The sequence below is a fragment of the Corynebacterium sp. zg254 genome (assembly GCF_024701495.1).
In the GTDB taxonomy this organism is placed as follows: domain Bacteria; phylum Actinomycetota; class Actinomycetes; order Mycobacteriales; family Mycobacteriaceae; genus Corynebacterium; species Corynebacterium zhongnanshanii.
On sequence record NZ_WIAR01000002.1, the window covers coordinates 288,357 to 403,699 of the forward strand.

At 59.8% G+C, this 115,343-nt stretch carries 103 protein-coding genes, 6 tRNA genes, 1 other RNA gene and 2 pseudogenes (1 of these 112 only partly in view); 51 read left to right on the forward strand and 61 right to left on the reverse strand.

Annotation, left to right across the window (positions count from 1 at the left end):
- The 3 genes from ettA to GC425_RS06960 all read right to left on the reverse strand — a co-directional run.
- On the reverse strand, window positions 1-1,336 hold the 5' portion of the coding sequence (gene ettA / locus GC425_RS06950) for an energy-dependent translational throttle protein EttA (protein ID WP_151844479.1). 335 nt of this gene lie to the left of the window's left edge; only the first 1,336 of its 1,671 coding nucleotides appear in the window; it begins with the start codon at window positions 1,334-1,336; the stop codon falls past the left edge of the window.
- A gap of 302 nt (window positions 1,337-1,638) precedes the next feature.
- A complete protein-coding gene (locus GC425_RS06955) occupies window positions 1,639-2,337 on the reverse strand; it encodes a single-stranded DNA-binding protein (RefSeq protein WP_151844480.1) in 699 nt (232 codons plus the stop codon).
- Between the two features lie 131 nt (window positions 2,338-2,468).
- Complete coding sequence (locus GC425_RS06960) at window positions 2,469-4,634, reverse strand: cytochrome c oxidase assembly protein (protein WP_192930408.1); 2,166 nt, start codon at window positions 4,632-4,634, stop codon at window positions 2,469-2,471.
- 92 nt (window positions 4,635-4,726) lie between these two features.
- Between GC425_RS06960 and GC425_RS06965 the strand changes: the two genes are divergently transcribed.
- A tRNA-Arg gene (locus GC425_RS06965) sits at window positions 4,727-4,800 on the forward strand.
- A gap of 412 nt (window positions 4,801-5,212) precedes the next feature.
- Here GC425_RS06965 and GC425_RS06970 read toward each other — a convergent pair.
- Window positions 5,213-5,383, reverse strand: a complete 171-nt coding sequence (locus GC425_RS06970) for a hypothetical protein (RefSeq protein WP_192930409.1) — start codon at window positions 5,381-5,383, stop codon at window positions 5,213-5,215.
- 301 nt (window positions 5,384-5,684) lie between these two features.
- On the opposite strand from GC425_RS06970, the gene GC425_RS06975 reads away from it, so the two are divergent.
- Window positions 5,685-5,807 (forward strand): hypothetical protein, encoded by a 123-nt coding sequence (locus GC425_RS06975; protein ID WP_257822674.1) that lies wholly within the window; start codon window positions 5,685-5,687, stop codon window positions 5,805-5,807.
- 282 nt (window positions 5,808-6,089) lie between these two features.
- Here the strand turns inward: GC425_RS06975 and GC425_RS06985 are convergent, their stop codons facing one another.
- The 3 genes from GC425_RS06985 to GC425_RS06990 all read right to left on the reverse strand — a co-directional run bounded on the left by GC425_RS06985 (window position 6,090) and on the right by GC425_RS06990 (window position 8,578).
- The gene (locus GC425_RS06985; protein WP_151844482.1) at window positions 6,090-6,395 is read right to left on the reverse strand and encodes an integrase core domain-containing protein; all 306 of its coding nucleotides are present in this window, start codon (window positions 6,393-6,395) and stop codon (window positions 6,090-6,092) included.
- Window positions 6,396-6,583: 188 nt separating this feature from the next.
- Window positions 6,584-6,790: an IS3 family transposase gene (locus tag GC425_RS09960; protein WP_151844567.1), complete on the reverse strand. Its 207-nt coding sequence runs from the start codon at window positions 6,788-6,790 to the stop codon at window positions 6,584-6,586.
- 1,488 nt (window positions 6,791-8,278) lie between these two features.
- A complete protein-coding gene (locus GC425_RS06990; RefSeq protein ID WP_151844483.1) occupies window positions 8,279-8,578 on the reverse strand; it encodes a hypothetical protein in 300 nt (99 codons plus the stop codon).
- Between the two features lie 70 nt (window positions 8,579-8,648).
- Between GC425_RS06990 and GC425_RS06995 the strand changes: the two are divergent.
- Window positions 8,649-9,870, forward strand: a pseudogene (locus GC425_RS06995) (IS3 family transposase).
- Here the strand turns inward: GC425_RS06995 and GC425_RS07000 are convergent.
- The 6 genes from GC425_RS07000 to GC425_RS07020 form a co-directional block, all read right to left on the reverse strand.
- Window positions 9,851-10,309 carry a helix-turn-helix domain-containing protein gene (locus GC425_RS07000; RefSeq protein WP_192930410.1) on the reverse strand — a complete coding sequence of 153 codons (459 nt, stop codon included), beginning with the start codon at window positions 10,307-10,309 and terminating at the stop codon, window positions 9,851-9,853. The pseudogene GC425_RS06995 and the gene GC425_RS07000 sit on opposite strands and share 20 nt — an antisense overlap.
- A 449-nt stretch (window positions 10,310-10,758) precedes the next feature.
- Complete coding sequence (locus GC425_RS07005) at window positions 10,759-13,632, reverse strand: SNF2-related protein (protein ID WP_231699759.1); 2,874 nt, start codon at window positions 13,630-13,632, stop codon at window positions 10,759-10,761.
- Window positions 13,620-16,589, reverse strand: a complete 2,970-nt coding sequence (locus tag GC425_RS07010; protein WP_151844484.1) for a DEAD/DEAH box helicase family protein — start codon at window positions 16,587-16,589, stop codon at window positions 13,620-13,622. The genes GC425_RS07005 and GC425_RS07010 overlap by 13 nt, the downstream gene beginning before the upstream one ends.
- Window positions 16,590-16,605: 16 nt before the next feature.
- The gene (locus tag GC425_RS07015) at window positions 16,606-18,429 is read right to left on the reverse strand and encodes a site-specific DNA-methyltransferase (RefSeq protein ID WP_374707639.1); all 1,824 of its coding nucleotides are present in this window, start codon (window positions 18,427-18,429) and stop codon (window positions 16,606-16,608) included.
- Window positions 18,395-18,565, reverse strand: a complete 171-nt coding sequence (locus GC425_RS09965; RefSeq protein WP_374707640.1) for a hypothetical protein — start codon at window positions 18,563-18,565, stop codon at window positions 18,395-18,397. Before GC425_RS09965 ends, GC425_RS07015 begins: the two co-directional genes overlap by 35 nt.
- A 759-nt stretch (window positions 18,566-19,324) precedes the next feature.
- The gene (locus tag GC425_RS07020) at window positions 19,325-19,648 is read right to left on the reverse strand and encodes a transposase (protein ID WP_151844485.1); all 324 of its coding nucleotides are present in this window, start codon (window positions 19,646-19,648) and stop codon (window positions 19,325-19,327) included.
- Between the two features lie 67 nt (window positions 19,649-19,715).
- Here GC425_RS07020 and GC425_RS07025 point away from each other — a divergent pair, with 67 nt between their 5' ends.
- Entirely contained in the window at window positions 19,716-19,949 is a 234-nt protein-coding gene (locus tag GC425_RS07025) for a hypothetical protein (protein ID WP_151844486.1), read from the forward strand.
- A 173-nt stretch (window positions 19,950-20,122) separates the two neighbouring features.
- Here GC425_RS07025 and GC425_RS07030 read toward each other — a convergent pair whose 3' ends face one another.
- Together GC425_RS07030 and GC425_RS07035 are read right to left on the reverse strand one after the other, a co-directional pair.
- On the reverse strand, window positions 20,123-20,497 hold the full coding sequence (locus tag GC425_RS07030) for a hypothetical protein (protein WP_151844487.1): 375 nt from the start codon (window positions 20,495-20,497) through the stop codon (window positions 20,123-20,125).
- Between the two features lie 685 nt (window positions 20,498-21,182).
- A complete protein-coding gene (locus tag GC425_RS07035) occupies window positions 21,183-21,998 on the reverse strand; it encodes a GDSL-type esterase/lipase family protein (protein ID WP_151844488.1) in 816 nt (271 codons plus the stop codon).
- 272 nt (window positions 21,999-22,270) lie between these two features.
- Between GC425_RS07035 and hemQ the strand changes: the two genes are divergently transcribed.
- From hemQ to GC425_RS07060, 5 genes are all read left to right on the forward strand, one after another.
- Complete coding sequence (hemQ, locus tag GC425_RS07040) at window positions 22,271-22,975, forward strand: hydrogen peroxide-dependent heme synthase (protein WP_151844489.1); 705 nt, start codon at window positions 22,271-22,273, stop codon at window positions 22,973-22,975.
- Window positions 22,976-23,010: 35 nt separating this feature from the next.
- Window positions 23,011-23,823, forward strand: a complete 813-nt coding sequence (gene cmrA / locus GC425_RS07045) for a mycolate reductase (RefSeq protein ID WP_151844490.1) — start codon at window positions 23,011-23,013, stop codon at window positions 23,821-23,823.
- Window positions 23,824-24,468, forward strand: a complete 645-nt coding sequence (gene orn / locus GC425_RS07050) for an oligoribonuclease (protein ID WP_151844491.1) — start codon at window positions 23,824-23,826, stop codon at window positions 24,466-24,468. It begins immediately after the preceding gene.
- Between the two features lie 82 nt (window positions 24,469-24,550).
- Window positions 24,551-24,626 (forward strand) — tRNA-His (locus GC425_RS07055).
- 24 nt (window positions 24,627-24,650) lie between these two features.
- Window positions 24,651-25,148 carry a flavin reductase family protein gene (locus GC425_RS07060; protein ID WP_151844492.1) on the forward strand — a complete coding sequence of 166 codons (498 nt, stop codon included), beginning with the start codon at window positions 24,651-24,653 and terminating at the stop codon, window positions 25,146-25,148.
- Window positions 25,149-25,213: 65 nt separating this feature from the next.
- Here the strand turns inward: GC425_RS07060 and GC425_RS07065 are convergent, their stop codons facing one another.
- On the reverse strand, window positions 25,214-26,401 hold the full coding sequence (locus GC425_RS07065) for an Ig-like domain-containing protein (RefSeq protein ID WP_151844493.1): 1,188 nt from the start codon (window positions 26,399-26,401) through the stop codon (window positions 25,214-25,216).
- 233 nt (window positions 26,402-26,634) lie between these two features.
- Between GC425_RS07065 and GC425_RS07070 the strand changes: the two genes are divergently transcribed.
- Window positions 26,635-26,707, forward strand: a tRNA-Lys gene (locus GC425_RS07070).
- 158 nt (window positions 26,708-26,865) lie between these two features.
- On the forward strand, window positions 26,866-27,864 hold the full coding sequence (locus GC425_RS07075; RefSeq protein ID WP_151844494.1) for an LLM class flavin-dependent oxidoreductase: 999 nt from the start codon (window positions 26,866-26,868) through the stop codon (window positions 27,862-27,864).
- Between the two features lie 42 nt (window positions 27,865-27,906).
- Here the strand turns inward: GC425_RS07075 and GC425_RS07080 are convergent, their stop codons facing one another.
- Window positions 27,907-28,941 (reverse strand): AbrB family transcriptional regulator, encoded by a 1,035-nt coding sequence (locus tag GC425_RS07080; RefSeq protein WP_192930411.1) that lies wholly within the window; start codon window positions 28,939-28,941, stop codon window positions 27,907-27,909.
- Window positions 28,942-28,957: 16 nt separating this feature from the next.
- A complete protein-coding gene (locus GC425_RS07085) occupies window positions 28,958-29,239 on the reverse strand; it encodes a DUF3618 domain-containing protein (RefSeq protein ID WP_151843230.1) in 282 nt (93 codons plus the stop codon).
- A 133-nt stretch (window positions 29,240-29,372) separates the two neighbouring features.
- Here GC425_RS07085 and bcp point away from each other — a divergent pair, with 133 nt between their 5' ends.
- Complete coding sequence (gene bcp / locus GC425_RS07090; protein WP_151844496.1) at window positions 29,373-29,855, forward strand: thioredoxin-dependent thiol peroxidase; 483 nt, start codon at window positions 29,373-29,375, stop codon at window positions 29,853-29,855.
- Between the two features lie 715 nt (window positions 29,856-30,570).
- Here bcp and GC425_RS07095 read toward each other — a convergent pair.
- Window positions 30,571-30,652 (reverse strand) — tRNA-Leu (locus tag GC425_RS07095).
- 91 nt (window positions 30,653-30,743) lie between these two features.
- Between GC425_RS07095 and GC425_RS07100 the strand changes: the two genes are divergently transcribed.
- Entirely contained in the window at window positions 30,744-31,160 is a 417-nt protein-coding gene (locus GC425_RS07100) for a hypothetical protein (RefSeq protein ID WP_151843228.1), read from the forward strand.
- A gap of 11 nt (window positions 31,161-31,171) precedes the next feature.
- Window positions 31,172-31,540 carry a DUF3817 domain-containing protein gene (locus tag GC425_RS07105; protein ID WP_151843227.1) on the forward strand — a complete coding sequence of 123 codons (369 nt, stop codon included), beginning with the start codon at window positions 31,172-31,174 and terminating at the stop codon, window positions 31,538-31,540.
- 21 nt (window positions 31,541-31,561) lie between these two features.
- On the opposite strand, the gene GC425_RS07110 is transcribed toward GC425_RS07105, so the two are convergent.
- From GC425_RS07110 to clpS, 9 genes are all read right to left on the reverse strand, one after another.
- Window positions 31,562-32,914 (reverse strand): amidohydrolase, encoded by a 1,353-nt coding sequence (locus GC425_RS07110; protein WP_231699761.1) that lies wholly within the window; start codon window positions 32,912-32,914, stop codon window positions 31,562-31,564.
- Between the two features lie 89 nt (window positions 32,915-33,003).
- Window positions 33,004-33,639 (reverse strand): non-canonical purine NTP pyrophosphatase, encoded by a 636-nt coding sequence (locus GC425_RS07115; RefSeq protein ID WP_151844497.1) that lies wholly within the window; start codon window positions 33,637-33,639, stop codon window positions 33,004-33,006.
- Between the two features lie 14 nt (window positions 33,640-33,653).
- Window positions 33,654-34,427, reverse strand: a complete 774-nt coding sequence (gene rph / locus GC425_RS07120) for a ribonuclease PH (RefSeq protein ID WP_151844498.1) — start codon at window positions 34,425-34,427, stop codon at window positions 33,654-33,656.
- 65 nt (window positions 34,428-34,492) lie between these two features.
- Window positions 34,493-35,119 (reverse strand): MBL fold metallo-hydrolase, encoded by a 627-nt coding sequence (locus GC425_RS07125; protein ID WP_308240244.1) that lies wholly within the window; start codon window positions 35,117-35,119, stop codon window positions 34,493-34,495.
- Window positions 35,120-35,317: 198 nt separating this feature from the next.
- Entirely contained in the window at window positions 35,318-36,157 is an 840-nt protein-coding gene (murI, locus tag GC425_RS07130) for a glutamate racemase (RefSeq protein WP_151844499.1), read from the reverse strand.
- Entirely contained in the window at window positions 36,154-36,813 is a 660-nt protein-coding gene (locus GC425_RS07135; RefSeq protein WP_192930413.1) for a rhomboid family intramembrane serine protease, read from the reverse strand. The genes murI and GC425_RS07135 overlap by 4 nt, the downstream gene beginning before the upstream one ends.
- The gene (locus GC425_RS07140) at window positions 36,810-37,964 is read right to left on the reverse strand and encodes a P1 family peptidase (RefSeq protein ID WP_151844500.1); all 1,155 of its coding nucleotides are present in this window, start codon (window positions 37,962-37,964) and stop codon (window positions 36,810-36,812) included. Before GC425_RS07140 ends, GC425_RS07135 begins: the two co-directional genes overlap by 4 nt.
- A gap of 21 nt (window positions 37,965-37,985) precedes the next feature.
- Window positions 37,986-38,555 (reverse strand): DUF2017 domain-containing protein, encoded by a 570-nt coding sequence (locus tag GC425_RS07145; RefSeq protein ID WP_151844501.1) that lies wholly within the window; start codon window positions 38,553-38,555, stop codon window positions 37,986-37,988.
- A gap of 50 nt (window positions 38,556-38,605) precedes the next feature.
- Window positions 38,606-38,911: an ATP-dependent Clp protease adapter ClpS gene (gene clpS / locus GC425_RS07150; protein ID WP_151843221.1), complete on the reverse strand. Its 306-nt coding sequence runs from the start codon at window positions 38,909-38,911 to the stop codon at window positions 38,606-38,608.
- Window positions 38,912-38,975: 64 nt separating this feature from the next.
- Between clpS and GC425_RS07155 the strand changes: the two genes are divergently transcribed.
- The 3 genes from GC425_RS07155 to GC425_RS07165 all read left to right on the forward strand — a co-directional run bounded on the left by GC425_RS07155 (window position 38,976) and on the right by GC425_RS07165 (window position 44,112).
- Entirely contained in the window at window positions 38,976-40,298 is a 1,323-nt protein-coding gene (locus tag GC425_RS07155) for a nicotinate phosphoribosyltransferase (protein ID WP_151844572.1), read from the forward strand.
- Between the two features lie 110 nt (window positions 40,299-40,408).
- Window positions 40,409-42,352, forward strand: coding sequence for an ATP-dependent DNA helicase (locus GC425_RS07160; protein WP_231699769.1), 1,944 nt, complete (start codon window positions 40,409-40,411; stop codon window positions 42,350-42,352).
- Between the two features lie 170 nt (window positions 42,353-42,522).
- The gene (locus GC425_RS07165) at window positions 42,523-44,112 is read left to right on the forward strand and encodes an AMP-binding protein (protein WP_151844503.1); all 1,590 of its coding nucleotides are present in this window, start codon (window positions 42,523-42,525) and stop codon (window positions 44,110-44,112) included.
- Window positions 44,113-44,125: 13 nt separating this feature from the next.
- Here the strand turns inward: GC425_RS07165 and serB are convergent, their stop codons facing one another.
- The 3 genes from serB to nrdF all read right to left on the reverse strand — a co-directional run bounded on the left by serB (window position 44,126) and on the right by nrdF (window position 48,458).
- Window positions 44,126-45,409: a phosphoserine phosphatase SerB gene (gene serB / locus GC425_RS07170; protein ID WP_231699762.1), complete on the reverse strand. Its 1,284-nt coding sequence runs from the start codon at window positions 45,407-45,409 to the stop codon at window positions 44,126-44,128.
- A gap of 126 nt (window positions 45,410-45,535) precedes the next feature.
- Entirely contained in the window at window positions 45,536-47,233 is a 1,698-nt protein-coding gene (gene ctaD, locus GC425_RS07175) for a cytochrome c oxidase subunit I (protein ID WP_151843217.1), read from the reverse strand.
- Window positions 47,234-47,462: 229 nt separating this feature from the next.
- Window positions 47,463-48,458: a class 1b ribonucleoside-diphosphate reductase subunit beta gene (nrdF, locus tag GC425_RS07180; RefSeq protein WP_151844505.1), complete on the reverse strand. Its 996-nt coding sequence runs from the start codon at window positions 48,456-48,458 to the stop codon at window positions 47,463-47,465.
- A gap of 356 nt (window positions 48,459-48,814) precedes the next feature.
- Between nrdF and GC425_RS07185 the strand changes: the two genes are divergently transcribed.
- Window positions 48,815-49,303, forward strand: coding sequence for a ferritin (locus tag GC425_RS07185; protein WP_151843215.1), 489 nt, complete (start codon window positions 48,815-48,817; stop codon window positions 49,301-49,303).
- A gap of 166 nt (window positions 49,304-49,469) precedes the next feature.
- Here GC425_RS07185 and nrdE read toward each other — a convergent pair whose 3' ends face one another.
- The 4 genes from nrdE to ykgO form a co-directional block, all read right to left on the reverse strand.
- Window positions 49,470-51,632 carry a class 1b ribonucleoside-diphosphate reductase subunit alpha gene (gene nrdE / locus GC425_RS07190; protein ID WP_151843214.1) on the reverse strand — a complete coding sequence of 721 codons (2,163 nt, stop codon included), beginning with the start codon at window positions 51,630-51,632 and terminating at the stop codon, window positions 49,470-49,472.
- Window positions 51,633-51,694: 62 nt separating this feature from the next.
- On the reverse strand, window positions 51,695-52,150 hold the full coding sequence (gene nrdI, locus GC425_RS07195) for a class Ib ribonucleoside-diphosphate reductase assembly flavoprotein NrdI (RefSeq protein ID WP_151843258.1): 456 nt from the start codon (window positions 52,148-52,150) through the stop codon (window positions 51,695-51,697).
- A gap of 150 nt (window positions 52,151-52,300) precedes the next feature.
- Window positions 52,301-52,531 (reverse strand): glutaredoxin-like protein NrdH, encoded by a 231-nt coding sequence (gene nrdH, locus GC425_RS07200; RefSeq protein WP_151843213.1) that lies wholly within the window; start codon window positions 52,529-52,531, stop codon window positions 52,301-52,303.
- Between the two features lie 352 nt (window positions 52,532-52,883).
- Window positions 52,884-53,006 (reverse strand): type B 50S ribosomal protein L36, encoded by a 123-nt coding sequence (gene ykgO / locus GC425_RS07205; protein WP_003852698.1) that lies wholly within the window; start codon window positions 53,004-53,006, stop codon window positions 52,884-52,886.
- A gap of 183 nt (window positions 53,007-53,189) precedes the next feature.
- Between ykgO and nadE the strand changes: the two genes are divergently transcribed.
- Window positions 53,190-54,068 (forward strand): ammonia-dependent NAD(+) synthetase, encoded by an 879-nt coding sequence (nadE, locus tag GC425_RS07210; protein WP_257822702.1) that lies wholly within the window; start codon window positions 53,190-53,192, stop codon window positions 54,066-54,068.
- A gap of 19 nt (window positions 54,069-54,087) precedes the next feature.
- On the opposite strand, the gene GC425_RS07215 is transcribed toward nadE, so the two are convergent.
- The 3 genes from GC425_RS07215 to GC425_RS07225 all read right to left on the reverse strand — a co-directional run bounded on the left by GC425_RS07215 (window position 54,088) and on the right by GC425_RS07225 (window position 55,737).
- Complete coding sequence (locus tag GC425_RS07215; RefSeq protein WP_257822703.1) at window positions 54,088-54,735, reverse strand: vitamin K epoxide reductase family protein; 648 nt, start codon at window positions 54,733-54,735, stop codon at window positions 54,088-54,090.
- Window positions 54,736-54,790: 55 nt separating this feature from the next.
- A tRNA-Ala gene (locus GC425_RS07220) sits at window positions 54,791-54,863 on the reverse strand.
- Between the two features lie 133 nt (window positions 54,864-54,996).
- Window positions 54,997-55,737, reverse strand: a complete 741-nt coding sequence (locus GC425_RS07225; RefSeq protein WP_151843211.1) for a thioredoxin domain-containing protein — start codon at window positions 55,735-55,737, stop codon at window positions 54,997-54,999.
- Between the two features lie 214 nt (window positions 55,738-55,951).
- Here GC425_RS07225 and GC425_RS07230 point away from each other — a divergent pair, with 214 nt between their 5' ends.
- The gene (locus GC425_RS07230; protein ID WP_151844507.1) at window positions 55,952-57,397 is read left to right on the forward strand and encodes a sodium:alanine symporter family protein; all 1,446 of its coding nucleotides are present in this window, start codon (window positions 55,952-55,954) and stop codon (window positions 57,395-57,397) included.
- Between the two features lie 114 nt (window positions 57,398-57,511).
- A complete protein-coding gene (locus tag GC425_RS07235; protein ID WP_257822706.1) occupies window positions 57,512-59,284 on the forward strand; it encodes an AMP-binding protein in 1,773 nt (590 codons plus the stop codon).
- A 2-nt stretch (window positions 59,285-59,286) separates the two neighbouring features.
- Here GC425_RS07235 and GC425_RS07240 read toward each other — a convergent pair whose 3' ends face one another.
- Together GC425_RS07240 and GC425_RS07245 are read right to left on the reverse strand one after the other, a co-directional pair.
- Window positions 59,287-59,934 (reverse strand): pyridoxamine 5'-phosphate oxidase family protein, encoded by a 648-nt coding sequence (locus GC425_RS07240; RefSeq protein WP_151844509.1) that lies wholly within the window; start codon window positions 59,932-59,934, stop codon window positions 59,287-59,289.
- A 15-nt stretch (window positions 59,935-59,949) separates the two neighbouring features.
- Complete coding sequence (locus GC425_RS07245) at window positions 59,950-61,308, reverse strand: Na+/H+ antiporter family protein (protein ID WP_151844510.1); 1,359 nt, start codon at window positions 61,306-61,308, stop codon at window positions 59,950-59,952.
- A 162-nt stretch (window positions 61,309-61,470) separates the two neighbouring features.
- Here GC425_RS07245 and GC425_RS07250 point away from each other — a divergent pair, with 162 nt between their 5' ends.
- The 3 genes from GC425_RS07250 to GC425_RS07260 all read left to right on the forward strand — a co-directional run bounded on the left by GC425_RS07250 (window position 61,471) and on the right by GC425_RS07260 (window position 63,531).
- Window positions 61,471-62,262, forward strand: coding sequence for a ThiF family adenylyltransferase (locus GC425_RS07250; protein ID WP_231699763.1), 792 nt, complete (start codon window positions 61,471-61,473; stop codon window positions 62,260-62,262).
- A 3-nt stretch (window positions 62,263-62,265) separates the two neighbouring features.
- Entirely contained in the window at window positions 62,266-63,060 is a 795-nt protein-coding gene (locus GC425_RS07255; RefSeq protein WP_151844511.1) for a TatD family hydrolase, read from the forward strand.
- A gap of 69 nt (window positions 63,061-63,129) precedes the next feature.
- Window positions 63,130-63,531 (forward strand): iron chaperone, encoded by a 402-nt coding sequence (locus GC425_RS07260; RefSeq protein WP_225723605.1) that lies wholly within the window; start codon window positions 63,130-63,132, stop codon window positions 63,529-63,531.
- 68 nt (window positions 63,532-63,599) lie between these two features.
- Here the strand turns inward: GC425_RS07260 and GC425_RS07265 are convergent, their stop codons facing one another.
- Window positions 63,600-63,881: a hypothetical protein gene (locus GC425_RS07265; protein ID WP_151844512.1), complete on the reverse strand. Its 282-nt coding sequence runs from the start codon at window positions 63,879-63,881 to the stop codon at window positions 63,600-63,602.
- Window positions 63,882-64,111: 230 nt separating this feature from the next.
- Window positions 64,112-64,390: a hypothetical protein gene (locus GC425_RS07270; RefSeq protein ID WP_151843204.1), complete on the reverse strand. Its 279-nt coding sequence runs from the start codon at window positions 64,388-64,390 to the stop codon at window positions 64,112-64,114.
- A 207-nt stretch (window positions 64,391-64,597) separates the two neighbouring features.
- Between GC425_RS07270 and GC425_RS07275 the strand changes: the two genes are divergently transcribed.
- The gene (locus GC425_RS07275; RefSeq protein ID WP_151844513.1) at window positions 64,598-64,945 is read left to right on the forward strand and encodes a hypothetical protein; all 348 of its coding nucleotides are present in this window, start codon (window positions 64,598-64,600) and stop codon (window positions 64,943-64,945) included.
- Window positions 64,946-65,186: 241 nt separating this feature from the next.
- Here GC425_RS07275 and ssrA read toward each other — a convergent pair.
- Window positions 65,187-65,571, reverse strand: a transfer-messenger RNA (tmRNA) gene (ssrA, locus tag GC425_RS07280).
- A gap of 213 nt (window positions 65,572-65,784) precedes the next feature.
- Between ssrA and brnQ the strand changes: the two genes are divergently transcribed.
- Window positions 65,785-67,224, forward strand: a complete 1,440-nt coding sequence (brnQ, locus tag GC425_RS07285; protein WP_151844514.1) for a branched-chain amino acid transport system II carrier protein — start codon at window positions 65,785-65,787, stop codon at window positions 67,222-67,224.
- A 161-nt stretch (window positions 67,225-67,385) separates the two neighbouring features.
- On the opposite strand, the gene smpB is transcribed toward brnQ, so the two are convergent.
- The 3 genes from smpB to ftsE form a co-directional block, all read right to left on the reverse strand.
- Window positions 67,386-67,946, reverse strand: a complete 561-nt coding sequence (smpB, locus tag GC425_RS07290) for an SsrA-binding protein SmpB (RefSeq protein WP_151844515.1) — start codon at window positions 67,944-67,946, stop codon at window positions 67,386-67,388.
- An 80-nt stretch (window positions 67,947-68,026) separates the two neighbouring features.
- On the reverse strand, window positions 68,027-68,929 hold the full coding sequence (gene ftsX / locus GC425_RS07295) for a permease-like cell division protein FtsX (RefSeq protein WP_151844516.1): 903 nt from the start codon (window positions 68,927-68,929) through the stop codon (window positions 68,027-68,029).
- Window positions 68,930-68,944: 15 nt separating this feature from the next.
- Window positions 68,945-69,634, reverse strand: coding sequence for a cell division ATP-binding protein FtsE (ftsE, locus tag GC425_RS07300; protein WP_151843199.1), 690 nt, complete (start codon window positions 69,632-69,634; stop codon window positions 68,945-68,947).
- 442 nt (window positions 69,635-70,076) lie between these two features.
- On the opposite strand from ftsE, the gene GC425_RS07305 reads away from it, so the two are divergent.
- Window positions 70,077-73,631, forward strand: coding sequence for a bifunctional proline dehydrogenase/L-glutamate gamma-semialdehyde dehydrogenase (locus GC425_RS07305; protein ID WP_151843198.1), 3,555 nt, complete (start codon window positions 70,077-70,079; stop codon window positions 73,629-73,631).
- Between the two features lie 9 nt (window positions 73,632-73,640).
- On the opposite strand, the gene prfB is transcribed toward GC425_RS07305, so the two are convergent.
- Window positions 73,641-74,777, reverse strand: a complete 1,137-nt coding sequence (prfB, locus tag GC425_RS07310) for a peptide chain release factor 2 (protein ID WP_151843197.1) — start codon at window positions 74,775-74,777, stop codon at window positions 73,641-73,643.
- Between the two features lie 39 nt (window positions 74,778-74,816).
- Between prfB and GC425_RS07315 the strand changes: the two genes are divergently transcribed.
- From GC425_RS07315 to pgi, 3 genes are all read left to right on the forward strand, one after another.
- Complete coding sequence (locus GC425_RS07315; protein WP_374707641.1) at window positions 74,817-75,707, forward strand: inositol monophosphatase; 891 nt, start codon at window positions 74,817-74,819, stop codon at window positions 75,705-75,707.
- Between the two features lie 47 nt (window positions 75,708-75,754).
- Entirely contained in the window at window positions 75,755-76,603 is an 849-nt protein-coding gene (hisN, locus tag GC425_RS07320) for a histidinol-phosphatase (RefSeq protein ID WP_257822735.1), read from the forward strand.
- A 98-nt stretch (window positions 76,604-76,701) separates the two neighbouring features.
- The gene (gene pgi / locus GC425_RS07325; RefSeq protein ID WP_257822737.1) at window positions 76,702-78,477 is read left to right on the forward strand and encodes a glucose-6-phosphate isomerase; all 1,776 of its coding nucleotides are present in this window, start codon (window positions 76,702-76,704) and stop codon (window positions 78,475-78,477) included.
- A gap of 2 nt (window positions 78,478-78,479) precedes the next feature.
- Here pgi and GC425_RS07330 read toward each other — a convergent pair whose 3' ends face one another.
- Together GC425_RS07330 and GC425_RS07335 are read right to left on the reverse strand one after the other, a co-directional pair.
- A complete protein-coding gene (locus GC425_RS07330) occupies window positions 78,480-79,337 on the reverse strand; it encodes a DNA-formamidopyrimidine glycosylase family protein (protein WP_257822739.1) in 858 nt (285 codons plus the stop codon).
- 26 nt (window positions 79,338-79,363) lie between these two features.
- A complete protein-coding gene (locus tag GC425_RS07335) occupies window positions 79,364-84,274 on the reverse strand; it encodes a DEAD/DEAH box helicase (RefSeq protein ID WP_257822742.1) in 4,911 nt (1,636 codons plus the stop codon).
- Between the two features lie 34 nt (window positions 84,275-84,308).
- On the opposite strand from GC425_RS07335, the gene GC425_RS07340 reads away from it, so the two are divergent.
- From GC425_RS07340 to GC425_RS07370, 7 genes are all read left to right on the forward strand, one after another.
- Window positions 84,309-85,058 carry a 3'(2'),5'-bisphosphate nucleotidase CysQ gene (locus GC425_RS07340; protein ID WP_151843193.1) on the forward strand — a complete coding sequence of 250 codons (750 nt, stop codon included), beginning with the start codon at window positions 84,309-84,311 and terminating at the stop codon, window positions 85,056-85,058.
- Between the two features lie 36 nt (window positions 85,059-85,094).
- On the forward strand, window positions 85,095-85,922 hold the full coding sequence (locus tag GC425_RS07345; protein ID WP_151844521.1) for a thymidylate synthase: 828 nt from the start codon (window positions 85,095-85,097) through the stop codon (window positions 85,920-85,922).
- Complete coding sequence (locus GC425_RS07350) at window positions 85,922-86,614, forward strand: dihydrofolate reductase (protein WP_151844522.1); 693 nt, start codon at window positions 85,922-85,924, stop codon at window positions 86,612-86,614. Before GC425_RS07345 ends, GC425_RS07350 begins: the two co-directional genes overlap by 1 nt.
- Window positions 86,615-86,925: 311 nt before the next feature.
- On the forward strand, window positions 86,926-87,300 hold the full coding sequence (locus tag GC425_RS07355; protein ID WP_370513715.1) for a DUF485 domain-containing protein: 375 nt from the start codon (window positions 86,926-86,928) through the stop codon (window positions 87,298-87,300).
- Window positions 87,301-87,312: 12 nt separating this feature from the next.
- Window positions 87,313-88,932, forward strand: a complete 1,620-nt coding sequence (locus GC425_RS07360; protein ID WP_257822767.1) for a cation acetate symporter — start codon at window positions 87,313-87,315, stop codon at window positions 88,930-88,932.
- A gap of 99 nt (window positions 88,933-89,031) precedes the next feature.
- Window positions 89,032-89,104: transfer RNA gene (locus GC425_RS07365), tRNA-Arg, on the forward strand.
- A 305-nt stretch (window positions 89,105-89,409) separates the two neighbouring features.
- On the forward strand, window positions 89,410-90,318 hold the full coding sequence (locus tag GC425_RS07370; protein ID WP_257822769.1) for a DUF3800 domain-containing protein: 909 nt from the start codon (window positions 89,410-89,412) through the stop codon (window positions 90,316-90,318).
- Window positions 90,319-90,360: 42 nt separating this feature from the next.
- Here GC425_RS07370 and GC425_RS07375 read toward each other — a convergent pair whose 3' ends face one another.
- Window positions 90,361-91,290 (reverse strand): Fic family protein, encoded by a 930-nt coding sequence (locus tag GC425_RS07375; RefSeq protein ID WP_257822777.1) that lies wholly within the window; start codon window positions 91,288-91,290, stop codon window positions 90,361-90,363.
- Between the two features lie 158 nt (window positions 91,291-91,448).
- Here GC425_RS07375 and GC425_RS07380 point away from each other — a divergent pair, with 158 nt between their 5' ends.
- Entirely contained in the window at window positions 91,449-91,829 is a 381-nt protein-coding gene (locus tag GC425_RS07380) for a TM2 domain-containing protein (RefSeq protein WP_257822779.1), read from the forward strand.
- A 28-nt stretch (window positions 91,830-91,857) separates the two neighbouring features.
- Here the strand turns inward: GC425_RS07380 and GC425_RS07385 are convergent, their stop codons facing one another.
- Window positions 91,858-92,130 carry a mycoredoxin gene (locus GC425_RS07385; protein WP_257822785.1) on the reverse strand — a complete coding sequence of 91 codons (273 nt, stop codon included), beginning with the start codon at window positions 92,128-92,130 and terminating at the stop codon, window positions 91,858-91,860.
- Window positions 92,131-92,534: 404 nt separating this feature from the next.
- Between GC425_RS07385 and GC425_RS07390 the strand changes: the two genes are divergently transcribed.
- From GC425_RS07390 to GC425_RS07410, 5 genes and pseudogenes are all read left to right on the forward strand, one after another.
- Window positions 92,535-92,744 carry a heavy-metal-associated domain-containing protein gene (locus tag GC425_RS07390; protein WP_151843271.1) on the forward strand — a complete coding sequence of 70 codons (210 nt, stop codon included), beginning with the start codon at window positions 92,535-92,537 and terminating at the stop codon, window positions 92,742-92,744.
- Between the two features lie 9 nt (window positions 92,745-92,753).
- Window positions 92,754-95,039, forward strand: a complete 2,286-nt coding sequence (locus GC425_RS07395; RefSeq protein WP_374707642.1) for a heavy metal translocating P-type ATPase — start codon at window positions 92,754-92,756, stop codon at window positions 95,037-95,039.
- Between the two features lie 26 nt (window positions 95,040-95,065).
- Window positions 95,066-95,434 carry a metal-sensitive transcriptional regulator gene (locus tag GC425_RS07400; protein ID WP_151843272.1) on the forward strand — a complete coding sequence of 123 codons (369 nt, stop codon included), beginning with the start codon at window positions 95,066-95,068 and terminating at the stop codon, window positions 95,432-95,434.
- Between the two features lie 33 nt (window positions 95,435-95,467).
- Window positions 95,468-96,667, forward strand: a pseudogene (locus GC425_RS07405) (cation:proton antiporter); the annotation flags it as partial.
- 416 nt (window positions 96,668-97,083) lie between these two features.
- On the forward strand, window positions 97,084-97,722 hold the full coding sequence (locus tag GC425_RS07410; protein ID WP_151844532.1) for an Ltp family lipoprotein: 639 nt from the start codon (window positions 97,084-97,086) through the stop codon (window positions 97,720-97,722).
- Here the strand turns inward: GC425_RS07410 and GC425_RS07415 are convergent.
- Both GC425_RS07415 and GC425_RS07420 read right to left on the reverse strand, forming a co-directional pair.
- Window positions 97,719-98,405: a CE1759 family FMN reductase gene (locus GC425_RS07415; protein ID WP_151844533.1), complete on the reverse strand. Its 687-nt coding sequence runs from the start codon at window positions 98,403-98,405 to the stop codon at window positions 97,719-97,721. The two genes, GC425_RS07410 and GC425_RS07415, sit on opposite strands and share 4 nt — an antisense overlap.
- Before the next feature lie 2 nt (window positions 98,406-98,407).
- A complete protein-coding gene (locus GC425_RS07420) occupies window positions 98,408-99,550 on the reverse strand; it encodes an LLM class flavin-dependent oxidoreductase (protein ID WP_257822796.1) in 1,143 nt (380 codons plus the stop codon).
- A gap of 68 nt (window positions 99,551-99,618) precedes the next feature.
- On the opposite strand from GC425_RS07420, the gene GC425_RS07425 reads away from it, so the two are divergent.
- Window positions 99,619-100,458, forward strand: a complete 840-nt coding sequence (locus GC425_RS07425; RefSeq protein WP_257822798.1) for a methyltransferase domain-containing protein — start codon at window positions 99,619-99,621, stop codon at window positions 100,456-100,458.
- Here GC425_RS07425 and GC425_RS07430 read toward each other — a convergent pair.
- Together GC425_RS07430 and GC425_RS07435 are read right to left on the reverse strand one after the other, a co-directional pair.
- Complete coding sequence (locus GC425_RS07430; protein WP_151844536.1) at window positions 100,445-101,206, reverse strand: enoyl-CoA hydratase; 762 nt, start codon at window positions 101,204-101,206, stop codon at window positions 100,445-100,447. The genes GC425_RS07425 and GC425_RS07430 overlap by 14 nt on opposite strands.
- Window positions 101,207-101,224: 18 nt before the next feature.
- Window positions 101,225-102,088 (reverse strand): aldo/keto reductase, encoded by an 864-nt coding sequence (locus tag GC425_RS07435; protein WP_151844537.1) that lies wholly within the window; start codon window positions 102,086-102,088, stop codon window positions 101,225-101,227.
- Window positions 102,089-102,269: 181 nt separating this feature from the next.
- Here GC425_RS07435 and GC425_RS07440 point away from each other — a divergent pair, with 181 nt between their 5' ends.
- A complete protein-coding gene (locus GC425_RS07440) occupies window positions 102,270-103,151 on the forward strand; it encodes an ABC transporter ATP-binding protein (RefSeq protein ID WP_151844538.1) in 882 nt (293 codons plus the stop codon).
- The gene (locus GC425_RS07445; RefSeq protein WP_257822802.1) at window positions 103,148-104,326 is read left to right on the forward strand and encodes an ABC transporter permease; all 1,179 of its coding nucleotides are present in this window, start codon (window positions 103,148-103,150) and stop codon (window positions 104,324-104,326) included. Before GC425_RS07440 ends, GC425_RS07445 begins: the two co-directional genes overlap by 4 nt.
- A 3-nt stretch (window positions 104,327-104,329) precedes the next feature.
- Here the strand turns inward: GC425_RS07445 and GC425_RS07450 are convergent, their stop codons facing one another.
- From GC425_RS07450 to GC425_RS07460, 3 genes are all read right to left on the reverse strand, one after another.
- Window positions 104,330-105,211, reverse strand: coding sequence for an SGNH/GDSL hydrolase family protein (locus GC425_RS07450; protein WP_151844540.1), 882 nt, complete (start codon window positions 105,209-105,211; stop codon window positions 104,330-104,332).
- A gap of 354 nt (window positions 105,212-105,565) precedes the next feature.
- Window positions 105,566-105,934, reverse strand: coding sequence for an FKBP-type peptidyl-prolyl cis-trans isomerase (locus GC425_RS07455; RefSeq protein ID WP_151843282.1), 369 nt, complete (start codon window positions 105,932-105,934; stop codon window positions 105,566-105,568).
- A 128-nt stretch (window positions 105,935-106,062) separates the two neighbouring features.
- A complete protein-coding gene (locus GC425_RS07460) occupies window positions 106,063-107,343 on the reverse strand; it encodes a citrate synthase (RefSeq protein ID WP_151843283.1) in 1,281 nt (426 codons plus the stop codon).
- Between the two features lie 449 nt (window positions 107,344-107,792).
- Between GC425_RS07460 and serC the strand changes: the two genes are divergently transcribed.
- From serC to GC425_RS07475, 3 genes are all read left to right on the forward strand, one after another.
- Window positions 107,793-108,932, forward strand: a complete 1,140-nt coding sequence (gene serC, locus GC425_RS07465) for a phosphoserine transaminase (protein ID WP_151844541.1) — start codon at window positions 107,793-107,795, stop codon at window positions 108,930-108,932.
- 124 nt (window positions 108,933-109,056) lie between these two features.
- Entirely contained in the window at window positions 109,057-110,055 is a 999-nt protein-coding gene (gene sepH / locus GC425_RS07470) for a septation protein SepH (RefSeq protein WP_231699764.1), read from the forward strand.
- Window positions 110,056-110,072: 17 nt separating this feature from the next.
- Window positions 110,073-111,008: a hypothetical protein gene (locus GC425_RS07475; RefSeq protein ID WP_151844542.1), complete on the forward strand. Its 936-nt coding sequence runs from the start codon at window positions 110,073-110,075 to the stop codon at window positions 111,006-111,008.
- Window positions 111,009-111,026: 18 nt separating this feature from the next.
- On the opposite strand, the gene GC425_RS07480 is transcribed toward GC425_RS07475, so the two are convergent.
- Window positions 111,027-112,481, reverse strand: coding sequence for an NCS2 family permease (locus GC425_RS07480; protein ID WP_257822805.1), 1,455 nt, complete (start codon window positions 112,479-112,481; stop codon window positions 111,027-111,029).
- A gap of 142 nt (window positions 112,482-112,623) precedes the next feature.
- The gene (locus GC425_RS07485; RefSeq protein ID WP_257822806.1) at window positions 112,624-113,343 is read right to left on the reverse strand and encodes a DUF3027 domain-containing protein; all 720 of its coding nucleotides are present in this window, start codon (window positions 113,341-113,343) and stop codon (window positions 112,624-112,626) included.
- 71 nt (window positions 113,344-113,414) lie between these two features.
- Between GC425_RS07485 and GC425_RS07490 the strand changes: the two genes are divergently transcribed.
- On the forward strand, window positions 113,415-114,272 hold the full coding sequence (locus GC425_RS07490) for a glutaminyl-peptide cyclotransferase (protein WP_151844544.1): 858 nt from the start codon (window positions 113,415-113,417) through the stop codon (window positions 114,270-114,272).
- Between the two features lie 23 nt (window positions 114,273-114,295).
- Window positions 114,296-114,844 carry a DUF2771 domain-containing protein gene (locus GC425_RS07495; RefSeq protein WP_231699765.1) on the forward strand — a complete coding sequence of 183 codons (549 nt, stop codon included), beginning with the start codon at window positions 114,296-114,298 and terminating at the stop codon, window positions 114,842-114,844.
- Window positions 114,845-114,853: 9 nt separating this feature from the next.
- Here the strand turns inward: GC425_RS07495 and GC425_RS07500 are convergent, their stop codons facing one another.
- Complete coding sequence (locus GC425_RS07500; protein WP_151843290.1) at window positions 114,854-115,237, reverse strand: cold-shock protein; 384 nt, start codon at window positions 115,235-115,237, stop codon at window positions 114,854-114,856.
- Between the last annotated feature and the right edge of the window lie 106 nt (window positions 115,238-115,343).

Consider the following 115,343-nt stretch of genomic DNA (forward strand, 5'->3'; position numbering starts at 1 on the left):
CACCGGACAGAACCTTGGATGGCTTCTGCTGGTCTGGACCCTTGAAGCCGAACGCCGAGAGGTACGCGCGGGATGGCATTTCGTTTTGTCCCACATGGATGTAGTCCAGGCCATCGGAGACAACCTCCCAGACCGTCTTCTCCGGGTCAATGTTGGCGCGATTCTGGTCCACGTAGCTCAGCTGAACAGTCTGGCCAACCTTCACCTCGCCAGAATCTGGCTGCTCCAAACCAACGATGGTCTTAAACAAGGTGGTCTTACCCACACCATTCGGGCCGATCACACCCACGATGCCGTTGCGTGGCAAGGTGAAGGACAAGTCCTTGATGAGCACGCGCCCATCAAAGCCCTTGTTCAGCTCCTTCACCTCAACCACCTGGTTACCCAGGCGTGGAGGCGTTGGGATCTGAATCTCTTCAAAGTCGAGCTTCTTGTACTGCTCAGCCTCAGCAGCCATCTCTTCATAGCGCTGCAAACGAGCCTTGTTCTTCGCCTGACGCGCCTTCGCACCGGAGCGAACCCATTCCAGCTCTTCCTTCAGGCGCTTTTGCAGCTTGGCATCCTTCTTGCCCGCCACTTCCAGGCGCTTCTGCTTCGTCTCCAGGTAGGTCGAGTAATTTCCTTCGTACGGGTAGAGCTTTCCGCGATCGACCTCACAGATCCAGCCGGCCACGTGGTCCAAGAAGTAACGGTCGTGGGTCACAGCCAGGACGGCGCCAGGGTACTTTGCCAAGTGCTGCTCCAGCCACAGCACGGACTCCGCATCCAGGTGGTTGGTTGGCTCGTCCAGCAGCAACAAATCGGGCTCGCTCAGCAGCAGCTTCGCCAGAGCCACACGGCGACGCTCACCACCAGAGAGGTTCTTCACGTCCGCATCAGCTGGTGGGCAACGAAGCGCGTCCATGGCCTGGTCGATTTTGGAGTCCAGCTCCCAAGCATCCGCGGCATCAATCTTTTCTTGAAGCGCGGTCATTTCCTCCATGAGCTCGTCGGTGTAGTTAGTCGCCATTTCCTCGGCGATCGCTTCGTAGCGCTGGCGAACTTGGAAGATTTCCCCCATGCCCTCTTCCACATTCTCACGCACGTTCTTCTCTTCATTCAGAGGAGGTTCCTGCATGAGGATGCCCACCGTGGCACCTGGATCCAAGAAGGCTTCGCCGTTCGAGGGCTGGTCGATGCCGGCCATGATCTTCAGGATCGAGGACTTTCCGGCGCCGTTCGGCCCCACCACGCCGATCTTGGCGCCTGGGTAAAAGGCCATAGTGACGTTATCGAGGATGACCTTGTCTCCGTGCGCCTTACGCACGTTTTTCATGGTGTAGATGAATTCGCCCACGGTGAACTCCAATGCCCTTTCGCGTATGTTCTTCGCACTCGCATATGGAAAGCCCAGGCTGTGTCGCCTGGGCTTTTCGTGCAAGCCTGACAGTGTCCCCTAGTCTACGTGTTTTAGTCCACGCACACGATCCCTGACTGCCAGTTGCGTGGGACTTCCTCCCCCGAAGTGCCACCACGCGCCGCCTGCACTGCTCTATGTCCCCCTTCAGTATCCCGTCAGCGCCCCTTTCTGTAAGGGGTCTAATGCTCCACACTTAAACCTGATGCGTTAAGCTCACTGCTCCACGCTCAGCGTGTGCATCAGAACGGTGGAGTGTCGTCCCCTGAGGAGGAATCACCTGAGGATCCTGATCCTGCCTCCGCGCCCGAACTGACCCCAGCGCCTACAGCAGCCCCTGCACCCACGAGCGTCCGTGCAGCCGACCCCACGTCCGACCCATCGGATCCAGAAGCGTTCTCTGGCGGATCATCGAAGGACACGTTACCCTCGCCGTGACCACGACCATCCCCCTGAGCTGCTTGTGCACCCGCCTCCTGGTCGAAGCCGGAGGCGTTCTTGGATTCCCCGCCGAACGAGGATCGCTCCACCTTGTAGGAATCGCACTGGCATCGATCCAGATCAGGACCCAGATGGTTAGCGACCATACTCAACGCGGTGCGTTTGATCTCGTTGCCGTTCTCATCGCGAACCTTCGCCACGTACTCGCGCGATTCCATCCGACCAATCGCAATGATCGGCGTTCCCGGCACCAGCGACGACCCAATCACGTTGGTCGCCAGCCGCCCCCAGCAGTGAACATCGAGGTATGTAGTTCCCCTGTCCTGCCACATGCCAGCGTTATCGCGGTAGGTGTGATTGACGGCCATTCTGATGACGATGTGCAACGTCTCCCCCGAATGATTCATTTGTTTTGGAGCGTGTACAACGCGTCCACATAATTGCACTTGAGCCACATCGGTCATGATTGTCCCTCCCTTGGGTCTTCCCCCGAGGCCCATCCTCGGCTGGGTTAGACCACAGTGTGGCACAAGTTCATGCCCCCATCACCCATAAATTTTGCCCCTGTGGATAACTCCCCTTCCCCCGACGAGTTATCCACAAGGCTATCAAAAACTATTGACAAACTCGGCTATGTATGCTTTTTGCGCCCATGCTTGTCCGAGTGCAGCGCCGAGTGGACCGAATTCGTGTGATACTCCGATCCGTAGTAGGCGTTTTCACCCATGTCCCCTTGTCCCGACGCCAACCCGGCCAGCATGTCATTGTAGGCACGGAGCTCCTCGTCTCCACTTCGTTCTTCGTGGCGATCGTAACGCGCTGCCTGCTTGCGGTCCGTCCTGAGCCACTGGACGCCGTGCGCGGCCGTGACGATGAGCAGAGGGATCTCTCCCAATCCCCACGTCAAGGCTCCTCCTAAGTGCTGGTCTGCCAAGAGGTCCACTTCGAAGGGGAGGTTGAGGCTGCGATAGAAATCCTCATTGAGAGGGTTGGCCATCTGCATCATGGCGATACCGAACCACACGTGGAAGGTCACCACGGCAAACAGCACCAGCATCTTCATGAACGGGCTGAGTTGACGCGGAGCAGCGTCTACACCAATGACCACCCAATAGAAGATGTATCCGGAGATCAGGAAGTGGATCATCATGAACAGGTGACCAGCGTGCTCTGGGGCGATCTTATCGAACAGGCTGGACATGTAGAGGTAGTAGAAGCCGATCACAAACTGCACACCCGCCACCACAGGGTTGGTGAGGAACCGGGAGACCGGGTTGTTGATGAAGACCACCAACCACTCACGTGGGCCCGGAACGCCGTTGCGTCCCGCCGGAGGTAGCGCTCGCAGCAGAATCGTCATCGGTCCGCCCAATGCCCAGAACACCGGGATCACCATGGTCAAGAACATGTGCTGCAGCATGTGGGGGCTGAACATCGCCATGGCGTACATGCCCATTCCGGAGCATGTCACCGCAATCAATGTGACGTTACCCAAGGTCCACCACACCAGGCGATTGGTGGGCCACTCCACGCCCCTGCGTTTCAGAACCACATAAGCCCAGACGTACACCGCTTGAAGAAGCAGGGCACCCGTGCCGAAGACAAGGTCGAAGCGCCAGTGGGTGAGGTAGGCCATCATCGACGGAGGTTCTGTCAGGGTGAATCCCAGCAAAATATCCTGCTGCGTCAGGTCGGGATTGTTCTCCAGCGGTGGTGGGATACGCGAGAGGGAAATCGCCACGCCGATCGTTGCCGCCATCACGAGGACTTCCCCTATGGCGAGACGAATGAAGGGAGCGCGCTGGGCGTCGGTCATTGTTCCATCAGGGCGCTCAACCACCCGCAACACAGGGATAATACGGGAACGGTGCATCCAGCCAAAGCCCGCGAGAATCAGCGTGAGCAACGCCTTGAGCATTATCACCAGGCCATATTTCGTGGTGAACCAGTCGGCAGGATCCACGCGCAACAACGCGTTAATCACACCGGAAATGGCCAGGACGATAATCGAAAACAAGGCTAAAAAGCTATAGCGCTCCGTGATGACGGTCAGGTGTGGACCACGGCGTTTCGCGTGCGCAATAAGCGCACACAGACCACCGACCCACAGAGCAGTAAACACAATGTGCCACAGCAGCGTATTCACGCCGTGGTCGTGGGAACCACCGGAGGCGGAATGCCCCTCCAAGGCCAACGGAATAAGGGACAGAATAGAAATCGCCAGGAATATCGGCTGGAAAATCCATTTACGAGTCAACAGGGACAGCATTGCTACCACACCTGCAAAAATGGCAACCCACATCCACGTTTTAGACGCAGAAACCTGCTCCACGGCCGTATCCCACGCAGCCACATTCAACGCGGTCTTTAAAGGCTGGCCGGACACATCCGACAAATACATCGGAACCAGCAGCACAGACAGCAAGGCAAACAGCGCCATGCCCCACGTGCCAGTGCGCGCAGCGCGGAAACCATCCAGATCCAGGTAGCCGTCCTTGCGCGGAGGGGCGCCGAAGGCGGACATGAGGAAGCCTCCGATGCCGATGCAGGCGATGAGCTGTGCCATGCCGCGCACTAAAGGCAAGCCAAACGTGGTGAGCGCGCCCGGGTCTGGAATGCCCAAGATCGCCAGCGAATCCCCCACGAAGCTAAACCCAATGAGGGCCGCCACCAGACCAGCGACCAGCGTGGCGAGGATATACACCACAGCAGGTGACTTCATCCGCGCAGATGTCGGTGACTGTTCGCCAGGGTTGGCCTTCACGTCTTCCTCGACCGTTTCCATAAACATTGACATTACCGCCTATCCCCTACAACGCCACATGGTCGCCGACACTTAGCCACCTCAGTAGGTCTCGTGGCCGAGGGTGCGTTATTGTAGTTGTGATTGCCTCCGTAGCTCAGTGGATTAGAGCAGTGGGTTTCTACCCCATGTGTCGCGGGTTCGAGTCCTGCCGGGGGCGCTTTTTTATGGGTGGGGTTTACCTGAGTTTTTGCTGGTGGGTGTTGGTTTTTGGTTTTTACTGTTCGTGTGTAATGCGGTGCGTTTTGGTGCCGTGTGTCGTGGAAATGTCGTAGATTTTGCACGTTTCCATGCGAGGCAACATGAGGCGACATGAGGCAAGGTCGTGACAAGATCGCGCCGGCATCGGCTTACCCGCTTTTTCGCCGCCAACTCACTGTAAAAGCGTTGTGCTTCAGCTATCCACGCGTTGTGATACTTCCCACCACGCAACAGGTGGTAAGGGCAGCCGGTCTGGCCAACGTCCGCATGCTCAATGCCAATCGGCTCATAGTTTGCCTGCAGGTTCCCCGCATACCACCCCGTATCCGAGTCGTTTACGAACTGCCCGTCCTGCCCGTGTTCTCCCCCTGCTAGTGCGCCGACGCCGAGCAGGTCTGCCGCAAACGACAACAATCCTCCAACGGCAACACACCGGCTTTGTGGTGACGCACAATGTACCGAGTTTTGTGGCCGGCACGGCCGGGTGTGAAGCGCTTATTCATAAGCCGGCGCACATCCGGCCCCACATTCAACCAATCCATTTTTGCCTCCTTTTAAATATGCCCTCCAACCTGGAAAGGGCCAGGGATTGAGAATCTTTGCGATTTTTAAAATTTTTGCCTTGAAACATATAACTATGCCGTTAGGTACTGGTGTTACAACCACAGAGTGGAGGTGAGACTAATGGACTACACAGACATTATCGCCACGATCACCCTGATCGTGATGATCGTCGCCTGGATCGACACCAGGAATTGAGACCACCCCGGTTCTAAATGCCTCTAACATTCAGAACCGGGGGGCTCCCCCAATACTATCCCAACAAGCAATAAGGACAATCCAATGCGCTTCACGATCCTCGGCCTCGGTACAGCAGCCATCACCCTCCTGGCCGGAGCCTCACCACTATTCGCCCCCGCCTTCATCATCCTCGGACTAGCCATCGACCACAACAAGGACAAATAACCATGCGCCCCATCATCACCGACGCAGACACCGGCCGCGAACTATGGCGCGCCGTAGACTGCGCAAACTACTGCAGCATCAGCACCGGCTCGTGGCGAACCTACAACTCGGCAGGCAGGACGCCTGCACAGGTCTCAGACCTAGGCGACCGCATGCCACTGTGGGACGCGGAGGAAGTTAAAACTTGGCATGCAAACCGGCCAGGCTCCCCCGTCAAAAACCACCCCACCTCAACCCGAAAAACACGGTAACTTACACCTTGAAGTGCTCCGGGTTTTGTTCCTAGACATGTGCCGTGATGTCCATTATCTCCTGGCCCAGGTTCCCGGCCCACAACTCTTCCCCAACGTCAACAGGTGTGCGGTATCCCAGCGTCTGCTGTAGACGAATCTCGTTGCACCAATTCACCCAGTCACATGTCGCAATCTCAACCTCCGTAACCTCACTCCACTTCTTTGTATGGATAAGCTCGTTCTTGTACGACCTATTGACGTTGTCAGCCAGAGCATAGTCAAAAGAGTCGCCAACGGCGCCGGTAGAAGCAACAATTCCCTTTTCAGCAAGGCGATCATTGTAAACAATGCTCACGTACTGCGGCCCATGTCTTCAATGGTGAATCAGACCTGGAGCCTCAATCCGACGTGAAACTACGTCGGTGACACAAGCGGTGTTTGCAAACCCCTTGACGCGTTCGAACATAGGCACTGTCAGCCCCCACAATGCATTCGGCCGCCCGGCAGTGAATGCACGCTTGACCAGGTCAGGGTGCAAATCCCTTACGCTTCGCCGCGCGTGTGATGAGAGGCGCTTGCGCCTTTGACTGTGCCAGATACACCAGCCAGGCGCATCAGGCGAGCAGTCTGCTCACGGCCACTATCGATACCTTTACGGCCAAGAGCATGCCACATTGTCCGCACTCCGTAGACCCCATAGACTGCGTAATGAATCTCGAGGAAGTGCTCTATCAGGGCGGTGTCCCGCAGCTTTCGATGTTCACGACGACGCCGGGCGTTTTCAGCGGCGAGCTATGTACCACGAACCCCCTAGCTGTGAAGCTACTGCCTGGCACACGGCCTGCATCGACAAGTTGCCCGCCGCGATGCAGTCTTCAACGAGACGGACCACCCGGTCCTCCGCATCCTGAGCAAATCTACTTCGGTATAGTCCAGATTTTCCCATCTACTCAAACGAAACAAAACCTGGGACACTTCAGGTTGACTTGCCGATGTCGAGGTCGTCTCGTATTTTATCCGGCTGATTGCCAACGCATCCGGCCATCAGAGGCGAGGGCGCACACCATTGGTTTGCCAGTTTTGCTTACACCAGTCCCGCCGGAGCAGTATGCCCCGGGGTGTACGGTCCCGGCGTTTGTTGCCGGTGGCTCGTATACGGGTTGCGGAGCCGGCGCTGGTTCGTATGCGGGTGCGGGTGTGTATTCGGTTTTTGGTGCGGGCGCTGGGACTGGTGGGATGAAGTTGCTTATGGGTTCTTCTGGTTCGCGTTGTGACGCTGGGGGTTGTTCATCGCTAGGTGGGTGTGCGGGGGCGTCGTTTTCTGCCGCGGTTGGTTCTTCACTGGTTGTTGTGTTTTCAGTAGTTGGTTTTTTGCTGGTTGTGGAGGCGGTGGTTGCGGCTGTTGTGGAGGTGGTGGTTGTGGCGCTGCCGGTGGTGGCTGTGGTGTTTCCTTGCTGCTCCGGTGCAAACGCGCCGCTGACCACGAACAGCACGATGGATGCGATAGTGATGACGCCCCAATGCCGTTTCATTGGTTCTGCCCCATTTTTCTCTCGGTTTTCGTGGATTAGCCACCAGATTCCTGGAAGGGCGATTGCGAGCCCGGTGCACAGGCCGAAAAGAGAGACTCCATTAACGAGCCCACCGAGAACCCGGATTGCTCCTAGCCCGACTGCGAGGAAGGCTAGCACTTTTTTCCAGAAAGGTTGCTGATGGTGAGTGTGTGGCTTAGGAGTGGGTGGCTTCGAAGCATGCGGCCCTGATGGGGGTGGGGTGGCTGCCGACTGGGGTAGATAAGGGTTCATGTCCATGCGGTTAGTGCTTTCAGGATGGGGGGATGGCTGGTCGATGCTCATGGTTTAGGCTTTCTAAGGGTTGGTTTTGGAGTTTATTTTATTGTGGGGAAAGTAGCTTTTTACGTTTTCGACGACATGGGGGGTGCAGTTTTTACTATTGTGCAGGTCAGCCCAGGCGGTAGGGGGTCCTATATGATTTGTCAACCCTGAGGGTGAGGTTGTTGGCGGGTATGAAGGGGGTTGCTTGACCTTGGGGATGTTGTTTTTCGGGCAGGCTGAGTAGCCGGTGGGGGTTGTGTCCTCTAAGGTGGTGATCTGTAACCCGCGGTCAGCCACATGCCGGTACACACGCAGGCGACCATCATAGAGACCCCCACTTCCCCAAAGTGGACCGACAGACGCGACGGCTACCGCACGTCCCAGTGCGGGCAACCCCAGTGACTCAGCGCTGCGATAGCCTCTCAACAGCAGCAATCAAATCATTATCAGGCTCATTGACGTTCTCCAGGTGGACAACCTCCACCGGCTCACCAAAGGTAGCCTTGATCTCCTCCAGCGCCTCCGGGATCGACAGATCACGCTGCGCACAATCATGGATCAAATCCTGGATCCGACCAGACAGGGGCAAATCCACAATGGAGAAAAACCCGCGCTCTCCACCGGATCGCAGAACGTCAATGTCATCAAAGCACACTGCTGCGAAACGTGACTCGCCCCGATAAATCCACGCCGTGCCCGGCATACCATGCTCTGAGGTTACCCTCGAGTAGTGGACATCCGATTAGTACGGATTTTTGTGTCCGTAGGAGAGGATGTTCATTGTGAGTAAGCAGCAGAGGAAGAAGTACACTCCGGAGTACCGGAGGGAGGCAGCTCGACTTGTCATCGAGTCTGAAAGGCCGATAGCCCGTGTTGCTGAAGAACTCGGTGTTCCGGCCGGATTGCTTGGTAGGTGGGTCAAAAACGAGCGTGAACGCATGGGCTCAGATGATGGGATGAGCCAGCCCGATCTGCGTGCAGAAATCACGCGCCCGCGCCGTGAATTGGCTGAATCTCGGCTGAATAATGAGTTTTTGTCAAAAGCAGCAGCCTTCTTCGCTGCGAAGAAACGCGAGCAGAAAAGTTCGAACTAATGTGGCAGGAGAAGGCGACCTACAGCATCAAGCCAATGGCACGCCTTTTGGGTGTATCCCGATCTGGGTACTACAAGTGGGCTACAGTGCAAGCAGCCAAACGTGCAGGTAAAAATCGGCGTGCCAGCTTCCTCACCGACCTTGACCAGCAGATCTAGTCCATCTGGAAAGATTCCGATGACGTTTATGGGTCCCCACGAATCACTGCTGAGCTGCATGATCGTGGTGTGACGGTGAACCGTAAGACCGTGGCAAAGCGTATGCGTGCGATGGGGATTGAAGAGATTTCACCGAGGGCCTTTGTTCCGGTTACAACCATTGAGTCAGCTCGTAAATCTTCGTTGCCTGACCTGGTAAAACGTGAGTTTGATCCAGGGGAGCTCAATCGGGTGTGGATGTCGGATATCACCTATCTTCGCACCCATGAGGGTTGGTTGTAATTATGTGTTCTTCGTGATGGCCATTCCCGCAGGGTCATCGGCTGGGCAATGGATTGTGTTCAAGATACTCATCTGGCCGAACGTGCCCTGCGTATGGCTTATACGCTGCGTGGAGAGGTGCCTGACGGATTGGTGTTCTATGCTGATCGTGGCACTTAAGTTCACCAGTGATCAGCTGTGGAAAGTGTGTCAGGAGTTCGGGATTGCCCTGTCGGTAGGCCGTACTGGGGTGTGTTTCGATAACGCGATGGCAGAGTCATTCTGGTCGACCCTAAAAACTTCAGTTCTATGACCAGAGAAAATGGGCCAGCCACGACGAAGCTCGTAAGGCTGTGACCCGATGGATCGAGGTGGTCTACAACCACAATAGACGGCACTCCAAGATCGGGATGATTAGCCCCGTAGAATTCGAAAGCCGGATCACCAACGAAAAGCAGCAGCTTAACCAACAAGCCGCTTAACAACGTGTCCACAAATTGCGGGCAACCCCACGGGTTCATGGTCAATGACTTCGGTGAGTCCCTGGGTTTGGATGTAGGCTGCCAACCCATTACAAAACTGGGCGTACTGGTATTTCAACATCCCTGGCTCGGCTGGCAAGGAGTAATACTTCTCCCACAGCATGCACCTGGTCAGATGCTTGTTCTTCGCCAGCTTATCCGCAAGAGCCTTATAATCCGGCTGGACATACGCTACTTTCCGCGCCCGGCGTCCATCCGGAAAATGCTCGTCAAAGAACTCCGGGGACAATCCCGCAAACGCCTCAGCAGTGATGCCATAGGCGTTGATGACATCGATCACGCGAGCGATATCGCGATTGGAGCACCCCAAGGCAGAAGCAATCGCGTCATAGCTTTTGCCTTCCAGCCGCATCGCCATGATCTCTTTCAATTCAGCCATGAACATGGCCTCCTTAGTCATGAAAACGTGTCACGATGCCGCAGAATTGACGACACCGCCGCACAGATCATGACCCGACCACCTAGCCAGAAACACCCCTACCACCTATGCGGACTATCCCAACCAAATACCCGAAATCGGCACACATTTTGTGCATCCCCATCGAGTGGTTCCTTTGCTTGTAATTCCATTGCGTTTCATCTGAGCGTCGCAGTGGAAGCATGGTCGTTTCTTTGGCATGGAGGATAGAACACCGCTGCTGCCTACCACATGGTGAGTGCAACACCGGGGATTTCTGGTGGTGTAGCTCGGTATATGCTCGCTGAGCATATACTTTGAGTGTTAGACCAGGCTAGGACCCGGAAAACGCCGTTTTCGGACACACATTTTGTCGTTTAACCCCTATGTTGACCGGTAAGTGCCCACCATCCGCAGAATCTCGCCAGCGCTCACTTGACCTCCCAGTTAATGGTGAATAGTTCTCGACGGGCCTCCCTTGCGTTAAGCGCATCGCGAGCACTGTCGAGGTATAGGTCAGACTCATCACGGAGCCGATTACGCTCGGTGCGGTACTCATCTTCTGCATCGTCAATCTTGCGGCGCCATTGCCTCGCCTCTTGCTTAAACTTGAGCTCTTCTGTAGCGCCGGAGGCTTTGCGTGCAGCCTTTTTCGCGGTAGCTTCCTTAGCTTGGTATTCGCGAATCATCGCATCATACTTTGCCTTGTGGTCCAGACGTGCCGCTTCAATGAGCTCTTCCTGTTGGAGAAAGAGACCCACGTTACGAGCCTCAACGTCCGAGCCTAGCTGCTGGATGCGCGAACAGACGGCGGTATCGAAACCAGAGGCATCCACTACCTCAGCAAAGACGCCTACGTAATTGAGATCCAGAAGGTCACGAACCTGTTCGTCGTCCATCGGTGTTCCGTCTTCAAGAAAACCTACGGTAACAAGATATGACTCACGGAGGTCTTGCGTTCCAGCGCGCATGTGGAAAGTAACCTCTTCAACACGAAGTCGCCCGCTCTTGTTTCGTAGTCGCTTCGCCAAGACCGTCGCTCGCTCGGAGTCGTTAATCTTAAAACTCACCCGTGCTGGCGGTGTCTGGCGCCCCTTCGCATGTTCTATCACCCAGCTGCACAGATCACTGGCGTAACGGTACTGATGGGCACCCTTTCGTGGTTCGGATTTGAAGTAGTACTGCCCAGTCGAAATGCCAGAGGCCGGGGCCTCTTTGAGAACAAATTGCGTACCCGAGTCATTGAAGCTGGCGATGCCGCTGAGCTCATGGCGGGTTACGGTAACCAAGAGTCGCTCGAATGCGTTCAATACCACACCAGTTTGCGCATCATAAGTCTTGAGCTTATCCCGCACCTTCGGGTCGAGATTGTCAAACACTTTGGCGCGAGTCTTCTTCATCTCTCGGCCAATCTGCTCAGCATATTGCTGTTCTAGCTTGTCGAAGGCCTCATCAATCTCCGCTGCGGTCTTGCAGTTGTCCAGAATACGAGCAATGTTCTTCTCAAAGTCCAGGCCATCCTCAATTTGCCCAAGCACTTCGTCGGAAGCTCCAAAAACAGACGTGAAGAGCTGGAACTTCTCAGTGAGGAGCTCCAAGATACGTTCCTCCGCCAAGTTTCCCTGATTGGAAAAATTGACCACCACCACGTTGTGCTTCTGGCCGAAGCGATGTACTCGGCCTATTCGCTGCTCCACTCGTTGAGGGTTCCATGGAAGGTCATAGTTGACGAGCATGGAACAGAATTGCAGGTTGATTCCCTCAGCGGCAGCTTCAGTGGCAATCATCAGGCGGCCGCGCTCACGGAACTCATCGACAAGGGCTTTTCGCCGGTCCGCAGCGGGAATGCCAGTGATCAAGTCGCTGCCAGCATTCTCCTCTAACCACCGCTTGTAGATGGCATTGGCCTCGGGACTGTTATTCGTTCCGTTGAACAGTACCAATCCTTCGCCCCAGCCAGCCTCAGTTAAAGACTTCGCAAGGTAGCTCTGGGTAACAGTTGAATCGGTGAAAATGATGGCCTTCTCAGGTGCTCCAATTTCACGCAGTTTGTCAAACCCCAGCTCGAGTGCCTCCACGAGCTTGACGGCTTTTTGATTGATCTCTATGGACCGGGCCAAGGCAGCATAACTGCGTAGCTCTGCAACCTCTTCCAGCATTTCTGCTCGCTGGGCTGGGTCAAGCGTCTCAGTCGTGGAGGCTGTGTTTTCAGCTTCCTCTTTCAGCTCGCTGGTGACGTCGGGATCGCTGACAAATCCACCGGCGTCGTTACGACGCTGGCCTGCTCGCACTTCAGACTCCAGTCGGTCAGCGGTGTTCTCCAGAGTCGAGGCGACAGCGTAGGAAGATGAGCCGAGCCGCTTACGCAAAATGAGCGCGGACAGGTGGCGCTGAGATTTGGCAAAGGCCCACAAGAATGGCCGCTGTAGGTAGTAATTGATTTTGCTGTACAGCTCTATCTCGGCATCGCTTGGCATGAATGCCATGGTCAGCGGCATGCGTTCGGTGAAGCGAATGTACTTGTCTGCATCTTTGCGTAGCGTCCTCTTAGCAACGCGAGCAACGCGAGCGGCCAGGTCATCATTGCCAACACCATCAGGGTTGTTAACGTAACGTTCTTTAAACGTACTCAGGGAATGAAAATAACCAGGAGCAAACACGCTCACCAGTCCATAGAGTTCCTCTAGACGGTTCTGTAGCGGCGTCGCTGTAAGCATGACCGTCTTGTCTGCCGACCGACAGATCTGTGCCACGTTGGCAGCGATTTTCGCCTGTCCAGTCCAGTGAGAACGCAGACGATGGGCCTCGTCACAGACCACCAGATCCCAGACACGGAGCAGCTTTGTTGTCTGCGAGTTGACGAACTCGTAGGAGCAGATGAGAACCTGGTCAGGAGCGCCCGGTCCGGTCAGATCATCAATGTTTGAGCGGTCCAAAAGGCCCGCCGGGAGTGCGAACTTTTCATCGAGCTCTTGCTTCCATTGCTGGCGCAGAGAAGATGGCGCGATAATCAGGATTCGACGCTTGCGCATTGCCCAATACTGACTAATGACAATTCCGGCTTCAATCGTCTTGCCCAGACCGACTTCATCGGCAAGAATGACTCCATCCAAAAACGGAGTATCCAAGGCGAACAAGGCAGCATCAATTTGATGGGGCTTCGGCTCCACCTGGGCATCGAACAACAGCCCGGCCAGCTTACCTACGTGATCGGAGGCGAAGGAACGCTCAAGTTCGTGGGCGTAAAGCTTTGCTTGATAGTCACTCAAGTACTGCACTGCAGCCAGCCTCTCTAGATTTCCCACCGCTCGGGGGCGGACACCTTGTAGTCCACACCAATCGCTGCAAAGTGCTTCTTAGCAGCCTCAATCTTCGCGTTCTCGCCCGCGCGTCGGTGCATAGGATCCAGGCTCGACTTCGTCTCGCGCACCAAGTAAAGATGCTTGGAGCCACCTTTGGTCTTAACAATTGCCCAGTCTGGGTTGTAGTCCCCCACAGGCGTGGGAACACGGAACTTATCCGGTAGCTTCATAAACAGCTCAATGTCTTGCCGGTCATCCAGAAGCTTCGCAAATTGCCGCTCAACCGCGGAGTCGAGTACAAGATAGTCGTAGTCCGTCTTATTCGCGTTCTTCACCTTGTAGAGCTGATCAATGAAACGGTCTTTCTCCTCGAGCCCATCCCGCTGCAGTTCCCGCAGCTCATAGATGCTACCTCCGATCGGCTCATACTGAATGCCATCTATAAGGATGTGATTCAGCTGTCCCTGAATACGGTCGGTCACCATCTTGATGAAGTCATGCGGATTCGCCTTGAAGTCAGCAAGACGCCCGCAACCAACCAGAATATCGATGATCGTCTTACGCGTAAGCGACGTTGCTTCCTGCAGTTGGCTAACAATATCCGGCAGCGGGTAGGAATCAGTCAGTTCTGCAAGTCGGGAACCGAGTTCACTGCCCTTCGGGCCACCGCGGGTGATCTCCAACCCCGTGCGGGTGACCTGAATTCTGATCGGGTCAATCTGCGGAGCCTGCTTGATACTCTCGATACAGCGCTGAATCAGCTCTGCACGTTCTACAGTGACGTGGTAGGTTGTGCTGGCTGAAATTGACTCCCAAAACTCTTCAAACTCCCGCGTCGCATAGACCTCCTTGTTGAGCTTACGGTTCACACGCTTCCGCTTGGTCTTGACTACGTTTTCTATCCTGCAGCCGTCAACAATGCGAACGACTTCATCTTCATAATCCTCGTACTCTTCTGGCAGGTTGAGAGTAAAACCAAGCTGTTCTGGCGTCCAGGTTCCCAACACCTCGCCCGCCTGACTGATATAGCCTCGATCTCGAAGCAACTCCCAGATTGTTTGCGAACGCACCGTCCCCATCCTGGTTTCCTTGCCTGATGTCGGATCAATCATCTGAAGAGACGCGAACTCAGTCGTTCGGACAAATCCGATAGGCACGCCCGCCTGTTTATATTCGTCTTGCAACGCCCCGGCAAATGCCTTATAGGACTCATTGGCCACTACAGTGAGCTGAGCTATACCAGCATCCTTAATCCGCACCCCCTGCTGGTTCACAGGCAAACGCAGACCACGACCAATCGTCTGGCGGCGCTCAGTCTCGGTGGACATGTCACGTAGCGTACAGATTTGGAAAATGTTCGGATTGTCCCAGCCTTCCCGTAGAGCGGAGTGGGAGAAGATGAACCGTACGGGCTCATTCATGCTCAATAGGCGGGCCTTGTCTTTCATGATGAGCTCGTACGCATCATCATCAGCCTTGGTCTTGCCCGAGGAGTCCTTGAACGTCATCGGTGCCGCTTTGCCTTTTCCAGCCTTCATCTGTGCGAAATATCCGGAGCGAGCGTCCACAGGATCAGCTGGCAAGAACGCGTGTGCGTCCTCGTTCTTGGCGCGTTCTTCCTTGTAAATATCATCGAAAGCAGCCGCGAAGGTTCCGTTGGCATCGAGGTTATTTATGCCCTCCCCCAGGTAGGAGGCGACCTTATCAATGAAGAACAACGACAGCACTTTGATGCCCCGCTCATGAACCTGGAGTTCTTTGCGGATATGCTCCCGGATAGTTTCCCGGATCATTTCACGGAACACGGCTTCCTGGTTGCTGCCAATCGCCTCACCCACACGCAGGTACCCATAATTGCTCAACTCAATTTGCTCTGGTTGAACGCTGATCTCATTAATCCGCCAGCTGCCCTCATATGCAGGGTTTCCGCCAGAGAGACGCTCAAGATCGGCCCCCTGCGCGGCAGTTACCTTACGCTTGGAATAGGAGCCGTCCTTCTTCTTCACCACCAGTTCAAGGCTCGCTCTGAATGACGGTTCACGCTTGACCTCAAGCAGCTTTACGTACGGCTTCGCCGCGCTTCCGAGCTCAAGGGTATCTGAGACTACGATTTTCTTGACGAGTTCCAGCCGGTGAGCGTCGATGGGATCAAGCCTATAAACAACATTCCGAGTCTTGCGGTGAGTCGCCGAATAGCGCAGAGTGCATAACGCGTTTAATTCACCCACAGCAGATTGTGCCAGAGCCGATTCCATGTTTTGTGGCTCATCCATGATCACTATCGGCCGCGTGGCCTGCAAAAAGTCCAATGGGCGCAGGCCTGAGAGTTTATCGCGCTGTTGGTGGATGACACGCGTGTTCTTGTCACCCTTTATCGAGTCGATGGTCATCACCACAAACTGCAGCGAGGTTGCCGTTGCAAAGTCACGGACCTGCTCTGCGCGTTCCCCTGAATACACGGTGTAATCCATGTTGATCTCCGGATACAAGTGCCGGAAATGGTCTCGCAAAAGCTCGATACTAGTCTTTACACCCTCACGGATCGGCACCGAGGGAACTAAGATAATGAACTTATTGAAGTGGTACTTGGCTGCGAGTTCAAACGCCGTTCGCAGGTAGACGTAGGTCTTACCGGTGCCGGTCTCCATCTCAATGTCAAACTGCAGTCCGTCAACAAGCTCATGATTGAGCTCCAAACCGTTCCTATTCTGAACGCGGCGAAGATTTGCGAGAACCGTCTCCTGATCGAGCACGAGATTGTTGCCGTAGGCTCCGACTTCGAGCGACAAATCCAGCATGTCATCGACCTCCCCCGACGGATCGAGTGCTCGGCCTACAGCACGATGGGGAAGTCTGGCCAACAACTGATCAGCATCAGCAGGCTGCCCATCGAACAAGTCTGTCACAGACTCAATAGCGTCCGTTTGATAGGACTGGCGAGAGTCAAATTGAAAGCGCATTGATCCAACCCCTGTCTTAAACCGTCCACAGCTCTACGTTATGCGTCCGGCACTCCTGCGCCAGATTCGTCTTCAGCTCATCGTCACCCTTAAATGCATCTTCAAGAATGACCAATCGCTCCGGCTCCTGCGCCACCACAGCACGCAGCTGATCCAACGTCGGCTGGGTGTGCTCATCCAAATACGCCAACATCAGGCCGGCTGCCACGCTGAACACGCTCAGGCCGGCGATCTCGAGAGTTTCGATCTTCTCAGTCAATGAGAATCCAAGCTTCAGCAGTACCTCAGTCAGGAGTGCCTCGGGGCGAGCATCATCATTCGCGGACTCGGCGAGGTTTGCAAACAGCTCCAGCAATTCGTCCTCGGAGAGACCGGAGTTCGCTTTCCACTTAGCAAAGTTTGTGCCAACGAGCTTGTAGGCTCGAAAACCAAGGTCAACGGCGGAATCGGACCAAAACTGTTCATCAGTACGCTCTTCGAGAAACTTGTTTCCAACTCCTTTTATCCGTTCACGCGCAAATTCAGAAATCGAACGAATACCAAGTTGTTCTAGTGTCGAACCCGTCGGCATAGCCTCAGGAAGCTGCACACAAATGAAACGACGGCTTTGACCATCTGTAGAGTTTTGCTTAAATACCGAGTGAGCCGTCGTTCCCGAACCGGCAAAGAAGTCCAAAATAAGGTCATCCTTCGCCGTCACAAAAGACAAAAAGTAACCAATCAAATCTGTGGGCTTTGCATACTGAAACGGATTTGGATACCCAGTTACTTCTTCGATTTCTCTCGAGGCGATCCTTGTTGTTCCAACAATCTGCCCTTCTAGCAAGGTACGCGGATGGAAAGTACCTCGCTCTTTAACGTATCGTAGCTGCCCATTCTTGTTGATAAAAAATTCGACGATTCTTTGCCCTTTTGAGTCGAATGTCTCCTTCCCTGAAAGCCAAGACTCAAGCTGCTCCTTCATCGCCCATCCCGCGGTCACATCGACATTCGCAGTCAAACGACCGTTAACGAATTCCATAACACCATGAATCTCCATGGTTTCAGTTTTCCCGATTATCCCGGTAAAAGTCCCATCTCCACCTTCGAAACGTAATCCTTGCGTTAAGGTTACCGTTGATGCCGGGTTCTGTTTCGAGATCTTCTTTACGGCACGATCTTCTATCAAAGTATTCTCGCCAAAGCTCATCAGCCTAAACAGCGGAAGACGTTTTTTATTTCGCGCCCAGGCAAATATATACTCGTGATTCCGGACAACGTGACCCGCCGTAGCCCCTGCTTTCGGCCAGATAAACGGGCCAACACAGTCGGAAGTCAAGGCATTATCGGCGCCAAAGATCTCATTTCCGATTTGCGCAAGACGAGCGGCTTCGTAATCGTCTATCGAAATGAAGATGACACCATCTTGGGTCAGCAAATTCCGAGCGAGTTTGAGGCGCGGATACATCATATTTAGCCAATTAGAATGGAATCGTCCTGTCGACTCGGAATTCGTGGAGACTTTACCACCTTCGTCGGCCTGTCCGGTGAGTTCGAGGTAGGATCCGATTGAATCGGCATAGTCGTCGGCGTAGACGAAGTCATTGCCCGTATTGTACGGCGGGTCGATGTAGATCATCTTGATCTTGCCGTAGTAGTGCTTCTGCAAAATCTTAAGCACTTCGAGGTTGTCGCCCTCGATGAAAATGTTTTGGGTTTCGTCCCAGTTGACGGAGTTTTCCTTGTCTGGCTCTAACGTCGCGGTAGTGGATGTCTGTGCCGCGCGGATTGCCTGCCGCTTCCCCGGCCAGTTTAGCTCAAAGCGCTCAGGGCCTTCCTCGACGTCCCCCCCCCCCGCCACCGAGGAGCATTTTCAGCTTGTCCAGATCAATCTTGCCATCTGCAACAATTTCCGGGAAGAGATCTACAAGTTTCTTCGCGGCTTCTGTGGTGAAGTCGGGGGTAGTTCCTGGAACGTGATTGATAAGGTCGGTCATGATTTCTCCTTCAAGATGACATGCGGGAGGGAGGCCTCACCGCCGAGTTAACTGGCCCTGAGTCAGTCAATTAGACTCATACTCTATCAACTCGGCAGCGTCGAGGATCAAGAATTTCCACACTCGTTTACGTCTGCCCGCTGCCCACCGGCCAATTCTTCCACAGCAACCCGACCCTCGCGGTCGAACCACTGCTGGGACTGGTGACTCTGTTGGTCTGCGAGGAGGTCGGTGAAGCCTGGGTCAGGCCTGCGGCGGAATATACAGCAGCGTCTACCATTGCGGATGAGCTGGCTAGCTCAGGTGGGGAATTCTTGGATACGCGGGGCAACTCCAGCGGGGGAGACTTTGACCGTCGGGAAAACAGCTAGGACCCAGTGGGAAATGCTACCGAAGTCAGTGGAGGCTGCCACGCTATCGGGGACCGTGCCCGCGGGCAGGGCGTTGCGGTCGCGCTGTATGTGGTTTTGGCTCAAAGCGCTATCGCGGACGCGTTGTTGCGTACGCGCAGAGTCATGGGTTGCGGGTCCCACTCAATTCATTCCATAGTTTCCAGTTGATTAGTTCCGACCTACACGACCGATCGCGGGAAGAACTACATGCTTAGATTCAACGAACGGATTCGTATCAAACTAGAGCCCCTAGCAGCAGTCGTTTCTGAAGCGTCTCGTTTAGCCAACGCCATCAAGTTATCTTCCCCCCTCCTGACGAACTGACTCGCCCCGGGATTGTGAGAGTGGGTGTGGAGAAAACCCACGACTACTTTTGTTTGCGGTCGAGTTCCGCCTGGGGCGAAAAAGCTGATGCCAACCTCAAGATCTCATTGGCCTCTGTCAGCTGCTTGTTTTCCTGGCATAGCCGGGCTATCTCGGCATCTTTGTCCCGCTCGGCAGCACACGAGGAAACCGCTGCTTCCATCCCAGCTTTAAGGATCCAATTATTCAGCGTCGCCGGGTTGATATCGAACGTCCCACCGATCTTGTGGCGCGCCCCGATCTTCATCGCACCATCCTCGGCAAGCGCCTCGTAGTACAAGCGCAACGCACGGTCCTTGGTCTCTTGATCAAACCTCATAGTGCCCATGGGCCCCATTCTCTCCTATTTAACTCGCACACCCTCACAACCCTAAGACGCCTCAAAACGAGGCAAGATGAAAAAGTTCGCGACAGCAAAAGACACCACCGCCGAAGCTGCTAGGGTGGAAGCTGCAGATCAACCAGGCGTTGAAGCGGCACCTGAAGCCTTCTACCCAGTAGAAACCAACCTAACACGACAAGGAAAAGCAATGACCACAACCGTAGCCATCACGGCCATCATCATATTTAGCGGCCTAGCACTTGAAACAGCCTCAATCATCCGCAACTACCAAAGGGACACCCACTAATTAAGCGGACCAGGTTTCTGGGGTTGTGTCCTCTAGCGTGGTGATCCGTAACCCGCGGTCAGCCATATGCCGGCACACACGCAGGCGGCCATCATAGAGACCCCCGACTTCCCCAAAGTGGACCGACAGACGCGACGGCTACCGCACGTCCCAGTGCGGGCAACCCCAGTGACTCAGCGCTGCGATAGCCTCTCAACAGCAGCAATCAAATCATTATCAGGCTCATTGACGTTCTCCAGGTGGACAACCTCCACCGGCTCACCAAAGGTAGCCTTGATCTCCTCCAGCGCCTCCGGGATCGACAAATCACGCTGCGCACAATCATGAACCAAGCCCTGAATTTGACGTGACAGGGGCAAATCCGAGATGAAGAAAAACCGTCGTTTCCCACCAGAGCCCAGAACATCAATGTCATCGAAGCGAACTGCTGCGAAACTGGACTCCCCCCGATAAATCCACGCCGTGCCCGGCATACCATGCTCAGAGTTCACCATGTACTCCTTCATAGGGAGCCTCTCCAAGCCCATTACCTTATACCGGCTAGACATCTTGCCCAATCACCTCCGCATACGCTGTCACAGACCTAGGCTCCCCATTCACCTTCAAACGCCTCAGCAGCATAGGAAGATTCGTCGGTGGCCCTGAATAATTTATCGGTGTTAGCACTATGACTCCAGACTACCTGCGCACGCATCCATGACTCGGCGTCGAAGCTGGGTTAAACGACAGAATATGCGTCCGAAAGCGGCGATTCCCTGGAGCTGACCTGGACTAACACTCAAAAATATATGCTCAGCGAGCATGTATCGGGCTGCTCCACCAGAAATCCTCGGTGTTGCACCCACCCTGTGGTGTGCGGCGGACAAGACAATCCCCACAGCACCGGCTGGGACATTGCCAGCCCTGCCGGCGGTAAGCGCGCTGGCACAACCATAGGACTTTGTTGCGGTTCTTGAGCATTTCCCCAGGACAGAATCTCGAAACGTCGAAATAATCCTATGGTTGTGCCGCGGCACCTCCCAACACGACCACGACACACCGACAACAGACACACATTTTGTCGTTTAACCCCGAAGCTCCCCATCCTTGAAATCTCTTAAGACGAAACGCCCCACCTCGCCAGCATTGTTGCTGGTGAGGTGGGGCGCAAAAGCGCACTCACACAGAGTGCCCCTTCTCATACAGCGCGCTCCCCCTTCAATAAGGCACTCCCCCTTTAATAAGGCACTACCCTTAGCGCGCAACGTGGCGAGCAGCTGCTGCCAAACCGTCCCAGGTGTAGTGCAGTGGCAGCGCGTGTGGCGCAGCGGTGGTGTCCACAACGCCGGCAACCCAGCGGCTGTCGTTGCACATGTGGTGGTCCTTACTGATGGCCTTCAAGTCCACGAAGGTGGCACCGGTTGCACGCGCTGCCTCGCGGCCAGCGTTATCAATCGCGTTCTCCACCGGCGCGATGGGCAGAGCAACCAACGGGAAGCCTGGAACAACGTTGATCACGCAAGCGGCTCCGTGAGCATCCGTCAGCTGTGGCAGGCCCACGATCTTGATACGAGCTTGCGGCGCGCGGCTACGAATGTGATTAACTTCATTAACCATCGCTTCGGTCAGTCGCTGCTGGGTGACAGCAGCGGGTTCCCGACCTCCGATGATGTGTGGGTACGTGTCGTTAGTACCGGCCTGCAAGATCACTTCACGGGTGTGGGGGCTGAGGTCGCCGCGCGCTGCGGCGTCGTTGACAGAATCGGCGATGTGCTTGCCGCCGGTGTAGAAGGAAGCGCCTGCGCAGCTGTAGTCAGCAACGGCCTTGCGCGCTGCCTCGCCATACGCGCGGGCGAAGGTGCCGTCCGTTGGGCATCCGTTGTGGTTGCGCTGCGCGGTAGGCAGGTTGAGCTTTCCTGCCACGTAGTTGTCCACCGTGGGGTTAGCGGACAGGGAGTCGCCAAACACAACAGCGTCAGGAGCTGGGGCGGCCTGTGCGGCGGGCATGGCCAGGCCCATGGTTGCCAGCGCGGCAAGACCATAAGAGAAAACAGACTTAGAAAGTTTCATAGGAATAAACAACCTTACTAGGCGGGTGAACCTATCAATGAGCCAAAAAATAATAAACTCTCATGTATATTTCGGACAAATCACAGAAACCGACCCATAGTCTGTTTGCATGTACCCTGCGCAATCCCACAGCGCACCAGCGCTGCGCCTGCCACACACTCACGCCGCAATTGCGCCGAGACAGCGCTACTCCCCCACCAGCTCGCCCACCACCCCAAGCCACATCCGCTCAGCACTATCTCTCAGCGTGCACACCGCGTAAGCTGTGAACCATGGCAAAGAAACTAGATTTTGACAAGCTGAACAGCACTCTGCAGTACGCACTGTGGTCCGCCTTCCAGATCCCCGCCGGCACGCTCGGGGACGATCGCGAGGCTATCGCAGCCGAGTTTCAGCAGTTCCTGGACTCCTATGCAGATTCGGGCGTGACCGTCCGCGGCGTGTACGACGTCTCCGCCCTCCGCCCCGAGGCGGACATCATGTTCTGGGTCCACGGCGAAGACCTCGCCGAGCTCCAGGCCTTCTACCGCGCGTTCCGTCGCACCACCCAGCTGGGCAAGGTCGCCGTCCCCGTGCGTTCCAACGCTGCCCTCCACCGCCCTGCTGAGTTCAACCGCTCCCACGTCCCCGATTTCCTGGTGGACCCGGAGCCTAAGCGCTGGATCTGCCTCTACCCGTTCGTGCGCACACCCGAGTGGTACCTGATGGACGAGCAGGAGCGCCGCCGCATGCTGGTGCAGCACGGTATGGAAGCCCGCGAATTCAACATGGTCCGCGCAAACACCATTCCCGCCTTCGGCTTGGGCGATTACGAATGGATGCTGGCCTTTGAATCTCCTCAGATGGAGGACGTGGTGAATCTCATGTGGAAGATGCGTTACACGGACGCCCGCAATTACGTCTCCGAGGAAACTCCGTTCTACTCCGGCCAGTGGATTATGGATCAGCTGCCTGAATACATCGAATCGCTTCCCTGATATCGCTGTCACAACACCACTTTTTAAGGAGTTTTATGTCCTCTTCCCTCCCTGCGGCCACCGCCGGCTCCTACGCCGTTGTCACGGGCGCGTCCTCCGGCATTGGCGCTGCTATCGCGAAAGAATTGGCTCGCCGTGGTTATGACCTGATCCTGGTTGCGCGCACCACGGGGCCGATGCAGGAGATCGCCGATGCGTTTCCCGATCGCGATGTGCAGATCCGTTCCGTCGATCTATCCGACGCCGGCGCGCGTTCCACACTCCTCGACGAATTGCGCTCCACGGTTGTTAGCATCATCGTCAATTCCGCAGGCATCGCGACATTTGGAAACTTCGCGGATTTGGACTACTCCTACGAACGAGCCCAGTTTGAATTAAATGCAACGGCTCTGTTTGAACTCACCGCCGCGGTCATTCCTGGAATGGTAAGCCGCGGCACGGGCGGCATTATCAACGTTGGTTCTGCCGCCGGCAATACCGCCATTCCGGGCAACGCCACCTACGTGGGCACGAAGGCGATGGTGAACACATTCACCGAGTCGCTCCACTATGAGCTTGCTCCTCGTGGCGTAGCCTGCACCTTGCTGGCACCGGGTCCCGTGCGCGAAGAGGTCAAGGAAGAGGACAAGCTCACAGAGGTGGACGATGCCGTGCCGGATTTCCTGTGGACCACCTACGAAGACTGCGCGCTGGATACCTTGAACGCGTTGGCGTCCAATAAACTGCGAGTAGTTCCAGGTCCACTGTCGAAGGCCATGAACTGGGCCTCCACCTACATTCCGCGCCGTGTGGCCTCCCCCATTATCGGCAAATTTTATTCCAAGATGGCTGCGGAAGGAGACGCCTAAATGCCAGATACTCCAAGCCAGATTTCCAAACACGATCGCATCGTCTGGGCCGATTGTGAAATGACGGGACTTGATCCCGAACGCCACGTTTTAGTGGAAATTGCCGTTATTGTCACCGATGCGGACCTCAACCCCCTGGATGAAGGCATTGACCTGGTTATCCACGCCACCGATGAGGAATTGGCGCAGATGGATGACTACGTCACGACGATGCACGAATCCAATGGCCTCACGGAACAGATTAAGGCCTCCACCTTAAGCTTGTCCGACGCCGAAGCGCGCGTCCTGGACTACATCAAGCAGTTCGTGCCGGTCTCTGGCCAGGCGCCGTTAGCGGGCAATTCCATCGGCACCGATCGCCTATTTATCAACCGGTACATGCCACAGCTTGGGGACTACCTGCACTACCGCATGATTGATGTCTCCAGCATCAAGGAATTGGCACGCCGCTGGTATCCGCGGGTGTACAACGGCCAGCCTCAAAAGGGCATGTCCCACCGCGCGCTGGCGGATATTCAGGAATCCATTCGGGAGCTCGAGTTTTATCGACAAGCTCTGATGCCTGCCAAGGACCTGCGCACCGAGGACGTGGCCGCTGCGGCTGCATCCGCGGAGGCTCGTTGTCCGATTTCCGGCACCCACTAAGCAAAAACCTGCAATATCCTGCAATTTTGCTGAATGGGGGCCAGTGGTCTAACATAAACGTCGCTGTTGAAAAATAGCGATGGTGACTGTAGTTCAGTTGGTAGAGCACCAGGTTGTGATCCTGGGTGTCGCGGGTTCGAGTCCCGTCAGTCACCCCAAAACTTTCTTCTTTGAGGCACATCATGTCGGACAATCTCGCCACAGCGTTCCGCGATGTGTTCCGCGGCCACCCGGCAGGCGTGGCCCTCATCACCGCCACAGTAGATAATCAGCCGGTAGGCATCACGCTGTCTTCTGTGGCGTCTTTGTCTCTCGATCCCCTGTCGATCAGCTTTTCCTTCATGAAAAGAACCGGCTCCGCCGGAAAACTCCTCCGTGCCGATTCCCTGTTGGTGCATTTCCTCAGCGACGAGCACGCCGACATTGCACAAAGCTTCGCACGCTCCCAAGACGACCGCTTCAGCCCACCCCAAGGCTGGGACACCGCCCCCACTGGCGAACCCCTCCTGCCAGGATGCAGGGCAGTCCTGCGCGTAAAAATTATTGACACAGCCGTGGCCGGAGACTCCACTCTCTGCGCCGCAGAAGTGCTGAACGTGTGGCACGATCCACACCACTCAGCCCTTCTCTTCATGGGGCACCAGTTCTACAGCATCGACGGGCTGACCCCATTACGCTAAGTGTGAAAAAGAGAAGCTGGGCGTCGAATATAAAACAATCAACGCCCAGCCGCAGCAACGGGGATTTACGCGTTGCCCTTCGACCACTCCTCCCACGGAATCTGCCAGTCACCCAGGCCATCGTGGCCATCCAGCTGACCCCCCACCGTATTCTTCACGATCACCACGTCGCCACGCTTCAGGTTCTCATACACCCACTGCGCATTCGCGTCAGACACATTCACACAACCATGCGAGGTATTGGTATTGCCCTGCGCGTACACACTCCACGGAGCGCCGTGAATGTAAATGCCAGACCAGCTCATCTGCGTGGCGTAATTCACCGGCGTGACATAACCGCCATTCTCCGGGGCCAGACCATAGGTATTGGAATCCATCGTGAGGGTATCGTACTGATCGCCCACCGTGTACGTACCATTCGGAGTAGCCCACTGCGCGCTATCACGGCCGTTGGAGACAGGCATGGTCTTAATGACCTCGCCATTCTTCGTGACCGTCATCGTCTTCGTAGCATCGTCCACCTCCGCACGCACGTCATCCCCAATCGTGAACGACGCCTCACGGTCCGCGTCCCCAAACACACCATCGGATACTTCCACGCCGTAGAGGTTGGACTTCACGGTCACCTCCGTGCCCGGCTTCCAGAACTCCTTCGGACGCCACCGCAGGCTCTGGTCCGTGAGCCAGTAGAACGCACCCTCGGTGTTGTTGCTGGTCTCCACGGTAATGGCGTCCTGAACCGCCTTCTTGTTGGACACAGGGGTATCGAAAAACAGAGCCACAGACTGGGCAATACCCACCGTGGACTGATCCAACGGTGACAACGCAGAATCTGCGACGTAATCAGCCTGGGTGGTGGAGAACGTCTTCTTAAGGGTCTTGTCCCCCGACTTCGCCGTCAGCGTGTACGTGCGGTTGTAACCCAGCTTCTCAGTGGACGACCACTTCGACTTATCACCGTTGAACTCACCGGCGACCTCGGTGCCTTCGTCATTGGTCAGGGTCACCGTCGACATGTCCTTGCCCTCCACCGAAATGGTGTCCGTGACCTTCACACCCTTCGCATTATCCTTCACGGACGCGGTCAGACCGATAGAGTCGCCATCCTCCCCCTGGGAATGGGATGCAGAATCCCCGTTATGGGACCCGCTATCACCACGATCAATGGTGCAGGCGGCGGTCAATCCAAGAAAGGCTGCAACGGAGGTGGCAACTACAGCCTTGCGTGCGTGAGTACTAGCTATGCGGCGCATGTGGCTCCCAATACAAGTGGTGTGAACGATATGACAACAACCTTAAAACTCTAAGCTTGGAAAGTACTAACCAAAACCTGGCGTGTTACCAAGACTTTTCTAAATCGTTACCAAACGCGCTAAAAACAGGCTATGACCTGGCGATTTGTGAAGTTCACACAGAGCGTATAAAGTAATGTCTCGTTGCACAGAGAGTTCACAAGAACTTGACAAGAAGATGCAACACAGACCGCGGGTCATTAGCTCAATTGGCAGAGCAGCTGACTCTTAATCAGCGGGTTCGGGGTTCGAGTCCCTGATGACCCACCGCGTACATTCCCCAGATCACCTCTGATCTGGGGTTTTGTCGTTCCTAAGCAAGCATAGCAAGCGCAGGACTGCCATTCAGGCCAGTTTCTGACCAGATTCAGGCCATCACAACCCCCGGGAATAACTTCCACCGCGCGCTGTTGTACCTCAGTACTATGACTGATTCTCACACCTCCCCTTCCCGCGTACCACTGTCCCTCATAGACTTTGCGAATATCTACCGGGGCGAATCCGCCGCCGACGCTTTCGCCCGATCTGTCACGTGGGCTCAGCGCGCCGAGTCTTTGGGCTTCAAGCGCATCTGGTACTCCGAGCACCACAACATGCCGTCGATTGCCAGCTCCGCCCCCGCTGTGCTGATTGCCCACGTGGCCGCACACACGGCGTCGATTAATTTGGGCGCCGGTGGCGTGATGCTGCCGAACCATTCCCCCTTGGTGATTGCGGAGCAGTTCGGCACTCTCGCGGAGCTTCACCCGGGCCGCATCGACCTGGGTCTCGGGCGTGCGCCCGGCACGGATCAGATGACGATGCGCGCGTTGCGCCGGGATGTGCATGCTGCCGATAGTTTCCCACAGGATGTGCAGGAGCTGGATGGCTACCTTACGGACAAGTCCGTCCTGCCGGGCATTAACGCGGTCCCTGGCCGCGGGACGAATGTCCCGTTGTACATTTTGGGCTCCTCCCTCTTTGGCGCTCAACTGGCGGCGCAGCTGGGTCTGCCCTATAGTTTCGCGTCCCACTTCGCCCCGGGTGCCCTCACACAGGCCGTGCAGGTATATCGGGATAACTATCAGCCCTCGGAGCGTTTCCCGGAGCCGTACGTGATCGCCGCGGTGAACGTCACCGCCGCTGATTCGGAGGAGATCGCCGCGGAGCATGACCGCCGCGTCCGCCGTTCGCGTGTGCGGGCGATGGCGGGGAAGAAACTGACCGACGCCGAGCTCGATCTTGTGATGGACTCCCCTGCCGGTCAGCGCATCTTGGACATGCTTCGGTACACCGCGAAGGGCACGGGCGAGCAGGTGGTGGAGTACCTTGAGGAGTTTGTGGAGCTGTCGCAGGCCGATGAGTTGATGGTGGCGTTGCAGTCGCCGTCCACTCCGGATTCCCTGCGCAACATGGAGATCCTCGCGCAGCACTGGTTTGCGTAGCGACATGGAACTCGGCGCAGCACTGGTTTGCGTAGCGCTCGCCTACCCAGCGCGGCGCTTGCCGAACACCAGGGGCACGAGCGCCCCGACCACCAGCATCGCGATCACACGCATCACCTGAATGACCGTCACCACGGGGTCCGATCCCGCCTCGTGGGCGAACGCCAGCACGGCGTACACCCCGCCGGGCACCGTAGCCAGATACGCGTCCAGTATGCTGTATCCCCAGACCGTGCAGATGATCCAGGCGGTCATGAGGGAGCCAAGGATCATGACGGCGATGGCGGACAGGATCACGGGCAGGGACTTCACGAACTCCCGCAGCGCCCCCTTCGTGAGAGTTCCGCCCGCCTGCACACCAATAATCGCAAACGCGATGTCCGCCAGAATCCCCCGAGGGGTGAGGTACTCCGCGGGGATTCCCGCCATGAGTCCCACCACGCCTAGCGCCAGCGCCAGCAGCAGATACGGCGAGGGGATGTTAATAAACCGCGTCACCAGCCACACAATGCCGTAGACCACCAGCGCCCCGAGCGCCGATTTCAGCAGGTCACTGGGTGGAATGTGTTCCGGTGCGGACCGTATCGGCTCGTCGGCCAGCCATAGAACGAACGCGGGAAGTGTCAGCACAACAATCGACAGGCGGAGGAATTGCGTCAGGGTCACAAACTTGGCGTCGGCTTTAAGGTCCACAGCAAGCAACGACATCGCACTCGCCCCACCTGCGAGGGTGGCGAGGACGCTGGTGGTGGCGTCGATTCCCCGTATTTTTATTAATAAATACGACGCCGAGGCGCACACCACCAAAGTAAACACCACCGACACGGCCGTGGGCGCGGCGTAGGACAGCATCGTCGGCCCATCCACGGTCGCCAGCGGCGAGGCACACAGCAGCGCGATGATGACCTGCGCGGGCGTGGACAGCTTCTTCGACGGGGTGACCTGGCGATCACCGAAGATGGCGGCGGCGCCGAAGACCACAAGGAAGGAGAAAATCCAGGCGGCGGGGACATGGATGGATTCGCCAAAAAAGGCCCCAGCAATCGCTACTGGGACCAGGAGAAGAGTTCTCAGCAAGATAATCTAAAAACTCTTAGTTGCGGGCAGCCGCGAGGAGACGCTGAATCTCCTTGATCTGCTTCTTCTCCTTGCGCTTCGAAGACAGCGCCAAAGCAGTCAGGACAACCACACCGGCAACCACGCCACCGAGGATCATCTGCACCTTCGGATCCTTCACGGTATCCATCACTTGACCGCGGGCGTCATCGGCAAGGTTCTTAGGGTCTGCACGGACTGCCAGCTCATCCAGGGTCTTGGCGAGCTGATTGCGGGTGCGCTCAATATCGCGCTGAATGGCATCGATGCTACGGGCCACGGAGATACTCCTCATGATCGTCAATGATCGTCATCGGTTAACGGGTAACTAGATCCAAGATCTCAGTCTATCCCTCATATTGTAGAGGATCAGCCGCTGCGATGCCGAGAAACGAAGGCGTATGGTGGTGCCTATGACTGATGCAACGCAACCAACCCGCCTTGAGGTGGGCGACGCAGCCCCTGATTTCACCCTCACCAGCGACCAGGGCACGGACGTGTCCTTGGCTGATTACCGGGGCAAGAAAGTAATCGTGTACTTCTACCCCAGGGCCAACACCCCGGGCTGCACCACGGAGGCCTGTGACTTCCGGGACTCCCTCACCGAGCTGAATAACGCCGGCATTGAGGTGCTGGGTATCTCCCCGGACTCTGTGGACGCGCTGGTGAAGTTCCGCGACCAGCACTCCCTCACGTTCCCTCTCCTGTCCGACGCCGACAAGTCCGTCATGACAGCGTGGGGCGCCTTCGGCGAGAAGAAGAACTACGGCAAGGTGGTTCAGGGCGTGATCCGATCCACGTTCGTGGTGGATGAGGCAGGAAAGATCGAGTTGGCGAAGTACAACGTGAAGGCCACGGGGCATGTGGCCCGCATCGCCAAGGAGCTGTCGCTCTAGCGACGCTTCAGTTCCTGGACAGCCTGGAGGATGGACGTCCCCGGATGCTCTTGGCGATAGCGCCGGACTTCCTGTGGGGACGGGTTGTCCGATGCACTGTTCGTCCCCGGGTGGTCCTGGCGATAGTGCCGAACGTCCTGTGCGGACGGGTTGTCCGATGCACTGTTAGTCCCCGGCTTTGTGGACGGTGGGGACCTCCTCCAGTACCAAAAGACCAGAATTCCTATCAGTGAACATACCGAGGCAACAAGGTTATTTCCTGCGAAACCGAAGCATAGTGCCGCGATAAGCAAGAGCAATCCACAGCTGAGGACGAGAATCTTTTCCATCATGTCTCTCACCTCTTAAGAGAGTTATGGGGCGATGTTTTCTGTGGTGATACTTTAACGCTAACACGGATGTTGATCGCTCGGAAGATAACGGCGGGACCTATCTCGCTGGCAGATGCCTCATCACCACCGACACCGGCCACACGGTGTATCGCATAGCCTTCCCCCGGCACTAGGCTGCCTGTAATCCATGTGCACGGCGGCCGAGACACGCCCTCAGCACCGGCTGGCGTGTCCTCAGTCATGCCGGCGGTACGTACGCTGGCACAACCATAGGAGTTTGTCGCATAACCCTCGCATAACCCTTTAACCCAAACACGCTGTTGTTGTTCGAGCCTAAAACCCCAATCTATCGACTGTAGGTCGCGATAGATTGGGGGGTGCTGTGCGCCTGGGGAGACTTGAACTCCCACGTCATAAGACACTGGAACCTAAATCCAGCGCGTCTGCCAATTCCGCCACAGGCGCGTACGTCACACACTCTAGCAAGAAGTGCACGCCGGAAAAAATGCCCTCGGGCAGAATTGTCTTCCCCCAGCAACCGGGTACACTTGGGCACGTGAGCACCGCGGACAACAATACCCCCCAGGGCAATCCCTTCCCGCTGCGTGTACGTATTGTTCAACTGATCTTTTTGACGTTAGCCGTGGTGGCTACGCTGTTACTGGCGCGCTGGCAATGGAACGCGTGGCACCAGTCTGATGGCTCCTTCCAGAACCTCGGCTATGCCATCCAATGGCCTGTGTTCGGCATTCTCCTGATCGTCGCCTACCGGAAGTACATCCGCTATGAGAAAGAGCGCGTGCTGGGAGACGACCAGGCTGCCGTGCCCGATGAGGTGAAGAACTCCATGCGAGAAATCCCCACGGACCTGCTCGCCAACGCCAGCCCCTCACATATCAGCACCGTTGACTTTGAGGACGACCGGCGCCGGAATCGCCGTAACCGCACACCCAACAATTCTCTCGACGAGTAGGCAGTAAAAACGTGAACGAAACCAGCACGACCGCGAACCCCATTCACCCTGAACGACAAAAGCGCGTGGCCAAGTCCCTGAAGTTCTATTCCATCGCCGCGATTGTCACGGGTATTTGGCTCCTCATCTTGGTTGCGGAAATGATCACCAAGTACCTGATCCTCGGCTCCGAGAACACCCCGGAATGGTTCACCTACATCGGCCAGGCTCACGGCTTGTTCTTCATCATTTACGCCATTACCTGCCTGGATCTCGGCACGAAGGCTCGCTGGGAACCCGGCAAGTGGATCACCACCATCCTGGCCGGCGTGATCCCCTTCCTTAGCTTCATCGTGGAGGCAAAACGCCGTAAGGAAGTGAAGGCCGCGTTTCATATCTAAGGCAACCCAGCCGGCGCATCCTTAGTCAGCCGGTGCCGTTTCCACCGCTACCGCATCAATTTCCGCGGCGGTCGGACCCCCCTGCGTGGTGTCCTCACCAGGCGCCCACTGCGCACCCAAGCACGCCAGAATGCCCGTCGCTGCCGCACGGGCCCCCACCTCGAGGGTGGACAGCTCCGGCAAAAACGCCGGGTTGTGGTTCGTAGGAATATCAATATCCAGCCGGCCCGCAGCCTGTGCACGCTGCCACTTCGCTCGCGGAGTAATGCCCACCGTCCACAACAGGTACGGAACCCCGAAGTGCTTAGGGATCACGGAGAAATCCTCTGAGGCTGTCCACGGCTCCATGTCCTCAGAATCCTCACCGAATACCTCATCAAAATGCGGGCGAATGGTGCGGAACACCGTATCGGAATTGTTGGTCGCCCCCAACAATCCAACAAACTTAAACTCCGGTTCGCGTTCCGCACCGGCCGCGGCAACTTCCGCACGAACAATGCGCTTGATCGCCTCGATGCACTTAAGGCGCAGCTCTTCATCATAGAAACGGCAGGACAAGCTGATCTTTGCCGAGTCCGGGATCACGTTGTTCGCCTTGCCGGCCTCCACGGAGGCCACCGTAATCACCGCGAACTTATCCGGTGGCACCTCGCGGGACACGATGGTTTGCAGCCGCATGATCGTTGACGCCGCCAGCACCACCGGATCCACCGAACGGTGTGGCATGGAGGCGTGCGCCCCGCGTCCGAACAAGGTGATCTCGATCGTGGTGGAGGACGTCATCACGGGCCCCGCCGCACTAAAGATCTTCCCGGCTGGCCCGGCGATGATGTGCTGAGTAAGGCACACATCAGGCTTCGGAATCTTCTGAGCCAGACCGTCACCCACCATGCGGAAGGCACCCACCGATAATTCCTCAGCCGGTTGGAACAACGCAATCACTGTTCCCGCCCACCGCTCGGCGGAATCCTCCAGCAGAGCCATGGCGCCCAACAAACTGGTGGTGTGGTGATCGTGCCCACACGCATGCATGGTCGGCACCCGCTGCCCCAGAGCATTCAACTGGGAATGCTGGGATTTGTAGTCCACGTCCGTGTTCTCCGCCACGGGCAACCCATCGAAATCAGCACGCATGAGCACGGCGGGACCGTCACCATTGCGACGCACCGCGGTGATGCCATAACCGCCGATGGTGCTGGTCACCTCCCAGTCCGGGAAGCGCTGGAGCTCTTCCAAGATCCGGGCAGCGGTTTTTTCCTCGGCTCCGGAGAGCTCTGGGTAGCGGTGGAAGTGCTTATACACATCCTCCATCCACGTCAGATCCGTACGTGCTTCATTGATGATGTCAGCGGGGCTGACCTCTGTGGGGTTCATATCCTTTTTCTTCTGTTGAGCTGCGGGCCTGCGCTACAACGCGGGCGAACACGAAAACATTGACATACGATTGTGCGTTGTCCGCAATGTCAATGCTGCGCTAGCCGACGCAGAGGCTCCACCAGTTGCGCCAGTGCCTTTCCTCGATGGGATAGCTCGTCCTTGCGCTCTGGGCTCAACTCTGCAGCTGAGCAGCCGGGCTCCTCCGCGGGGCTGAACAGAGGATCGTAGCCGAATCCGCCAGCGCCCTGCTCTTCCATCAAGAGGGAGCCCTCCCACACACCTTCCACGGCATAGACCTCCTGCATGCCGGTCTGCTCGGCAAGGTCCGCCGGCAGCTGCAACACGCACGCAGAGACAAACTGTGCGCCGCGTTCCTCAGGATCCGTGATGTCCTTCAATTGAGCCAGCAGAAGCGCGTTATTCGCCGCGTCATCCCCGTGGGTTCCCGACCAACGCGCCGAGAGCACACCCGGCATACCATTGAGTCGGTCCACCCGGATCCCCGAATCATCCGCAATAGTGGGAAGGCCCGCGTAACGCACACCATCCTGCGTCTTAATCTGAGCATTAGCCACGAACGTAGCTCCCGTTTCCGGGGACTCCGGGTACTCATCAATATCCGCCAAGCTCACCAGCTCAATCCCCTGAACATCCGCCGCCTGCAGCACGCGCTGGAGTTCTTTAAGCTTCTTTGCATTCCGTGATGCCACTAAAACCTTCATGCCCGATCAGCCTCCTAGCGAGCTCGCGTAGAAGCGGTGGGCAGTGGCTGGGAGAGCACTTCATTCTGCAGATCAATGAGCTGACGCAACGCTCCCTCCGCCAGGTCCAGCATCTCCCCCAGCTCAGCACGGGAGAACTCAGCATGCTCGCCGGTGCCCTGGATCTCCACAAAATGTCCCTGCTCGGTCATCACGACGTTCATATCCACATCCGCGCGGGAATCCTCCTCGTACGGCAGGTCCACGCACGGCACACCGTCGATGATGCCCACGCTCACAGCGGCAACAGGCGCGCGCAGCGGCTGTCCGGGAACAACACCGCGTTGTTCTAAGACCGCTAGGGCGTCGGCCAGCGCAACATAAGCACCTGTAATGGCTGCAGTGCGCGTGCCTCCGTCGGCCTGCAGGACGTCGCAATCGATCTCCACGGTGTTTTCGCCCAATTGGCTTAAGTCCACGGCGGCGCGCAACGCCCGGCCCACCAATCGGGAGATCTCGTGCGTGCGGCCCTTGACTTTGCCCTTCATGGACTCGCGGGGCATACGCTCGTGGGTGGAGCTTGGCAGCATGGAGTACTCGGCGGTCAGCCAGCCTTCACCGGAATCCTTCTTGAAGCGCGGCACCCCCTCCTTCACGCTGGCGGTGCACATCACTCGCGTGTTACCGAACTCCACCAACACGCTTCCCGCAGGGTTGGTGGTGAAACTCCGGGTGATTTTGACTGGGCGGAGCTCATGGGTGGCACGGCCATCGGCGCGTGTGACGTCAGAATGAGAAGGTGTAGACATGCCCTCTAGTGTAGCCCCCTGCACAGACACAGCGCAGACGCGCAGCACGATACAACGCAGTAACGCTAGATCGTCACCCGCATGCCCGCTTCAGCCAGAGCGATTGGCCCATCGAACTCAGCGCGCGCCGCAGCCAGCGTGGCCTCCGCGTCCCCCCACGGCGGGATGTGTGTGAGCACCAGCTGGCCCACCCCCGCCAGGCGTGCGGCCCGTCCAGCCTCCTGGCCCGACAGGTGCATCCCCTCCGGCTTATCTTCGCTGGTGGCTCCCCAGGTTGCCTCGGCGAGCAGGACATCTGCGCCCTGGGCGATGTGAACCAAAGACTCCGTCCACGCGGTATCGCCCGTGTAGACCACGGACTTCCCCTCGTGTTCCACGCGCATCATGTACGCCTCCGTGGTGTGGATAGCCTCGGCGGAATAGACGGAGAAGTCCCCCACCTGTGTGACGGGATAGGTCGCGGGATCGAAGGGCCCTGTGCCCGTGCGGTGCACTTGCAGGCTGTAGGAATCCGTCAGGTCATCCGGCCGGTCAAGGTAGTCGCCACCCATGCGGCACAGGTGTCCTTCTGCCATCGTCGGCCCCAGCAGGGTGTGCTTGCACTCGGAATTATCCGTGGGATGCCACCGGCGCCACACCATCAATGAGGGGAAATCGGAGCAATGGTCGGCGTGCATATGTGAAAAAACCACGTGGCAATTTTCTGGGTCTACATCTGCTGTGCGTTGCATGGCCGCGAGCACACCTGAGCCGATATCCATCAAGAGATCGGCGTTGTGCTGCGGACTCTTCAGCAAGTATCCAGAAGCAGCGGACTCCGGTCCTGGCACGGACCCTGAGCAACCAAGCACGACGAGTTCCATAGCTAGCTATTCTTGCACTATCGCTGTCTAAAAGTTAAAAAATGACTCCGGAATGTGAGAGACCGAACTAATTCCCGGCCCCAGAAAACGCGTGGCGAGGTTCGCGAATCGTTGCGGGTCTCCGGTTGATTCAAAACTCAGATGCCGAACGTTGCCCTCGGTGGCTAGCATGTCCCGTTCGCTGAGCGTTCGGAACACCGTCTTTGCCGTTTCCTCCGCGGAGTTCACCAACGTTACGGTGTCCCCCATGACCAGCTGCACCACGCCGGCCAGCAGCGGGTAATGCGTGCAGCCCAGCACTACCGTGTCCACGCCGCGATCCTTCAGCGGCTGCAGGTAGTTTTCCGCCAATCCCATGATCTGCCGTCCGGCGGTGATCCCTCGTTCCACGAACGGGACGAACTGTGGGCAGGCCTGCTCCACCACGTCCACCGCGGAGAGTTTCTGAAACATGTCGCGATAGGCGTGGCTGCTCACCGTCCCCTGTGTGGCGATCACTCCTACCTTATTATTTTTCGACGCCGACACGGCCCTGCGTACCGCCGGCGTAATCACCTCAACCACGGGTATGTCCAGCTGTTCGCGCACGTCGTGGAAGCTGGCGGCGGTGGCGGTGTTGCAGGCGATGACGATCATTTTGCATCCGCGGTCGGCGAGTTCGTGGGCGATGTTGAGGGATAGATGTCGGACGAGCTCCTGCGGCTTATCGCCATAGGGTGAGTTTTCCGTGTCTCCGATGTAGGTGAGGTTTTCGTGCGGCAGGAGGTCTGCGATGGTGCGGGCGACGGTCAGTCCTCCCACTCCGGAGTCGAACACTCCGATCGGCCTGTTGTCGCCGTGCTGGCTATCGTGTGCGTCCACCATCATTGACCTCCCCACGGCCGGTTACCAGGGCTAGCCGAGCCGTACAGCGGCGCCTCCTGATACGGCGCCCGCTGCATCCGCTGCCTGCGCTTCATGACCTGCCGGTTGCGGCGCATGTCCTGCCCCACGCTGCGCGCGGCGATCACTCCACCGATGGCGCCGAACAGGTGCATCTGCCAGCTCACTCCCATCGTGGTGGGAAAGACTCCCCACAGCACACCTCCGTAGGCAAACACCACCACAACCCCCAGCAGCATCTGCAGGATGCTGCGCGAGTACCAGCCTTGGAAGATCAGGAACGTCACCCATCCGAAGATCAGGCCCGAGGCACCCACGTGCACGGTCAGCGGGCTTGCCACCACCCAGGTGCCCAACCCGGAGACCAGCACAATAATGGTGGAGGCTCGCCACAGCACCGCGCGGCCGCTCAAGGCCACCAGGAACACTAAGACCCAGGCAATGGAGGTGTTCGCGATGAGGTGTTCCCAACTGCCGTGGATAAACGGGGCGAGCGGAATCCCGATGAGCCCATACGGATCGCGCGGGTGAACACCGAAGTTCGTGAGATAGCCTCCCATGTACACGTTCACGATCTGGACAATCCAAAGGACTGTCAGGAACGCGATGGAGGACATCACTGCGGAGAAAGTTCTAGTCATGGGGTGGTTCTTGAGGTCCGATCTGTTGTGTCTGGTGCGGAATTCGATGCGAGGCCCGAGGGGTTGGCCAGCACGTCCCGGTAGCTGGGAACCCCAAAGGCGGAGTCTGCGGCCAGGACTGCGTGCACAATCGCCCGTTCTACCACGTTCGCGCTGGCGGCGGTCAGCATGCTGAGCGCCACCGGGTCCACGGCCACGTCCGTGTGCCCAGTCGCCAGGGTGAACAGGGTGTCGCCATCCATCGGCATGTGGGCTGGGCGGATCGCGCGGGCCAGCCCGTCGTGGCCGCCCATCGCCAGCCGCGTGCACTGTGCTTTCGTGAGCGTGGCGTTCGTCGCAATCACGCCGATTGTGGTGTTGAGCTGCGGCGTATCCAGCATCTGTGGCGTGATCTTCGTGCCCAGGATGTTCATACCGCGCAGTGCCTCTGCCGCATCGCGCGATACCTGCGGGGTATCCATCTCCCCCGAAAATACCGACGCCGAGCCCCACAATTGCCCGCTCCTCGGATCAATAACAGCACCCTGCGGGTTGGCCACCACACCCGCCGCGATGGTCACGCCGGCCAAGGGACTGCCCTCCGGGAAAGTCGCGCTGGCCTGGCCGAAACCTCCCTTGAGCGCTCCGGCGGAGGCCGCAAGGCCGGCCCCCACGTTCCCCGACTCAGTCGCGAGCTCGACAGCCTCCCCCGCGTACGCTGCCAGGGCACGCTGGGCCGCGAGGGCCCCAGTGCCGGCGTCGGGCCTGGAATCCCACCGGCCCAGCAGGAGGTCAAAGATCACAGCAGAGGGAACGATCGGCACAATCTTGTCCGGGGCATGGTCGCCCAGAACGGGGAATCCGATGCCGCGACTCTCCAGCTCGGCCATGACCCCGCCGGCCGCATCCAGCCCAAAGGCCGACCCGCCAGACAGGGCAATCGCATGGACGGCCTGCACCGTGTTGTGCGGTTCCAGCAGGTCGGTCTCCCGGGTGCCGGGTCCGCCACCCCGCACGTCCACACCAGCGACGGCACCGCCCGGCGCAACAATCACCGTGGTGCCGGAGTCCCCCTGCTCGTCCTCGCACACCGCGTGGCCCACGCCCAGCCCCGCCACGTCCATGAGGGAGTTGGTGTCACCGGGACGGCACCCGAACAGTTCAGTGGTCATACGCGTGTGCCTCTCCGCGGGCTATACACCCAGATCCCCCATCAGAGCGGTCAGCAGGCTGTCCTGGTGGAAGCCCAGCCAGTCCAGGTAATTCTGGGCGGCCTGCACCTGGTTGGAGTCCTCGCCCAGCTCCTCGCGGAACTCCTCCAGCTGCGCGGTGTGGTACAGGCGAATGTCCGTCAGGCCCGCTAGCCACGGCTGGACTTCCTCCTGTGTCAGGGAGATATTCACGGAGCCGTTGGGGCCCAGATAGTCAATGAGGTAGCGCAGATTGCTGAGCTTTCCCCGGATGATGTCCGTCTCGTTGAGCTGACGGGTGAGGCTGGCATCGCCATCGATCTGCTCTGCGCCATCCCGGAAGAAGTCCGGCAGCAGGCGGGCGAGCCCTGGGTCCGCCGGGGGTTCGGCATGGCCGGAGGGCATGCCCGTGAGCTCCGACAACTCATCCTTCGGGGCAGTGCGCACGCGCTCCATGAGCTTATCGGAGACGGACGCGGCGGAGTCCCCCAGCATCTCTCGCTCCAAAGGCTCCAACACGGTGAGGAAGCGAGTGCCCTTAATCAGGCTATTTTTCTTCGTCCATGGCTGCATGGGGAGAGTTCACCAGTCCTTTCGTGGTTAGCCGTGAGTGTGCCTTCGTATTAGCCCTGGGACTGTTCCATCGTGGCCCACAGCCCTGCGGTCTGCAGTTTCTTCACATCGGCTTCCACCTTGTCCCGCTCTCCAGAGCTCACCACAGCCTTGCCTTGGGTGTGGACCTCCATCATCAGTTCGGTGGCGCGCTTACGTGAGTATCCCAGCACGGTCTGGAAGACATAGGTCACGTAGCTCATGAGGTTTACGGGATCATCCCAGCAGATGCACATCCATGGGAGATTCGCTTCTGTGGCGGTCTCGGGAAGCTTCTCCGCCACAGGGGTTGCGGAAGGGGCAGCGGGTGAAGTCATGAAACCCAGAATACCGACAATGCGCTGCCGATGGGGTGATGCCCTGTAGATGCTATGGACTACCATGGGCGAGGTGACTACTAGATCAACAGCTCTACTGACCGATATGTATGAGCTCACCATGCTGGAAGCTGCCATCCTGGACGGAACGGTCGATAGGCAGTGCGCCTTCGAAGTGTTTACCCGCAGGCTTCCCAACGAGCGCCGCTACGGAGTGGTGGCCGGCACCGCCCGCGTCCTGGAAGCGATCAAGAACTTCCGCTTCACTGAGGAGCAGCTGGAGAAGCTGGATTTCCTCCGCCCAGAGACCCTGGATTATCTGCGCTCCTACCGCTTCACCGGGCAGGTGGATGGGTTCCGTGAGGGCGAGCTGTACTTCCCCCAATCCCCGATCCTCACCATCCGCTCCACCTTCGGTGAGGGCGTGATCCTGGAGACCGTGATCCTCTCGATCCTGAACTCTGATTCCGCGGTGGCATCCGCGGCATCCCGCATGGTGTCCGCCGCGGAAGGGCGGATGATCATCGAAATGGGCTCGCGGCGCACCCACGAATACTCCGCCGTCACGGCGGCACGCGCCACCTACGTGGCGGGGTTCGACGCAACCTCCAACCTCGAAGCCGGCTACCGCTATGGCATCCCCACCTCCGGCACTGCCGCCCACGCCTGGACGTTGCTCCATGTCAACGAGGACGGCACCCCCAATGAACGGGCCGCGTTCCAGGCGCAGGTAGATGCCCTCGGCACGGACACCACGCTTCTGGTGGATACCTTCGACATCACCCAGGGCGTGCAGACCGCGGTGGAGGTCGCGGGACCGAATTTGGGAGCGGTGCGCATTGACTCCGGTGACCTTGGGGTGTTGTCCGGACAGGTGCGCGCACAGCTGGATTCGTTGGGCGCGAAGAACACCAAAATTGTGGTCTCCAGTGACTTGGATGAATTCGCCATCGCCGCCCTGCGGTCGGAACCCGTGGACATCTTCGGCGTCGGAACATCCGTGGTCACAGGCTCGGGCGCACCCACGGCGGGCCTGGTCTACAAGCTAGTCGAAGTGGACGGCCACCACGTGATGAAGCGTTCTCGTGGGAAGAAGTCGGTCGGCGGCGCCAAGGCAGCCATCCGCGCCACCCGTTCCACCGGCACGGCCGTGGAGGAAATCACCTACCCCATCGGCAGCTCCGTCCCGGACACGGGAATGCTGAACGCCTACCCGCTGACGGTCCCGCTCATTCGCGATGGGGAGATCGTGGACGGCCAACCCACCCTGGAAGAAACTCGCGCCTACTGCAAGCAGCAGCGCGTGACCCTGCCGTGGGAGGGGCTTGCGCTCACCCGCGACGAGCCGGCCATTAGCGTGCGGCACGTGGAAACCGCGCGGGACTAGTAGAGCGAGAAGAGTTCGCCATGGCCACCACACCCCCGTCGGAATCCTCCTCAGAGTCCTCGTCAGAGTCCTCGTCGTCTGCCTCATCCACCCCGCCGGACATCCAGCCGATGCTCGCCACCGCAGTGCGCTCGGTGGGCGGCTCCCCGCGCCCAGGGCAGCAGAAGATGGCCGACGCCGTCGCCTCGGCCATGCACAACAAGAAGCACGTGGCCGTTCAGGCGGGCACCGGCACCGGCAAGTCGTTGGCCTACCTGGTTCCGGCGATCAACCATGCCATGCACTCGGACAATCCCGTCATCGTCTCCACAGCAACCATCGCCCTGCAGCGCCAGCTGGTGGAACGGGACCTCCCGCGCTTGGCCACGGCCCTGGAAGACGACCTTCCTCGCCCCCTCGAGTTCGCGATCCTCAAAGGGCGGAACAACTACCTGTGCCTCAACAAAATCCACGGCACTTCGGGCACCTCCGAGCCTCAAGAAGATGCCCTGGTCTCCGCGCACGAACTCACCTCCGTTGGGGCTCAGGTGGCTCGCCTTCACGAGTGGGCGCAGGAGACTGAGGACGGCGACCGGGACAACCTCGACCGCGGGGTGAGCGACGTAGCCTGGCGCCAGGTGAGCGTAGCCTCCCGCGAATGCGTGGGCGCCTCCCACTGTCCCTTCGGCGAGCAGTGCTTCGCCGAGCACGCGCGCTCAGCCGCCCAGCAGGCCGATGTGATCGTCACCAACCACGCCCTGCTGGCCATCGACGCCCTGTCCGATAACGCCATCCTCCCCGAGCACGATGTCATCGTGGTGGACGAGGCCCACGAGCTGGAGGGCCGCGTCACCAACGTGGCCACCAGCGAGCTATCCCCCGCCGGCATCAGCATTGTCGCCAAACGTGCGGGCAACCTGCTGCCCGCAGAGTCCGACGCCGGGGATCGTCTCCTCGCGGCCCTCGAGAATTGGACCCGGACCCTCGACGAACAGCTAAACTCCTACCCCAACAACAGCGACACTCCGCTGCACCGAAAATGGGATGGTCTACCCCAACACTTCGAGCTGGCCCTGACGGGTCTGAAGGAAGCTGCATGGACGCTCAACCGATCCATTTCCTCCCTGGAGCCGGACGAAGATAAGGCTGCGGAGCGCCAAGCCATGAAGGCCGCCACGGAGGACATTCACGACACGGTCGTGCGGATCCTCAGCATCACCGGATCGCAGGACGACGTGGTGTGGTTGGCGTCGGAAGAAAAGAAGAATGTCTGCGTGGCCCCGCTGAGCGTGTCCGACATTCTGGCGCAACGGCTGTTCTCCAACGCGACGGTGGTGCTCACCAGCGCCACGCTGGCGCTCGGCGGGAAGTTCGCGGCGATGCTCGCTACCTGGGGGCTGGCGAAGAGCACCACAACGCTGGACGTGGGCACCCCCTTCGATGCGAAAAAGCACGGCATCCTCTACGTCGCCAGCCACCTGCCCACCCCCGGGCGCGACGGTGCCGCGGACGCGGTGGTGGACGAGGTGGCGCAGCTCATCAACGCGGCGGGTGGGCGCACGCTGGGGCTGTTTAGCTCCCGGAAGGCCGCGGAGTACATGGCCGAGCAGCTGCGCAGCTTAAGCCCGCACAAGGTACTGCTTCAGGGCGAAGATTCGCTCTCCCGCCTGGTGACGCAGTTTCGGGAGGACCCCGAGACATGCCTGTTCGGCACCTTGGGTCTGTGGCAGGGCGTGGATGTTCCGGGACCTAGTCTGCAGCTCGTCATCATGGACCGCATTCCGTTCCCCCGGCCGAACGATCCCCTCATGCAGGCGCGTCAGCAGGCGGCCCAACGGGCGGGGCGCAACGGGTTCATGGAAGTGGCGGCCAACCACGCGTCCTTGCTGATGGCTCAGGGCGCGGGACGTCTGTTGCGGTCCGTGACGGACAAGGGTGTGGTGGCGGTTCTTGATCCGCGTTTGGCGAAGGCTCGCTATGGAAGCTACATTCGCGCCTCCATGCCGGATTTCTGGGAGACGAGCGACGGCCAGGTGGTGCGGGGTGCTCTGCGTCGGTTGAATGAGTCCGCGTAGCGACGCGGCGGGACAAGGTGGCTGGTCGGTGCGGCTGAGGGTACCCGAAACTATCTCCCGTGGCGAAAATATGTAAGTTAGGTCACAGCACCAAGTATTCTATGGTGTGCGTCATAAAAGACGCGAAACACGTTGTCAGTGTGCCACTTATCACCCACGAGGAGAACTCTGTGCCGATCTCTAGCAAGCGTCCACCCCTTCCCCTGGACAACACCGACCTCTACAGCCTTGTCTTCGGATCCCTCAGCGAGGAAGACGGGCAACGAACCGCCGTCATCGACCTTGCGACCAACACGGAAACCACCTACGCCGAACTGCGCGTGAAAGTCAACGCCATGGCAGGATGGCTCAGCCACAAAGGCATCGCCAAAGGCGACGTGGTGGCGCTCCACTGTCCCAACTCCGAGGCGTTCATCATTGTCGCGCACGCTGTCTGGCGCATCGGCGCTATCTTGAGCCCGCTGTCCCTGCTGTCCACGGTGAAGTCCGTCGAAACGCAGCTGAAGGACAGCAACTCCAAGATGCTGCTCACTATCTCCGCGCTGGGCGATGTCTCCCCTGAAGGCGCGCGCAATCACGGCTTGTCTGAGGACATGATCATCCAGCTGGACACTCCGGAGGGCCTTCCGGCGATCCTCACCGCCGGCCACCAGCCACCAGAGGTCACCTTCGACGTGGACACGGACGTGGCCGCACTTCCCTACTCCTCGGGAACCACAGGACTACCGAAGGGTGTGCAGCTCAGCCACCGCCAGCTGGTCAGTAATGCCCTGCAGGGGACTGATCTGCCCATCGTCACCGGTGACGACATCATCCTGGGCATCCTGCCGTTCTTCCACATCTACGGGCTGACCGCACTCATCAACTTCGCGCTATCCACCCGCGCCAAGCTGCTGACCATGCCCAAGTTCGATCTGCAGCCCTTCCTTGAGGCACACCAGAAGTACGGGGTCACGTTCACCTTCATCGCCCCACCCGTAGCCGTGGTGCTGGCGAAGCACCCCATGGTGGACAATTACGACCTGTCCAGCCTCCGCGGCCTGTTCTGCGGTGCGGCCAGCCTGGACGAGGAGCTGGCCCGCGCCGTGGAAAAGCGCCTGGGCACCCACGTCCAGCAGGGCTACGGCATGACCGAAACCTCCCCACTGACGCACGCGAACATTGACCCGAACCTGCCACGTGCCACGATCGGCCAGCCCGTCGCCAATACCGAACACAAGCTGGTGAATGTAGAGACCGGCGATGAGATCGCGCTCCCCGAGGGTGAGGGCAAGTCCGAGGTCGGTGAGCTGTGGGTGCGAGGACCGCAGATCATGCTGGGCTACTTGAACCGCCCCGAGGAAACCGCAGCCACCTTGCCGGGTGACGGCTGGCTGCGCACGGGTGACATGGCACAGCAGGATCAGCACGGCCACGTCTACATCGTGGACCGCTTGAAGGAACTCATCAAGTACAAGGGCTACCAGGTTCCCCCTGCGGAGCTGGAAGCTCTGCTGCTCTCCCACCCGGCGATCGCCGATTCCGCCGTGGTGGGAGTGACCCGCGAGGAAGATGGCGAGGAAATCCCCAAGGCCTATGTGGTGCTGCAGGATGGGCAGGACATCTCCGGCGAGGAAATCATGGCGTTTGTGGAGGAGCACGTAGCTCCGTACAAGAAGATTCGCCTGGTGGAGTTCATCGATCAGATTCCAAAGTCCAGCACCGGAAAGATCCTGCGCCGGGAGCTGCGCCAGGCTCACGAAGAGGCGCAGCAGGCCTAATTCTGATGCTGCGCTAAATCTCTAGCTGGGGGCGGCGGTACGTGCCGTCCCGGAGATCAGCATCTTCAATCTCGTAGCGCGGAATGCCGAGGATGAACAACACCTGATCCAAGAACGGGTGGTTCACCGCGGCATCAGCTACCTCACGCAAGGCCGGCTTGGCGTTGAATGCAATGCCCAGTCCGGCGGTGGAGAGCATGTCGATGTCATTCGCGCCATCGCCCACCGCGACAGTCTGGTTGAGCTTAATGCCGTTGGACCACGCGAACTCCTTCAAGGACTCCGCCTTGGCCTTGCGGTCGATCACCGGACCAATCACTCGGCCGGTCAGCACGCCATCCTTGATCTCCAGGGTGTTTGCGCGGGCGAAGTCCAGGCCCAGATCGCGGGCGAGCGGCTCAATCACCTGAATGAAGCCGCCGGAGACCACACCGGTCTTGTAGCCCAGACGCTTGAGGGTACGGATGGTGGTACGAGCTCCAGGGGTGAGCTCAATCGAACGCGCAACCCGATCCACCACGCTGGCGTCCAGACCGGCCAAGGTCTTCACGCGCTCATGCAGCGACTCGGCGAAGTCCAACTCGCCGCGCATCGCGCGCTCCGTCACCTCAGCTACCTCGGCCTCCTTGCCGGCAAAGGCAGCGAGCATCTCAATCACTTCCTGCTGGATCAGGGTGGAGTCCACGTCGAAGCAGATGAGTCGCTTGGAGCGGCGAGCCAGTCCCGCACGCTCGATCGCGATGTCCACGCCAATCTCTCGCGTCAGGGCAGCCAGGGCCTTGCGCAGTTCCACACCGCCACCCGGGGTGGGGTCTGCGACCGTGACGTTGAGCTCCAGGCCCGTGACGGGATAATCAGCGATGCCGTGGATCGCGTCGATATTGGCGCCATGGTTGGCCAGCGTCTCGCCGATCTTGAAGATGTGGGCGGCGGTCACCGGACGGCCGATGACAACCATGACGTGAGAGGACTGCGGACGGGTGCTGCTCAAGTGCTCATCGGAGTCCACGTTCACGGACATGCCATAAGGCTCCAGGGTGTCCACCAGGCTCTGCTCCAGGGCGGGGAGCTCGTCGGGGGCTACGCCCACCAGCGCGGCGAGCGAGAGGCTTCCGCGGAATACGGACTGCTCAATGTCCAGCAGCTGAACGGCGTATTCAGTCAGGACGGTGAAGAAGGCGGCGGTCACACCGGGCTTGTCCTTCTTGCCGGTGATAGTGATGATCGCTGGGGCCTTGCCGTCGCTGAGGGTGTCCTGCAGGGCGTCGTGAAATTCGGTCTCATTGTTGGTGCTCACGGGCTCTATTCTTTCACAGTGCCGCTCCAGCGCTCGTTATCGGGTGAGCAACGCACAAAGGCCGCCTCCCGCGTAGTTGGGAGACGGCCCGTTGTCTCAGGCAGTTACAGCCTGGGACACACTATTTTAGAAGTGAGGTCCAACGTGTGCCTCGTCACGCATGCGCTTGACCATGTGTGGGTGGTGCAGCTCGAACGCAGGACGCTCGGAGCGGATACGTGGCATAGAGGTGAAGTTGTGACGTGGAGGAGGGCAAGAAGTTGCCCACTCCAGGGAGTTGGAGTAGCCCCATGGGTCATCCACGGTAACGACCTCACCGTAGCGTACGGACTTGAAGACGTTCCACAGGAATGGCAGCACGGAGATTGCCAGGATGAACGCACCGACCGTAGAGATCTGGTTGTAGATGGTGAATCCATCGGTTGGCAGGTAGTCAGCGTAACGACGTGGCATACCGATGTTACCGACCCAGTGCTGAATCAGGAAGGTGGTGTGGAAGCCCACGAAGGTCAGCCAGAAGTGAAGCTTACCCAGGCGCTCGTCCAGCATGCGGCCGGTCATCTTCGGGAACCAGAAGTAGATACCACCGAAGGATGCGAAGGCCACGGTACCGAAGAGGGTGTAGTGGAAGTGAGCAACGATGAAGTAAGAGTCAGAGATGTGGAAGTCCAGTGCAGGAGCTGCCATCATCACACCGGTCAAACCACCGAACAAGAAGGTGGAGAAGAAGCCCAGGGCGAACACCATCGGAGTTTCGAAGGTGATGCGGCCACCCCACATGGTGCCCAGCCAGTTGAAGAACTTCATACCGGTAGGAACCGCGATCAGGAAGGTCATGAAGGCGAAGAATGGCAGCAGGATTGCGCCGGTCACGAACATGTGGTGAGCCCACACGGCCATGGACAGAGCAGCAATGGACAGGGTTGCGAACACCAGGCCCACGTAGCCGAACATTGGCTTGCGGGAGAACACTGGGAAGATCTCAGAGACGATACCGAAGAATGGCAGCGCCAGGACGTACACCTCAGGGTGGCCGAAGAACCAGAACAGGTGCTGCCACATGATGGTTCCACCGTTAGCTGGGTCGTACAGGTGGCCGCCCAGCTTACGGTCGTACAGAACACCCAGGGCTGCTGCGGTCAGCAGTGGGAAGATCAGCAGAACCAGCAGGGAGGTCACGAAAATGTTCCACGTGAAGATAGGCATGCGGAACATGGTCATACCTGGAGCGCGGAGGCACAGGATGGTCGTGATCATGTTCACGGCGGACAGGATGGTACCAACACCACCAACACCAACACCCAGGATCCACAAGTCGGAACCAACGCCTGGGGAGTGAACAGCATCAGACAATGGGGAGTACATGGTCCAACCAAAGTCTGCTGCACCACCAGGGGTGAGGAAGCCGGCCATCATGACTACACCACCGGCGGTGGTCAGCCAGAAACCAAAAGCGTTCAGACGTGGGAAGGCAACGTCAGGCGCACCAATCTGCAGTGGCATGACGTAGTTTGCGAAGCCGAACACCATCGGGGAACCGTACAGCAGAAGCATGATGGTGCCGTGCATGGTGAACAGCTGGTTGAACTGTTCGTTGGACAGGAACTGCATACCCGGCTCGAAAAGCTCGATACGGATCAACAGTGCCATAAGGCCACCGATCATGAAGAAGCTCAGGGACATGATCATGTACATGATGCCCAGAAGCTTGTGGTCGGTGGTGGTCAGCATCTTCCAAGCAAGGCTTCCGCGTGGAGCCTTACCGAAAGGAGCAGGCCTAGACGGGGTGAGTTCTTGACCCTCCCGTGGCGCTACTGCGGTCATTCGTTCCTCCTGACTACGCGGTGATCAGCTCGTCGTGCTGGTCACCCAAGTTTTTTGGATCCTTACATCCATCGGCCTGCCGGCGAGCTGATCGCTGGAAAAACTGCGGTCCGATCGTCGAAACATACCTATGGGACATAGGAATAGCTCCTATGTTATCCCTTAAACGTCGATTTAAATAGCTGAGTCCCTCATGAGTGCTGCGGAACCCACGTTTTGGGGGTGCTGTTTAGAAGTCCCAGTCTTCATCCGTGGTGTTTTCGGCCTTACCAATGACGTAAGAAGAGCCGGAACCACTGAAGAAGTCGTGATTTTCGTCACCACCCGGGTTGAGTGCCGACAGGATCGCCGGGGAAACCCGAGTCTCGTCGGCCGGGAACAGTCCCTCGTACCCCAAGTTATTCAGAGCCTTGTTGGCGTTGTACCGCAGGAAGCGCTTCACGTCCTCGGTCCACCCCAGCTCGTCATAGAGGTCCTCGGTGTACTGAGCCTCGTTGTCGTAGAGCTCAAACATCAACTCAAAGGTGTGATCCTTCAGCTCATCCCGACGCGCCTGGGACTCCTTCTCCAACGCGCGCTGGTACTTGTAGCCGATGTAGTAGCCATGCACAGCTTCGTCGCGAATAATCAGACGAATAATGTCCGCGGTGTTTGTGAGCTTGGCGTGCGAGGACCAGTACATGGGCAGGTAGAAGCCCGAGTAGAACAGGAAGCTCTCCAGCAGCACACTGGCGATCTTCCGCTTCAGCGGATCATCACCCTCATAGAAATTGAGGATCGTATCCGCCTTCCTCTGCAGGTGCTCATTTTCTTCCGACCACCGGAAGGCGTCGTTAATCTCCGGCGTGGAGGCCAACGTCATGAAGATAGAGGAATAGGATTTCGCGTGGACGGACTCCATGAAGGCGATGTTCGTGTACACGGCCTCTTCGTGCATCGTGACGGCGTCGTCGATCAATTTCACAGCACCCACGGTGCCCTGAATGGTATCCAGCATCGTCAGGCCCGTGAACACGCGCATGGTGGTTTGACGCTCGTGTTCGTTCAGGGTGGACCAGCTGGGAACGTCGTTGGACAGGGGGACCTTTTCCGGAAGCCAGAAGTTTCCAGTGAGTCGGTCCCAGACCTCAAGATCCTTGTCGTCTGGAATGTTGTTCCAGTTGATGGCAGAAATAGGTTCCCCAGCCTGGTGATGTGCTGGGGACAGTGGCTTACGTGCCGTCATTGCCCATGCGCTCCTTCAAATCGGACTTTACCTTCCCGACTATATCCCCTTTGCGACACGAAGACCCCATAACGGTCAGAAGCTGCCCTGACTCCCCGTCGCAACGCCCGTCGGAAAAAATTTTTGAAGAATTTTTTTGCTCATGTGGGGGCATAGTGGCTTGTTTACGCCGCTACGAAGTTCATCCGGTAGCGATCATAAATCTTTACAAAAGTCCTGGTCATGATCATATTTTTACTATCACGCAGCGATCCCTAAGTTAACCCAGCCTTTCCTGTTGTTTATGGTCCCTGACCTGCAAAAAGGCAGTGCAAACTTAGTGGCAGACCCGTCACCGTGTGTCTATAGTCGGGTTCATGAGCATCAACGAGAAACTACAGAAGATCATCAACGACCAAGTCACCGCAGAGCACAAGGCAGCTCTGCTGTACACTCAGCTCGGCTACGAGCTCGACCGCCTGTCCTTCACCGGCATGCGCGACTGGATGTTCGCACAGGCCGACGAGGAGCGCGAGCACGCACAGAAGTTCGCTGACCACCTGCTGGACCGCGACGCCCGCGTGGATGTTGAGAACATCGACATGCCTTCCATCAAGATCTCCACTCCCCTGGACGCCTTCGAGGCAGCCCTGGACCACGAGAAGCACGTCTCCGGCCTGATCCGCGAGATCGTTGCCGTGGCTGAGGAGACCAAGGACATCGACTCCCGCTCCCTGCTGAACTGGTTCCTGGACGAGCAGATCGAAGAGGAAGCCACCGTCAGCGAGATCATCGACCACCTGAAGCTGGTGGGCAACGACGGATCCGGCCTGCTGCGCATCGACGCTCAGCTGGGTAGCCGCTAAGCCTCCCCTCTCGATCCCCTCAAAGGGAATCCTCAGATACTAACTAGCGTTGGCCCCGTCCCTTAAGTTTAAGGGACGGGGCCAACGCTATGTGTTGCGGGCGCGAGCATCACCGAGGCCTAGTGCGCACAGAGTCTGTTATCTGTGACGCACCGGCCTGTGACAGCTACAGCATGCAGGATACGCAGCCTTCAACCTCCGTGCCTTCCAGGGCCGTTTGGCGAAGACGGATGTAGTAGATGGTCTTAATGCCCTTGCGCCATGCGTAGATCTGCGCGCGGTTGATGTCACGGGTGGTAGCCGTGTCCTTAAAGAAGAGGGTCAAGGACAGCCCCTGGTCCACGTACTTCGTCGCCGCCGCGTAGATGTCGATGATCTTCTCGTAGCCGATCTCGTAGGCGTCCTGGTAGTACTCCAGGTTTTCGTTGGTCATGTGTGGCGCTGGGTAGTACACACGGCCGATCTTGCCTTCCTTACGGATCTCAATCTTTGAGGCGATTGGGTGGATCGAGGACGTGGAGTTGTTGATGTAGGAAATCGAGCCTGTGGGCGGGATGGCCTGGAGGTTACGGTTGTAGATACCGTGCTCCATCACGGATTCCTTGAGCGCTGCCCAGTCCTCGGCCGTCGGGGTGTGAATGGACGAGGCCTCGAAGATCTCCTGGATGCGCTGGGTCTTCGGCGCGAAGTCAGCAGGGTCGTACGCGTCGAAGAACGCGCCCGTGGCGTAGTCCGAGTTCTCGAAGTTGTCGAACTTGGTCTTGCGCTCGATGGCAATCTTGTTGGATGCCTTGAGTGCCTCGTACATCACGGCCGCGAAGTACGCGTTGGTGAAGTCCAAGGATTCCTCGGAGCCGTAGTAGATGTGCTCACGGCCGAAGTAGCCGTGGAGGTTCATCTGACCCAGGCCAATGGCGTGGGAGTGGTCGTTACCCTGACGCACGGACGGCACGGAATCAATAGACGTCTGGTCAGAGACGGCGGTCAAGCCACGGATAGCAGTCTCGATGGTCTTGGAAAAGTCCTCAGAGTCCATGGCTGCCGCGATGTTCATCGATCCCAAGTTGCAGGAGATGTCGTCACCGATGGTGGCGTAGCTCAAGTCCGCGTTGAATTCGGACGGAGTGGAGACCTGCAGAATCTCCGAGCACAGGTTGGAGTGGGTGATCCGGCCGTCGATTGGGTTGGCCTTGTTCACCGTGTCTTCAAACATGATGTACGGGTAGCCGGACTCGAACTGGATCTCCGCCAGCGTCTGGAAGAACTGACGGGCGTTGATCTTCTTCTTCCGGATGCGTGGGTCTTCCACCATTTCTTCGTAGTGCTCCGTGATGGACACATCGGCGAAAGCCTTGCCGTAAATGCGCTCCACATCGTAAGGAGAGAACAAGTACATGTCATCGTTGCGCTTGGCCAGCTCGAAGGTGATGTCCGGGATGACCACACCCAAGGACAGGGTCTTAATGCGGATCTTCTCGTCAGCGTTTTCGCGCTTGGTGTCCAGGAACTTGAGGATGTCCGGGTGGTGCGCGTGCAGGTACACAGCCCCCGCACCTTGGCGGGCGCCCAACTGGTTGGCGTAGGAAAAGGCGTCTTCCAGCAGCTTCATCACAGGGATCACGCCAGAGGACTGGTTTTCGATGTGCTTAATGGGTGCACCGGCTTCACGGATGTTGGACATCAGTAGTGCCACGCCGCCGCCGCGCTTGGACAGCTGCAGTGCGGAGTTGATGGAGCGGCCGATGGACTCCATGTTGTCCTCGATGCGAAGCAAGAAGCAGGACACGGGTTCGCCGCGCTGGGCCTTACCCACGTTCAGGAAGGTTGGGGTGGCTGGCTGGAATCGCCCGTCGATGATCTCATCGACGAGGTGTCCCGCCAGCTCCACGTCACCATCAGCCAGGCCCAGCGCCACCATGCTGACGCGGTCCTCGAAGCGCTCCAGGTAGCGCCGCCCGTCGAAGGTCTTTAGGGTGTAGGAGGTGTAGTACTTGTACGCCCCCAGGAAGGACTGGAAACGGAACTTCTTGGCATAAGCGCGCTTGAACAGGGCCTTAATGTCCGCGAAGTCGTACTTGTCCAGGATCTCCGGGTCGTAGTACTTGTTGCTGACCAGGTAATCGATCTTTTCTTCCAGGTCGTGGAAGTAGACCGTGTTCTGGTTCACGTGCTGGAGGAAGTACTGGTTGGCTGCTTCGCGATCCTTATCGAATTGAATGTTGCCATTCTCGTCGTACAGGTTCAGCAGTGCGTTGAGCGCGTGAAAGTCGAGTTGCTCGGCTTGGTGGACAGGCTCCGCCACGGTCTTTCCGAGTTCGGTGGAAGTCATTCGCTTGTACCTTTGGTGTCTTTCTTCTGGTGTGTCTTCTCGTGCGTTCTACGTTGTCCGTTTTACACGGACGGTCTCACATCCGCTCCCCAGCGGTGTTCAGATCGGAGCGCTTGTTCGAATTCGGCGAGCCCCTGCTGCACTCGGACCACGTCCTCATCCGTGCCCATCAGCTCGAATCTATAGAGGTAGGGAACCTTGCATTTCGCTGCGATGACCTCGCCGGCTTTGCAAAAGTCTGGGCCGAAGTTCAGGTTTCCGCTGGCGATCACGCCGCGCAGCAGTCCCCTATTGTGTGGGTTATTCAAAAATCGAATGACCTGTTTGGGCACCGGCCTGCTGAAGTCTCCTGAAATGCTGGCGCCGCCACCGTAGGTGGGGACGATCAGCACGTGTGGTTGATCCACGATCAGCTCGCCCTCGCTGGCTCGCAAGGGAATCCGCACGTTGTCAATGCCGAGTTTCTGCACGAATCGGTGGGTGTTGAGCGTGGTGGAGGAGAAATAGGTTATCAGCATGGTGCTGCTCTTTTCCGACGTGACGTGCACGATCACGCCGACATGACGTGTCCAACGCCTGTCACCATGACGTGCCCTATACATACCGACGCCGGGCGTCGGCACGTGCCGGCGTGGTGTGTGAGGTGAAGCGCCGGGTTGTAGAGCTTCTTAGGCGGCTGCAGAGGCCAGGCTGCGGATGCGGTCTGGGCGGAAGCCGGACCAGTGGCCGTCCTCGGTGATCACGACGGGCGCCTGGAGGTAGCCCAGCGCCATGACGTAGTCGCGAGCCTCGTCGTCCAGGCTGATGTCCACGGTCTCGTACTCCAAGCCAGCCTTATCAAGGGCCTTCTTTGTTGCAGTGCACTGAACGCAAGCTGGCTTGGTGTAGAGAGTGATCATGGCGTGACCTTCCTGAAAAGCGGCGGTGGGTGATGGCCTGTGTTCCATCTTTGTGACGTGCTTGAGCTTACACAGAATCGGGCGGGGAGACAACATGGAAAACACAATATTTAGGGCCATGGAAAGCCCCAGACCACTAGATGTAGTAGTTACAACTATGGAATTCGCAGGTCGTATTCTGGCGGAGCTACAACATCTAGACGGTAAAAAAACATTCTTGTAATTTCACTCTCGTGAGCACTACCACAACCCACCCCCTGCACACGACAGCCCCGCCCCACACACGCGACAACCCCTCCCCCGCATCACTCGCGGAGAAGGGGTTGGTTTAAGAGTCGCGCTGTTAAAAGGATTAGCCCTGACGAGCCTTGAAACGTGGATCCTTCTTGTTGATCACATAAACCTTGCCACGGCGACGAACGACCTGAGCGCCCGGCTTGTTCTTCAGCGACCGAAGGGACTTGCGAACCTTCATTGGGCGCTCCTTTCCTCATCTATTCCAAAGCGTTCGGGCTGGCGGGTGCTGTTAGACGAACATCTAAGCAAGCGCCCAGTGAGCCTCGAACTCAAACACAAGCGATTAGTTTACCCAGCACCTAGCAAAAAACACAAATGAGCTACGGTTTCTTCATACCCCACGGTGGTTACTATGGTGTTCATGAACTCTACCCCGTCCACTGACGACCACCACCTGTCTCCCCTGCGCCGACAGATCATTGAGGAGCTCGGCTGCGCCCCCACCGTCGACCCAGCCACGGAGATCGCCCGGCGCGTGGCCTTCATCAAGGACTACCTGCTCTCCACCGGCGCCCGCGGCCTGGTGTTGGGGATTTCCGGTGGCCAGGACTCCACCTTGGCCGGCAAGCTCTGCCAGCTCGCGGTGGATGAGCTCAATGCCGCCGACACTGAACGCACCGAGGCTGAACACTCCTTCACCTTCTACGCCGTCCGCCTTCCCTACGGCGTTCAAGCCGACGAGCAGGACGCCCAGATCGCCCTGCGCTTCATCCAGCCCAGCTGCGCGCTGACCATCAACATCAAGGACTCCACGGACGCCATGGCCCGCGCCACCGCCGAGGCCCTCGACGGCTCCCCCATCACGGACTTCAACAAGGGCAACATTAAAGCCCGCGCGCGCATGATCGCCCAATACGCCCTCGCCGGCCAGGTGGGCGCCCTGGTGGTCGGCACCGATCACGCCGCGGAGGCCGTCACCGGCTTCTACACCAAGCACGGCGATGGCGCAGCCGACCTGATCCCGCTGGCGGGCCTGACGAAGAACCAGGGCGCGTCCCTGTTGCGCCATCTGGGCGCCCCGGATTCCACCTGGGAAAAGGTGCCCACGGCGGACCTGGAGGAAGACAGGCCGGCGCTTCCGGACGAGGTGGCGTTGGGCGTCGGATATAAAGATATAGACGCCTACCTCGAGGGACGAGAGATCGACGCCGACGCCGCAGCAATCATCGAATCCTGGTGGAGCCGAACTCGCCATAAGCGGGCCATGCCCGTCACGCCTCACGACCAGTGGTGGCGCTAGTTATCAGTGGAGTCACTCGTTACATGAAGAGCTGAATCCAGATGACCGCGGTCACGCCGAGGTACCACGCGATGACCACCAGCAGCGGCATGCCGAATGCGGAGTGCGCCACGACGTCCCCGCGGTCGCGACGGATCTCGCGCATCATGTGAACCATCGTCATGATGAGCAGCGGCATCATGATCGCCCACACGGCCATGCAGTACGGGCACAGGGCGCCGATCACGAAGATTGCGCTGTAGGCGAGCCAGTGGACGAACACGATCCCGAACGTCATGCCGGCGAGCGTGCACCACCAGAACCACCGGGGAAGCTTGGCACCCGTCATGAGCACCACGCCGATGGTCATGACCACGCCGTAGCCCAGGATGCCGATGAGAGGGTTGGGGAATCCGAAGGCGTTGGCCTGCGGTGATTGCATGACGTCACTGCAGGAGACGACCTCGTTGAACGTACAGGCGGGGACGAACGTGGGGTCGACCAGCAGGGCGATCTTGTCCACCGTGATGAGGAAGGAGAAGAACTCGCCGATGGTGGCCAGGATGAGCATCGTGGCACCGAACAGCTTCGTGGCTCCCCACCCGCCGGACCTGTCCTCCCGCGGGAGGGCCGTGGAGTTGTTAGTGGAGTTGTTGCTCGTGGATTCGTTGAAGGTGTTCTGAGCCATGGTCGTCCTTGCCACTTGTGTGAAAAAGCCACCGGGTATTCCCGGTGGCTGTTTGTGGAGCTAACGGGACTCGAACCCGTGACCCCCACACTGCCAGTGTGGTGCGCTACCAGCTGCGCCATAGCCCCGTGGAAAGCGTGTGTGCTCTCGAACGTCAAAAGCCTACATCACCGTGAAGCGACTAAACAAATCGCCTGGTTGAGGTCTTTTTGCGCGCCCGCGTTGTCTGCAGCAATCGCAGGCATCACACGCTTCCAATGCTTAAGGGTTAACAACCTCGGGAACCCAAGACTTGATGGAGCCGGTATTCTTATCGGCCACCAGCTCGATCTCCTTATCATCCACGAAGATACGAGGGGTGGACACCTGGCCAGCTTGCTTGGACAGCTTGTCGCTGTTGGCCTGGAAGACGCTCTGGGTAGCTTCCTGGTTCTTGCCGCTCTTCACGCCGTCCACGATGGACTGGTCCACGCCGTAGCTGGACACGGCGCGGGCCATTTCCTCGTTACCCCAGGTGCGGGACACCTCGACCTGGTTGGCGAAAATGTACTGCTGCAGGTTCCAGAAGCCCTTGGCGTTTCCTTCCTTGGCCAGGTCGATGACTGCTGCGCCGGCCCGGGAGGAGGAGCGACGCTCGGGGTCGTCCAGGAAGTTCAGGATGCGGTATTCCACCTTGATGTCGCCGTTGTTCAACGCCGCCAGGAGGTTCTCGTGATCGGATTCCGCCAACTCTCCACAGTGCGGGCAGGAGAAGTCTTCGTAGATCACAGCCGTTTTTGCGTCTGGATTCAGATCCTTGGAGGCCAGGACAACGGCGTTGTCCTTGAAGGAGACGTCGAATGCAACGTCCTGTTGTGGCATATCCATACCGGCAGCATTATGGTCACTGTTTTTCTTGATGAACAGGCCGCCTACCACGGCCGCGATGATGAGGATAGCGACGATGCCCCAGATGAATCCCTTGCTGGAATCCTGCTGTGGCGCCTTAATCTTCTGACTCAACGGAGTAGTCCTTTCGCGTTTTATACCCGAATCATTATTCCAACCACCACGTAAAATTACCAAGCCCTACGGGGCCTCATGTGCCCTTTTGACAGACAGTTAGCATCTTCCCTACCCCCATTGCCAGCAAACTGGCAGCGTTCTAGGACTTTTGCCATGATTTTTTGCGCATTCCCTAGTGAAACTGCCTGCGCACAGAGTAATCTAACCGTCCATGGATGACGTTTCATTTGCAGACCGGCTTAACGAGATTCTGGGCACCGCCGGATCTATCCTGTGGGGCCCATTCCTCCTGATCCCTCTCCTGCTGGGAACAGGAATTTTCCTTACGATTCGCTTGGCGGGTCTCCAGTTCCGCACCCTCGGCGTGGCCCTGCGCCACGGACTCATCGACCGTAACGACGAAGGCGGCGCGGGTGACATCACCCAGTACCAGGCGCTCACCACGGCACTGGCCGCCACGGTGGGTGTGGGCAACATCGTCGGTGTGGCCACCGCCATCGGCGTGGGTGGTCCCGGCGCGCTGTTCTGGATGTGGGTCACGGGTCTTCTGGGCATGGCGTCCAAGTACTCGGAGGCTTTCCTGGGTGTCCGCTTCCGCACCAAGGATGCTGACGGCCACATTTCCGGTGGTCCGCAGCGCTACCTCTCCGAGGGAATCCAGGGCGGCTTCGGTAAGTTCCTGGCCTGGTTCTTCACCATCGCCGCCATCATCGCCTCCTTCGGCATCGGTAACCTCACCCAGGCCAACGCCGTGGCCACCGGCTTGGAGGACACTTTCCATGTGGATCCCTGGATCACCGGCATCATCATGTTCGTGCTGGTGGGTACCGTACTGCTGGGCGGCATCCAGTCCATCGGTAAGGTCACCTCTGCCTTCGTGCCGCTGATGATCGTGATCTACATCGGTGGCGGATTGATCGTTCTGGGCAAGCACGCCGGCGAAATCCCCGCAGCGCTGGGCATGATTGTTACCGACGCCTTCACCGGCACCGCCGCCACCGGAGGCTTCTTGGGCGCCACCATCATCGCGGCTCTGCGCATGGGTGTGGCCCGCGGCATCTTCTCCAACGAGTCCGGCATGGGCTCCGCGGCCATTGCTGCGGCCGCGGCGAAGACCACCCACCCTGTCCGCCAGGGCCTGGTCTCCATGACGCAGACGTTCATTGACACGATCATCGTGGTGACCATGACCGGACTGGTCATCGTCACGACGGGTGCGTGGGAAGGTGGTGCCGACGCCGCCGGCACGATGACCGCAGAAGCCTTCAGCCGCGGCATCGGCGCGGACTGGGGCGGCACGATCGTGTCCGTCTCCGTGGTGTTCTTCGCCTTCTCCACAATCCTGGGTTGGTCCTACTACGGTGAGCGCAACGCAGAGCGCGCGTTCGGCCTGTGGGCGTCCCTGCCCTACCGCGCCGCGTTTACCTGCGTGGTATTCCTGGGCGCGACCACGGAGCTGGAGTTGGCGTGGACCTTCGCCGACCTCGCCAACGGCCTGATGGCTCTGCCGAACCTGGTGGGTCTGCTGGTTCTGTCTGGCCTCATCGCCCGCGAAACCAAGGCGTACCTGGACTTCGATCCGAAGCTGCGCGCGAAGCCGGAGGACGTGCACCAGTTCCTGGTGGACACCAACAACCCATGGCGCTCGGGAGCCTAAAGCACTCGGAGATCTCGAGCCTCCCCCACACCGTGTGAACCACAACAGGGGCGTTTTCGATGTATTTCATCGAAAACGCCCCTTCTATGTTCCACGAAACTATAGGGTATTTCCATGAATACTCCATCCTCCGATGTGCCCTATACCCTTGTCACCACGGCCCCAGAGCCCGCCCCCACCTACGGCGACGGACTCAACGTGGCCCTCACACCGTTACGGTTCCTGCAGCGCAGCGCCGGAATCAGCCCCAACAAAATCGCCTGCGTAGACGGTCCGCGCCGCATCACCTTCCGTGAATTCGATGCCGACGCCCAAGCCTTCGCCCGCGCACTCCGCGCCGATGGAATCCAGCCCGGCGACCGTGTGGGCGTGCTGGCCGCCAACTCCTACGAAGCTCTCCTGGCGCAATTCGCCATCCCACTGGCCGGCGCCGTGGTGGTCGCGATCAACACCCGGCTGGCTCCCGCGGAGGTCTCCTACATCCTGGACCACTCCAGCATCAGCATCGTGCTGGGTGAGCGGGACCTGCTGGCCGCCGCGGTGACGGCCGTGGATCGGGACCTGTCGCGCCTCATCCTCATTGCCGACGAGCACGGGGCTGAACCGGGCGCGGACCTGGGGGATGTGGAGTTGGCGTCGGACATCATCACGACATTCAGCAGCTACCTTCAGCCACATCGCGACGGTGAGCGGCTGACCTACCGCGTGGCCGATGAACGCCAAGCTATCGCCATCAACTACACGTCCGGCACCACCGGCAAACCCAAGGGCGTGGTGTACACGCACCGCGGCGCCTACCTCAACGCGCTCGGCGAGGTGCAGACGCAGAAGTTCACCAAGGACACGGTCTACCTGTGGACCCTGCCGATGTTCCACTGCTCCGGCTGGTGCACCGGCTGGGCCTCCATGGCGGTCACGGCCACCCAGGTGGCGCTGCGTGCGGTTCGCGGCCCGGACATGTGGCGCCTCATCAGCGACGAGGGCGTGACGGCCATGTGCGGCGCCCCTGCCGTGCTCACCACCCTGGTGGACGATGACAATAAAAAGCGCGTGAAGAACCTCTCCATTGTCACCGCCGGCGCCCCGCCGAGCCCCACCATCATCACCCGATGCGAAAACCTGGGTGTGGAGGTCACGCACGTCTACGGCCTGACCGAATCCTACGGTCCCTACACCGTGTGCGAACCCCAGCCGAACTGGCAGGACATGACCGTCCGACGCCGCGCGATCCTCAAAGCCCGGCAAGGCGTGGCGATGGTGACCAATGAGCAGGTGCGGGTCATCAAGGAAACCGAGAAGGACTCGGACCTGGTGGAGGATGTGCCGTTCGATGGAACCACCATGGGCGAGATTGTCTTGAGTGGAAACGGTGTGATGGCCGGATACTTTAAGGACCACGCCGCCACCGCCGAAGCCTTCCGCGGCGGGGTGTTCCACACCGGTGACCTGGGCGTGAAGCACCCCGACGGCTACATTCAGCTGCTGGACCGCGCGAAGGACGTGGTGGTCTCCGGCGGCGAGAACATCTCCACCATCGAGGTGGAGCAGGCCGTGGTCAGCTACCCGGACGTGTCCGACTGTGCGGTCATTGGCGTGCCCGATGAGAAGTGGGGCGAGCGCCCCCGCGCCTATGTGGTGCTGCGGCCAGAGGCGGCGGCGAACGTGTGCGATGGTGACGCGGAGACCCAGGAGAACGCGGAAAACCAGGAGGCCAGGAAGGCCATCGAGGAGGCGATCATTGCACACTGCCGCGCTCACATCGCCGGCTACAAGGTGCCGCGTGACATCCGCATTCTTCAGGAGCTGCCCCGCACGTCCACGGGAAAGGTGCGGAAGAACGAGCTCCGGGATGAGGCCTGGGCTGGGCACGAGGCACGGATTAATTAGCGCTAGCTACCCTGCGCGCTCTCGAGCTGCGCCTCTAATTCCGCCACGCGGTTTTTGAGTTCCTTAATGTCCGCGCGATACAGGTCCAGGCGTTCCTGGATCTGTTCCTCTGTGTAGCGGGGCTTGATTTGTTTGGAGCAATTCTTATCCGTGGCGGTGACGGTGATGACCATTATTCTTTCGATCTTCGCCCGGATTTCGCTGTCTCCCAGGTCCCGGATTCTCTCCTCAAACTCCGGGTCCTCGCCGGCTTCGATAAAGCGCGCGTGGCCAAACACTTTCAGCCGGTAGCGGGTGGGATAGTCCACGAAGAACAGGCACACACGCCCGTCCCGGTCCACGTTTCCGGCCGTCACGAACTGCATGTTTCCCTGAAACTCGGGAAAGGCCAGGGTCTTGTGGTTCAGGACGTGCACGAAGCCCGGAGGCCCTCCCCTATGCTGCACATAGGGCCATCCGGCGCCCGTGACCGTGGAGAGGAAAAAGTGTTGCGCGGAGCGGATCAGTTTCACTTCCCCGTCGCGGAACTCAAAGTCCTGTCCGCCGATCGTGTCATTGACTCTGTTATGCGCGCCGATGGCTTCTTGGCGCGCAATAACATAGTCGTCGAAAGCAATATCTGCGTATTTTCCTTCGCTGTAATCCGCCATAAGCCACGATGATAGCTAAAGCATCATCGCAGCGACCCAGCCTGCCAGCAGCAGTGGAATGTTGAAGTGCAAGAAGGTAGGGATCACCGAATCGCGGATATGATCGTGCTGGCCGTCGGCGTTGAGTCCGGCCGTGGGACCCAATGTGGAGTCCGACGCCGGGGATCCCGCATCTCCCAGCGCGCCCGCAGTACCAATGATCGCGACCGTGGCGGCTGGGGAGAATCCCATAGCTGCACACAGAGGTACGTAGATGGTGGCGATGATCGGCAGCGTGGAGAAAGAGGACCCAATACCCATCGTCACCACCAGGCCCACCAGCAGCATGGCGAACGCGGCAGCAACCTTGTTGCCTGCGAACAGGTCCGCGGAGGTGGCCACGAGGCTTTCCACCTCGCCGGAGGCGGACATCACCGCGGCGAAGCCCTGAGCGGTGATCATGATGAAGCCGATCAGGGCCATCATCTTCATGCCACCGGTGAAGACATCATCGGCTTCTTTCCAGTTGACCGCACCCGTCAACAGGAAGATAGCCAGTCCCACCAGAGCACCAATCAGCAAGGAATCAGCTTCGGTGTCCTGGGTCTGCATGATGATCTGCACGGCGAAGGTGGCGAGGATCGCAACGAGGGAGACGACGATTTTATAGCGAGAGATGGGCTCGTCGGCGTCGGTTTTTTTCAATCCCTCGATGGGCTTCTCGGCATACTCGCGGGGCTTGCGGTAGCTGAAGAACACGGCGATGAGCAGACCGATAAACATACCCAGGGCAGGGATGGCCATGACGGACATGATGTTGATGCCCGTGGTGTCCATGCCGGCGTTGTTGATGTTGCCCAGCAGGATGTCGTTGAGGAAGATAGAGCCGAAGCCCAGTGGGATCCACATATAGGTGGTGACCAGGCCGAAGGTCATGATGCAGACAACCAGGCGCCTGTCGATGCGGAGCCTGTTGAAGATGGACAGCAGTGGCGGGATGATCAGCGGGATGAAGGCGATGTGCACGGGGATCAGGTTCTGGGACATGATCGCCATCGCCAGGATGCCCGCCAGCATCAGCCACTTCGTCACGGCGATAGTGGTGGCTTTGGTCTGTTCGTTCTCCACCCCGAGCTTGCCAATGATGAACTCGGCGAGCAGGCGCGGCAGACCCGCCGAGGCCACCGCCATGGCGAAGGCGCCCAGCAGGGCGTAACTGAGCGCGATTTTCGCGCCGCCGGACAGTCCCTCTTGGAAGGCCACCATGGTGGCGTCCAGCCCCATGCCGGACAGGAGCCCGCCCACCAGCGCGCCGATGAACAGGGAGAGGACCACGTGAACGCGGCACACGGACAGTACCAGCATCACGATCACTGCGACTAACACTGCATTCATTCATCACACATTAATCGCATGCGCATATTTGATTAAAATGCACTAAGCATTGTGGGGTACTTAGTGGGGGATCCGACAGGGCCAGGCTAGTGCGAGTGGGCTATCGTGTTGTCCTTGAGTAAAGGACGATACAGACGAGACGGACGGGATTAAGGAACGCACGTGAAGATTCGTAGCGAGCGCCTGGCACGACTGAAGCTGCTCCTGGGCGATAGTGGACTGGACAAATTGGAGGACTCCACCGTGATGGTGCTGGGCTTAGGTGGCGTGGGTTCGGCCTGCGCTGAAGCCCTGGCCCGAGGTGGCGTGGGCACGCTGATCCTGTTGGACCGGGATGTGGTGGAGGAAAGCAATATCAACCGCCAAGCGCTGGCGTTTACCAGGACGCTCGGGCAGAAGAAGGCGGAGGTGATGCAGCGCATGGTCTACGAGATCAACCCGGACATCACCACTCACGCCCAGCCGGTGTTCCTCACGCCGCAAGGAATTGCCGAAACACTGGACGCATTCCCCCGCTCGGATTACGTGGTGGATTGCATTGACACGGTGTCCCAGAAGCTCAATATCGCCGGGTGGTGCGCGGATCGTGAACTGCCGCTATTGTCCTCCATGGGGGCGGCCAATAAATTGGATCCCACGTACCTGGAATTCGCGAATATCCGCAAGACCATCAACTGTCCTCTGTCCAAGGTGGTGCGCACGGAATGCAGAAAGCGCCGCATTAAGGGGCTAGAGGTGCTCTATTCCACGGAGGTTCCCGTGAAAAGGAAAAACAGCACCAGCCGCTCCAAGGGTGAGAATCTGGGTTCGATGAGTTATATGCCGCCCATTATGGGCCAAATGCTGGCGGGAAAGGTGATTCGCAGACTTGCCGGCATGGAGGCCATTCCGCGTCCGCCGCGCAGGTACCGTTCCCGAGAGGAAGCGCTGGCCGCGGCAGGTATCCAGGCTTAGGCCATGCTGCTCGATACGCATTATCACCTGGACTTTCTTCCTCTGTCTGAACGTGCGGCTTTTCTGTCTGCCGTGGACGCCGCCGGTGGTGGAATTGTGCCACAAACGCTCACGCCGGAGTCTTTTCGTGCGCAGCAGCAGATGCCACGAGCCTCACTGGGTTTTCACCCGTGGGCCATTGAATCCCGCGAGCAGGCGGACCGGCAGCTGCGTATTTTTCAACAGGCAGTGGGCACTACCCGTTTCATTGGTGAGGTGGGTCTTGATTTTTCTCCCCGACGCCTGGCCTCCGCCTCCCAGGAGCTCCAATCCGACGTTTTCCGCTCCATTGTTCAGACGGTCCGCCAGCGTGCTGAGGATAATGGGAGTGCCGATACGGAGCCATACGTGTTATCGATTCACGCAGTGAGATCCGCGGGAGTGGTGGTGGATATTTTGGCGCAGGCTGGCGTCGATTCTCATGATAGTTCGGTGGTGCCGGTATTTCATTGGTTTTCGGGGAACAGTGACGAGCTCACTCGGGTGATGCGCGCGGGCGGGTATATTTCGGTAAATCCGCGGATGTTGGAGTCCAAGAAGGGGCGGGCGTATGTGAGGCAGGTTCCGGCGGAGCGGTTGTTGTTGGAGACTGATTTGCCGAAGCGTCAGTCCTCTGAAGTTGGTGAGGCGTGTGGCGCGGCAGCCGCGGACGATGTGATGAGTTCGCTGCGGTGGACGCTGGATCGCCTGAGTGAGCTGCGGGGGAGCGATGTTACGGCACAGATCGAGGAGAACCAGCGGCGGCTGTATGGGATGTAAGGGCTCGGCTCATTGTGCGGAGATGAGCACGGTGAGCATCGTAGGGCGCGGGGTGGAATACTGGGGTTCATGACTGTTGAGATGACGCAGGGAGAGAACCTGGAGGAGTTCTTCTCCCCTGTTTTAGAGAAAATCTCCACCGCGGAACATAGGCAGCAGGCGCTGGAGCTTCTTCACTGGATTCACAGCACATTCCCGGACCTTGGGGTGTGTATTGCGTGGAATCAGCCCATGTTCACGGATCATGGGAGATATATCATTGGCTTTTCGTATGCGGCCAAGCATTTATCCGTTGCGCCGGAGCAGGTGGGGATCGCGAAGTTCGAGGAGGCGTTGAAAGAACTGGGTGTGTCCTACACGGCGAACCTGTTTCGCGTTCCGTGGGGCGCAGAGCCACCGTATGATCTCTTGCGACGCATGATTGAATTCAATATTGAAGACAAGAAGTCAGCGACGGGGTTTTGGCGTTAGTTCGATCGCAGGTACTGCTATGACAAGAAACGCGACTGCAAGTGAACAGTGCCGATATTCACGATCGCTCACATGACGAGTACGCTCACCACTACGTAGAAAAATACTGCGACTAGGAGTCCGGTGACCGTCAACAGAAGCGGGTTGACCCTTTCTTCTCTCCCACGTTTTTCCGCCAGATAATAAACATAGAGCGCGGATAAAATACCGGTAGCACCGGAGGCCATCACCAATGCCGTCGCCACTCCACTATCAAAATTCAGAGCGGCAGATCCGATGAGCAACACCATGGAGACGATCCAGAGACCGAGAATCGAATGATACATGCGACCAGCTCGTGATTGAGACATGCAAGAAGCCTTTCTGAGTCACGACAACATGTTCACTAACCAAACGTACCAGATGGAAGGCATACGCTGGGTTACGTCCGCACGCGTAGCGTATATGTAGCCCGCAGTAAACATTGCGCGAGCGCACACGAAGGCGACCATCGAGTACACCTTTTCGATTCTATTTTTACCTACACCCGAAAGGGAGTACCCTGCGATAGTCGCTGTCCCACATCAGATGGCCCCACAGGCTACTGCTTGCGAAGCTTACGCTTCTCGAGGGCATAAGTACCCGCCGAAGATACAATAAGGGCATATACAGCAATCGCGATTAATTCACCTAATGGAGCCGACCGGGAGCCGTCCCTAAGGATCAGAACCAAAATAATTAGTGCGGGAAACAACCAGAATATGGCCACAATAAAACCGATACGCGAACGGCCTGGCTCCTCAGGCGTACGAATCGCCGCCAACCCCGCGCAGATCACAAAGCTGACAGCAAACACCGTAAAAAATGGCCAGCTATGCATAGATAACAGCCTCCTCAATTTCGTGCGGACGCGAGACGTACGATACGTCAAAACGCCCAATTCTTCGACAAAAGTAAAGAACTCATCTATACTCGAGCATACAGTCGGATAGCAGAAGTGCAAGGGAAGATCCGTGATCTGAGCAGCTCGCGCCTTCTGCTATTGCAGACGATATGGATCGATGGGGATAGCAAAGGAGCTAAAAAGATGGTCTACACCGTTAGCGCATTGTTCGACGGCGAACCGAGCCAATGGGGACTTCGCGGCGACCCATATATGTGGAGAGATCTGCAAGAACGGTTTGCTTCTACACCACTACCTGAGACCGCGGACGAGCTTGAAGTACTCATCAAAGGCGCTTTTTGGGCGATTATCGAGGCTGAAGCTTCACGAGATGCTTCTGGAAATCCGAAACACTGGCAGAAGCGCTACTGGATCGAACGGTTTTCACACGGAGGACTGAGCAGCGGATCAGTAAGCATGTACTTTTGGGATTTATATGGCTTCCCCATGCTTGTAGAGCGATTCAATCACTACCGCGCAACGTCCGACTAGGAGTTCTCCGGCTAGATCCCTGCGTAGATGATGACCTCGAGACGTCACCTCACGCCCAGGCGCCGTATCTTCAACTCGTCAACAGATCTTTAGGCCCATGTCAAACCAAATTGTGACCAATGATATTCATATAGGAGCCCTTTAGCGCTGCTGTCACGCCCATAAAGTACTTTCCGCAATACCCCTCCGACCTGCCCAGATGCAACAAATCCCAGCTCATCGCTGAGCTGGGATTTGTTACCTGTGGAGCCGCCGGGAATTGAACCCGGGTCCTTCGCGATCTCGCCAGGGCTTCTCCGTGCGCAGTTCGTTGTTGTCTTTACTCGGCTCTCCTCGTCACACGAACTAGCGAGGATGACGAACCCAGTTGGTTTGAAAGTCCCTTCCGGCCCAACCAACAAGGCCGAAAGGCAAGTCCCTAAAAACGATGCCAGGATCCAGACGAGGGACAGGCCTGGGCTGACAGACACGCGGTCGCTAGACCTTTCTAATTAGGCAGCGAGGGCGTAGTCGCGCTGAGTGTTCTCGGCGCTTATAGGTGTGCAGCGACGCTCACGGTGGTCTCCTGCCTGCACCGGCACGCTTCCCCTAACTCAACACACGAAGTCGAAACCAGAATCGACCCCATGGTGCCGTAGAGCGGAAATGCTTATTCTCTACAGTTCGTCTCATGCTACCCCACGCAGCACCGAAACCCAACCTGTGTCACCCAAGCTGAGTAACCCTACCTGTTAATTTCACAGGCGCGCCCACCTCCACGTACTGTCGGAAGTTGTAGAAATATAGCCAATAGTCAGCATTACATTCACGCAGCGCACTCAGAACAAGGACCCCCACGCATGTCATCCAGCGGCACAACCAGCAGCACGTCATCGAAGAAAAGAACCATCTCCACCCTCTTCGCCGTGGGACTCATGCTGTTTTCCATGTTCTTCGGAGCGGGAAACCTGATCTTCCCTCCCATGCTGGGCATTGAATCTGGCGACCACTTCATCCCAGCAATCACCGGCTTCCTCCTCACCGGCGTGTTCATGCCCGTCATCACCGTGATCGCGGTGGCTGTGTCCGGATCCGGCGTGCGGGACCTGGCCAGCCGTGCCGGCGCGATCTTCGGCGTAGCTTTCTCCGTCGTGGCCTACCTGTCCATCGGCCCGTTCTACGCTCTCCCCCGCGCCGCGGCGATCGGCTACGAGCTCGGCATTGAATCCACCTTCGGCTTAAGCGGTGGCCTCTGGCGCCTGGTGTGCACCGCTGTGTTTTTCTCTATCGCGTTCGCGATTGTGATGTTCCCCGGCAAAGTCGCGGACACGCTGGGTAATTACCTCACCCCCGTGCTTTTGATCCTCCTGGCCGTGCTGACCATCGTCGGCATCCGCTCGATGAACAACCCTCCCATCGAAGCCACCGAGGAATACAGCTCCAACGCCCTGGTAGCCGGCGTGCTGCAGGGCTACTTCACCATGGACTCCATCGCGGCCCTGGCCTTTGCCATCATCGTGGTGTCCAGCTTCGGCGGCAGCGGCATCACCGATCACAAGAAGGTCGTGAAGCTCACCTCCATCGCTGCCATCACCGCTGGTGCGTTCCTGCTGCTGGTGTACATCGGCCTGGGTGTGATGGGCACCCGCATGCCGGACAAGTCCAGCTACTCCGATGGCGCTGCGGTGCTCTCTTCCGCCTCGAAGCTCACGCTCGGTTCCACGGGCGACATGGTCTTTTCCGGCGTGGTCCTCTTGGCCTGCCTCACCACGGCTGTGGGCCTGATCGCGGCCTGCTCGGCCTTCTTCAACGAGCTGTTGCCGGGCATCTCCTACCGCGCCTGGGCGATTACCTTCACCCTGATCGGTTTCGGGATTTCCAACCTGGGCCTGGAGCGCATTCTCAGCATGTCCGCGCCGGTCATCGGCGTGATTTACCCGTCCGCCATTGCCCTGGTGCTGCTGAGCATGTTCCACCTTCTGGTTCCTCGCCATCGCCTGCCGTACAGCTACCGCACCGCCGTGTATGTGGCCTTGCTGTTCTCCCTGATCGACCTGGGCGTGAACCACAACCTGCTGGGCATGGAGTCCCTGACGTTCACCTCGTCCATCCCCCTGTTCACCGAGGGCCTGGGCTGGCTGATCCCCACCGTCGTCGCCACGGCCATTGCCTTTGCGGTGGACATGTCGCGGGGACGCATGCGCAAGGAGTCCCTCATCTCCGGCGAGATCGACGAATCCCTCCATTCCGATGTCACCTCCGGCTCGTCCACGCCCAACGCCGCAGGCAAGGACGATTAATCGGACGTCCGACGCCGCCTACTCGCCGTCGTGCTCAGGTGCCTGTTGCGTGAGCTGACGGCGCCGACGGGAGGGCGTTGAGTCGGGAAACTCGGCGCCATCGGGAAAAGGCATCCATGCCGGTTGTTTAAACACACCGACAGCTCATGCGGTATGGGATTTTAGGCGTTGAGGCCCTTGATGCGCCGGCCGAGCTCACGTGTGGCTTCCCGCTCTTCCGTGCGGCGCTTGATGTCCTGGCGCTTATCGTATTGCTGCTTACCCCGGGCCAATGCCAATTCGCATTTCAGGCGTCCCCCAGAGAAGTACAACTGGAGCGGAACCAAGGTGGAGTTCCCCTCGCGGACTTTACCCAGCAGGGAATCAATCTCCCGGCGGTGCAGCAGCAACTTCCTCACGCGGCGTGGGGAGTGGTTGGTCCAGTGCCCCATGGAATACTCCGGGATGTGCAGGCCACGCAGCCAGACCTCGCCCTCGTCGATGGTGGCATAGGCATCGACCAAGCTGGCTTTTCCTTCGCGCAGGGACTTCACCTCGGTGCCGACCAGCACCACGCCGCATTCGTAGGTGTCCACAATGTGGTAGTCGTGGCGAGCCTTGCGGTTGGTCGCAACAACCAAGGGGCCAGCGCCCTTCGCTGTCCCCTTGGAGCCTTTTGCCTTGGCCCGCGATGCCTTGGAGGCCGCTTTTCCGGAGTGTACGGGTGTACTTTTTTTCGCCATGATTGCTCACAGCCTACCAGCAACCACAAGAACCGGCTCTCAGAATCCGGGCGGCACCAGCAGGGCGGTTGCCCGGTGTGCTACTTCTTCACGTACCAGCGCAGCGTCACCTGAGCCGTCACGGCGGCGACCACCGCCCCCAACAACACGACGAACGGCGCGGCGATCCAGATATCACCACTGGTGATGCGCGCGACGAGGTTGGCGTCGTACAAAGACGCCATGGCCTTGTCCACCACGAACGTCTTCGCCGCCAGCAGCGCAGCAATGGACAGGACGGCACCAATCACGGCGCCGATCACGGCCTCGATCACGAACGGCGCCTGGGTGAACCAGCGGGTGGCGCCGACCATGCGCATGATGGAGATCTCGCTGCGGCGGTTGAATGCAGCGATTTGGACCATGTTCATAATCAGGAAAATGGAGGCCAGGGCCTGCACCGCGGCGATGAGGAACGCGGCGTTGCGGATGGCGTCCAGGTTACTGGTGGCTTCCTGGACCTCGGCGCCCTGGTCCACGATGTTGCCCACGGCGGGGTTGTCCTTGATCGCGTCGATGGGCTCTGTTTCGGTGGGGTCAACCAGACGAACGTGCAGCGCGGCGGGGAACGCATCCGGGGAGGTCTGCTCCACCAGGCGTGGGTCGGATTGACCGAACAGCTGCACGAAGCGCTGGTAGGACTGATCCTTGTTGCGGAAGGTCACGGCCTCCACGCCGTCGTCGCCTTCCAGGGTCTCCTTCAGCGCAACACACTCCTCGCTGGAGCAGTCCGTATCCGTGGTGGAGAGCTCATCGTTGAGCTGCACCATGACCTCTACCTTGTCGATGTAGATGTCTTTGGTGCGCTGGGTCATGTCCGTCAGCAGGAAGCCGGTGGTGAGCAACGCCAAGGAGATGGCCGTGGTGATGATCATGGCCACGGTCATGGTCATGTTTCGACGGAAGCCGGCGAGGGCTTCGCGGAGGACGAATCCTAGTTTCATTGTGCTTCTCCCCTTCTATCGGCCTACGCCGTAGACGCCGCGGGCGTCGTCGCGGATCAGTTTGCCGTTGGACAGTTCCACCACGCGTTTGCGCATGGAGTCCACGGCCACGTTGTCGTGGGTGGACATGATGACGGTGGTTCCGGTTTGGTTGATGCGGTTGAGCAGCAACATGATTTCGGTGGAGGTTTCCGGGTCGAGGTTGCCGGTGGGCTCGTCGGCGAGCAGGATTTTCGGCTCGTTGACGTAGGCCCGGGCGATGGCGACGCGCTGCTGCTCACCGCCGGATAGCTCGTTGGGGAAGCGGCGTTCCTTGCCGTCCAGGCCCACGGTTTTGAGCACGTCGGGTACGGTTTCTTGGATTTCGGAGCGCTTCTTGCCGATGACTTCCAGGGCGAAGGCTACGTTGTCGTACACGTTCTTTTTCGGCAGCAGACGGAAGTCCTGGAAGACGTAGCCGATGCGCTGGCGGAGCTTGGGGATGTTCTTGCCTTTGAGCGTGCGTAGGTCGAATCCGGCGACCTCCAGCGCGCCTTCGTCGGCGGTGACTTCGCCGAGCATGAGTTGCAGGAAGGTGGATTTACCGGAGCCGGAGGGGCCGATGAGGAAGACGAACTCCCCCTCGTCGATGTGGAGGCTCACGTCCTTCAGCGCGGGGCGCGTGGACGTCCGATAGCTCTTAGATACATGCTCAAAAGTGATCACAGCGCCTCAGTCTATCGAAAAAGCCCAGCAGCGTGAATTCTTAAGTGAATTGTGTGACACATGTGACTGTTGTTTTCTTATTTTCCCCGACGCCCGGCGCGATCTCTCCCGCTTCTCCTCACAGGCGCCACACAGCCTATCCAAAGGTTGCCTGCAGCCTGCCCACAGCGCACGAAAATACACCTAAAAACATAGCTACAGCAGGGAAAACCGGGGGCAATCGAAACTATCCCCCGGCCCCTTTCCACGCGGTAAACAAATCGCTAAGATCCGGTGACAAGGAACACAGCTACAACCGCTCCAAGGAACACCGTGCTGAACACCAACCGAGTCCGCCCCACCGGCGATCGACCTCCCGTCGCCCCACTCCTTCCCCGATGATCCCTTTTGTAATCCCTAAGCATGCACGCCTGTGCACATCATCTTGTAGAAGGAACAAGGCATGAGCTCTCCTGCAAACACCCCACTTCCCAACAGCGGCGACGTGGAAGCCGTTGTTGACGCCGCTATCTCCCGCGCCAACGAATGGCTCCAGATTGAAGAAACCTCCGCATCCACGCAGCAACTGGCTGACCTGGTGCATGACCCCGACGGCGTGGAGTTCACCTTCGCCTTCGTGGACCGCGTGGCACGCCCCGAGGACAACCGCGTCGCTGCCAAAGAATTCGTGAAGATCGCCCACCCGTTCAAGAAGTCCGCACCGATCCCGGACTTCATGGGCCCCATCGATTCCCTGCTGGTCACCGCAGGTTCCATCTTCGCCCCACTGCTGCCCAGCGTGGTCATGCCGATTGCCCGCAGCTACCTGCGCTCTACCGTGGCGCACCTGGTGCTGGATGCAGAAAGTAAGGCACTGGACGAGCTGCTGGACCGCAGCCGCGAAGAGGGATTCCGCCTCAACCTCAACTTGCTGGGCGAGGCTGTGCTGGGTGAAGAGGAAGCCACGCGCCGCCGCGACGACATCATTAACCTGCTGAAGAACCCACGCGTGGACTACGTGTCCGTCAAGGCCTCCTCTGTGGTGTCCCAGCTGAACCACTGGGATCACGACGGCAGCATCGAGCGCCTGAAGGATCGTCTGCGTCCGCTGTACCGCCAGGCCATGACCCGCAACCCTCACCCGTTCATCAACCTGGACATGGAGGAGTACAAGGACCTGGATCTCACGATCCACCTGTTCACGGAACTGCTGAGCGAGGAGGAGTTCCACGACCTGGAGGCCGGAATCGTTCTGCAGGGCTACCTGCCGGACACGTTCTACGCCCTGCAGACCCTCGCGGAGTTCGCCCGCAAGCGCCGCGAGGCCGGCGGCGCGAAGATCAAGGTGCGCCTGGTGAAGGGCGCGAACCTCTCCATGGAAAACGTGGACGCCGAGATCCACGACTGGCCGCTGGCCCCCTACCCCACCAAGCCGGAGGTGGACGCCAACTACGTGCGCCTGTTGGACTACATCCTGCAGCCGGAGCACGCGGACAACATCCGCATCGGTGTGGCCAGCCACAACCTCTTCCACCTGGGTCTGGCCATCGAGCTGGCCAACAAGCGCGGAGTGAAGGATCAGCTGGATATCGAGATGCTGCAGGGCATGGCCCCCGGCCAGTCCAAGGCCATCCGCGAGCTGGTCGGTGACCTGATCCTCTACACCCCTGTGGTGAAGAAGGAGGACTTCGACGTCGCGATCTCCTACCTGGTTCGCCGCCTGGAGGAAAACGGCGCGAAGCAGAACTTCCTCTACGCCCTGTTCGCACCCGGCGATGACGAGGGCGCTGGCTTCTCCCCGATGGATGGCCAGAAGCAGGCATTTTTGAACTCCGTGCAGGACCGCTGGACCACCGTTGCTGGCCCGTACCGCACGCAGAACCGCCTGGAGGAATCCAAGCAGCGCGCCGGTACCCGCTCCGGCGGCATCGCCGGCCACTTCATCAACGAGCCGGACACGGACCCTGTGCTGCCCGCCAACCGCGAGTGGGCTCTGCAGCTGATCGATCCGTCCAACGATCCCGGCCCTGCCGTGTCTGAGCTGGTCACCGATACCGCCGTGATCGACGCCGCCGTGGATCGTTCCCGGCGCGCCGCCGAGGCCTGGGGCTCCAAGTCCGGCGCTGAGCGCGCCGAACTTCTGGATCGCGCCGCTGACGCCCTGGCGGACAACCGCGGCCGCCTGATCTCCGCTGCTGTGTTCGAGGCTGGCAAGACCATCGCCGAGACGGACCCCGAGGTCTCCGAGGCCATCGACTTCGCCCGCTACTACGCCGAGTCCGCTCGCCAGCTGGACTTGGTCCGCGGCTCCGTGTTCACCCCGTACAAGACCGTGGTGGTCACCCCACCATGGAACTTCCCCATCGCCATCCCATTGGGTGGCGTGTTCGCCTCGCTGGCGGCCGGTGCCACCGTCATCATCAAGCCAGCGCCACAAGTGCTGCGCATCGCGGAGATCTTCATGGAAATTCTACGTGACGCCGGCGTGACCGAGGACCTCGTCCAGCTGGTCAACGCCGACGAGGCGGACGCCGGCAAGCACCTGGTGTCCCACCCCGATGTGGACTCCGTGATCCTCACCGGCGCCTCCGAGACCGCGGCCCTGTTCCGCAGCTGGAAGCCCCGCCTGACCATCAACGCAGAGACCTCCGGCAAGAACGCCATCATCGTCACCCCCTCGGCCGACCCAGACCTGGCCGTGGCAGACGTGTTTAAGTCCGCGTACGGACATGCAGGACAGAAATGCTCGGCGGCGTCGTTGATCATTACGGTCGGTTCCCTGGGCAAGTCCGAGCGATTCCGCAACCAGCTGGTGGACGCCGTGCGCACCATCAAGGTCGGCCACGGTACGGACATCTCCACCAACATGAACGGCGTGATCGAGGCGCCCGGCGACAAGCTGCTGCGCGGCCTGACCCAGCTGGAGCCAGGCGAAAAGTGGCTGGTCAAGCCGCAGAAGCTCAACGAGGAAGGCACCCTGTGGACCCCTGGCCTGCGCGACAACGTCAAGCCAGGCTCCTGGTTCCACACTCACGAGTGCTTCGGCCCCGTGGCAGGCATCATGCACGCGTCCACCCTGGATGAGGCGATCGAGTGGCAGAACTCCACCGGCTTCGGCCTCACCGGCGGCATCCACACCCTGGATGACAATGAGAAGGACTACTGGCGCGAGCGCGTGGAGGTCGGCAACGCCTACATCCAGCGCGGTATCACCGGTGCTATCGTTCAGCGTCAGTCCTTCGGCGGATGGAAGAACTCCTCCATCGGCTCCGGCGCCAAGGCCGGCGGCCCGAACTACGTGGCGCAGCAGGGCATCTGGTCCGAAGGTGACCTCGCCGAGCTGCCGACCGGCACCATCGACGCCCGCATCACCCAGCTGCTGCGCACCTTCCACGCGGCGATCCCCGTCAACGACCAGGACAACGCCCTGTCCGGCGCGGATCACGAGTGGCTGCGCACCGCTGCGGAGTCTGACGCGTTCAACTGGGCCACCGAGTTCGGCATCGAGCACGACAAGACCGGGCTGACCGTGGAGTCCAACATCTTCCGCTACCGCAGCCTGCTGGAACCGCTGCGCGTGCGCGTCAACGAGCACACCAACGCGCGTGACCTGCTGCGTCTGGTGCTGGCGTCCTACATCACCGGCACGGCGCTGGACATTTCCGCCAACGAGATCAACGCGGAGAACTTCGCCGGCCTGTCCCTGGCACTACACGAGGCAGCTAACGCTGCCCCTGCGAAGGTGACGGAAGCCTATGGCGATTCCGCTGTCAACGGCTACCTGATCCGCGTGACCAGCGATAAGCAGTTCGCTCAGGAGATCGAGAACGCCAGCTGCGCGCGTATCCGCAGCCTGGGTGAGACTCCCGAGGAGTTCTACGTGGCTGCCGCGAAGTCCGGCGCGGTGATCCTGGATCAGGATGTGCTGGCCGATGGTCGCCGGGAGCTGCTGCCGCTGCTGCTGGAGCAGGCGGTGTCCGAGACGAAGCACCGCTTCGGCTTCATTCAGAAGCACTAGGGCGCCGGGCTACTGGCCCTGCTGCTGGGACATGCGCCAGCGGATGCCGGCCTCCAGGAAGCCGTCGATGTCCCCGCCAAGCACCTTGGTGGGGTCATTGACTTCGTAGTCCGTGCGCAGGTCCTTTACCATTTGGTACGGGTGCAGCACGTAGGACCGCATTTGGTTACCCCAGGAGTTGGAGCCGTCGCCCTTCAGCGCATCCAGCTCCGCACGCTCCTCCTGGCGCTTGCGCTCCAGCAGCTTCGCCGCGAGCACGCGCATGGCCGAGGCCTTGTTCTGAATCTGAGACTTTTCGTTCTGGCACGTCACCACAATGCCGGTGGGCATGTGGGTCAGGCGCACCGCCGAGTCCGTAGTGTTCACGGACTGGCCGCCGGGGCCGGAGGAACGGTACACGTCCACGCGCACTTCGTTCTCATCAATGTCGATGTGGTCCGTCTGTTCCACCACGGGCAGCACTTCCACCTCCGCGAAGGAGGTTTGGCGCCTGCCCTGATTATCGAACGGGGAGATGCGCACAAGGCGGTGGGTTCCCTGCTCCACGGACAGGGTTCCGTAAAGGTATTCCCCGTGAATCACCATCGTGGCGGATTTGATGCCGGCTTCTTCGGCGTAGGAGACGTCGTACACGTCCACCTTGTAGTCGTGCTGCTCCGCCCATCGGGTGTACATGCGCAGCAGCATTTCCGCCCAGTCCGCGGCGTCCACGCCACCGGCGGCGGAGCGGATGTTCAGCACGGCCTCGCGCTGGTCGTATTCCCCGGACAGCATGGTGGTGACTTCCAGGGATTCGATCTCCTGGCGGATCTCCTGCCGCTCGGCCTCGGCCAATTCCAAGGCTTCGGCGGCTTCACTGTCCCCATCGCCTGCCTCGGCGGCAGCCTCCTCAGCCATGTCGTACATGATCGGCAGATCCTCGAGGCGCTGGCGCAGCCCGCGAACTTTCTTCAGTTTGGCCTGCACACGGGACATTTCTGAGGTGACGTGTTGGGCGTGGTCCGGGTCATCCCACAAGCTGGGGTCCGCGGCCTGGTCTTCCAATTCGCGGGCGCGTGAGTCCAGTTCGTCCAGGTCCAGCACGGACTCGATTGTGGTGAGTGTGCTGTCCAGGTCTTGCAGGTCTGCGGAAACATCGGGGTGCATAATGCGCAATTCTACAGCGAGGGGTGCACAATAGAGGGCATGGCTTCCGATAACACGCACGCGCGCGCCCAGAACAGTTCTCCGGCTCAGGACTCTCCCATTCCGGAGGAGATGCTCAACGCAATTATTAAGACGTTCATTGTCCAGCATGTGGATGATTCGGATGAGCACTTGGCGCAGGCTTTGGTGTATAACGCGGGGCGGCTGGCGTGGCGCATGCGCGAGTCGGGACTGTCCGTGGAGCAAAAGACCAGCGTGTCCGACGTGGTAACGGCTGCCGACCGCGCCGCGGAGAAGTTTGTGGGGGACGCCCTGCGCGCGATCCGCCCCGACGATGGCCTGTTGGGCGAGGAGGGTACCGCGGTGGAATCCACCACGGGCCGCACGTGGGTGATTGATCCTGTGGATGGCACCTACAACTTCACCACGGGTTCTGATTACTGGTGTTCCGCCCTGGCGCTGGTGGAGGGCGACCCCGCTGATCCTTCGCGGGTGATCTTCGGCGCGGTGCATCGCCCGGCCATGGGCTACACGTGGTTCGGTGGTCCGTCGATCCCGACCACGCGCAACGGGGAGACGATTACTGTGTCCGACGCCCCGCTGTCCTCCTCCGCGCTGGGCGGCTACTTGCACCCCACGAGTTTCGCGGATGATTCCATCCGTGAGGCGTGGCTGTCCGTCGTGACCCGCGCGGCGTGCGTGCGGATGCTAGGTTCGGCATCCATCGACTTGGCGGATGTGGCGGCATCCCACACGGGGGTGTGGCTGCAGCATAGTTTGTGCGATTGGGACTGGCTTCCGGGTCGCGCTTTGGTGGAGGGTGCCGGCGGCGCATGCCGGAAGGTGGAGGCTGGCTCCACCACCTGGTCGCTGGCTGGTGCACCGACGGCGGTGGAGCAGGTGGCCCAGCTGCTGGAAGCGCACCGTTAGACACTTTCCATCACAGCAGTCACACCAGTCACGCTAGTATGGTGCCTATGAGCACTCACACCCCCGCACCCTCTCCCTACGCCGAGGACCTGGAACTTGCGCTGACCTTGGCGAATGCCGCGGACGCCATCACCATGGCACGGTTTGAATCCGGCGACCTTCGGATCGAGTCCAAGCCGGACCTCACCCCCGTCTCGGACGCGGACACGGCCGTGGAGCAACGTCTGCGCAGCATCCTGTCCGAGCAGCGCCCCGAGGACGCGGTGGTGGGTGAAGAGTTCGGCGGCGAGGCCGTGTTCGAGGGCCGCCAGTGGGTCATCGACCCCATCGACGGCACCAAGAACTTCGTCCGCGGCGTGCCCGTGTGGGCCACTCTCATCAGCCTGCTGGTCGATGGCGTGCCCGTGGTGGGCGTGGTCTCCGCCCCTGCCCTATCCCGACGCTGGTGGGCCTCCCAGGGAACCGGCGCATGGCGCACCTTCAACACCCCCATGATCCAGGGCCCCATGGGAACCGACCACCCCATCCCGAGCGCTGCCCCGCGCCGACTGAATGTCTCCGGCGTGACGAAGGTAGCGGATGCCTCGGTGGCCATCAGCTCCCTGACCGGCTGGGCCGACTGCGGGAAGCGAGAGCAGCTGATCCAGCTCACCGACCGGGCCTGGCGCCTGCGAGGCTATGGCGATTTCTGGTCCTACATGCTGGTCGCCGAGGGCGCGGTGGATGTTGCCGCCGAGCCGGAGGTGAACCTCTGGGACCTGGCCGCCTTGGTTCCCATCGTGGAGGAAGCCGGTGGAACCTTCACCAGTGTGGACGGACAGGCTGGCCCCCACGGCGGCTCCGCCGTGGCCACCAACGGGGCTCTCCACCAGGAGATTCTCGACTCCCTGGCCTAAGGCCACCGGCACACATTCCCGGACCCGCGTAGACTGTGGGCAATAGAAACTTTCTCGCAATCCGCGTACTACCTAAGTTATGAGGAGCGTCGCCCACAATGTCCCATCAGCACTTCGTACCACCGGCTGAACAAGACCTCACCACCTTGTATGAATGGGAAAAACTGGTGGAGCATGCTGAACGTTTCACCACTTCCCTGGGCACTCCCACCGCAGTAGATACGGGCGACACCTTGAACCTGCGCAAGCTCTTCCAGGAGCAGCCAGGCCGGGCGTCGGACATGACATTCCAGTGCGGCCCGTTGCGGGTGGACCTGTCCAAAAACCTCATTGACCCCTCCGGCCTGAACCTGCTGGTGAACCTCGCCCGCAGCAAGAAGGTGGAGGATTACCGCGTGGCGATGTTCGAGGGGCAGCAGATCAACACCACTGAGCAGCGCTCCGTGCTCCACACCGCGCTGCGCCTGCCTGTGGATCGCGACCTGACCGTGGAGGATGCCGAGGGCAACACGCAGGACATCGCCGCGGACGTGCACCAGGTTTTGGGCCGTATGCGGGACTTCGCGAAGGCGCTGCGTTCCGGTCAATGGCAGGGCATCTCCGGCCACACCATCAAGCATGTGGTGAACATCGGTATTGGCGGCTCGGACCTGGGCCCCGCGATGGCTGCAGAGGCTCTGCGCCCGTACCAGACCGCCGGCATTACCCCTCACTTCATTTCCAACGTAGACCCCGCGCACCTGGAGGCCGTGCTGGATCAGCTGGAGCAGCAGGGCAAGATCGGCGCGGAATCCACGCTGTTTGTGGTGGCGTCCAAGACCTTCAACACCGCCGAAACGCTGGCGAACGCACACGCGGCCCGCCGCTGGCTGCTGGCCCGCCTGGAGCGCACCGGCGTGGACGTCAGCACCGAGGAGCAAATCCGTCAGATCACCGCGAAGCACTTCGTGGCCGTATCCACCCACCAGGAGGAGGTCGAGGAGTTCGGCATCGACCCGAAGAACATGTTCGAGTTCTGGGATTGGGTCGGCGGCCGCTACTCGGTGGACTCCTCGATTGGCCTGACCCTCATGGCGGCCATCGGCCCACGCGACTTCACGAACTTCTTGGAGGGCTTCTACGACGTCGACAAGCACTTCAGCTCCGAGCCGCTGGAGATGAACGTTCCCGTGCTCATGGCTCTGTTGGGCGTGTGGTACACCAGCCTGCTGGGCGCGCAGTCCCACGCGGTGCTGCCTTACTCGCAGGATCTGGACCGCTTCCCGGCGTACCTGCAGCAGCTGATGATGGAGTCCAACGGTAAGTCCGTGCGCCTGGACGGCAGCGCTGTCACCACCCCCACGGGCGAGATCTACTGGGGCGAGCCGGGCACCAACGGTCAGCACGCCTTCATGCAGCTGGTCCACCAGGGCACCCACCTGATCCCCGTTGATTTCATTGGCTTCGTGAACCCGCATGTGGATCATGCCGACGCCACCGGCGCGCACAGCATGCACGACATGCTGATGAGTAACCTCTTTGCACAATCCCGCGTGCTGGCGTTCGGCAAGACAGCCGAGGAGCTGCGGGAGGAGGGCCTGGACGAGGCTCTGGTGGCCCACAAGGTGATGCCGGGTAACCGCCCGTCCACCACGATCCTGGGTGACAAGCTGACCCCGCGCACACTGGGAGCTCTCATCGCTCTGTACGAACACATCGCCTTTGTCCAGGGTGTGCTGTGGGGCATCAACAGCTTCGATCAGTGGGGTGTGGAGCTGGGTAAGGCGCAGGCCACCACCCTGCTGGACCTGCTCCACGGTGAGAGCGCAGTGGATACCGGGGACTCCTCCACCGATGATCTGATCCACCACTACCGCAGTCGCAGGGAGCGCTAGCGTTAGCTCCCCCGCGCCTGGCAGTGGGGGCACCACCAGATGATGCGCTCCAGCTCTGCTGAGTCGAGCTCCGGATCCCCTCCGGCCCATCGCCCTCCCAGGGTGGAGGTCTCGATGGGTGTTCCGCAGCGTCGGCAGGGGCGGTCGGCCCGCCCGAACACGTAGGTACTCATGCCGCGGCGCCGGTCCCCGGTGAACACCCGATGGGGTTCGAGCCTGTTGTCCCACATCACTCGGCGCGCAACCTCCAGGGCGCGGGTGACCCCTGCCTCGCTGACGGCGTCGACGGGGATGGCGGGATGCCAGCCGAGCAGGAACATCACCTCGGCGCGGTATTCGTTGCCGATGCCCGCGACCATGGTTTGGTCCACGAGCGCGGCACCGAGGCTTCGGCCGGGGCGGGTCATGATGTTGGCTACGGCGCGCTCCTGACCTGTGGATTCCCAAGTGTGCGGGTCAGCGAGGATGTCCGGCCCCAGATGCGCGATGACCTCGGGGTATGCATCGGCGGGGTGCAGGCGCACGAAACCCAGGCTGTGGCCCACGATTTCGATCTGCGGCCCGCCCTCGTGCTGCGGAGTGAAGCGAAGGATAATGCGGGCTGTGTGATGGGGCCTGCGCCAGCGAGTTCCTTGTGTGTGGATGGACCACACACCCTCCATCTTCAGGTGCGTGTGCACCAGCGTGTCCCCGATGTGCATGAACAGGTGTTTTCCGTAGGGCCATACGCGGTGGACCGTCTGGCCGGTGAGGCTGGTGGTGGCCCATCGGGGTACGCGGATATCGGTGTGGGTGACTGTTCGGCCGGTCATCCATTGCAGGCGTTCGGACAGCTGCAGGACGGAATCTCCCTCGGGCATGACGCCCAGGCTACTCGATGTTCGAGCTACTTGATGCTCAAGCCCTTGGGCACCAGGCGCGCGCCGGCGCGGGTCCAGGGGCGGAGGTCCGCGTCGAGCACCGGCACCCCGTCGATCCTCTCCACCAGGATGGGGCTCAGTCGGCCGGCGTGCACGGCGGCCTGCAATGCTCCGACGATGCGCTCTACAACAGCGGGGTCGACTGGCTGGTCGCCCTGGCTCTCGTCAACGAAGCCGTGCTGCATCACGCTGATGTTTTTGCCGCCGCGGGACATCCACGCCAGCAGCTCTCCTCCATGAAGGACCACCAGGGACCCGGCGCTGCGGGTGGGGGTGGTGGCGCTGTCGCGCACGGAGGGCCAGGGCAGCGCCGCGCCGTAGGGGTTGGCGGGGTCCAGGGTGGCGAGCACGATGGGCTCGGCGGGTCCCGCGTCCGGGACATGCTCCGACGTATGCTCCGGCGTGTCCCGCAGCTGGCCGATCACATCCCGCGGGGCGAACTGCGCCCCGCCCAGGCCCTCGATGATGTATCCGCGCAGCACGCTTCCGGAATCCTCCCACGCGGACAGAAGCCGGTAGGCCTCCGCGAATCCGCCGGAGGCCTTCTCCGCCATCACTGCTCCTCGGGTCACCACGGCGTAACGCTCGATCCACGTTTCTCCTTGCATGGCGGCCAGCTCGGTGGACGTGATGTCCCAGGTGCGGGGTAGCGCCGACCATCGTCCCGGCACGGTGGAGCGGGCACTGGCGGCCAGGGCGTTACGGCGGGCCGTGGCCGCTTCGGCGGCGAATCCGTGCGTAAATCCCCGACGCCCCAAGCGCACCCGCCGCTGGCTTCCGCGCCCGCGATCCCGGCGGGGAGCGCGATGCGCTTGTCGCCCACCACTCGTCCCAGCTTCGGCAAGGCGAGCCCGGATGGGGGCGAAAGAGTCGGGGATGATGAGGCCGGCGTCGAATAATTCCCACATCGCAGCAGTCAAGTCCTTCGCCGCCTCGGCCACGCCCGCACCCGCATCAGTCCCCAGCGAGGCGGCGAGTTCGCTGGCGAGGAAGGCACCACCGGCGTCCAGGTGGGTGGTGATCTGCAGGGCGAGCATGCTGAGCGCCGGCTCCTCCTGCGGGCGTAAGTGCAGCAGCGCCGGGGCCATATCCGCAGGCAGGAGGGTGATCCAGGTGTCGGCGCTGCCGGCCACGCCGGAGCCCACCGCGATGACGTCGCCGGAGCTCAGCAGCTCGTCCAGGTCGCCGGGCTGGTAGTCCGGGATGCGCGCGGGAAGAACCACGGTCTCCCAGGCGCTGGCGGGTAACGCCACGCCCGCCAGCTGCTCGATCACGTTCAGCAAGTCCCCGCGTTCCTGCGTGACCAGGCCATGCCAGACCTGCAGGAACCGCGCATAGGCCTCCGGCGCAACCGGCTCCACCGCACCGCGGGCCGCAGCGAGGGAGGCGCTGCGCAGGCGCCGGAGCATCGCCACGTCCACGAACAACGGCATACCCGTGCCTGTGGGGTCCTCCACGCGCTCCACGCGCTCCAGGCGCTTCTGGCTCACCCAGCGGTTCAGCAGCGACTGGGTAGCGGCCACGCCCATGCCGAACTCCTGGGCGGCCTCATCAGCCGACGACGGGCCGCGATGCCGCAGCCATCTGAGCAGCAGCTGGTCCAGCGCGTCGGGAATCACCCGCGCATCGGCCACCACGCCCGGCGGGACCGGCACACCTAGGCCATCGCGGAGCAGCGGCATGTCCTCCACCACGGCCAGCTTGGTCTGAGCGCCGAAGTTGATGCGCATGAGGCGCCGGGGAATCAGCTCCTCCAGCTGGGCCAGGCTCGCCCCCGTGGGTGTGAGGTGCTCGGTGGCTTCAGCCCACGGCTCGATCCGGCGGGCGATCTCCTCCAGGGGCAGCGGCCCCAGGCTGCGCAGCATGTCGATGGCGTGTTCCGCCGAGGCCGCCCGGCGCCCCTCGGCCAGCCACTGCGCGGCCTCCACCACGCGCCCCACCACCGCCGGGTCCAACACATGAGTCTGGGAGGAGGTGCCCAGGACCTGCGCCAACAGCACAGGATCCACCGCCAAGGCCGCCGCACGTTCGGCGGAATCGCCTTCGTACATGAACGCGCCTGTGTAGCTAAACAGCAGCGATTCCGCGAAGGCGCTGGGGCCGTCTGTGGTGACCTCCGCAACCCTGATCGCCCCGCCCGGCGCGCCACGCTCCTCCAGAGCCGTGAGCACCGTGCGCAGTGCATCCATGCTGTAGACATCGTGGACGCACTCCCGCATGGTTTCCACCATGATCGGAAACTCCGGGTGGTTGCGCGCCACATCCAGCAGCTGAGCGGCGCGCTGCCGCTGCTGCCACAGCGGCTGGCGCTTGCCGGGGTTGCGCCGGGGCAGCAGCAACGCGCGGGCGGCGCACTCCCGAAAGCGGCCCGCAAACAGCGCGGAGGAACCCACGTTATCCATCACGTCCGCCACCGCGGTGCTCGCGCGCTCCTCGGCGGGTCCGCTGCCCAGCACCAGCTCTAATCCCGGTGGGGTGTCCGAGTACGGCACGCGCAGCACCAGGCCGTCGTCGCCGGCCACGGCCATCGCGTCCACCCCGGTCTCCGCCTGGATCTGTGCCGCCAGTGCCATCGCCCACGGGGCGTTCACTCCTCGGCCATAAGGGGAATGGATCACCACGCGCCAGTCGCCAATGTCATCCTTGAAGCGTTCGATCAGGATGGTCTTTTCATCTGGAACCAGGCTCGCGGATTCCTTCTGCGCGGCGTAGTACGTGTCCAGATTCTTGATGGTGAACTCGTCCAGGAAGTCCTGGCCTTTGATGTCCCCTAGCTGGCCGGTTCCCCACTGGCGGCGGTGTTCTCCGATCGCCTGCCCCAGCTCCACCGGGCGGCCCTCGGCATCCCCGGTCCAGAACGGCAGGCGGCCGGTGTGCCCGGCCGCGGGAGCCACGATCACTTGGTCGCGTGTGATCTCCAGGATCTTCCAACTGGACGCCCCCAGCGTGAACACGTCGCCCACGCGGGACTCGTAGACCATCTCCTCATCCAGCTCCCCCACCCTGCGGGCTCCGGTCTCGCTACCGGCGGCCAGGAACACGCCGAACATCCCACGGTCCGGGATGGTTCCTCCCGTGGTCACCGCGATGCGTTGCGTTCCGGGGCGCGCCTCCAGGACGCCCGCCGTGGCGTCGTAGGTCACACGCGGCTTCAGGTCCGCGAAATCGGTGGAGGGGTAATGGCCGCTGATCAGCTCGATCACCCCGTCGAAGGCCTCGCGGGGCAGGGCGGAATAACACAGGGCGCGGCGCACGGCGGTCCACCACTGCTCCACGTCCAGGCGCCCACCCGGAGCCTGGACCGCTGCCGCGACCGTCTGCTGCGCCAACACATCCAGCGCGTTGGTGACCACGTGCAGCGGTTCCAGCTGGCCTTTCAACATGCGGTCGACCACCACCACGGCCGCTTCGGCGTCCTGCTTGTGCAGCGGATAGATCGTCGCGGAACTGGTCGCCCCCACCGTGTGGCCGGCGCGACCGCACCGTTGCACCGCGCTGGCCACGCTGGGCGGCGCGCCGACCTGCACCACGTGATCCACCAGACCCATGTCGATGCCCAACTCCAAAGAACTAGTGGCGACCACGCACTTCAGACGCCCCGATTTCAACGCCTGCTCAATATCCGCCCGCTCCTCCTTGGACACGGATCCGTGGTGGGCCCGAGCGATGACCGCCGGCGCGCCCGTGACCTGCGCCGATTGTGCCATCAGCTGCGCCGGGTCCCTGCGGGTGGGCGCGGCGAGGGACTCCGGATCGTGCTCGGCCGCCCATAGCTCGTTCAACGCGCCCGTGAGCCGCTCCGCCGCCCGGCGGGAATTCACGAACACCAGCGTGGACTGGTTGTCCATCACCTGCTGATAAATCGCCCGTTGGACGTGGGGCCACACGGACCGTTGCTGCGGTAGCGCCGATTCCTTATCGACGCCGCTGGCCACACGCGCCCCCGACCCCGCCGAACTCGCCCCTCCCAAACCTTCCCCCATGAGGCTGGGTCCGACGAGGGCCTCGTCGATGGGGGCTTCGGCGTCGGTCTCAGGATCGGCATCAAGATCAATATCGGATTGGTCCTCCGCCGGCGGCGGATCCTGAAAGTCCTCCACCACGGAGCGCACGCGCACATCCCATCGTTTGGTGATCGGCGGATTCACCACGGTCACGGGGCGATCGCCGACCAGGAAACTGGCGACGGTATCGATGGGGTTCACCGTGGCGGACAGGCCGATGCGCTGCACGGGGGCGCCGGTGACCATCTCCAGGCGCTCGAGGCTCAGCGCCAAATGCGCACCGCGTTTCGTGCCGGCAACCGCGTGGACCTCGTCCACGATGACCGTCTCCACGCCGGCCAAAGTCCCGGCGGCTTTCGAGGTCAGCATCAAGTACAGGGATTCAGGCGTGGTGATGAGGATATCCGGCGGGTTGCGCAACAGCTTCGCGCGCTCAGCCTGCGGGGTATCACCGCTGCGCACGCCCACGCGGACGGGTGCGATGCTGTGGCCGAGGGCGTCCGCGGTGCGGGCGATGCCTGCTAGCGGCACAGCCAGGTTGCGGTCCACGTCCACGCCCAGGGCCTTCAGCGGGGAGACGTACAGTACTTTGGTGGTGCCGGTTCCCCGGTGGGTGGCGGTGTGTGTGGAGTCTGATCCCTCACGCTGGGGGAGGTCAGACGGGATCAGCAAGGGGCTGGACGTGAGCGTGGACAGGGACCACAGAAACGCCGCCAGCGTTTTTCCCGATCCCGTCGGCGCCACCACAAGCGCATTATCACCTGCGGAAATGGCCTCCCATGCCTGGGTTTGCACCAGCGTTGGTTCCGCGAAGACGTCCCTGAACCATGCAGCAACGGGGGCATGAAAACGATCAAGAACGTCGGCGGGCATGTCACCAGTTAAACAGACGGCTAGACTTAGTGCCATGACTGCCGAAGTAGACGATGCAACGTTGGCACTGCGCCTGGCGTTAGGCACGGGAGAGATCCTTAAAGGCGTACGAAACGTAGGCCTGTTGCGCGACGACGTATTGGGCAAAGCCGGCGACGCCACCGCTCAAGGATGGATCGCCCGCTGCCTCGAGCAGCACCGTCCCGACGATGCCGTCTTATCCGAAGAGGCCCCCGATGATGGCTCCCGCCTGGTGAAGGACCGCGTGTGGATCATCGACCCGCTGGATGGCACCCGCGAGTACGGCAGTGGCCGCCAGGACTGGGCGGTACATATCGCATTGGCAGAAAAGGGCGTGATCACGCAGGCTGCCGTGGGCATGCCGGATCTGGGCCGTGTGTTCCACAGCAACGACATCCGCGCCGTGGGCGGCAAACCCACGAACCGCCTGGTCATCAGCCAAAACTCCTCCCCGGAGATCGGCACGTTTATTGCGGAGGAAACGGGCATGGAGTTGGTGCACATGGGCTCGTGCGGGGCGAAAACCGTCTCCGTCATCTTGGGGGATAACGACGCCTACATTCACGCCGGAGGACAATACGTTTGGGATAACGCAGCCCCCGTGGGCCTGGCCCAAGCTGCCGGTTTGCATACCTCACGGCTGGATGGATCCCCTGTGGATTACGGCGCGGAGGATACCTATCTTCCCGATCTGTTGATCTGTCGGCCGGACATCGCCGATAAGCTCTTGAGCGCCGCCGACAAGTATCTTCAGCGCGGCTAAATCGCGGGTAGACTGAGCGGCGTTAGGTTTGTGTTGATGGAAAGGTTGTCCACCGTGGCCTCTGGCGCTATCCCCACTCCGTACGAGGATCTTCTCCGGGAGATTCTGGATTCTGGCACACGCAAGCCAGACCGGACAGGAACCGGAACCACCAGCCTTTTCGCCAAGCAGATTCGCTTCGATTTAAGCGAGTCCTTCCCCCTCATTACCACCAAGAATGTGCACATTAAGTCCGTGGTGGGTGAACTGCTGTGGTTTTTGCAGGGTGACTCCAATGTGACGTGGCTACAGGACAATGGCATTCGCATTTGGAACGAATGGGCTGATGAGAATGGCGATCTGGGCCCAGTCTATGGGGTTCAGTGGCGCAGTTGGCCCACTCCCAACGGTCAGCACATTGACCAGATTTCCGGGGCGCTGGAAATGCTAAAAAAGAACCCCGATTCCCGACGCAATATCGTCAGCGCGTGGAATGTCTCCGAACTGGACAATATGGCGCTGCCTCCGTGCCACTTGCTCTTCCAGCTGTACGTGGCTGACGGCAAACTGAGCTGCCAGCTGTACCAGCGCAGCGCGGATATGTTTTTGGGCGTGCCGTTTAATATCGCCTCCTATTCCCTGCTGACGCACATGTTTGCGCAGCAAGCGGGCCTGGAGGTCGGCGAGTTCATCTGGACCGGCGGCGATTGCCACATCTACGACAACCACCGCGAACAGGTGGAACTGCAGCTGTCCCGCGAGGCCAGGCCGTATCCACAATTGAGGCTGAATAAGGCGCAGGACATGTTTAGCTATTCATTCGAGGATATATCCTTCGACGGTTACGATCCTCACCCCACGATTAAGGGAAAGGTGGCTGTGTAATGGCGAAAACTTCGTCGCGCCCCACAGGTTTTAAGCCCGGTGACTACCCCGAGATCACTCGGGAGAAGGTCAATGAGGCCATAGAGCAAGCGTTCGCTGAGGCGGGGATTTCTGGCGTGTCGGCGTCGGATATTGAGATCGCACAGATTTGGGCGCAAACCACGGCAGGCATTATCGGCGACGGTAAGGACATGCCCTGGTATTTGCCGGAGGATTTGAAGCATTTTCAACGCTCCACGATGGGATATCCCGTGGTGATGGGCCGGACCAGTTGGGAGGCGCTGGAGGCCCCCTACCGGCCGCTGCCGGGGCGCGAGAATTGGGTGGTGACGCGCAACGAGGCGTACTCGTCGCCGGGCGGGCATCGGGTGAGTTCACTGAGCGAGGCGATTGCCCAGGCCGCGGTGTGGATCAGTAAGCGGCGGGCAGACGAGCCGGAGACGGAGCTCACGCCCACGGTATGGATTCTGGGCGGCGGGCAGGTGTACGCGCAGTGCATGCCGATTTCCGACCGCGTGGTGATTACGGAGATCGACATGGTGGCACCGGAACGTTTCAGCGTGCATGCGCCGGAGATTCCCGCCGACGAGTTCGAGGAGAACGCGGGGCCGTGGGAAACCTCCGACAAGGGCCATCCCGTGGACAGCGATGCGCCCGTGGACTACCGGATTTGTGAGTACGTCCGGCGGTAGGCAACACGTGGGCAGTGCTTGGGCAGCAGCGGCGCCCGCGCAGGTATCTATATGCACATATGTAGATAGATACATCGCGACGTGACTCTTTAGTTTCCCCCACCCCCTTCCCCTCCCCCGCCGCGCGATACGGCTTCAGACCATCTGCATGTCAGATGGTCTTTTTCTATGCCTCCCCTCCCAAGGGGGTAAGAGCAAGTACTTATCTCTGCCATTTACTTTTGCAATAGAGAACGTGTTCTGTAGCTTGAATCGCAATCACAAATCCTTTGTGATGCGTTTCACTACAATGACGATTTCGGAGAAGACTGTTGAATCAGCCAGCACCCTCGACTGAGCGGCATACCCCGTCCGCTGCAGAGTTCAAGGCCTGCCAACAGAGCCCTGAGTTCCAGGAGCTCCGCTCAAAGCAGCGCGGTTTTACCTTTCCGCTAACCATCGCCGGATTGGTGTGGTTCATGCTGTACGTGGTTATTGCCATGTACGCACCAGGCGTATTAAACAAGCCGGTTTTCGGCAACATTAACGTGGGAATCCTCATGGGAGTCTCCCAGTTCGTAACCACCTTCGGCATTACCTGGATGTACGTGTCCTACGCCAACAAGAACCTCGAGCCACGATCCCAAGCAATCCGTGAGTCCCTCGAGCACCCATCCGCCAACCCACCATCCACCACGGTGGCATAAGGAGCACACACCATGACTTTCTTTACTGCCGCCGACGCCGGCGCAAGTGCTGGTAACCCCATCCTGAATATGACGGTGTTCGTTGCCTTCATCGTCATCACCCTGGGCATCGTGGCATACGCCTCGAAAAAGCCCCAAAAGTCCGCGTCCGACTTCTACACCGGTGGAGCGTCCTTCTCTGGAACGCAAAATGGTCTGGCCATCGCCGGTGACTACCTTTCTGCCGCTTCCTTCCTGGGAATCGTCGGCGCCATCGCGCTGACCGGATACGACGGATTCCTGTACTCCATCGGATTCTTCGTAGCCTGGCTGATCGCACTGCTGCTGGTCGCTGAGCCGCTGCGTAACACCGGTAAGTTCACCATGGCCGACGTGCTGTCCTTCCGTCTGAAGCAGCGCCCCGTGCGCGTGGCCGCTGCCTTCGCCACCCTGGGCGTGTCCCTGTTCTACCTGGTGGCGCAGATGGCCGGTGCAGGTGCGCTGGTGTCCGTGCTGATGGATATTCACGACAAGACCGCACAGGCTGGCATTGTGGCCGTTGTGGGTGTGGTGATGATCGCCTACGTGCTGATCGGTGGCATGAAGGGCACCACCATCGTGCAGATGATTAAGGCTGTGCTGCTGTGCTCCTGCGTGGTCATCATGGTCATCATCATCTTCGTGCTGGTGAAGGGCAACTTCTCTGAGCTGCTGGCACGCGCCGTGGAGTCCCATGGCGGCAACACCGCCATCCTGGAGCCGGGCCTGAAGTACGGCAAGTCCGATGTGACCAAGCTGGACTTCATTGCACTGGGACTGTCCCTGGCCCTGGGTGTGGCTGGTCTGCCTCACGTGTTGATGCGCTTCTACACGGTTCCGACCGCGAAGGAAGCACGCCGGTCCGTGACCTGGGCGATCATCCTGATCGGTAGCTTCTACCTGCTGACCCTGGTTCTGGGCTACGCTGCTGCAGCCTTCGTGGGTCCTGAGCGCATCAAGGGCGCCCCAGGTGGAGCGAACGCCGCTGCACCGCTGCTGGCCCTGGAGCTTGCCGGACCAATCTTCATGGCCGTGATCTCCGCCGTGGCGTTCGCCACCGTGCTGGCTGTGGTGGCAGGCCTGGCCATCACCGCCTCCGCCTCTGTGGCTCACGACTTCTACAACTCCGTGCTGCGCAACGGCCAGGCCACGGAAGAGGAGCAGGTCCGCGTGTCCCGCATTACCGTGGTGATCATCGGCATCGCCGCGATCCTGCTGGGCATTGGCGCCATGAGCCAGAACGTGGCCTTCCTGGTCTCCCTGGCATTCTGTGTGGCAGCGTCCGCAAACGTGCCGACGATCCTGTACTCCCTGTACTGGAAGCGCTTCAACACCACGGGTGCCGTGGCCTCCTTGTGGACGGGATTGCTCACCGCGATTGTGCTTATCATCTTCTCCCCTGCGGTCTCCGGCAGTGAAACCTCTGTGCTGCCGAACGCTGACTTCGCATGGTTCCCACTGACCAACCCAGGCTTGGTATCCATCCCAGCTGGCTTCTTGGCCGGTATCATCGGAACCTTCCTGGGCAAGCCAGACAACTTCGACGATCTCCAGTCGGAGATGGAGGTTCGCTCCCTCACCGGCGTGGGTGTGGAAAAGCCAGTGGATCACTAAGTTCCGCTTGCGCCCCGGCGGAAGGCTTCCAGCTTTCTGGCCGGGGCTTTGCTGTAGTTTTTTCTCAGCGCAGCAACACGGTAAAGTCTGTGGTGCTATGCCCTAGTAGCTCAGTGGATAGAGCACGGCTCTCCTAAAGCCGGTGTCGGAGGTTCGATTCCTCTCTGGGGCGCATTGTGATCAGTCGGGACATAGTTGACATTGTCAGTCGCGACATGGTTGACAGGTACCGCTCTAGGGTTGGGACGTTGTTCTTTCCCTGGGGCGGTATTTGTTTTTAGTGCTGGTGTACACTTTGGACAACAAACGAACTTACCCCCCTAGTTGCCCCCATCATTGTACGCACCTCCAGCTTCCTGTAACGTGATGTACGTAAGCCAGGGTTGAGCGTATGCAAGAATACCCAGGGCAGCAACTCCAGGGACTCACTGCGGAAGCGGTTGAGTCCCTGTGCTTTTAGACGAAAGTAGATAATCCATGCTCTTCGCCTATCTCGACGAAATCGGCAGCCCTGGAGCCTTTGTTCATCCTAGGCATTCTCGCTTTAGCGACAGCCCAGCATTTGGATACGGCGGATTCATAATTCCTGAAGAAAAAGTCCGTGACTTTGGAGCATACTTTTCCTACCATAAAAAAGTATTCTTCCGAAACGAAATCCCAGCAGATATCGATCCTGGACGCTGGGAGAAAAAGGGAGCAGACCTCCTCTTCGCAAGAGTAGCCGAGGAGCGACCACAAAATCTACGAATCTTGGGGTCACTCATAGAAGAGCTACGGCAGTTCAAGGGGCACCTTTTCTACTATGCAGAAGAGAAACCCGTTGGAACCCCCAAAGAAACCAATTGTGGACAACTCGAGTTCAAAGAACGCGAAGAGACAGCGATGCGCGAAGCCCTCAACCGCATTGCACGCCATGCTGACACGAAGAAATCAAACGTTCTAGTCATGATTGACCAAGTTAATGAGAAATCTCGAATTCAACGGCTTCCCGCAATGTACGCACATATTCTTGGCCGTTCATCAGACCACCCTGAAATGCGACGCCTCATCGAACCGCCCATGCATATTGATAGCGAGCTTTCAACGAACATTCAATTTGCGGACTGGATATGCGCACTCGTCAAGCGAGCTATTGACTACCAACTCGTAGAAGACTCCCGATACCATTGGGTTCCTGAAGCAAAACAGCTGAAATCAGCTCGGGGATTATTTACTTACGAATCCAAGCTACACCTTCACCAGCGCACCATTAATGACCTGAACCATTCCGACATCCTCAATTCTGAACGGTCACTTTTCGACTCAACACGTAGCTCTTCCCTCGATAAAGAAAATATGCAAAAACTAGAACGTATACGTGCCGCAACCTTCAAATCATCAAACTAGATCATATCCATCCTAGGATTGAAAACTTTGAACCTTAGAAGATCAACGCTCAAACTGTTCATTGAGGTGAGTCAGCAATTCTCCCTGAGCAGATTCCAGGAAAGACAGCATTGAGTGTACAAAGAACGTCAGCTCAGCGTGATTTTTGGGGTGCTCAGCGTCCTGAAACGCTTTGTAGTAACGCGTCTTATGGGCAAGAAGGTGTCCAGAAAGCGACAGAGCAGTTGGCTTAGAAAGCAGCTGTGCCAACCTCATGGTTAGCAGAAATCTTCCGAAACGACCATTGCCATCATAAAAGGGATGGGTATGTTCCAGCATAAAGTGTTCTACCATTGCATTAACTAACCCGATGCCTTGCCGATCCGTGGAGGAGTCGAGCATCACCTGCATTCTGTCGATGATATTCTGTTCCCCCACCGCACCAGCATGAATAGTGTACATGCCGTTAGAGATGGATACGCTTCCTGCGCGGAAGAGTTGCCCATCAAGCTCATCTTCATCGGCCAGCTCATATGAAAGCAGCATGTCATAGACCTGCCGAATATCTGCAACAGTCTGGGGGTATCGCAATGCTCTATCTACATTGAATGCCTCGGTGTAAGTTTGCACCATTTTAATAAAGGGGCTGCATACCTCTCCTCCATTTCGCGCAAGACCATGCACAACGGTCAAGGCATCCATAATCTCTGTGTCAGTGAGATAGATCTGCTCGATCTCATGAGTGGAACGAATCTCTTTCACCAGCAGTTGCGTGGTATAACTACTCCGCACACCTTCTGGCAAGGATTGCCAGATGCCAGCGATGCTCATCTCATTGACCCAAATACGATCTATCAATCGAGACAGCGCGGTAGTCATCAGCACAAAGGTCCGATCATCTCTTACCATATAGCTCCAGTGATGTGTAGCTGGCGAATCCCATCGACGCCGAAGCTCATCTGCCACGCGAATGTCCCCATCTCCGTTAGCCATGTGAAACAGGGTCTTGAGTGGCTTGTAACTCGACGACATTGTGTAACCTCCAATGCAGAAGATCTGCTATCTTCCGTTGAGTGGAATAAACTGAGAGAACCAATAACACAACCCCACGGGACCACCCCACGAGCGTCTCCGTGAGACAAGGACACACCATGACCATCGCCGGACGCCCAGAAAACCCCTACTCCTCCGGTTACCACCACAGCAACAACGCCCAGCCTCAGCCCCAGGCTTTCCCTGGCAATCAACCACAAAGCGTGGACCCACTCCGTCTCCAAAAAGCGCAGATGGAGTACGACGATAGGAAAAAGAATCCCTTAGTGATGTGGCTACTGTGGTTATTCCTAGGAACCGTCGGCGCACACCGTTACTACTTGGGCAACATCGTCTACGCGGTGTTTATGACGCTCACACTGGGAGGATTCGGACTATGGACCCTCATTGATGCATTCTTCATCGCTTTCGAGATGCGGAGGAAGAACCGGGCCATTCGCGCCGAGATATTCGCCGCAAACGGCCTCACCTCGTTCTAATCATCCCCCGTGGTTCACCGCTAAAGAATCAGCTCAATTCTTCAAGCTTGGCGGCAACATCCGCCACGGGCGGGTTGGTCATGTGCGTACCGTCGGAAAAGCGCACCGTTGGCACGATCCTATTGCCGTTGTTCACGGACTTCACCCATTCGGAATCCTCTGCGGCATGTGGGCCGTTGTCGGCGTCGATTAAGGTATGGGGAATATTGTTCGCGTTAAGGTCCGTGATCAGCTTCTTGCAGTAGGGGCACCAGTCTGCGTAGTACACGGTGACCTTGTCGGTGATGTCGGTGGCTGCCATGGTCAGCTCCTTTACTCTTGTGCGTTCGATGACTGCTGGCTACCTGCTGAGCTCAGCGCGTTGTCCCTATTCTAGTGCGACAGTCTAATGCACCCCCGGATCTCGTTCAGGTTCACGGAAGTTCCATGGCGGTCCGCCGTGAATCACGCCGACCCCCTCCTGAGGTGATGAACCAGAAAGCAGACGGTATAGTAGAAGTCAACATGACCGGTTCCGCTACCCACTCAGGTGGGAGTCCAGGGCCGGTCCTCGTTTGTCTTAGCCACTGATTACGAGGGCAATGCGTGGGACAAACTCAAGTAATTCACCCCCCTTGCAAGATACCCCATAGGGGTATAAATTGGTGACGTAAGCAGATACCCCCGGAGGGTATCCTCACACAATTGCTATCGAGGAGGACAATCATGAGCACCCAAGAGTTTTCCGTCACCGGAATGAGCTGCGAACACTGCGAAGCATCCGTTCGCGAGGAAGTCTCCGAAGTTCCCGGCGTCACCGGCGTGGACGTGAGCGCCACCACCGGCGTCCTGACCATCACCGCAGACGGCAAGGTCGACGAATCCGCCGTGATCGCCGCCGTTGAGGAAGCTGGCTACACCGTCACCGCACGCTAGGCCGCAGCGATGAGCACCGTCCCCATGTCGACCGACGCCGGCCTCAGCGATCATTACGAGCTCGCGATCAGCGGCATGACCTGCGCGTCGTGCGCTCACCGCATCGAACGCAAGCTCAACAAGCTTCCTCACGTGGACGCCAGCGTGAACTACGCCACGGAAAAGGCCTCCGTTCTTGCCGCACCTGGAGTGACCGTAGAGGAACTCATCGCCACCGTGGAAGGGGCGGGGTATTCGGCAACGGATGCGACTGTTCGTGAGGAAGAGCCGGCGCTGGACGCCATGGATCCGGAAGAGCACTCTGATCCGGAACTCACCAGCCTGCGGCAGCGCGTGATCGGGGCGAGCATCCTCACTATTCCCGTCATCGCGATGGCGATGATCCCGCCGTTGCAGTTCACGAATTGGCAATGGCTCTCCCTCACGCTGGCTGCACCTGTAGTGGTCTGGGCTGGTTGGCCGTTCCACAAGGCCACCTGGGCGAACCTCAAACACGGTACCGCCACCATGGACACCCTCATCACCATGGGCACGGCTGCCGCTTTTCTGTGGTCGCTCTATGCTCTTTTCTTCGGCTCAGCCGGTGAGCCCGGACTGAAGCATGGGTTCCACTTCACGCTCACCCACTCCCATGGTGATGCGAATATCTATTTGGAAGCCGCTGCAGGCGTCACGATGTTCGTGCTGGCCGGGCGCTATTTTGAAAAGAAGTCCAAGCGCGAAGCGGGCTCGGCTCTGCGTGCCCTGATGGAACTGGGCGCCAAAGAAGTATCCGTGGTGCGGGACGGTACCGAAGTACGTGTGCCGGTGACTCAGCTCCGCATCGGCGACCACTTCGTGGTGCGTCCCGGTGAGAAGATCGCCACGGATGGCGTGATCATGGAGGGCCACTCCGCCGTTGATGCTTCCATGCTGACGGGCGAATCTGTGCCCGTCGATGCAGCTCCTGGGGACAGGGTCACTGGTGCCACGATCAACACCTCCGGCCGGTTGCTCGTGGAAGCCACGCGCGTGGGCAACGATACGCAGCTTGCGCGCATGGCCGCGATGGTGGAGGACGCGCAAACCGGAAAAGCTCAGGTCCAGCGCCTGGCCGATAACATTTCCGGGATATTCGTACCCATCGTCCTAGTGATCGCCCTCGTCACGTTGATCGCCTGGCTTGCGACGGGCCACGGCGCCACGATGGCATTCACTGCCGCCGTCGCCGTCTTGGTCATTGCCTGCCCGTGTGCATTGGGGCTCGCAACCCCCACGGCTCTGTTGGTGGGCACCGGACGCGGTGCGCAGATGGGTGTGCTCATCAAAGGGCCTGAGGTTTTGGAATCCACCCGCGCAGTGGACACGATCGTGCTGGATAAAACCGGAACCATCACCCAAGGGCAGATGACGGTCGTGGACGTCATCACCTTCCCGGAGGTTCACGGCAGCGATGCAGAGACAGTTCTCGCCATGGCCGGGAGCGTTGAAAGCGCATCCGAACACCCCATCGCCCAGGCCATCGCCCGCACCGCTGCTGAGCGCGTAGGCACTCTGCCTACCGTGACGGACTTCCACAACCTCGAGGGCCGCGGTGTCAGCGGGACCGTGGACGGGCAGGACGTTCAGGTGGGACGACTGAGCCTCTTCGAGGATTCCTCTTTTATCGCCCCTTCCCTCCTCCAGGCGAAGGAATCCGCGGAACACAGCGGAGCAACAGTCGTGGCCGTGGGTTGGAACGGACAGGTACACGGCCTCATCGCTGTAGCCGACACGCTGAAAGACAGCAGCTCCACAGCACTCCAGCAGCTCACACAGTTGGGTCTTCACCCCATTCTCTTAACCGGTGACAACTCAGCCGTGGCACACCACATCGCCGACCAGGTGGGCATTACGGACGTGTACGCGGACGTCTTGCCGCAAGACAAAGTGGACGTGGTGCGCGAGCTCCAGGACCAAGGCAAGGTCGTAGCCATGGTGGGCGATGGGATCAACGACGCCCCCGCGCTCGCTCAAGCAGACCTCGGCCTGGCCATGGGCACCGGCACGGACGTGGCCATCGAAGCCGCAGACATCACCCTGGTCAGAGGTGACCTCACCAGCGCAGTCGACGCAATCCGCCTATCCCGAGCCACACTGTCCACCATCAAGTCCAACCTCTTCTGGGCCTTCGCCTACAACACCGCGGCCATTCCCATCGCGGCATTCGGCATGCTCAATCCTATGCTGGCAGGCGCAGCGATGGCCTTCTCAAGCGTCTTTGTGGTGGGCAACAGTCTGCGCTTGCGTCGATTCCGCTCCACCACCCACTCATAAAAGAACCTCAGATTGGCCAGCACACCATGACTATCGAATACGACAACCTCGCCACCCCATCCGAGTCCACCGAGCCCACCGAGTGCAACCACTGCGGCTCTGAGAATCACCAACACGGCTACATCGCTGACAAGGAAAGCTATCTGCGCCGCATGAAGCGGCTGGAAGGGCAAGCCCGCGGTATCGCAAAAATGATCGAAGAGGAAAAATACTGCATCGACATCCTCACCCAAATCAGCGCGCTCACGAAAGCCGCCCAAGGAGTTGCCACTGGTCTCCTCGAAGACCATCTTCACCATTGTGTTCTGGACGCCGCGCACATGCAGGACGAGCAACTCACCCAAGAGAAAATAGCAGAAGCCAGCAGCGCTATTAAGCGCCTCATGCGCTTTTAAAAACCCGCCTCACAATCTTGTAGTATTCCCCTCATGACAGGTAGCGATGAACTTGTACTCGCCGCGGGCGCGGTGAATCCAGACGTCCTTGCCTCCTTCGCATGGATCATGGGCGCGGCACTGATCAGCCCACTGATCTCCTTCGCCACCGGCAAACGCATCCCCGCCACAGTCCTGCTCATCGCATTCGGCATGATCATCGGCCCCAACGTGTTGGGACTCGCCAGCCTCGACGGAGGTGTAGGCCTCATCCGTGAAATCGGCCTGGGCATGCTCTTCCTCCTCGCCGGATTCGAGATCAACCCCAAAGATCTGCGCGGCAAACAATCGCGCAGCGCCATCAGCACATGGCTGGTCTGCCTTCTGCTGTGCATCGGAGGCGCCTTCGTCCTACTCGGATCTGAGAACCGCGCCACCGCCATAGTTCTGGCCATCGCGCTGACTTCCACTGCCGTCGGCACGCTGATGCCCATCATGCGGCAACAGGACATGCTGAACAACAACGTGGGAAAGTCCCTGCTAATTCATGGCGCGATCGGCGAAATCGCACCCATCCTGGCCATGGCGTTGCTGCTGTCCACCCGCGCCACCTGGCTGACCATCGCCATCCTCCTGTTCTTCGTCCTCATCTCCATCACCGTGGCCCTGCTACCGTCCGTAGTGAGTTTCATCGCGCCGTGGCTTAGCCGAGCCATGGCCGACGGCGCCGGCTCCAATAACCAAACGGTCCTGCGTCTCGTGATTACCATCCTGGCTATTTTGATGGCCGTGGCCGCCGTCTTCGAGCTGGATGTAGTGCTGGGAGCATTCGCCGCTGGCTTCATCCTGCGGCAATTGGTCACCCCGGAGCGCTCCGACACCATGGAGCACCTGTTGGACATCGTGGCCTTCAGCTTGTTCATTCCCGTATTCTTCGTGTGCTCCGGCATGGGCATCGACCCGGACGCCGTGGCCAAGCACCCCTGGATGACTGTCCTGCTGGTTCCCCTCATCTACGTCACCCGAGGTCTGCCGATCTTCCTGCGGGAGCAGTTCATGGATACCGGATCCAAGCTCGAAGACTGGCGCGAGCGTCTGCAACTATCGCTGTATGCGGCCACCGCGCTGCCGATCATTGTGGCGGTCACCGAAGTGGCGTTGCAATCTGGGTTCCTCGAGGAAGAAATCGCCTCCGTGCTGGTGGCCGCCGGATCCTTGACGGTCCTGCTGTTCCCACTGCTGGCGTACGTGATTAAGTCCAGCGAAGAGGTCAGCAACGACGAGTCCGAGGATGAGGAATCCTCCGCCACCGATTCCGATGCTCCGTCTCGACCGGCTCCCCAGGCAGCGCACGCTCCTGCGGCTCAGTCCACGGAGAAGGATTCTCCGCATGAGGAGATCCACGAGGACATGGCCCGCGTGTTCGACAAGCGTTCCTCCGACAACTAAACCTGCCGAAAATACTCCAGCCGAGACTCCTGCCCCATAGCCCACACGCTGACACTTCGTTCACATGTTCGATTTTTTCACTTAGTTTTAGAATGCAGTGTATGTGGTGAAAACTAGATTGATTCTCAGCTCCTGCAGCACCCCCAGTGCCGTACAGAGCAGACGTTTCTTTTCACGCGTCAGGTCCCATCAAACCTGACCCAGAGGACTAGGAGTCACCCATGACTGCTCCCCATCATCAGAACCCGTACCACCAGCCCGGCATCAACCAACAATCACACACTCCCCAGAAAAAGAAGAGCGGCATCCCCAAGTGGGCCGCCATCGCCGCAGGTATCCTCCTAGTGCTGATCATCATCGGAGTGGCCGGCGGTGGCGGAGACAAAAACTCCACAGAAAACTCCTCCACCGTGGCATCCTCACTGGGCATGCAGGAAGCCGCCATCCCCACAGAGCAGGCCACCAGCGGGGACAACGAACAACCCATGGCCGCTCCGACAGCAATGGAATCGGAGGAACAAGCCCCTCAGCCCCAGCGCGCTACCGAGTCCGTCCCCCGGGAGTTCCAATCCGCTGCACGCAAGGCCAAGACCTACTCGGACATGATGCACATGTCCCGTCAGGGAATCTACGACCAGCTCGTCAGCGAATACGGCGAACAGTTCAGTCCGGATGCCGCCCAATATGCGGTGGATAACTTGAAGGCGGACTACAACAAGAATGCGCTAGAGAAGGCAAAGACGTACGAAAAGCACATGTCGATGTCCCCCAGCGCTATCTTTGACCAGCTAACCAGCGAATACGGCGAGAAGTTCACCCCAGAGGAGGCACAGTACGCGGTAGACAATCTGGGCAATTAGTTGCCGTCGTGTCCCCGCAACAGAGTCATGAAATCCGTGACGTTGGTATCGACCTGAGTGCCACTGGTTCGCACTCGGTGAACCCCCGTATCCCGCGCCGAGGGATGCTGGGGACGGTCCATTGCTGGAGCCAGCCCAGCAACCGCCCCCTCAGTGGACACGATATGGTCAGCCAGCTCCACGGCTGCGCGTTGAACTCTGTTGTCGAGGCCTGAATCCGCGCCAAAGTAATCTGTCGCAGCGAATACTCCGGTAGGCATGATGACCGCTCGCAAATGGGTGAACAAAGGACGAAGCGCAAAGTCGAGAACGAGACTATGGCGCGCCGTTCCTGCGGTGGCCGCAATGATCATCGGCATTCCATTAAGAGAATCTGTGTCCAACGTGTCCACAAACATTTTGAACAGGCCTGAATAGCTTGCAGCAAAAACCGGGGTTGCCGCAATAAGTGCATCGGCATTACTCACCTCATCGTGTGCGTGGCGCAACTCCTCCGAAGGAATGCCAGTGCTCATCATTGTGGCCAAGTCCATTGCCAGAGAGCGGATATCAATGTAAGCAACGTCAATCCCCTCCCCTTTACGAGCAACATTGGACTCCACCGCACCGGAAATCCGCTCCGCGAGCATACGCGTGGTGGATGGAGTCGATAGCCCGGCATTCAGCACAACCAACTTTTTCATGACTACTCACCGTCCTGAGCATCGTTGTCTGGCATCGCTGCAGGTGTCACGGCATGGTGACGGGATGAAGCTCCTTCGGCAACCAAGCTGGCGTGGGTCGGAGGGTCGGATGGAACGTGCGCCGTGCGTCGGGCTTCAAATTCTCGCCGAAGGACAGGAACCACGTCCCTACCCAGGATCTCAATCTGCTCGAGCACCACATCCTGCGGCAACCCCGCATGATCAACGAGGAACAACTGGCGCTGGTAATCACCCACGGCATCGGCATAGCTCAGGTACCGTTCAATAACCTGCTCCGCTGTACCCACAGTCAACGGCGTGGAACGCTCGAAGTCTTCCAGGGAAGGGCCATGTCCATACACCGGGGCGTTATCGAAGTACGGGCGGAAGAAGTTCTTCGCTTCTTTCTCCGTATCGCCGATGAACACCTGGCCGCCCAGACCAACAATCGCCTGGTCAGCCCGCCCGTGGCCATAGTGTTCAAAACGCTGACGGTACAGGTTCACCATCTGCTGAGTGTGGTCAAGCGTCCAGAAAATGTGATTGTGGAAGAACCCATCGCCATAGAATGCGGCCTGCTCTGCTATCTCCGTAGAGCGAATCGAACCGTGCCAGACAAAAGGCGGGGTTCCATCAAGCGGTCGCGGAGTGGAGGTAAAGGACTGCAGTGGGGTGCGGAACTCCCCGCGCCAATTCACATTCTCCTCACGCCACAGGCGGCGCAGAAGGTGATAATTCTCAATGGCAAGCGGGATTCCCTTCCGGATATCCGCCCCGAACCACGGGTACACCGCCCCGGTGTTGCCGCGCCCCATCATCAGATCCACGCGGCCATCAGCGAGGTGTTGCACATAGGCGTAGTCCTCTGCGATACGGACCGGATCCGTAGTGGTGATAAGGGTCGTGGACGTTGAAAACTGGATGTTGCTCGTCTGAGCAGCCAGATGCGCCAGGAGAATCGTAGGGTTGGCCGGCGCAACGAACGGCGGGTTGTGGTGCTGGCCTGTCGCAAAGACGTCCAAGCCCACTTCCTCCGCCTTTTTCGCCATGGCCACCGTGTTGCGAATGCGTTCATGCTCGCTGGGTGTCTGCCCGGTCGTGGGGTCTGTAGTGACATCGCCGATAGTAAAGATTCCGAATTGCATAGCCCCATCATACACAAAGTAGTTGATACGTCAACTAAATGAGTCAGAGATGCCGTAGTATTGAGCCCATGAGTCAACACCTGCCCCACGCCCACGCCACCGCATTCCTCCTCCCCCACCTCACGGCAACAACGCGCCTGCTGGACCTAGGCTGCGGCCCCGGCTCCCTCACCCTGGACCTCGCCACGCACATCGAATCCCTAGGTGGCGCCGCGTCCCAGGTCACGGGCGTGGACATAAATCCCGACGCCATCGCTGCCGCCACCACAACAGCCGCCGAACGCGAATCCGCCGTGTCCTTCACGCGAGGCAGTGCGGACGCCCTACCGTTCGAGGACGATACCTTCGACGTTGTTTTCGCAAGCCAGGTTCTACACCACGTACCGGATCCCGTGGCAGCGCTGCGGGAATGTGCGCGCGTGGTCGCACCGGGTGGACTCATCGCCGCTCGGGAAGTGGACTACGGAGCGATGACCTGGTACCCGCCACACCCTGGGTTGTCGCGCTGGCGCGCCGTGTTCTCCGTGGTCGCAGACCTTGCCGATGCGCAACCGAACGCTGGCCGCCACCTGCCCACCTGGTTCGTGCAGGCTGGCCTTGATGATCTGCAAGTGAGCTCCAGCAACGGGACCTACGCCTCACCGGAGCAGCGCAAGCACCTGGCGTCCACGTGGGTTGCACGCACACAGGACGAGGACTACCAGCAGCGCGTGGCCGTCGCACTCGGCGACATACAGACCACCTCCCGGAAGCTGGAGCCAAGCTCAGCCCAGGCGTCCGGCCAGAGGACAACCACGCAGGAGGCCATCGCGCAGATCGTCGAGGGATGGCACACCTGGAAGGACACTCCCGGCGCGCTGTTCATCATGCCCCACGTGGAGGTCGTCGCCACGGTCACTGGCCCATAAACCGGGGCGCCCGCTTCTCCGCACGCGCGGCCCGCGCCTCCTGCGCATCCTCGCTGGCCCACGCTTTCCGGAAGAGCATGTCGAGGGATGGATCCCGGTTGGCGTCGGCGGAATTAAGCACGCGCTTGGAGTGCTCCATGGACAGCGGCGCCTGGGCCGCGATCGTGCGGGCGTACTCCGCAGCCCCCGCGGAATCCGCGTGCAAGGACGCGAATCCCGTGGCGAGGGCTTGCTCCACCCCCATCGTGGCCGCCCCGATCATGATGTTGCGTGCGTGTCCCCCGCCCACCAGCTCGCACAATCGCTGATGTGTCCACGTATCTAGCGCGAATCCATGCTGCGCCGCAGGCACCCATACGGCACCCCGGTCTCCAAAAACACGCAGGTCACAGGCCAGGACCACCTGGCAGCCCGCGCCCACCGCCGGCCCCTGCACATCGGCAATAACCGGAATCGGGCAGCGCGTAATGGCCGTGAGCATGCGCGTGAGCGAATCGAAAAAGTCTCGTGCATACACCCCGCCGGACAGATCCGCGCCCGCACAAAAAGCAGGCCCCTCGCCGCGGATCACAATCACCCTCACGGGCTGATCCGTCTGGCGAGTGGCCTCCAGCTTAATGATCGCATTCTCCAGAGCGCTGGCCTTGGCCGCGTCGAGCGCGTTGCGCTTGTCCGGATCGTTCAAGGTGATGATCGCAACGTGGGGATTGTGGCTATCGCGCTCTACTCGCAGGCTCTGGACTGTCATGCATTTACTGTAGCCCTGTTATTCAGCCGGGGTGTCCCGATTGAATTCATGAGGGTGTGGGCCAACCCTGCCCGTCACACCCGACTCCTCCTGATCCGCCAAATCATCCAGGGCGGTGATGATCGCCATGTGATCATTGCTCAGCTTGAAGTCCGCCACATCCAGGTTCTGGGCGATGCGCTCAGCATTGGAGGAACGCGGCAGCACCACGTCGTCACGCTGAATGTGCCAGCGGATAATCACCTGAGCGGCGGTCTTGCCTACTTCGTCGGCGATGCGCAGGATTTCCTTGTTCTCCAGCACGGTGCCCTGCCCCAGTGGGGACCAGGCTTGCGTCGTGATGGTGCGTGCCGAGTTTTCTTCCCGCATCTCGTCCTGAGAGAACCCGGGGTGAATCTCGATCTGGTTCACCGCGGGGGTGGCACCGGCAGCTATCAGCTCATCCAGCGCCTCCGGGTAGAAGTTGCACACGCCAATGGAGCGGGTCTTGCCCGCGTCCTTCAGCTCCATCATCGCCTTCCACGCCGGCACGTACTGTCCGTAGCCGGGGCATGGCCAGTGGATCAGGTACAAGTCCACATAGTCCAGACCCAGTTTGGACAGGGACAGGTCCAGGGCTTCGGCGGCGCGAGTCTGATCTGCGTTCCACAACTTAGTGGTGATGAACAGGTCCTCCCGGGTGACGATGCCCTGGCTGATGGCCTCCGCGATGGCGCGCCCTACTTCTTCCTCGTTGGCGTAAATCGCCGCGGTATCGATGTGGCGGTAGCCGGCCGTGATTGCAGCGAGCGTGGATTCATAGGCCACGTCGCCCTTGAGTTGCCATGTGCCAAACCCAACCTGGGGTATCGTCGTTCCGTCGTTCAGGCTAATGTCACTCATGCAATCCTTTGTACGCGTTTCCGGCTGAGCTCGCTGTGCGTCCGGCTGTTCATGTGGGTGTTTTCACGTGGTTGTCATGCTGTGTTTCAACCACGTTCACACTCCATGTGCATCCATGTCAGCTGCTCACGCCAGCTTTTTCCGGGGACACACAAACACTGAAGGACGTTTTATTCATTCTATGGATACGTTATATATTGACCATCTGAACAAGAGTTATGGAGACCACCAGGTCCTCCATGACATGACCTTCCACGTGGGCCGTGGCGAAATCTACGGCTTCGTGGGCTCCAACGGTGCGGGCAAATCCACCACGATGCGCATCGCCCTGGGAGTTCTGGCCTGTGATTCCGGTGAGGTCCGGGTGGGGAACACCCCCATGAACCAGGATCTGCGCCGGCGCATTGGCTACATGCCCGAGGAGCGTGGCCTGTACGCCAAGGAGAAGATCGCCGACCAGCTGGGCTACTTCGGCCGTCTTCACGGGCTGGACAAAGCCGCAGCCGCCCGCAATGCCGAGGCGCTCCTTGAGCAGCTGGGACTGGCGGAGCGAGCCAATGACAAATTGGACCAACTATCGTTGGGAAACCAGCAGAGGGTGCAGCTGGCGGCGTCGTTGATTCACGATCCTGAGCTACTGATCCTCGACGAGCCATTCTCCGGCCTGGACCCCGTGGCGGTCAATGTCATGTCGCAGCTGCTGGTCGATCGGGCGAAACAGGGCGTGCCTGTGCTGTTCAGCTCTCACCAGCTGGATCTGGTGCAGCGCCTGTGCGACCGCGTGGGAATCATCAGCGATGGCCGCATGAAGGCCGAGGGCACGGTGGACGAGCTGCGCACCCGCGGCCCCGTGATCTATGAGATCCACACGACAGCGCGCGATTGGTACCCGGAGGGAACGCAGCTGGTCGAGGCGTCGGAGGATCATGTCCTCCTGCAGGCCCGCAGCGAGGATCAAGACCAGGAAATCCTGAACGCCGCGCTGGCCCAGGGCCCTGTGCATTCCTTCAGCCGGCGTGTCCCCCATCTGTCTGAGCTCTTCCAGGAGGTCGTGGAATCATGAGTTACTCTTCCGCAAAAACTGTGTCCACCGTGGTGCAGCGTGAGATTCAGGTGTCCCTGAAGTCGAAGGCGATCCTGATTTCGTTGGCGATTATGCTGGTCGCGATGGTGGCTGCGATCGGCCTGGTGGGATTTTTCTCGGACAAGGAGGCCGACCTGAAATCGTTGGCCGTGGTGGGCATGTCCGCCGAGCCGTTTGAGCAGGCCGCCGACTCCGCCGTGACCGTCACCGTCCTTGATCATTCTTCCGACGCCGAAGCCCGCGTCAAAAACGGCGACGTAGATGCTGCTGTGGTGAAAACTGACAACGGCGTGGACTTCGTCTTCGAGGACACTCCCGACCCTGCCCTGCATTCCCTGGTTGAGGGCGTGATCTCGTCCATGTCTCAGAACCAGGCGCTCAGCGCGCTGGGCATTTCGCCGGAAGAGTTTCAGAAGGCGATGCCGGCGTCGACGGTCACGATGGTCTCCCTGGACGAGCAATCTGACGACGAGGTCAACTACCCCGCTATCGTCACGGTCATGATCGCGGTCGGCATGATGTGCTTCTTCGTCATGCTGTTCGCGGGAAACATTGGCAGCCGTGTGACAGAGGAGAAATCCTCCCGCGTGGTGGAGATCATTTTGGCATCGGCTCGCCCCACGGACTTCTTGGCGGGCAAGATCATCGCGAACACGCTGTTCGGTGTGGCGGCCTCCACGCTGATCATGGGCGTGGGAGCGGTGGGACTGTCGCTCACGGGGCTTGCCAAGGATGTGGACTTTGACTACGGAACCCTGCTGCTGATGCTGGTGGCGTTCGTCCTGGGCATGTTGCTCTTCGGCAGTCTATATGCCGCTGCGGGTTCCCTGGTGTCCCGAACGGAAGATTTGCAGTCGACGCAGGCCCCCATCCTGATACTCGTCTTTGCAATGATTTACGCGCCCTTTTTCGGGTGGCAATTCTTGGATTCCACCGTCATGACCGTGTTGGCCTGGATCCCACCCACCAGCTTGTCGGTAGCTCCGCTACAGCTGGCGGCGGGCAATATGAACCTCATTCAGGTTCTGGGATCCTTCGGTGTGACCTTGGTGGCCACTGTTCTGATCATTATGCTGGTGGCTCGCATTTACAAGAATGCGATCCTGCACAATGGTCAGAAGATGTCCTGGAAGACTGCTATTGCCGTTAAGTAGGCGCTAGCGCAGGCCGTTGGCCACAACTTCGCCCATGGCGATGTGGCCACGGTCCGTTGGGTGGCTTGGCATCACGGATGGGGAGGATGGCTCTGGGATGATGTTGACCCAGCGTTGATCAGGGGCGGCGCATGGGCCGTGGCCATCGGACGCTGCGTGCACGTCGATGTAGTGCATGCCCAGGACGTGCGCTGCGTTGGCGATGGAGCGGTTCACCGCGTTCTCGGCTCCGGTGCCACCTGGGACTGGAACGTTGGCGATACCCACTGGGCACACGCGATCGTTGTCGATCAGACGTGGGTAGCTAGCCAGGGTGATGCGAGCGTTCGGCGCTACGGAGCGGATGCGCTCCTTCAGAGCGAAGAGCTGAGCCTGGTAAGGAGTTCCCACTGGGGTGGGCAGGTTGAGCACGTTGCCGGCACCGTCGATGTAGAAGCTTGGGTCCAGGCCGCCGTACATGAGGACAACGTCCTGGGTCTCAGGTCCCAGGTCGCCGTTAGCGATGGCGGTTTCCAGGTACAGGTTCACGGAACCTGCGGTGGTGCCGTTGCAGGAGTAGTCTGCGATGGACTTGTTGAGGTGGCGTGCGGCTTCCTTGGCCCAGTTGTTGTGGTCGGTGCGGCACATTGGGTTCCACTGCACGCGGGTACCTTCGTTGCGCGCTGGGTTCGTTCCACCGTTGGCGGTGAAGGAGTCACCGAAGGTGACCATCTGTGCACCCTTTGGTGCAGCCTGGAATGGCAGTGGTGGCAGTCCTGGGAGCTGTGGGGCTGCTGGCAGCTGGGGAGCCGCTGGAAGCTGTGGGGCTGGCGGCAATGGGAGTGCCGAAGACGTGGCAGCAACACCAGGTGCAAGCGTCGCAGCGGCCGCAATTGCGGTTGCCATTACTGAGCGCGCAAAACTCTTTTTCATGAATATAAGTCCTCTCGAATGTCAGCAGCATCAGCGGCCAGTCCCGCAGCTCATGTTGCCTGAATATATCCTGAGTATTAACTCCGAAAAACATAATACACACAGCTAGAGACATAAGAAAAACTCAGATTGTTTACTTTTTAAAAGCTCCATTTTATTTTCCATAAACCATTCTTTTGCACAAAAGAATAATGAGAACTACACATTAAACATGCAAAAGACCCTGGTGAATACACCAGGGTCTTTTATTTATCAGCGCGTTTATCAGCGATAATGACACTATATTCTTGCGGCCGTATCCGTGATTGTCAGCCGCGCGACGCGCGTTTACGCGCTCAGCAAGTCGATCACGAACACCAGGGTCCTCCCCGCCAGAGGGTGGAATCCACCGGCTGGGCCATAGGCCTTCTCCGGTGGAATGGTCAGCTTACGGCGGCCTCCCACCTTCATTCCAGGGATTCCTTCCTGCCAGCCCTGGATCAGACCGTTCAGGGGGAACTCGATGGACTGTCCGCGATCCCAGGAGGAGTCAAACTCTTCCCCGGTCTCGAAGTCCACGCCTACGTAGTGAACCTCTACCTGGCCGCCTGCAACGGCCTCGTTACCCGTGCCCACGGTGATGTCTTCAATGACCAGATCTTGGGGCGCTTCACCACCATCTACCTCGATGAGCGGCTTGGATTGTGCATCAGACATCTGAAGACTCCTTTGTCAATGATGTATCTAAAGTCTGTGCCAGTCTACCGAAAATTCGCCAGACAACGCGCACAAGCCGCCCTCCCTCGAACATCTCAAGGGCTGGCGGCTCGTGTGATCTTGAAGCGTTAGGACAGCTTGCGCTCGGCTGGGCCGGTGTAGATCTGGCGAGGACGGTTGATCTTCGCGGTAGGATCGTTGACCTGCTCCAGGTAGTGGGCGATCCAGCCTGGCAGGCGGCCCATGGCGAACAGAACGGTGAAGAAGTCCGTTGGGAAGCCCATGGCGCGGTAGATCAGGCCGGTGTAGAAGTCCACGTTCGGGTAGAGCTTACGGGAGATGAAGTAGTCATCTGCCAGTGCGATCTCTTCCAGACCCATAGCCAGATCCAGCAGCTCGTCGCCGCCCAGGTGGTTCAGGATCTCGTGTGCGGATTCCTTCACAATGGCCGCACGTGGGTCGTAGTTCTTGTAGACGCGGTGGCCGAAGCCCATCAGCTTCACGCCTGGCTCCTTGTTCTTCACGCGGTTCATGAAGTCCGTGGCGTCGCCGCCCTGGGCCTTGATGTCCTCGAGCATCTCCAGCACGGCCTGGTTTGCACCACCATGCAGTGGGCCGGACAGTGCGTTGATGCCGGCCGCGATGGAGACGAACATGTTCGCCTGGGAGGAGCCCACCATGCGCACGGTGGAGGTGGAGCAGTTCTGCTCGTGGTCAGCGTGCAGGATGAGCAGCTTGTCCAGAGCCTTGGTGAGCACTGGGTCGTTCTCGTACTCTTCGGTGGGGTAGCCGAACATGTTACGCATGAAGTTCTGGCGTGCGTTCAGCTTGTTGTCTGGGTACATGAATGGCTTGCCCTTGGATGCGCGGTACGCGTAAGCAGCCAGCATTGGAACCTTCGCCATCAGGCGGTAGGTGTTGAGCTTCTGGTGGTCCTTGTTCAAAGGATCCAGGCTGTCCTGGTAGTAGGTGGACAGGATGTTCAGGGAAGATGCCAGCACGCTCATCGGGTGAGCGTCGCGAGGGAACACCTTGAACTGGGACTTGAAGTCCTCATCCAGCAGGGTGTGCTTGCGGATGTTGGAGTTGAACTCTTCCTTCTGCTCTGGGGTTGGCAGCTCGCCGTTGATCAGCAGGTAGGAGACCTCATTGAAGGTGGCGTTGTTGGCCAGATCTGCAATGTCGTATCCGCGGTAACGCAGAATGCCTTCTGCACCATCGATGTAGGTGATTGCGGACTCGGTAGAACCGGTATTCATGTATCCCGGATCCAGAGTGGTCAAGCCGGTTTCTGCCAGCATCTTGCCCAGTGCAATTCCGTCGTTGCCTTCGGTTGCGTGGACAATGTCCATTTCGAATTCTCCACCTGGGTAGTGGAGGACTGCCTTGTCTGGATTATCGGTCGCCATTGACATCCCTTTCTGAAATGTTCACGTGCTTCACGTTCAGTATGTCCCAGATTACAGCTTTCCTCCGGCCGTGGGCTAGATCGGGGGAAACATTAAGGATGCCAACCTCTCCCCTGCCCCCTGCCTCACAACGCCACATTCCACCGCCGTCCACCCCACCAACCCGGCATTGAGCAGGGAAAGTGTCCTAGGGCACACCGCGCCGGTCCTATGAGATACGCGCCACACGCCCGGCGCGCGATGATGAAAAACTACCCCCATAAGCGCCCACGATAGCCGCGCACGCCCCGTGAGATGCCCACCACCTTCTGCCCTCTTATGTGGGGTGCGGCATAAAAATATAAGCACTTGGGCTAGGGAAGGCACCCCGAAACCGCTACGCTGGTCACTGATACTGTCCACCGGCCGGGCCGTTTTTCACACGCCCGTTCACAGAAAGCAACTACTTCATGAGCGCAACGGACTCCTCCCTTCCAACCATCCCAGCGGAATTCATCCCTTCCGACGGTCGCTTCGGCTGCGGCCCTTCCAAGGTTCGCCCTGAGCAGCTGCAGTCCATCGTGGACAACGCCCACGTGATGGGCACCTCCCACCGCCAGGCGGGCGTCAAGGACGTCGTCGGTTCCGTGCGCGAGGGCCTCTCCCAGCTGTTCCAGCTGCCTGAGGGCTACGAGATCATCCTGTCCCTCGGTGGCGCCACCGCTTTCTGGGATGCCGCATCCTTCGGCCTGATCCGTAACAAGTCCGCCCACCTGACCTACGGCGAGTTCTCCGGCAAGTTCGCCTCCGTCTCCAAGAAGGCCCCATGGCTGGAGGAGCCACAGGTTGTGGCCGCTGAGCCAGGCACCGCTCCATCCCCGTCCGAGCTGGATGGAACCGACGCCGACCTGGTCGCCTGGGCCCACAACGAAACCTCCACGGGTGCGATGGTGCCCATCACCCGCCCAAACACGGACGCCCTGGTAGCCATCGACGCCACCTCCGGCGCCGGCGGCCTGCCCGTCGACATCAAGGAAGCTGACGTCTACTACTTCTCTCCACAGAAGTGCTTCGCATCCGACGGTGGCCTGTGGCTCGCCGCGTTCTCCCCTGCCGCTCTGGAGCGTGTGGAAGAGATCGCCGCCACCGACCGCTACATCCCAGCCTTCCTGGACCTGAAGACCGCAGTGGATAACTCCCTGAAGAACCAGACCTACAATACCCCAGCCGTGGGCACCCTGTTGATGCTGGACGATCAGGTCAAGTGGATGAACGCCAACGGCGGCCTGGACGGCATGGTTGCCCGCACCACCGAGTCCTCCACCGCCCTGTACAACTGGGCTGACTCCCGTGCAGAGGCCACCCCATTCGTCGCCGATGCTGATTCCCGCTCCCTGGTGGTCGGCACCATCGACTTCAACGATGATGTGGATGCCGCCAAGATCGCGAAGATCCTGCGTGCCAACGGCATCCTGGACACTGAGCCGTACCGCAAGCTGGGCCGCAACCAGCTGCGCATCGGCATGTTCCCAGCCATTGACCCTGAGGACATCAAGAAGCTGACCGGCGCCATCGACTTCATCCTCGATGGAGGCCACGCTCAGGCGTAACCCGCCGCGCGTTGCGCAGCAGCGCACCTGCCGCCCATCGCCTCGGGGCTTCGTTCCCGCGGTGTGGGCGGTATTTTCGATAGAGTAGAAACATCGCGCATTGCACCAGCAATGCAGCCCGCTCGTGTCCCCGCTCATTCTGGAGGTCTTGTTCGTGAAGGAACTCAAGCTCGTCGTATCAGAAAGTGATTCTTCGTCGCTGGTTCTGGCGCTCGCCTCCGCCACCGAGGGCAGCAGCGATGAGTCGCCCGCCGAGGATTTCTACCTGCCCGTCACACAGGAACTCCGGGATGTGCTCGAGGGGATCGCCGGCACCGAACGAGATGCGGCGGAGGGCGAGCTGGGCGTCGATGATAATAATGACAACGACGCCGACAGCACACCCACCCACGAGGATTCCCCCGCCGCGGAGCCTGCGGCCACGTCGCGACCTCGCCGCACGCACTTAAGCATCCGTCCTCGCGCCATCCAGGAACGCCTGCGTCAGGGCGCAACCATCGCCGAGTTGGCGGAGGAGGCGGACACGGACGAGTCCACCATCGAGCCGTACGCGTGGCCGATTTTGCAGGAGCGGGCGCTCGTGGCGGAGACGGCTCACTCGGCGCACCCCATCGTGGAGGCGGAGGGCGGCCCGTCCAAGCAGACCCTGTGGGAGGTGCTGGCCACGGCACTGGCGGCGCGCGGGGAGTCCTTGAACGACTGCGAATGGGACGCTCACCAGGATGCCTCCCGCCAGTGGTTTGTGACCGTGAGCTGGAACAAGTCCACCGCGGGCCAGACGGCGCGGCACGTGGCGGAGTTCCGTTTCGATCGTCACCAGGGCGAGCCGCAGATCATCGAGCCGCACAATAGTCTGGCCGCCGATCTGGTAGATCCGCGCTACGGCCGGCCCGTGCGCACCCTGGCCCCAGTAGAAGAAGTGGATTTCGCCGCGGAGCTGGACGAGCCAGCACCCAGCGCGATCCCCGGCGCTCAGCCTGCTGAGCAGAACCAGGGCGAGCACTTCCTCCAGAATCCGCCGGCCCAGCCGTCTGAGCGCGAGAAGAAGAAGCGCCGCAAGGCCGTCACGCCCCACTGGGAGGATGTCCTGCTGGGAGTACGCACCAACCCTAAGAAGAAATAGTCAACGAGAAGGACCCCATGGCCCTGGTCACCCTTTGGTTTGTTAATGCTGCCCGCCCGCGCGACATTCTGCTGGCGGAGCCAGAAGCCGATCGCGGTTTCGCCCGCAAGTATCTGGCACAGCTCAATCCCGCGTGGCCGCGCACCCATATCGGCGATTTCGATATGATCCGCTCCACTCCGCCTAGCATCAACGAGTTCTACATCGGCGGCTTCCCCGCCGGGGTGTCCGTGGTGCAGGTGGTGATCCCCGGGTTGGTGCGGATCTCGCAGGTCCCGGAGCGTTTCCGCACGCTGGTGAGCGCCGCAGATGTGTACGCCACCGCGCTGGTCTCCTCCGGCGACGAGGAGGCGGAGCTGGAGCTTCCTGGGGTGGGCACGGTGGGCCACGAGCCGGAGGCGCCGCAGCTGGATGCCACCTATGGCGCCTTCGCGCACTGGTCGGGCGGGGAGCTCAAGCGCGCGTTTTCCGCCACCCGCCAGACCGTGTTTGAGGACGAAGGGCTGCCCGAGCCGGTCGAGTCCCGCTACTGGGAGGGCACCCACGAAACCACGGGCATCCTGCTGCCGTTCGATCCTTCCCAATTGGCGATGGGTGCCGCCGAATCCTGGATGGGATTCCCCGTGACCGCCGACTCCGACGCCTGGGGTCGCGCCCGAGAAGTGCTGGAAATCCCCGTGGCCGCGTTCGCTATTGACGGCCGCCCGGAGGCCAAGGTCCCGGAGTCCATGGTGAGCAGTCTGTTGCCGTGGAAGCGCGGCGGGAGCGAGGATGCCGCAGACGCTGCGGACTCCACGTCCTCTCCGGACCTTGCCGGCTCCGGCTATGACGATTACGCCGCCCCTGCCGCCAGCGCCGAACCCACCACCGCCGAGGTGGCGAAGAAGGTGGGTCTGTCTGTGCTGCAGCAGCTGCGGCGCGGGGCCTCGGCGGTGCGCAAGAAGCTGCGCTAGGCCGGTCGATGAGCCGGGTTACTGTACCAGGTTCATCACGGGCTCTGCCGCGAAGTACACCAGGAACAGCGCTGCCACGATGTAGAGCAGCGGGTGCACCGTGCGGCCTCGGCCGGCGAACAGCGCCATCACCACGTAGGTCACGAATCCCACGCCAATGCCGTTGGCGATGGAGTAGGTAAACGGCATCACCGCGATGGTCAGGAAGGCCGGCAGGGCAATGCTGAAGTCGCTGAAGTCAATGTCCTTGATCTGGGCCATCATCAGCGCACCCACGATCACCAGCACGGGGGCCGCCGCCTCGATGGGGACGATGGAATACAGCGGGGTAAAGAACATGGCCGCCAGGAAAAGCAAACCCGTGACTACGTTGGCCAGACCCGTGCGGGCGCCATCGGCGATACCCGCCGCGGAGTCCACGTACACCGTGTTCGAGGAGGAGGATACGGCACCACCCACGATGGCTCCGGCACCTTCCACCACCAAGGAGGTGCGTAGGTTCGGAAGCTTGCCGTCCTTGTCAATCACACCGGTCTGCTTGCCCAGCCCGGTGAAGGTTCCCATCGCGTCGAAGAAGTTGGCCAGCACCAGGGTGAAAATCAGCATCACCGCGGAGAGGAATCCCACGCGGCTAAACGCCCCGAACAGGTCCACGGCCCCCACCAGGGACAGGTCCGGCATACCTCCGAGGGAGTCCGGCACGGTCGGCACGGCCAGGTTCCAGCCCGCAGGGTTGTCCGCGGACGAACCAGCGTGCGTCACAGCCTCCACCACGATAGCGATGATGGTGGTCAGCACAATGCCGAGGAACAGGCCTCCGCGAACCTGCTTGACCACCATCACGCCGCAGATCAACAGACCCACCACGAACACGAACGTTGGCCACGCGTTGATGGAGCCCGCGCTACCCAGCTGGACGGGCACGGTGGTGTGCGCGGCGTCGGGGACTCGGCGTACAAAGCCCGCGTCGACCAGCCCGATCATGGCGATGAACATACCAATGCCCACGCTGATCGCGGCCTTAAGAGACGCGGGGATTGCGTTGAACACGGCCTCGCGGAAGCCCGTCACGGCCAGCAGCACGATGATTACACCGTCGATGACCACCAGGCCCATCGCTTCCGGCCAGGTCAGCCCCTCCGTGGCGACAAAGGTCACGCCCACCAGCGTGTTGATGCCCAAGCCCGTGGCGATGCCGAAGGGGTGGCGGGCGAAGATGCCGAAGGCCAGCGTCATCACGCCGGCGGCCAGGGCGGTGACGGCAGCCACGCGATTGAGCCCCAGCGTGGCCCCGGTGTGATCGGCACCCGACAGGATCAGCGGGTTCAAGATGATGATGTAGGCCATCGCAAAGAAGGTCACTACACCGGCCCGTAGTTCGGTGCCCACGCTGGATCCGCGGGAGGAAATCTGGAAATAGCGGTCCAGAGCACTACCTGTGCCCTGGGTGTGTGGTGCCCTCGTCGTCGCCATGGTTGGTTGGCTCTTTCTCTTCGCGCGTCATGGTCCAAGCAGTATGGTCGTGCGTGCACGCGGTTCGCGCACGCACGTTGAACATAAAACTGCCACGCCACCCCATCTGCGAGCAAGTTAGGACGGCACGCAGAGGCTGCCTCTAGTAGGCCCCGTCGTCGAACACCCCGTACCGCTTGCCCTCCTGGACCGGCTTCTCCTCCTTGGACAGGGAGTGGGCGCCGCACCCATAGCGGGAGTCCACCACCTGGCCATCGGCGGAGTACTCATTGGAGCATATTCCGTACACCACGGTGTTCTGCCGCCACGGCAAGAAGAACGCGCAGGTGGCGCAGGTGTGTTCTGCGCGGCGGGCCATCAGAGACCCCCGGCCGCGTTCGGCGCGCCATCGCTTCGTCGCTGCCTCCAGCCCCTTTTCGGACAGGACGCGCTTGGCGTTCTGGTTGCGCTGGAAACCGTTCTTGTCCCGCACGTCGCGCTTGGGGCACAAGCGCTCGTCGTCGTGCTTCGGGGGAAGGACATCGCCCGGCCCCAGATCACCCGGGCGGACGCGGTCTTCGTAGGGAACCCACTTGGGCGCCAGCTGGGCTTTCTTGCCCGCTTGAAGGGTGACCTCGCTGACCGTCAGGTTGCCGGTTCCCGGGACGCAGGCCAGGACGGCGTTCCATTCCCAGCCACTATATCCGGGGGTAAGGCTCTCGAATCGGTGGATCACCATCCCGTTGCTGACCGTTGCTCCCAGGTGTTCCCCCACCTCGTCGCCCCCCACTTCCGACAACGCGTCCCGAGCCAGGTCAACAGCCTCTGGGCTGAATAAGATTGCGGGGCGGGAACGCCCCCGACGTCGTTTGCTTCTACTCATATTAGAAACCATTATGCCCTTTCTGTGGGTTCTCTACCTATGGAACCCCTGGAATAAGGCATGATTGGACCATGTTGAACTCCGCCCGCCCCTCCCGCCGCAGTACTCATCGCGTCCCGTGGTGCACCGTCCTGGCTGTCGCCCTGGGCCTCGGCGCCGCCACCAGCCTGGTCAGCTGCTCCTCCTCGTCCGAGACCTCCTCCTCGTCCGACGCTCCCCAGGCTCACATCCTGACAGCTGAGGTGCTGGCGGCGCACCCCTGGGACAAGTCCAGCTTCACCCAAGGCCTGGAGGTCGCGCCCGATGGCAGCCTGCTGGTGGGCACGGGCATGTACTCGCAATCCCGCATCTACCGCACCACCCTGGACAATAAGCAGTCCCAGAACCACAACCTCCCGGCGGAGTTTTTCGGCGAGGGCATTGCTCTCCACGGGGATCACGTCTGGCAGCTGACGTGGAAGGAGCACACGGCAATCAAGCGCAAGGCCTCCGACCTCTCGGAGATCGATCGGGTGGAGTACCCCACCGAGGGGTGGGGCCTGTGCTCCGATGGCCAGCGCCTAGTGATGTCCGATGGAACGAGCACCTTATACTTCCGGGATCCTGACACGTTTGAGGAGCTCGGGCGCGTGGACGTCACCCTCCACGGCGATCCCCTGCCGAAGCTCAACGAGCTGGACTGCTCCTCGGACGGGTCCGTGTGGGCGAATGTGTGGCAGCGGGATGACATTGTACGCATCGATCCGGACACGGGAGAGGTGAAGGATGTGGTGGACCTCGCGGGGATGCTGCCCGCGCAGGAGGATCGAGGCGCCGACGTGTTGAACGGCATTGCGTCGATCCCTGGGACCTCCGCAACGGAGCGGAAGTTCTATGTGACGGGCAAGTATTGGGATGAGCTGTACGAGGTCCAGTTCAAGGATAAGTAGTCCTGTGCTCTACCATGGTGCGCGTGACTGAATTAACCAAGAAGCAAAGGCGTAAGAAGCAGCAGCGCCGTCAGTTGCTGATCGGGTTAGCCATCGTGTGCGCCGTGATCGTGGTGGTCGGCGCGGTGCTGGGCTACAACGCGTGGAAGGACCGCCAGGTAGATGTGTTGCCGCAGGATCAACGCATCACCGCGGTGGTGGGCGACCGCGAGATCGAACTTGCGCCGTATTCCACGTGCGAGGTCGACGACGCCCAGTGCACGCCCTCACAGCCCACGAAACTAGAGCTTCATGGTGCCAAGGAATTCACGCTGAGGATTCCGGAGGATGTCTACGACCATGACTGGTCTCTGCTGAAGGTGTTTGACGATCCGGGTGCCAACGAGGACAACTACTTTAAGTCCGATGAGAAGCACGAGGTCACGCTGTCCGTGGAGGCGGACAAGAAGGCCGGTGACGGCTCCACGCCTCAGTTGAAGGTGGTGGAGGTGCAGTCCCTGCTGATCGGCGTGGATGCGGACAAGCAGCAAACGCCGATCATGACGATCTGGTCGCTGGAGATCGTGGCTTAAGGCGCGATCTTAAGAGTCCAGCTCGCGGGCGATGGTGCGCAAAATCTCGGCGATGGGGCGGGCGTCCTTGCGGTCGGGGCGTCGTCCGCTTTCCAGCACGGGAAGCACCCGGGAGTCCAGCATGGTGATGGTGTCCTGAACCATGGTGTGCAGCTGCGCTGGCTTGTACTTGTGCTGGGCGCGCTTCGGACCCTCGTCCAGCACGGTGACGGTCAGGGCCTGGGGGCCGCGGCGGCCGGATACGATTTCGTATTCCAGGCGCTGTCCCTTCACCAGGTCGGTCACGCCCTCTGGGAGAACCTGTGCGCCGACGTAGACGTCTTCGTCGCCTGGGTTGCTGACGAATCCGAATCCTCGGTCAGCGTCATACCACTTTACTTTTCCCGTTGGCATGGCTTCTCTCCTCACGTGTTTAAGGGGGGCGTGTTTGAAAGATTAGATTATAGGGAGCGGGGCGGATGTAGACAAAACGGCGCGCTGCGGGGGCGTTTTGACGTCT

Bases quoted from the DNA above. Each gene is read 5' to 3' on its own strand.
- GC425_RS07500 (WP_151843290.1), bottom strand. From the start codon at position 115,237: ATGCCAACGGGAAAAGTAAAGTGGTATGACGCTGACCGAGGATTCGGA.
- GC425_RS07305 (WP_151843198.1), top strand. From the start codon at position 70,077: ATGAGCTCTCCTGCAAACACCCCACTTCCCAACAGCGGCGACGTGGAA.
- brnQ (WP_151844514.1), top strand. From the start codon at position 65,785: ATGTCATCCAGCGGCACAACCAGCAGCACGTCATCGAAGAAAAGAACC.
- GC425_RS07060 (WP_151844492.1), top strand. From the start codon at position 24,651: ATGTCGGACAATCTCGCCACAGCGTTCCGCGATGTGTTCCGCGGCCAC.
- prfB (WP_151843197.1), bottom strand. From the start codon at position 74,777: ATGCACCCCGATGTTTCCGCAGACCTGCAAGACCTGGACAGCACACTC.
- clpS (WP_151843221.1), bottom strand. From the start codon at position 38,911: ATGACTTCACCCGCTGCCCCTTCCGCAACCCCTGTGGCGGAGAAGCTT.
- nrdI (WP_151843258.1), bottom strand. From the start codon at position 52,150: ATGCTGATAACCTATTTCTCCTCCACCACGCTCAACACCCACCGATTC.
- GC425_RS07010 (WP_151844484.1), bottom strand. From the start codon at position 16,589: ATGCGCTTTCAATTTGACTCTCGCCAGTCCTATCAAACGGACGCTATT.
- GC425_RS07440 (WP_151844538.1), top strand. From the start codon at position 102,270: ATGGATACGTTATATATTGACCATCTGAACAAGAGTTATGGAGACCAC.
- hisN (WP_257822735.1), top strand. From the start codon at position 75,755: ATGAGCACTCACACCCCCGCACCCTCTCCCTACGCCGAGGACCTGGAA.
- GC425_RS07065 (WP_151844493.1), bottom strand. From the start codon at position 26,401: ATGCGCCGCATAGCTAGTACTCACGCACGCAAGGCTGTAGTTGCCACC.
- pgi (WP_257822737.1), top strand. From the start codon at position 76,702: ATGTCCCATCAGCACTTCGTACCACCGGCTGAACAAGACCTCACCACC.
- GC425_RS06975 (WP_257822674.1), top strand. From the start codon at position 5,685: ATGCGCTTCACGATCCTCGGCCTCGGTACAGCAGCCATCACCCTCCTG.
- GC425_RS09965 (WP_374707640.1), bottom strand. From the start codon at position 18,565: ATGACCGACCTTATCAATCACGTTCCAGGAACTACCCCCGACTTCACC.
- orn (WP_151844491.1), top strand. From the start codon at position 23,824: ATGCCAGATACTCCAAGCCAGATTTCCAAACACGATCGCATCGTCTGG.
- GC425_RS07415 (WP_151844533.1), bottom strand. From the start codon at position 98,405: ATGAAAAAGTTGGTTGTGCTGAATGCCGGGCTATCGACTCCATCCACC.
- GC425_RS07140 (WP_151844500.1), bottom strand. From the start codon at position 37,964: ATGACCACTGAACTGTTCGGGTGCCGTCCCGGTGACACCAACTCCCTC.
- GC425_RS07400 (WP_151843272.1), top strand. From the start codon at position 95,066: ATGACTATCGAATACGACAACCTCGCCACCCCATCCGAGTCCACCGAG.
- GC425_RS07145 (WP_151844501.1), bottom strand. From the start codon at position 38,555: ATGCAGCCATGGACGAAGAAAAATAGCCTGATTAAGGGCACTCGCTTC.
- GC425_RS07335 (WP_257822742.1), bottom strand. From the start codon at position 84,274: ATGCCCGCCGACGTTCTTGATCGTTTTCATGCCCCCGTTGCTGCATGG.
- GC425_RS07160 (WP_231699769.1), top strand. From the start codon at position 40,409: ATGCTCGCCACCGCAGTGCGCTCGGTGGGCGGCTCCCCGCGCCCAGGG.
- GC425_RS07380 (WP_257822779.1), top strand. From the start codon at position 91,449: ATGACCATCGCCGGACGCCCAGAAAACCCCTACTCCTCCGGTTACCAC.
- GC425_RS07235 (WP_257822706.1), top strand. From the start codon at position 57,512: ATGAATACTCCATCCTCCGATGTGCCCTATACCCTTGTCACCACGGCC.
- GC425_RS07075 (WP_151844494.1), top strand. From the start codon at position 26,866: ATGACTGATTCTCACACCTCCCCTTCCCGCGTACCACTGTCCCTCATA.
- GC425_RS07420 (WP_257822796.1), bottom strand. From the start codon at position 99,550: ATGCAATTCGGAATCTTTACTATCGGCGATGTCACTACAGACCCCACG.
- nrdH (WP_151843213.1), bottom strand. From the start codon at position 52,531: ATGATCACTCTCTACACCAAGCCAGCTTGCGTTCAGTGCACTGCAACA.
- GC425_RS07275 (WP_151844513.1), top strand. From the start codon at position 64,598: ATGGTCTACACCGTTAGCGCATTGTTCGACGGCGAACCGAGCCAATGG.
- GC425_RS07460 (WP_151843283.1), bottom strand. From the start codon at position 107,343: ATGGCGACCGATAATCCAGACAAGGCAGTCCTCCACTACCCAGGTGGA.
- nrdF (WP_151844505.1), bottom strand. From the start codon at position 48,458: ATGACGGCACGTAAGCCACTGTCCCCAGCACATCACCAGGCTGGGGAA.
- bcp (WP_151844496.1), top strand. From the start codon at position 29,373: ATGACTGATGCAACGCAACCAACCCGCCTTGAGGTGGGCGACGCAGCC.
- GC425_RS07410 (WP_151844532.1), top strand. From the start codon at position 97,084: ATGACTGCTCCCCATCATCAGAACCCGTACCACCAGCCCGGCATCAAC.
- GC425_RS07230 (WP_151844507.1), top strand. From the start codon at position 55,952: ATGGATGACGTTTCATTTGCAGACCGGCTTAACGAGATTCTGGGCACC.
- GC425_RS07255 (WP_151844511.1), top strand. From the start codon at position 62,266: ATGCTGCTCGATACGCATTATCACCTGGACTTTCTTCCTCTGTCTGAA.
- GC425_RS07395 (WP_374707642.1), top strand. From the start codon at position 92,754: ATGAGCACCGTCCCCATGTCGACCGACGCCGGCCTCAGCGATCATTAC.
- GC425_RS06955 (WP_151844480.1), bottom strand. From the start codon at position 2,337: ATGGGCCTCGGGGGAAGACCCAAGGGAGGGACAATCATGACCGATGTG.
- GC425_RS07330 (WP_257822739.1), bottom strand. From the start codon at position 79,337: ATGCCCGAGGGAGATTCCGTCCTGCAGCTGTCCGAACGCCTGCAATGG.
- GC425_RS06970 (WP_192930409.1), bottom strand. From the start codon at position 5,383: ATGGATTGGTTGAATGTGGGGCCGGATGTGCGCCGGCTTATGAATAAG.
- GC425_RS07480 (WP_257822805.1), bottom strand. From the start codon at position 112,481: ATGGCGACGACGAGGGCACCACACACCCAGGGCACAGGTAGTGCTCTG.
- GC425_RS07315 (WP_374707641.1), top strand. From the start codon at position 74,817: ATGGCTTCCGATAACACGCACGCGCGCGCCCAGAACAGTTCTCCGGCT.
- nrdE (WP_151843214.1), bottom strand. From the start codon at position 51,632: ATGACTTCCACCGAACTCGGAAAGACCGTGGCGGAGCCTGTCCACCAA.
- ykgO (WP_003852698.1), bottom strand. From the start codon at position 53,006: ATGAAGGTTCGCAAGTCCCTTCGGTCGCTGAAGAACAAGCCGGGCGCT.
- smpB (WP_151844515.1), bottom strand. From the start codon at position 67,946: ATGGCGAAAAAAAGTACACCCGTACACTCCGGAAAAGCGGCCTCCAAG.
- GC425_RS07245 (WP_151844510.1), bottom strand. From the start codon at position 61,308: ATGAATGCAGTGTTAGTCGCAGTGATCGTGATGCTGGTACTGTCCGTG.
- GC425_RS07475 (WP_151844542.1), top strand. From the start codon at position 110,073: ATGGCCCTGGTCACCCTTTGGTTTGTTAATGCTGCCCGCCCGCGCGAC.
- serC (WP_151844541.1), top strand. From the start codon at position 107,793: ATGAGCGCAACGGACTCCTCCCTTCCAACCATCCCAGCGGAATTCATC.
- GC425_RS07430 (WP_151844536.1), bottom strand. From the start codon at position 101,206: ATGACAGTCCAGAGCCTGCGAGTAGAGCGCGATAGCCACAATCCCCAC.
- GC425_RS06960 (WP_192930408.1), bottom strand. From the start codon at position 4,634: ATGTCAATGTTTATGGAAACGGTCGAGGAAGACGTGAAGGCCAACCCT.
- GC425_RS07030 (WP_151844487.1), bottom strand. From the start codon at position 20,497: ATGTCTAGCCGGTATAAGGTAATGGGCTTGGAGAGGCTCCCTATGAAG.
- GC425_RS07485 (WP_257822806.1), bottom strand. From the start codon at position 113,343: ATGAGTAGAAGCAAACGACGTCGGGGGCGTTCCCGCCCCGCAATCTTA.
- nadE (WP_257822702.1), top strand. From the start codon at position 53,190: ATGAACTCTACCCCGTCCACTGACGACCACCACCTGTCTCCCCTGCGC.
- murI (WP_151844499.1), bottom strand. From the start codon at position 36,157: ATGATGGTGGACGCACACGATAGCCAGCACGGCGACAACAGGCCGATC.
- GC425_RS07025 (WP_151844486.1), top strand. From the start codon at position 19,716: ATGAAAAAGTTCGCGACAGCAAAAGACACCACCGCCGAAGCTGCTAGG.
- ctaD (WP_151843217.1), bottom strand. From the start codon at position 47,233: ATGACCGCAGTAGCGCCACGGGAGGGTCAAGAACTCACCCCGTCTAGG.
- GC425_RS07215 (WP_257822703.1), bottom strand. From the start codon at position 54,735: ATGGCTCAGAACACCTTCAACGAATCCACGAGCAACAACTCCACTAAC.
- cmrA (WP_151844490.1), top strand. From the start codon at position 23,011: ATGTCCTCTTCCCTCCCTGCGGCCACCGCCGGCTCCTACGCCGTTGTC.
- GC425_RS07135 (WP_192930413.1), bottom strand. From the start codon at position 36,813: ATGACTAGAACTTTCTCCGCAGTGATGTCCTCCATCGCGTTCCTGACA.
- GC425_RS07390 (WP_151843271.1), top strand. From the start codon at position 92,535: ATGAGCACCCAAGAGTTTTCCGTCACCGGAATGAGCTGCGAACACTGC.
- GC425_RS07340 (WP_151843193.1), top strand. From the start codon at position 84,309: ATGACTGCCGAAGTAGACGATGCAACGTTGGCACTGCGCCTGGCGTTA.
- GC425_RS07260 (WP_225723605.1), top strand. From the start codon at position 63,130: ATGACTGTTGAGATGACGCAGGGAGAGAACCTGGAGGAGTTCTTCTCC.
- rph (WP_151844498.1), bottom strand. From the start codon at position 34,427: ATGTCTACACCTTCTCATTCTGACGTCACACGCGCCGATGGCCGTGCC.
- GC425_RS07350 (WP_151844522.1), top strand. From the start codon at position 85,922: ATGGCGAAAACTTCGTCGCGCCCCACAGGTTTTAAGCCCGGTGACTAC.
- GC425_RS07185 (WP_151843215.1), top strand. From the start codon at position 48,815: ATGAGCATCAACGAGAAACTACAGAAGATCATCAACGACCAAGTCACC.
- GC425_RS06990 (WP_151844483.1), bottom strand. From the start codon at position 8,578: ATGCCGGGCACGGCGTGGATTTATCGGGGCGAGTCACGTTTCGCAGCA.
- GC425_RS07425 (WP_257822798.1), top strand. From the start codon at position 99,619: ATGAGTCAACACCTGCCCCACGCCCACGCCACCGCATTCCTCCTCCCC.
- GC425_RS07270 (WP_151843204.1), bottom strand. From the start codon at position 64,390: ATGCATAGCTGGCCATTTTTTACGGTGTTTGCTGTCAGCTTTGTGATC.
- GC425_RS07445 (WP_257822802.1), top strand. From the start codon at position 103,148: ATGAGTTACTCTTCCGCAAAAACTGTGTCCACCGTGGTGCAGCGTGAG.
- GC425_RS07385 (WP_257822785.1), bottom strand. From the start codon at position 92,130: ATGGCAGCCACCGACATCACCGACAAGGTCACCGTGTACTACGCAGAC.
- GC425_RS07370 (WP_257822769.1), top strand. From the start codon at position 89,410: ATGCTCTTCGCCTATCTCGACGAAATCGGCAGCCCTGGAGCCTTTGTT.
- GC425_RS07345 (WP_151844521.1), top strand. From the start codon at position 85,095: ATGGAAAGGTTGTCCACCGTGGCCTCTGGCGCTATCCCCACTCCGTAC.
- hemQ (WP_151844489.1), top strand. From the start codon at position 22,271: ATGGCAAAGAAACTAGATTTTGACAAGCTGAACAGCACTCTGCAGTAC.
- GC425_RS07375 (WP_257822777.1), bottom strand. From the start codon at position 91,290: ATGGCTAACGGAGATGGGGACATTCGCGTGGCAGATGAGCTTCGGCGT.
- GC425_RS07455 (WP_151843282.1), bottom strand. From the start codon at position 105,934: ATGTCTGATGCACAATCCAAGCCGCTCATCGAGGTAGATGGTGGTGAA.
- GC425_RS07020 (WP_151844485.1), bottom strand. From the start codon at position 19,648: ATGGGCACTATGAGGTTTGATCAAGAGACCAAGGACCGTGCGTTGCGC.
- GC425_RS07450 (WP_151844540.1), bottom strand. From the start codon at position 105,211: ATGGCAACCGCAATTGCGGCCGCTGCGACGCTTGCACCTGGTGTTGCT.
- GC425_RS07000 (WP_192930410.1), bottom strand. From the start codon at position 10,309: ATGGCTGAATTGAAAGAGATCATGGCGATGCGGCTGGAAGGCAAAAGC.
- GC425_RS07360 (WP_257822767.1), top strand. From the start codon at position 87,313: ATGACTTTCTTTACTGCCGCCGACGCCGGCGCAAGTGCTGGTAACCCC.
- GC425_RS07035 (WP_151844488.1), bottom strand. From the start codon at position 21,998: ATGAAACTTTCTAAGTCTGTTTTCTCTTATGGTCTTGCCGCGCTGGCA.
- GC425_RS07490 (WP_151844544.1), top strand. From the start codon at position 113,415: ATGTTGAACTCCGCCCGCCCCTCCCGCCGCAGTACTCATCGCGTCCCG.
- ftsX (WP_151844516.1), bottom strand. From the start codon at position 68,929: ATGAAACTAGGATTCGTCCTCCGCGAAGCCCTCGCCGGCTTCCGTCGA.
- GC425_RS07435 (WP_151844537.1), bottom strand. From the start codon at position 102,088: ATGAGTGACATTAGCCTGAACGACGGAACGACGATACCCCAGGTTGGG.
- GC425_RS07110 (WP_231699761.1), bottom strand. From the start codon at position 32,914: ATGAACCCCACAGAGGTCAGCCCCGCTGACATCATCAATGAAGCACGT.
- GC425_RS07115 (WP_151844497.1), bottom strand. From the start codon at position 33,639: ATGAAGGTTTTAGTGGCATCACGGAATGCAAAGAAGCTTAAAGAACTC.
- GC425_RS07155 (WP_151844572.1), top strand. From the start codon at position 38,976: ATGGGCGAGGTGACTACTAGATCAACAGCTCTACTGACCGATATGTAT.
- GC425_RS07240 (WP_151844509.1), bottom strand. From the start codon at position 59,934: ATGGCGGATTACAGCGAAGGAAAATACGCAGATATTGCTTTCGACGAC.
- GC425_RS07265 (WP_151844512.1), bottom strand. From the start codon at position 63,881: ATGTCTCAATCACGAGCTGGTCGCATGTATCATTCGATTCTCGGTCTC.